The sequence below is a fragment of the Kineosporia mesophila genome (assembly GCF_021129235.1).
Taxonomy (GTDB): domain Bacteria; phylum Actinomycetota; class Actinomycetes; order Actinomycetales; family Kineosporiaceae; genus Kineosporia; species Kineosporia mesophila.
The window spans coordinates 57,312-161,667 of sequence record NZ_JAJOMA010000019.1 but is presented as its reverse complement, the minus strand read 5'-3'; the positions used below and the strand labels follow the sequence as shown (position 1 = coordinate 161,667).

At 67.4% G+C, this 104,356-nt stretch carries 83 protein-coding genes and 3 tRNA genes (1 of these 86 running past the window's edge); 55 read left to right on the top strand and 31 right to left on the bottom strand.

Annotated features, from left to right (window positions below; translation table 11 throughout):
- Window positions 1-534: 534 nt before the first annotated feature.
- The 15 genes from LR393_RS24930 to LR393_RS24860 all read left to right on the top strand — a co-directional run bounded on the left by LR393_RS24930 (window position 535) and on the right by LR393_RS24860 (window position 18,750).
- Window positions 535-2,934, top strand: a complete 2,400-nt coding sequence (locus tag LR393_RS24930) for a tetratricopeptide repeat protein (RefSeq protein ID WP_231487131.1) — start codon at window positions 535-537, stop codon at window positions 2,932-2,934.
- A gap of 115 nt (window positions 2,935-3,049) precedes the next feature.
- A complete protein-coding gene (locus LR393_RS24925) occupies window positions 3,050-3,400 on the top strand; it encodes a hypothetical protein (RefSeq protein WP_231487130.1) in 351 nt (116 codons plus the stop codon).
- Complete coding sequence (locus LR393_RS24920) at window positions 3,397-4,446, top strand: HAD-IIA family hydrolase (protein ID WP_231487129.1); 1,050 nt, start codon at window positions 3,397-3,399, stop codon at window positions 4,444-4,446. The genes LR393_RS24925 and LR393_RS24920 overlap by 4 nt, the downstream gene beginning before the upstream one ends.
- 54 nt (window positions 4,447-4,500) lie before the next feature.
- The gene (locus LR393_RS24915) at window positions 4,501-5,013 is read left to right on the top strand and encodes a hypothetical protein (protein ID WP_231487128.1); all 513 of its coding nucleotides are present in this window, start codon (window positions 4,501-4,503) and stop codon (window positions 5,011-5,013) included.
- Entirely contained in the window at window positions 5,014-5,814 is an 801-nt protein-coding gene (locus LR393_RS24910) for a TlyA family RNA methyltransferase (protein ID WP_231487127.1), read from the top strand.
- Window positions 5,815-5,878: 64 nt separating this feature from the next.
- On the top strand, window positions 5,879-6,949 hold the full coding sequence (locus LR393_RS24905) for an NAD kinase (protein WP_231487126.1): 1,071 nt from the start codon (window positions 5,879-5,881) through the stop codon (window positions 6,947-6,949).
- Between the two features lie 10 nt (window positions 6,950-6,959).
- A complete protein-coding gene (recN, locus tag LR393_RS24900) occupies window positions 6,960-8,759 on the top strand; it encodes a DNA repair protein RecN (RefSeq protein ID WP_231487125.1) in 1,800 nt (599 codons plus the stop codon).
- Window positions 8,760-8,907: 148 nt separating this feature from the next.
- Complete coding sequence (gene steA, locus LR393_RS24895) at window positions 8,908-10,140, top strand: putative cytokinetic ring protein SteA (protein WP_269327839.1); 1,233 nt, start codon at window positions 8,908-8,910, stop codon at window positions 10,138-10,140.
- The gene (locus LR393_RS24890; RefSeq protein WP_231487123.1) at window positions 10,140-11,162 is read left to right on the top strand and encodes a copper transporter; all 1,023 of its coding nucleotides are present in this window, start codon (window positions 10,140-10,142) and stop codon (window positions 11,160-11,162) included. Before steA ends, LR393_RS24890 begins: the two co-directional genes overlap by 1 nt.
- Window positions 11,159-12,019 (top strand): hypothetical protein, encoded by an 861-nt coding sequence (locus tag LR393_RS24885; protein WP_231487122.1) that lies wholly within the window; start codon window positions 11,159-11,161, stop codon window positions 12,017-12,019. Before LR393_RS24890 ends, LR393_RS24885 begins: the two co-directional genes overlap by 4 nt.
- A gap of 151 nt (window positions 12,020-12,170) precedes the next feature.
- Window positions 12,171-13,844, top strand: a complete 1,674-nt coding sequence (gene murJ / locus LR393_RS24880) for a murein biosynthesis integral membrane protein MurJ (protein WP_231487121.1) — start codon at window positions 12,171-12,173, stop codon at window positions 13,842-13,844.
- Complete coding sequence (locus LR393_RS24875; protein WP_231487120.1) at window positions 13,841-14,953, top strand: glycosyltransferase family 4 protein; 1,113 nt, start codon at window positions 13,841-13,843, stop codon at window positions 14,951-14,953. The genes murJ and LR393_RS24875 overlap by 4 nt, the downstream gene beginning before the upstream one ends.
- A gap of 100 nt (window positions 14,954-15,053) precedes the next feature.
- On the top strand, window positions 15,054-16,787 hold the full coding sequence (locus tag LR393_RS24870; RefSeq protein WP_331282977.1) for a CTP synthase: 1,734 nt from the start codon (window positions 15,054-15,056) through the stop codon (window positions 16,785-16,787).
- Window positions 16,784-17,422: an NUDIX domain-containing protein gene (locus LR393_RS24865; RefSeq protein ID WP_231487119.1), complete on the top strand. Its 639-nt coding sequence runs from the start codon at window positions 16,784-16,786 to the stop codon at window positions 17,420-17,422. The genes LR393_RS24870 and LR393_RS24865 overlap by 4 nt, the downstream gene beginning before the upstream one ends.
- A 449-nt stretch (window positions 17,423-17,871) precedes the next feature.
- Window positions 17,872-18,750, top strand: coding sequence for an alpha/beta fold hydrolase (locus LR393_RS24860; protein ID WP_231487118.1), 879 nt, complete (start codon window positions 17,872-17,874; stop codon window positions 18,748-18,750).
- Between the two features lie 146 nt (window positions 18,751-18,896).
- On the opposite strand, the gene LR393_RS24855 is transcribed toward LR393_RS24860, so the two are convergent.
- Window positions 18,897-19,505 (bottom strand): hypothetical protein, encoded by a 609-nt coding sequence (locus LR393_RS24855; protein WP_231487117.1) that lies wholly within the window; start codon window positions 19,503-19,505, stop codon window positions 18,897-18,899.
- Between the two features lie 169 nt (window positions 19,506-19,674).
- On the opposite strand from LR393_RS24855, the gene ald reads away from it, so the two are divergent.
- The 10 genes from ald to der all read left to right on the top strand — a co-directional run bounded on the left by ald (window position 19,675) and on the right by der (window position 29,704).
- On the top strand, window positions 19,675-20,790 hold the full coding sequence (gene ald / locus LR393_RS24850) for an alanine dehydrogenase (RefSeq protein ID WP_231487116.1): 1,116 nt from the start codon (window positions 19,675-19,677) through the stop codon (window positions 20,788-20,790).
- Window positions 20,791-20,798: 8 nt separating this feature from the next.
- Window positions 20,799-21,779 carry a site-specific tyrosine recombinase XerD gene (xerD, locus tag LR393_RS24845; RefSeq protein ID WP_231487115.1) on the top strand — a complete coding sequence of 327 codons (981 nt, stop codon included), beginning with the start codon at window positions 20,799-20,801 and terminating at the stop codon, window positions 21,777-21,779.
- A gap of 272 nt (window positions 21,780-22,051) precedes the next feature.
- The gene (locus tag LR393_RS24840) at window positions 22,052-22,867 is read left to right on the top strand and encodes a ParA family protein (protein WP_231487134.1); all 816 of its coding nucleotides are present in this window, start codon (window positions 22,052-22,054) and stop codon (window positions 22,865-22,867) included.
- The gene (locus tag LR393_RS24835) at window positions 22,851-24,002 is read left to right on the top strand and encodes a segregation and condensation protein A (protein ID WP_231487114.1); all 1,152 of its coding nucleotides are present in this window, start codon (window positions 22,851-22,853) and stop codon (window positions 24,000-24,002) included. Before LR393_RS24840 ends, LR393_RS24835 begins: the two co-directional genes overlap by 17 nt.
- A gap of 60 nt (window positions 24,003-24,062) precedes the next feature.
- The gene (scpB, locus tag LR393_RS24830) at window positions 24,063-24,734 is read left to right on the top strand and encodes an SMC-Scp complex subunit ScpB (RefSeq protein WP_231487113.1); all 672 of its coding nucleotides are present in this window, start codon (window positions 24,063-24,065) and stop codon (window positions 24,732-24,734) included.
- Window positions 24,731-25,639: a pseudouridine synthase gene (locus LR393_RS24825; protein WP_231487112.1), complete on the top strand. Its 909-nt coding sequence runs from the start codon at window positions 24,731-24,733 to the stop codon at window positions 25,637-25,639. Before scpB ends, LR393_RS24825 begins: the two co-directional genes overlap by 4 nt.
- A 54-nt stretch (window positions 25,640-25,693) precedes the next feature.
- Window positions 25,694-26,068 carry a chorismate mutase gene (gene aroH / locus LR393_RS24820; RefSeq protein WP_231487111.1) on the top strand — a complete coding sequence of 125 codons (375 nt, stop codon included), beginning with the start codon at window positions 25,694-25,696 and terminating at the stop codon, window positions 26,066-26,068.
- Between the two features lie 12 nt (window positions 26,069-26,080).
- Window positions 26,081-27,187: a prephenate dehydrogenase gene (locus LR393_RS24815; protein ID WP_231487110.1), complete on the top strand. Its 1,107-nt coding sequence runs from the start codon at window positions 26,081-26,083 to the stop codon at window positions 27,185-27,187.
- 232 nt (window positions 27,188-27,419) lie between these two features.
- A complete protein-coding gene (gene cmk, locus LR393_RS24810) occupies window positions 27,420-28,181 on the top strand; it encodes a (d)CMP kinase (protein WP_231487109.1) in 762 nt (253 codons plus the stop codon).
- Window positions 28,181-29,704, top strand: coding sequence for a ribosome biogenesis GTPase Der (der, locus tag LR393_RS24805; protein WP_231487108.1), 1,524 nt, complete (start codon window positions 28,181-28,183; stop codon window positions 29,702-29,704). Before cmk ends, der begins: the two co-directional genes overlap by 1 nt.
- Before the next feature lie 172 nt (window positions 29,705-29,876).
- On the opposite strand, the gene LR393_RS24800 is transcribed toward der, so the two are convergent.
- Entirely contained in the window at window positions 29,877-30,845 is a 969-nt protein-coding gene (locus tag LR393_RS24800) for an intradiol ring-cleavage dioxygenase (RefSeq protein ID WP_231487107.1), read from the bottom strand.
- A gap of 200 nt (window positions 30,846-31,045) precedes the next feature.
- Between LR393_RS24800 and leuS the strand changes: the two genes are divergently transcribed.
- The 4 genes from leuS (at window position 31,046) to LR393_RS24780 (ending at window position 34,677) form a co-directional block, all read left to right on the top strand.
- On the top strand, window positions 31,046-33,556 hold the full coding sequence (gene leuS / locus LR393_RS24795; RefSeq protein ID WP_231487106.1) for a leucine--tRNA ligase: 2,511 nt from the start codon (window positions 31,046-31,048) through the stop codon (window positions 33,554-33,556).
- 96 nt (window positions 33,557-33,652) lie between these two features.
- Window positions 33,653-33,729, top strand: a tRNA-Pro gene (locus LR393_RS24790).
- A gap of 139 nt (window positions 33,730-33,868) precedes the next feature.
- Window positions 33,869-34,339, top strand: a complete 471-nt coding sequence (locus tag LR393_RS24785) for a type II toxin-antitoxin system Phd/YefM family antitoxin (RefSeq protein ID WP_231487105.1) — start codon at window positions 33,869-33,871, stop codon at window positions 34,337-34,339.
- Window positions 34,336-34,677, top strand: coding sequence for a hypothetical protein (locus LR393_RS24780; RefSeq protein WP_231487104.1), 342 nt, complete (start codon window positions 34,336-34,338; stop codon window positions 34,675-34,677). The genes LR393_RS24785 and LR393_RS24780 overlap by 4 nt, the downstream gene beginning before the upstream one ends.
- A gap of 424 nt (window positions 34,678-35,101) precedes the next feature.
- Here LR393_RS24780 and LR393_RS24775 read toward each other — a convergent pair whose 3' ends face one another.
- From LR393_RS24775 to LR393_RS37320, 4 genes are all read right to left on the bottom strand, one after another.
- Window positions 35,102-35,281 (bottom strand): hypothetical protein, encoded by a 180-nt coding sequence (locus tag LR393_RS24775; RefSeq protein WP_231487103.1) that lies wholly within the window; start codon window positions 35,279-35,281, stop codon window positions 35,102-35,104.
- Window positions 35,282-35,796: 515 nt separating this feature from the next.
- Window positions 35,797-36,954 carry an IS630 family transposase gene (locus LR393_RS24770; protein WP_231487102.1) on the bottom strand — a complete coding sequence of 386 codons (1,158 nt, stop codon included), beginning with the start codon at window positions 36,952-36,954 and terminating at the stop codon, window positions 35,797-35,799.
- Window positions 36,955-37,072: 118 nt separating this feature from the next.
- Window positions 37,073-37,561 (bottom strand): Mur ligase domain-containing protein, encoded by a 489-nt coding sequence (locus LR393_RS24765; protein ID WP_231487101.1) that lies wholly within the window; start codon window positions 37,559-37,561, stop codon window positions 37,073-37,075.
- A 513-nt stretch (window positions 37,562-38,074) separates the two neighbouring features.
- On the bottom strand, window positions 38,075-38,884 hold the full coding sequence (locus tag LR393_RS37320; RefSeq protein WP_331282975.1) for an aldo/keto reductase: 810 nt from the start codon (window positions 38,882-38,884) through the stop codon (window positions 38,075-38,077).
- Here LR393_RS37320 and LR393_RS24755 point away from each other — a divergent pair.
- From LR393_RS24755 to LR393_RS24745, 3 genes are all read left to right on the top strand, one after another.
- Window positions 38,871-39,230, top strand: coding sequence for an RICIN domain-containing protein (locus tag LR393_RS24755; RefSeq protein WP_231487099.1), 360 nt, complete (start codon window positions 38,871-38,873; stop codon window positions 39,228-39,230). The two genes, LR393_RS37320 and LR393_RS24755, sit on opposite strands and share 14 nt — an antisense overlap.
- 260 nt (window positions 39,231-39,490) lie before the next feature.
- Window positions 39,491-40,612, top strand: coding sequence for a calcium:proton antiporter (locus LR393_RS24750; RefSeq protein ID WP_231487098.1), 1,122 nt, complete (start codon window positions 39,491-39,493; stop codon window positions 40,610-40,612).
- 140 nt (window positions 40,613-40,752) lie between these two features.
- On the top strand, window positions 40,753-41,148 hold the full coding sequence (locus tag LR393_RS24745; protein ID WP_231487097.1) for a DUF4362 domain-containing protein: 396 nt from the start codon (window positions 40,753-40,755) through the stop codon (window positions 41,146-41,148).
- 298 nt (window positions 41,149-41,446) lie between these two features.
- On the opposite strand, the gene LR393_RS24740 is transcribed toward LR393_RS24745, so the two are convergent.
- A complete protein-coding gene (locus LR393_RS24740) occupies window positions 41,447-43,378 on the bottom strand; it encodes a S53 family peptidase (protein WP_231487096.1) in 1,932 nt (643 codons plus the stop codon).
- Window positions 43,379-43,636: 258 nt separating this feature from the next.
- On the opposite strand from LR393_RS24740, the gene dnaE reads away from it, so the two are divergent.
- Together dnaE and LR393_RS24730 are read left to right on the top strand one after the other, a co-directional pair.
- Complete coding sequence (gene dnaE / locus LR393_RS24735) at window positions 43,637-47,191, top strand: DNA polymerase III subunit alpha (protein WP_231487095.1); 3,555 nt, start codon at window positions 43,637-43,639, stop codon at window positions 47,189-47,191.
- Window positions 47,188-47,514 (top strand): DUF6300 family protein, encoded by a 327-nt coding sequence (locus tag LR393_RS24730; RefSeq protein ID WP_231487094.1) that lies wholly within the window; start codon window positions 47,188-47,190, stop codon window positions 47,512-47,514. Before dnaE ends, LR393_RS24730 begins: the two co-directional genes overlap by 4 nt.
- 284 nt (window positions 47,515-47,798) lie before the next feature.
- On the opposite strand, the gene LR393_RS24725 is transcribed toward LR393_RS24730, so the two are convergent.
- Window positions 47,799-48,686: a LysR family transcriptional regulator gene (locus LR393_RS24725; RefSeq protein ID WP_231487093.1), complete on the bottom strand. Its 888-nt coding sequence runs from the start codon at window positions 48,684-48,686 to the stop codon at window positions 47,799-47,801.
- Window positions 48,687-48,752: 66 nt separating this feature from the next.
- On the opposite strand from LR393_RS24725, the gene LR393_RS24720 reads away from it, so the two are divergent.
- Window positions 48,753-49,538, top strand: coding sequence for an inositol monophosphatase family protein (locus tag LR393_RS24720; protein ID WP_231487092.1), 786 nt, complete (start codon window positions 48,753-48,755; stop codon window positions 49,536-49,538).
- Window positions 49,539-49,540: 2 nt separating this feature from the next.
- Complete coding sequence (locus LR393_RS24715; protein WP_231487091.1) at window positions 49,541-50,137, top strand: NAD(P)-dependent oxidoreductase; 597 nt, start codon at window positions 49,541-49,543, stop codon at window positions 50,135-50,137.
- 57 nt (window positions 50,138-50,194) lie between these two features.
- On the opposite strand, the gene LR393_RS24710 is transcribed toward LR393_RS24715, so the two are convergent.
- Complete coding sequence (locus LR393_RS24710) at window positions 50,195-50,986, bottom strand: alpha/beta fold hydrolase (RefSeq protein ID WP_231487090.1); 792 nt, start codon at window positions 50,984-50,986, stop codon at window positions 50,195-50,197.
- Between the two features lie 38 nt (window positions 50,987-51,024).
- A complete protein-coding gene (locus LR393_RS24705) occupies window positions 51,025-51,441 on the bottom strand; it encodes a MarR family winged helix-turn-helix transcriptional regulator (RefSeq protein WP_231487089.1) in 417 nt (138 codons plus the stop codon).
- 121 nt (window positions 51,442-51,562) lie between these two features.
- Between LR393_RS24705 and LR393_RS24700 the strand changes: the two genes are divergently transcribed.
- The 4 genes from LR393_RS24700 to LR393_RS36645 all read left to right on the top strand — a co-directional run bounded on the left by LR393_RS24700 (window position 51,563) and on the right by LR393_RS36645 (window position 54,631).
- Entirely contained in the window at window positions 51,563-52,420 is an 858-nt protein-coding gene (locus LR393_RS24700; protein WP_231487088.1) for an oxidoreductase, read from the top strand.
- Between the two features lie 140 nt (window positions 52,421-52,560).
- Window positions 52,561-53,307: an SDR family oxidoreductase gene (locus LR393_RS24690; protein ID WP_407937347.1), complete on the top strand. Its 747-nt coding sequence runs from the start codon at window positions 52,561-52,563 to the stop codon at window positions 53,305-53,307.
- 18 nt (window positions 53,308-53,325) lie between these two features.
- Window positions 53,326-53,685 (top strand): nuclear transport factor 2 family protein, encoded by a 360-nt coding sequence (locus tag LR393_RS24685; RefSeq protein ID WP_231487087.1) that lies wholly within the window; start codon window positions 53,326-53,328, stop codon window positions 53,683-53,685.
- A 109-nt stretch (window positions 53,686-53,794) separates the two neighbouring features.
- On the top strand, window positions 53,795-54,631 hold the full coding sequence (locus tag LR393_RS36645) for a patatin-like phospholipase family protein (RefSeq protein WP_231487086.1): 837 nt from the start codon (window positions 53,795-53,797) through the stop codon (window positions 54,629-54,631).
- 228 nt (window positions 54,632-54,859) lie between these two features.
- Here the strand turns inward: LR393_RS36645 and LR393_RS24675 are convergent, their stop codons facing one another.
- Window positions 54,860-55,474 carry a dihydrofolate reductase family protein gene (locus tag LR393_RS24675; RefSeq protein WP_231487085.1) on the bottom strand — a complete coding sequence of 205 codons (615 nt, stop codon included), beginning with the start codon at window positions 55,472-55,474 and terminating at the stop codon, window positions 54,860-54,862.
- Window positions 55,475-55,587: 113 nt separating this feature from the next.
- Between LR393_RS24675 and LR393_RS24670 the strand changes: the two genes are divergently transcribed.
- Complete coding sequence (locus LR393_RS24670) at window positions 55,588-56,892, top strand: hypothetical protein (RefSeq protein ID WP_231487084.1); 1,305 nt, start codon at window positions 55,588-55,590, stop codon at window positions 56,890-56,892.
- A 57-nt stretch (window positions 56,893-56,949) separates the two neighbouring features.
- A complete protein-coding gene (locus tag LR393_RS24665) occupies window positions 56,950-57,705 on the top strand; it encodes a histidine phosphatase family protein (protein ID WP_231487083.1) in 756 nt (251 codons plus the stop codon).
- Between the two features lie 12 nt (window positions 57,706-57,717).
- On the opposite strand, the gene LR393_RS24660 is transcribed toward LR393_RS24665, so the two are convergent.
- The 4 genes from LR393_RS24660 to LR393_RS24645 are packed head-to-tail and all read right to left on the bottom strand — an operon-like array spanning window position 57,718 to window position 63,012.
- Window positions 57,718-59,406: an ABC transporter ATP-binding protein gene (locus LR393_RS24660; protein ID WP_231487082.1), complete on the bottom strand. Its 1,689-nt coding sequence runs from the start codon at window positions 59,404-59,406 to the stop codon at window positions 57,718-57,720.
- Entirely contained in the window at window positions 59,403-61,082 is a 1,680-nt protein-coding gene (locus tag LR393_RS24655) for an ABC transporter substrate-binding protein (RefSeq protein ID WP_231487081.1), read from the bottom strand. The genes LR393_RS24660 and LR393_RS24655 overlap by 4 nt, the downstream gene beginning before the upstream one ends.
- Before the next feature lie 17 nt (window positions 61,083-61,099).
- A complete protein-coding gene (locus LR393_RS24650; RefSeq protein WP_231487080.1) occupies window positions 61,100-62,101 on the bottom strand; it encodes an ABC transporter permease in 1,002 nt (333 codons plus the stop codon).
- Window positions 62,098-63,012: an ABC transporter permease gene (locus LR393_RS24645; RefSeq protein WP_231487079.1), complete on the bottom strand. Its 915-nt coding sequence runs from the start codon at window positions 63,010-63,012 to the stop codon at window positions 62,098-62,100. The genes LR393_RS24650 and LR393_RS24645 overlap by 4 nt, the downstream gene beginning before the upstream one ends.
- 410 nt (window positions 63,013-63,422) lie before the next feature.
- Between LR393_RS24645 and LR393_RS24640 the strand changes: the two genes are divergently transcribed.
- Window positions 63,423-63,977, top strand: a complete 555-nt coding sequence (locus LR393_RS24640) for a hypothetical protein (protein WP_231487078.1) — start codon at window positions 63,423-63,425, stop codon at window positions 63,975-63,977.
- A 131-nt stretch (window positions 63,978-64,108) separates the two neighbouring features.
- On the opposite strand, the gene LR393_RS24635 is transcribed toward LR393_RS24640, so the two are convergent.
- Window positions 64,109-64,363: a hypothetical protein gene (locus LR393_RS24635; RefSeq protein WP_231487077.1), complete on the bottom strand. Its 255-nt coding sequence runs from the start codon at window positions 64,361-64,363 to the stop codon at window positions 64,109-64,111.
- 119 nt (window positions 64,364-64,482) lie between these two features.
- Window positions 64,483-67,833 carry a DEAD/DEAH box helicase gene (locus LR393_RS24630; RefSeq protein WP_231487076.1) on the bottom strand — a complete coding sequence of 1,117 codons (3,351 nt, stop codon included), beginning with the start codon at window positions 67,831-67,833 and terminating at the stop codon, window positions 64,483-64,485.
- An 835-nt stretch (window positions 67,834-68,668) separates the two neighbouring features.
- Between LR393_RS24630 and LR393_RS24625 the strand changes: the two genes are divergently transcribed.
- Window positions 68,669-69,307 (top strand): hypothetical protein, encoded by a 639-nt coding sequence (locus LR393_RS24625; RefSeq protein WP_231487075.1) that lies wholly within the window; start codon window positions 68,669-68,671, stop codon window positions 69,305-69,307.
- The gene (locus LR393_RS24620; RefSeq protein ID WP_231487074.1) at window positions 69,243-69,950 is read left to right on the top strand and encodes a gliding motility-associated C-terminal domain-containing protein; all 708 of its coding nucleotides are present in this window, start codon (window positions 69,243-69,245) and stop codon (window positions 69,948-69,950) included. Before LR393_RS24625 ends, LR393_RS24620 begins: the two co-directional genes overlap by 65 nt.
- On the opposite strand, the gene LR393_RS24615 is transcribed toward LR393_RS24620, so the two are convergent.
- The 3 genes from LR393_RS24615 to LR393_RS24605 form a co-directional block, all read right to left on the bottom strand.
- Window positions 69,932-70,005, bottom strand: a tRNA-Asp gene (locus LR393_RS24615). The genes LR393_RS24620 and LR393_RS24615 overlap by 19 nt on opposite strands.
- A 21-nt stretch (window positions 70,006-70,026) precedes the next feature.
- Window positions 70,027-70,099: transfer RNA gene (locus LR393_RS24610), tRNA-Glu, on the bottom strand.
- Between the two features lie 135 nt (window positions 70,100-70,234).
- Window positions 70,235-71,986 carry a DUF6055 domain-containing protein gene (locus LR393_RS24605; protein WP_231487073.1) on the bottom strand — a complete coding sequence of 584 codons (1,752 nt, stop codon included), beginning with the start codon at window positions 71,984-71,986 and terminating at the stop codon, window positions 70,235-70,237.
- 677 nt (window positions 71,987-72,663) lie between these two features.
- Between LR393_RS24605 and LR393_RS24600 the strand changes: the two genes are divergently transcribed.
- Window positions 72,664-73,308 carry a hypothetical protein gene (locus tag LR393_RS24600; RefSeq protein ID WP_231487072.1) on the top strand — a complete coding sequence of 215 codons (645 nt, stop codon included), beginning with the start codon at window positions 72,664-72,666 and terminating at the stop codon, window positions 73,306-73,308.
- Window positions 73,309-73,399: 91 nt separating this feature from the next.
- Here the strand turns inward: LR393_RS24600 and LR393_RS37160 are convergent, their stop codons facing one another.
- The 7 genes from LR393_RS37160 to LR393_RS24575 form a co-directional block, all read right to left on the bottom strand.
- The gene (locus tag LR393_RS37160; protein WP_407937346.1) at window positions 73,400-73,675 is read right to left on the bottom strand and encodes a helix-turn-helix domain-containing protein; all 276 of its coding nucleotides are present in this window, start codon (window positions 73,673-73,675) and stop codon (window positions 73,400-73,402) included.
- Window positions 73,676-73,868: 193 nt separating this feature from the next.
- Window positions 73,869-74,093 (bottom strand): DUF397 domain-containing protein, encoded by a 225-nt coding sequence (locus tag LR393_RS37155; RefSeq protein ID WP_345718773.1) that lies wholly within the window; start codon window positions 74,091-74,093, stop codon window positions 73,869-73,871.
- Between the two features lie 333 nt (window positions 74,094-74,426).
- Window positions 74,427-75,365 (bottom strand): helix-turn-helix domain-containing protein, encoded by a 939-nt coding sequence (locus LR393_RS24595; RefSeq protein WP_231487071.1) that lies wholly within the window; start codon window positions 75,363-75,365, stop codon window positions 74,427-74,429.
- A 957-nt stretch (window positions 75,366-76,322) separates the two neighbouring features.
- Window positions 76,323-79,535: an AAA domain-containing protein gene (locus tag LR393_RS24590; RefSeq protein WP_231487070.1), complete on the bottom strand. Its 3,213-nt coding sequence runs from the start codon at window positions 79,533-79,535 to the stop codon at window positions 76,323-76,325.
- A gap of 393 nt (window positions 79,536-79,928) precedes the next feature.
- Complete coding sequence (locus LR393_RS24585; protein WP_231487069.1) at window positions 79,929-80,387, bottom strand: hypothetical protein; 459 nt, start codon at window positions 80,385-80,387, stop codon at window positions 79,929-79,931.
- A 43-nt stretch (window positions 80,388-80,430) separates the two neighbouring features.
- Window positions 80,431-81,747 carry an HNH endonuclease gene (locus LR393_RS24580; protein ID WP_231487068.1) on the bottom strand — a complete coding sequence of 439 codons (1,317 nt, stop codon included), beginning with the start codon at window positions 81,745-81,747 and terminating at the stop codon, window positions 80,431-80,433.
- 135 nt (window positions 81,748-81,882) lie between these two features.
- On the bottom strand, window positions 81,883-83,103 hold the full coding sequence (locus tag LR393_RS24575) for a Fic family protein (protein ID WP_231487067.1): 1,221 nt from the start codon (window positions 83,101-83,103) through the stop codon (window positions 81,883-81,885).
- Window positions 83,104-83,403: 300 nt separating this feature from the next.
- On the opposite strand from LR393_RS24575, the gene LR393_RS24570 reads away from it, so the two are divergent.
- The gene (locus LR393_RS24570; protein ID WP_231487066.1) at window positions 83,404-83,949 is read left to right on the top strand and encodes a hypothetical protein; all 546 of its coding nucleotides are present in this window, start codon (window positions 83,404-83,406) and stop codon (window positions 83,947-83,949) included.
- 194 nt (window positions 83,950-84,143) lie between these two features.
- Here LR393_RS24570 and LR393_RS24565 read toward each other — a convergent pair whose 3' ends face one another.
- The 4 genes from LR393_RS24565 to LR393_RS24550 form a co-directional block, all read right to left on the bottom strand.
- A complete protein-coding gene (locus tag LR393_RS24565; protein WP_231487065.1) occupies window positions 84,144-85,394 on the bottom strand; it encodes a hypothetical protein in 1,251 nt (416 codons plus the stop codon).
- Window positions 85,395-85,503: 109 nt separating this feature from the next.
- The gene (locus LR393_RS24560) at window positions 85,504-86,757 is read right to left on the bottom strand and encodes a PIN-like domain-containing protein (RefSeq protein ID WP_231487064.1); all 1,254 of its coding nucleotides are present in this window, start codon (window positions 86,755-86,757) and stop codon (window positions 85,504-85,506) included.
- Window positions 86,750-89,710: an ATP-binding protein gene (locus LR393_RS36640; RefSeq protein ID WP_231487063.1), complete on the bottom strand. Its 2,961-nt coding sequence runs from the start codon at window positions 89,708-89,710 to the stop codon at window positions 86,750-86,752. Before LR393_RS36640 ends, LR393_RS24560 begins: the two co-directional genes overlap by 8 nt.
- Window positions 89,711-89,850: 140 nt before the next feature.
- Window positions 89,851-90,414: a hypothetical protein gene (locus LR393_RS24550; protein ID WP_231487062.1), complete on the bottom strand. Its 564-nt coding sequence runs from the start codon at window positions 90,412-90,414 to the stop codon at window positions 89,851-89,853.
- Between the two features lie 305 nt (window positions 90,415-90,719).
- On the opposite strand from LR393_RS24550, the gene LR393_RS24545 reads away from it, so the two are divergent.
- The 8 genes from LR393_RS24545 to LR393_RS24510 all read left to right on the top strand — a co-directional run.
- Window positions 90,720-91,061: an SAV_915 family protein gene (locus tag LR393_RS24545; protein ID WP_231487061.1), complete on the top strand. Its 342-nt coding sequence runs from the start codon at window positions 90,720-90,722 to the stop codon at window positions 91,059-91,061.
- Window positions 91,061-91,339, top strand: coding sequence for a hypothetical protein (locus tag LR393_RS24540; RefSeq protein ID WP_231487060.1), 279 nt, complete (start codon window positions 91,061-91,063; stop codon window positions 91,337-91,339). The genes LR393_RS24545 and LR393_RS24540 overlap by 1 nt, the downstream gene beginning before the upstream one ends.
- On the top strand, window positions 91,339-92,634 hold the full coding sequence (locus LR393_RS24535; protein WP_231487059.1) for a WXG100 family type VII secretion target: 1,296 nt from the start codon (window positions 91,339-91,341) through the stop codon (window positions 92,632-92,634). The genes LR393_RS24540 and LR393_RS24535 overlap by 1 nt, the downstream gene beginning before the upstream one ends.
- Window positions 92,634-93,446 (top strand): hypothetical protein, encoded by an 813-nt coding sequence (locus LR393_RS24530; protein WP_231487058.1) that lies wholly within the window; start codon window positions 92,634-92,636, stop codon window positions 93,444-93,446. Before LR393_RS24535 ends, LR393_RS24530 begins: the two co-directional genes overlap by 1 nt.
- A 496-nt stretch (window positions 93,447-93,942) precedes the next feature.
- The gene (locus LR393_RS24525) at window positions 93,943-100,218 is read left to right on the top strand and encodes a hypothetical protein (protein WP_231487057.1); all 6,276 of its coding nucleotides are present in this window, start codon (window positions 93,943-93,945) and stop codon (window positions 100,216-100,218) included.
- Complete coding sequence (locus tag LR393_RS24520) at window positions 100,215-102,419, top strand: MBL fold metallo-hydrolase (protein WP_231487056.1); 2,205 nt, start codon at window positions 100,215-100,217, stop codon at window positions 102,417-102,419. Before LR393_RS24525 ends, LR393_RS24520 begins: the two co-directional genes overlap by 4 nt.
- A 506-nt stretch (window positions 102,420-102,925) precedes the next feature.
- Window positions 102,926-103,606, top strand: a complete 681-nt coding sequence (locus tag LR393_RS24515; protein WP_231487055.1) for a Crp/Fnr family transcriptional regulator — start codon at window positions 102,926-102,928, stop codon at window positions 103,604-103,606.
- A gap of 96 nt (window positions 103,607-103,702) precedes the next feature.
- Window positions 103,703-104,356 carry the 5' portion of a hypothetical protein gene (locus LR393_RS24510; RefSeq protein WP_231487054.1) on the top strand. The gene runs 123 nt beyond the window's last position, so 654 of the gene's 777 nt are visible here — the first part of the coding sequence; its start codon is at window positions 103,703-103,705; its stop codon lies off the right edge, out of view.

Below are 104,356 nucleotides of genomic sequence, written 5' to 3'. Positions count from 1 at the left end.
CTTCATAGATAGTGGTGGCGGCCGCTCCAGTTCATGGTCGTGTTCACCCGTTGAATCCGCGCCCGCGTCAATCGCAGGGCGCGACGATTCCGGGGCAACGGACACGGACCAGGAGTAGGCCGCCATCACTGTTTTTCCATGCCGCTGTTCGGGTCCACGTCGACACGGACGGCGGGAGCAGTGCCAGGCTCGTGATGTACTGGTACGTCTTCTGAACAGTGCTGGCCGCCGGTATATGGCGGAACTGGGCGTCCCGGATGCGGCGCGCCCCGGGCCCATGGCTTCCGCCTGCGATGACGACGCCTCGCAGCGCGAGCACGATGAACGAAGCATCACCGAGCAGTCAAAGGATTGGAAGTCATGGCCGGCGAGCCCGACAGGCAGCGTCCTCGATCGAACGAGTCCGGTAAGGGCGGTCCCAGTAGAGGGTCGGCCGGAGGCCGTGGCGATCGGGACGGGCAGTCGCGCACGGGTGACCGTGGCCGCGCCCCGTCCCGTGGCGGCAGCTCGTACGGCAGCGGCCGGGTGGCCGGCATGCGTACGTCCCGATCCTCCAGCGAGGGCGGCAGCTTCTCCCGTGACGGTGAGCGCGGCGGCTCGCGTCCCTCCGGCAGCGGTGGTTTCCGCTCGGGTGGACCTAGCCGTGATGGTGGCCCCCGGGGTGGTGACCGCGACAACCGTAGTTCCAATGGCGACCGGGGCGGTTTCCGCTCGGGTGGTTCCGGTGGCCAGGGCGGCGACCGTGGTGGTTTCCGCTCCGGTGGCTCCGGCGCCCCGTCCGGCGATCGTGGCGGCTTCCGCTCCGGCGGCCAGGGTGGTGACCGCGGTGGCTTCCGTTCCGGCGGTCCCGGTGGCGACCGAGGTGGATTCCGTGACAGCCGTGGCGGTTCCGGCAGCTCGGGCGGTGACCGGGGCGGTTTCCGTTCCGGTGGTCCGGGCAGCTCGGGCGGCGATCGTGGCGGTTTCCGGTCCGGTCCGCGCGAAGGTGGCTTCAACAGCGACCGTAGTGGCTTCAAGCCCGGCGGTCGTGACGGGGGCAGCAGCGACCGAGGCGGCTTCCGTTCCGGTGGTGACCGTGACAACCGCGGCGGCGGCGACCGTGGTGGCTTCCGCACAGGTGGCGACCGTGGCGGCAGTGACCGGGGCGGCTTCCGTTCCGGTGGTGACCGTGACAACCGCGGTGGCTCCGGCGATCGTGGTGGCTTCCGCTCCGGCGGCCAGGGCGGCGACCGTCCCGGCTTCCGTCCGGGTGGTTCCTCCGGCGGCGACCGCGGCGGTTTCCGGTCCGGCCCCCGTGAGGGCGGCTTCAACAACGACCGCGGCGACCGTGGCGGTTTCAAGCCCGCCGGTCGTGACGGCGGCAGCAGCGACCGCGGTGGCTTCCGTTCCGGCGGTGACCGTGACAACCGTGGTGGCGGCGACCGCGGTGGCTTCCGTTCTGGTGGTCCGGGCGGCCGGGGCGGCTTCAAGCGCGAGGGCGGCTTCAGCAACGACCGCGGTGACCGGGGCGGCTCACGTCCCGGCGGCAGCGGTGACCGGGGTGGCTTCCGTTCCGGTGGCGACCGTGACAACCGGGGCGGCGGCGACCGTGACAACCGGGGCGGCTTCCGCTCCGGCGGCCAGAGCAGCCCGAGCGGCGAGCGCGCCGGCTTCACCGGCCAGAAGCGCAGCTGGGGCGACAAGGACAACAACACCGAGTCGCGTTCCAACGAGGGCGGTTTCCCGGCCCAGCGACGCAGCTGGAACGACGACAAGCCCCGCGAGGCGCGTTCGGGCGAGGGCAGCCCGGCGAAGAGCTACGAGCGCCCCGAGCGTTCGGAGCGTCCCGACCGGGGCGAGCGTCCCTCGGGCGGCGGAGCCGGCAAGAGCTGGGGCGGACGTGAGTCCCGGGACCGGACCGAGCGTCGTCCGGCCACCCACACCCGTTCGCAGCGCTCCGACGACGGCCGCACCCTGCGCCCGATCTCGACGCGCAAGATCGTCGGTCGTGACCCGGAGATCCCCGAGGGCATCAGCGCGAGCATGCTCGAGAAGGACGTCCGCACCGAGCTCTCCGGCCTGAGCCGGGAGGTCGCGGTGCAGACCGGCGCGCACCTGGCCGCGGCGAACTACTTCATCGAGTCCGACCCCGAGCTGGCCTGGGAACACGCGGTTGCCGCCCGCAAGCGGGGGTCGCGGCTGGGCGTCGTGCGGGAGACCGCCGGCCTGGCGGCCTACCGCACCGGCCGTTACGCCGAGGCCCTCGCCGAACTGCGCACCCACCGCCGGATCTCGGGCTCGAACGAGCACCTCCCGGTGATGGCCGACGCCGAGCGTGGCCTGGGTCGTCCCGAGCGGGCGCTCGAGCTGGCCCGCAGCGCCGAGGCCAGGACGCTCGACCAGGACGGTCGCATCGAGCTGAAGATCGTCGAGTCCGGCGCCCGCGCCGACATGGGCGAGTACGACGCCGCGGTCGTGGTGCTCCAGGTGCCCGACCTCGACAGCAACCGGCGTTCACCGAGCCTGGCCCGTCTGCGGTTCGCGTACTCCGAGGCGCTCAAGCAGTCCAAGCGCAACAAGGAGGCCGACGCCTGGCGCACCCGCGCCATGGCCGAGGACCCGGACGGCACGGCCGGCGTCGGTGGCCTCGACGAGGAGGAGCTCGAGGTCATCGACCTCGAGCTGGACGCCGACGACGTTGAAGACGCCGATGACGTGGACGGCGCCGACGACGACACGGACGAGATCCGTGACGCCGCCGACGACCTCGACGACCAGGACGACGACCTCGACGACCAGGACGACGACCTCGACGACCAGGACGAGGACGAAGAAGACGACGACGAGCCGCAGGCCGGCTCCGACGTCAAGGCCGACAGTGGGAAGAGCTCGCCTCTCGAGATGCGCTTCGACTATGGCGGCAGCGAGGATGCAGACAAGAACACCGACCGGTAAGCGAGCCGCGTCCGTGATCCGGACGTGAATCGCCGGTACCGGGGCCGGGTGACATTCCATGTCGCCCGGCCCCGGTCGTTTGCCGGAGCGATCCACGGACGGATGGAGAACAACCATGGTCAGTGACACCGACGCGTTCGGTTCCCCGGAGACGGACGCCCTGGAACTCGTCCTCAGTTCGGAGCCCTCACCGCAAGCGGCGCCGCCGGCACCCGAACCGCCGGCACCTGAACCGTACGAGTCCGAGACAGTGGTCCTGCCACAACCGGGGGAGCCCTCGCCCGAGCCGGCGGCCGGGCTCGACCTTCTCGACGGCGTGGATCCGGAGCCGGAGTACGTGCCCGCCCTGATCGACGGCGACGACGAACCGATGGTCCTCGACCAGCCGGTGACCACGACGGACGCCGAGCCGGTGCAGGCCGAGGACACCCTGATGGCGGGGGACGACTACGGTGACGTCCTGTGAGTTCTTCATCCACGCTGATCGGGCTGGACCGCGCGCCGTCCGCCGAGTTCGACACCGTCCTGCTCGACCTCGACGGGGTCGTCTACATCGGGCCGAAGGCCGTCGACGGAGCCCCCGAGGCCCTGGAACGGGTCCGGGCCGAGGGCACCCGCACGGCCTTCGTGACCAACAACGCCTCCCGGCCGCCGCGGGTCGTGGCCGAGCATCTGCGCGAGCTGGGTGTTCACGCGCAGGACGACGACGTGGTCAACTCGGCGCAGGCCGCGTCCGCGTTGTTCGCCAAGCGCCTGCCCGCCGGGTCGAAGGTGCTGGTGGTCGGCGGCGTCGGGCTCTACGAGGCGCTGGAGGCCACCGGCCTGAAGCCGGTCGGCTCGATGGACGACGAGCCCGTCGCCGTGGTGCAGGGCTTCTCACCCGACCTGAACTGGCAACTGCTGGTCGAGGGCACCCGCGCGGTCCGCGCCGGGCTGCCCTGGATCGCCACCAACATGGACGCCACCGTACCCACCCCGTACGGCCCGGCCCCCGGCAACGGCACGATGGTCGAGGCCGTCATCACCGCCACGAAGGTTCAGCCCGAGGTGGCGGGCAAGCCGCAGCCCACGCTGTTCCTGGAGGCCGCCGCCCGCTACGGCAGCGAGAAGGCCGTCGTCGTCGGCGACCGGCTGGACACCGACCTCGAGGGCGCCCGCGCCGCCGGCCTGGTGGGTCTCATCGTGCTCACCGGTGTGCACCGGGTGACTGATCTGATCGCCGCCCCCGCGCACACGCGTCCCCACTTGATCGCCCGTGACCTCGGTGGCCTGCTCGAACCGCACCCCGCCCCGAAGGTGCAGGGCGACCTGGTCACGGTCGGTGATTCGCGGGTCCGCGTCGGGAAGGGCGCGGTCATCGTGATCGACGCCGGTTCGGACGCGCTGAATCTGCTGCGGGCCGGTTGCGTGGCGGCCTGGGCCTACCAGGACCGCTACGACGACGTGGCCGGTTCCGAGGCTCTGCTCAGCGAGCTCTACGCGATGGAGAGCGACGGCCCCTGGGGCCGGTAGCGTGACGCTCAGCATGTCCACCCACGTCAGCCCGACGAGCCCGGAGGGAACACCGTGACGAGCGAGTACCCGCCCGTCCGCACAGGCCTGCCCGGTTCGTTCGGCGCCACCCCCCTGTCTATCCGCCCGCCCCAGCCCTGGGACCTGCCCGAAGAGCCCGAAGATCAGCTTGAGGACGATCTGACGGGCGATGATTCCCGGCTCATCTCAGATGAGGCGATAACAGGCCGTAGAGCAGGTGAAGTGGATATCGACTCCGGCCTTGTTCGTGATCGGGCAATCCCCCAGCCCTTGAGGAACCCGGCGGTGCCCCCACCTCCCGGGGAAGGTTCGCACGATCACGAACAAGGTCATCCGCAACCGGTGCCGACGGAACCGCGGACCGATGCGCCGGCCGACTCGTCCTCAATTTCTGCTCCGAAGCCCCCGGTGACGGGGGACCGCGCGGTGGACGAGGCGATGGAACTGGTGTCGGACTCGTTCGGCGCGGACCTCGATCTCCAGCTCCAGGCCTATGAATCGGCCCATCAGACGTTGCAGGACCGGCTCGCGGATGTAGAGAGTTAGATGGCCAAGCTGATCAGGCTGGATGCCGAACTGGTACGCCGCAAACTGGCTCGTTCGAGAGAGTCGGCCGCGCAGCTCGTGCACGACGGGCGCGTCACCGTGGCGGGCTGGCCGGCCTCGAAACCCGCGACCCGGGTCGACCCGGCGGTCGCGATCGTGGTGAAGAAGGACGAGTCCGATCCTGGGTACGCCAGCCGGGGTGGGCACAAACTGGCCGGTGCGCTGGACCGTTTCCCGCAGATCGACGTGACCGGCCGGCGCTGTCTGGATGCGGGTGCGAGCACGGGCGGGTTCACCGACGTGCTGCTGCGCCGCGGCGCGGGACACGTGGTGGCGGTGGACGTCGGTTACGGGCAGCTGGTGTGGTCGTTGCAGCAGGATCCGCGGGTGACGGTGCTGGACCGCACCAACATTCGTGAGCTCCAGCCGGAACAAGTGGCCCCCGCCCCGTCGCTGGTGGTGGGGGACCTGTCGTTCATCTCGCTGCGGTTGGTACTGCCGGCGCTGGTGGGATGTACGGCCCCGGACGCGGACCTGCTGCTCATGGTGAAGCCCCAGTTCGAGGTGGGGCGCGAGCGGCTGGGTTCAGGCGGTGTGGTGCGGGATCCGGCGGTGAGGGCGGACGCGGTGCGCATGGTGGCGGACGCGGCCTTCGAGCTGGGTCGCGGGGTCCGGGGTGTGGTGGCGAGCCCGCTGCCGGGTCCCAGTGGCAACGTGGAGTTCTTCCTCTGGCTGACCGCCGGTGCGCCGCCGCTGGAGCCGGCCGCACTGGAGCAGGCCATCGCCGACGGGCCCGCGTGAGACGTCCGGTCGGCACGCGAACAAGAGCACAGACAAGAGCAACAGCACCGATCGAGGGAGCTTCATGAGCACACCCGACCGCCGGGTGCTCGTCCTGGCCCACACCGGCCGGGACACTGCCGTCGCGGCCGCCGAGGAGCTCGTGCACCTGCTCGTGGACGCCGGCATCAAGCCCATCGTCATGCCCAGCGACTCCGAGGGCCTGACCGGCAAGACGATGCAGTTGCTGCACCAGACCAGCCCGAAGGATCCGCTCGACGCGATCGAGCTGGTCATCGTGCTGGGCGGTGACGGCACGATCCTGCGCGGCGCCGAGCTGGTGCGCGGTCATCGCGCCCCGCTGCTGGGGGTGAACCTCGGGCACGTCGGGTTCCTGGCCGAGTCCGAGCGCGACGACCTGGCCTACACCGTGCAGCGCATCGCGGCGCGCGACTACGAGGTTGAGGAACGGATGACGCTCGATGTCGCCGTGCACGTCGACGGCGAGAAGATCGCCGACCTGTGGGCGGTCAACGAGGCCTCGGTGGAGAAGGCCAACCGCGAGCGCATGATCGAGGTGGTGATCGAGGTCGACGGCCGGCCGGTGACCGAGTTCGGGTGCGACGGTGTGGTCATGGCCACGCCGACCGGATCGACGGCGTATGCGTTCTCGGCCGGTGGCCCGATCGTCTGGCCGGAGGTCGAGGCGTTGCTGCTGGCCCCTCTGAGCGCCCACGCCCTGTTCGCCCGTCCGATGGTGGTGGCGCCGACGTCGGTGCCGGCCGTGGAGCTGGTGCAGGGCACGCCCGGCCGGGCGATGCTCTGGTGCGACGGCCGCCGCAGCATGGACCTGCCCCCGGGCGCACGGGTCGAGGTGCGGCGCTCGGCGGTGCCGGTGCGGCTGGCCCGGCTGGCCCGTCCGCCGTTCACCGACCGGCTCGTGGCCAAGTTCGGTCTGCCGGTCCACGGCTGGCGCGGACGCGCTCTGCGGGGCTCGGACGGATCCTCACGCGAGTGGCGGGACCGCGTCGATTCGCCGGAGACGTCAGTCAAGGGTCCGGAATGTCCTTCGAACACCGTTTCGAACGGCGGATCCGGGAAGAACCCGGACGGAACCGGGCCGTCGGCCTCGCCGACTACTCAAAACCTGCCCTAGAGTCGTCGACGTGCTTCAGGAGATGCACCTGCGCGGTCTGGGCGTGATCGACGACGCGGTGCTGGAATTCAAGCCCGGACTGACCGTCGTCACGGGTGAGACCGGCGCCGGTAAAACGATGGTCGTGACCGGGCTAGGCCTGCTCATGGGTGGTAGGGCGGATGCCGGGGCGGTCCGTGAGGGCTACCAGAGCGCCCTGGTCGAGGGGCGTCTCGTCCTCGATCCGAAGAACGCGGCGGTGGGCAAGGCGATCGAGGCGGGCGCGGAGCTGGACGACGGCGACACGCTCGTCATCGCCCGCACGGTCTCGGCCGAGGGCCGGTCGCGGGCCCACGTCGGTGGGCGCGGTGTGCCCAACGGGCTGCTCGGCGAGATGGCCGGCGACCTGGTGGCGGTGCACGGGCAGAGCGACCAGATCCGGTTGCAGTCGCAATCACGTCAGCGGGAGTCGCTCGACCGTTTCGGCGGGGCCACGGTGGCGAAGGCGCTGGCGACCTACCGCAAGACCTACGCCGAGATGCGCAAGCTCGACAAGAAGCACCGCGAGATCACCCAGCAGTTCGCCGAGCGCGCCGCGGAGGCCGAGCGGCTGCGCGCCGGGCTGGCGGAGATCGAGAAGGTCGCCCCGCAGCCAGGGGAGGACCACGAGCTGAAGGCCGAGTCGCAGCGCCTCTCGCACGCCGAGGGGCTGCAGCAGGCGGCGGCCACGGCCAACGAGGCGCTGTCGGGTGAGTCGGAGGGCAGCGGGTACGCCGTGGCCGCGCTGATGAACCAGGTGCGGCGGGCGCTTGAGGGCGGCGCCGCGCACGACCCGGCCCTGGGTGATCTGGGCCGGCGGGCGGCGGAGATCGGCTATCTGGTGGACGACCTGGCCACCGAGTGCGCGTCGTACGCGGCCGGGGTGGAGGCCGACCCGGTGCGCCTGGCCGGGGTCGAGGACCGGCGCGCCACGCTGAGCCATCTGGTGCGGGGCTACGGCGAGGACGTCGACGCCACGCTGGCCTGGGCGCAGAAGGCGTCGGTGCGGCTGCTGGAGCTGGACAACGACGAGCAGTCGGTGGACGAGCTGGCCGCGCGGCTCGGAGAGCTGCGCAGCACGCTGGCCCGGCACGCCGTGGCGCTGACCAAGGCCCGGCGGGCGGCGGCGGCCCGGCTGGCCAAGGCCGTGACCGGTGAGCTCCAGGAACTGTCGATGGTCGGCTCGCGGCTGTTCGTCGAGGTGACGTACAAGCCGGACGACGAGGGCCTGGTGCTGGAGGCCGACAGCACGATCGACCTGACCGATCCGGCCGGTGACACCGCCACGATGCTGGGTCAGGGCCCGCCGGTGGCGTTCGGCCCGGACGGCGCCGACGAGATCGAGATGCTCCTCGCACCGCACCCCGGGGCGTCGCCGCGTCCGCTCGGCAAGGGTGCCTCCGGCGGTGAGCTGTCGCGCGTCATGCTCGGCCTGGAGGTCGTGCTCGGCGCGGTCGACCCGGTGCCCACGTTCGTGTTCGACGAGGTCGACTCCGGCGTCGGCGGCAAGGCGGCGCTCGGCATCGGCCGGCGCCTGGCCCGGCTCGCCCGTAACAGCCAGGTGCTCGTGGTGACCCACTTACCGCAGGTCGCGGCCTTCGCCGACCAGCATCTTCTGGTGCGCAAGGCGCTCAGCGGCGAGGTTACGAGCAGCGGTGTGCACACCCTCGACACCGAGGGCCGGATCCGTGAGCTTGCTCGCATGCTGGGCGGCCTGGAGGACTCCGGCTCGGCCCAGGCGCACGCCGAGGAACTGCTCGAGATGGCCGAGGCGGATCGGCAGCTGGTCTGAGGTTTCCCGGTCCGGCGATGCGTCACCCGGGTGATCCTCGGGACCGGAACCGGGTTCTGATCCGGGTGATCGGTTCCGAATCGTTGTCATCCGGAACCTTCCGCGGCCAAAGGACCGAGCCGGACATGGCACGATCGGACCCGTGAAGTTGCCGTCCCTCTCCCGTGGCCGCCGTCCCGAGCCGGCGGAAGGCCCGGGCGTCCACGGCGTCGCAAAGGTCGACAGTCGCACGAAAGACCTGACCAAGCGCCTGAACCCGGGCGACATCGCGATCATCAACCACACCGACATCGACCGGGTGGCCGCGGACGCCCTGGTCGGTGTGCGGCCGGCCGCGGTGGTGAACGCCGCGGCCAGCATCTCCGGCCGCTACCCGAACCTCGGCCCGCAGATCCTGCTCGCGGCCGGGGTGCTCCTGATCGACGGGGTGGGCGATTCCGTCCTCACCACGATCACCGAGGGCACCCGGATCCGGATCGACGGCAACGAGATCTGGGTCGACGGCCAGGTGGTGGCCCGCGGCACGAAGCAGGACGCCGCCACGGTCTCCGCCGCGATGGACGACGCCCGCGCCGGGCTCAACGTGCAGCTCGAGGCGTTCGCGGCGAACACCATGGAGTATCTGAAGAAGGAGCGCGACCTGCTCCTGGACGGCGTCGGCGTGCCCGACGTGAAGACGTCGTTCGAGGGCCGGCAGTCGCTCATCGTGGTGCGCGGGTACCACTACAAGGAAGACCTGGCCACGCTGCGCCCGTACATCCGCGAGTACCGCCCGGTGCTCGTCGGGGTGGACGGCGGGGCCGACGCCATCCTGGAGGCCGGCTACACCCCCGACATGATCGTCGGGGACATGGACTCGGTCTCCGACAAGGCCCTGACCTGCGGCGCCGAGATCGTCGTGCACGCCTATCGGGACGGCAACGCGCCCGGCCTGGTGCGGGTGCGCGAGCTCGGCGTCGACCCGGTGGTGTTCCCGGCCACCGGCACCAGCGAAGACGTCGCGATGCTGCTGGCCGACGACAAGGGCGCCTCGCTCATCGTCGCCGTCGGCACGCACGCCACCCTGGTCGAGTTCCTCGACAAGGGCCGCGCCGGCATGGCCAGCACCTTCCTGACCCGCCTGCGCGTCGGCACCAAGCTCGTCGACGCCAAGGGCGTGTCCCGGCTCTACCGCCAGCGCATCAGCAACTGGCAGCTCGCCGTCCTGGCGATCGCCGGGCTGGTCGCGCTGGGTGTCGCGCTCGCCTCGACCGAGGGCGGGCAGACGTTCTACTCGCTGATCGGGGCGCGCTGGGACGACCTGACCTCCTGGGTGCAGGGCTGGTTCACCGATCCTGCACCGGAAGCACTGACGCAGAACTGGCGGGGATTCCTCAGCTGATGATCGATTTCCGGTACCACCTCGTTTCCCTCATCTCGGTGTTCCTGGCCCTGGCGGTCGGCATCGTGCTGGGCGCCGGGCCGCTCCAGGACTCCATCGGCTCCACGCTGACCGAGCAGGTCAACGCGCTGCGCCTGGACCGCGACGACCTGCGTGACCAGCTGGCCACGGCGAACTCGGCCGTGACCCACCGCGACGAGTTCGCCCAGGCCACCACGCCCGCCCTGATCGCCGGGGCGCTGACCGGGCGCTCGATCGTCGTCGTCACCCTGCCCGGGGTGGAGGACGACGTGGTCGAGCCGCTGACCGACGCGGTGACCACGGCCGGCGGCAGCGTCACCGGCCGCATCAACGTCAGCAAGGACTGGACGGCCTCCGACAAGGAGACCGGCCGCACCGACACGCTCAGCACCCTCACCGGGAAGCTGCCCAGCGGGTACGTGCCCACCGACGGCACCACCGGCGAGCGCCTGGCCCAGACCCTGTCGACCTCGGTCGTCACCTCGGTCAGCGGCGCTGCCTCGGGTGACACCGCCGACGCCGCGACCGCGCTGAGCGGCCTGACCGACGCCGGGCTGATCGAGGTCGACGGCAGCGTGAACGGCCTGGCCTCGGCCGCCCTGGTGGTGGTCCCGGCCAACCCGGAGGCCATCAGCGACGCCTCGTCCACGGCCGGGGTCGGCGGCGACAGTGTGCCCGCGTACGTCTCCCTGGTCGCCAGGCTCGACTCCAGCGGCGGCGGCGCGGTGGCCACCGGCCCGGCCTCGGCCGCGACCAGCGGCGGGGTGCTCGACTCGATTCGCGACGACAAGACGGTGGAGGCCGAGGTGTCCACCGTCGACACCGGCTCGACCGCGATGGGGGTGGCGTCCGCCGTGCTCGCCCTGCAGGAACAGCTCGCCGGGGGATCCGGCTCGTACGGCTTCGCCCAGGGGGTGGACGACATCCTGCCGCCGATCACGGTGCGCCCGGTCGAGACCCCCACCACCGAGGCCACGAGCAAGAAGAAGGGCGACAAGTGATCCGCCGGCTGCTCGTCGCCGGGGGTGCGGCCCTGGCTGCCCGGGGGGCCTGGGAACTGCTGCTGAAGAACCCGCCCGGCGGCCGGAAGCTGTGGGAGCGCACCAATCACCGCGGCGAGACGCTGACCCTGCTCGAGGGCCCGGCCTACACGCTGGGCGCGGCCGCCGCCACGGTGCTGACGCCGGGCATCCCGGCCCGGGTGAAGACCGCCGCGGTGGTCGCCACGGTGGGTGGCGGCACGTTCGGCGCGATCGACGACCTGCGCGAGACCGGCAAGAGCAAGGGCCTGCGCGGTCACCTCGGTGAGCTCGCCCGCGGCCACGTCACCACCGGTGGCCTGAAGGTGCTCGGCATCGGGGCGACCGGCCTGGTCGTGGCGCTGCTGGTGCCCTCCCGTCGCGAGCTGAACGATTCCGGACCGCTCGTGCGCGGTCTCAGTGCCGCCACCGACACGCTGGTCTCCGGCGCGGTGGTGGCCGGCTCGGCGAACCTGATGAACCTCTTCGACCTGCGACCGGGCCGGGCGATCAAGGTGGCGCTGCTGTTCGCGCCCGCCGCCTCCGGAGGGTCACCCGCGGGCCGTCTCGTCGCCGTCGCCTGTGGCGCCGGCGCCGGGCTGCTGCCCGTCGACCTGGCCGAGAAGGCGATGCTCGGCGACACCGGGGCCAACGCCGCCGGGGCCCTGCTCGGCACCGCGGCCGTCAGCGGCCTGGGCCGCAAGGGGCAGCTGGCCGTGCTGGCCGTGGTCGGCGGTCTGACCCTGGCCAGCGAGAAAGTCAGCTTCACCAAGGTGATCGCGAGGACGCCGGTGCTGCGCGAGCTCGACCAGCTGGGCCGCCGCCCCGCCCAGCAGTAGCCCACCACCCCTTCTCTCGTTCGTGATCATGCAATACCTCCCCAGCGTTCTAGAACTCTCGAGCGAGGAGTTCTAGAAGTCCGGGGAGGTATTGCATGATCACGAACAAAATCATGAGCTTTGATGACGACGACCAGGGAGGGCTGCGGCGGTGAGCGCTGACGACCTGACGCCCACACCGGCCGCACCTGCCCCCGGAACCCCACCACCCGCGTCCTCGGCCGGATCGGTCGGGAGGGGGCTGCTCGCCTCGGCCGCGCTGATCGCCGCCGTGACCGTGGTGGCTCGGGTGGTCGGGTTCGGGCGATGGTTGTCGTTCTCCAGCGGGGTCGGCGTGAGCGACGTGGGGAGTGCTTACTCCTCGGCGAACCTCTTGCCCAACGTGCTCTACGAGGTGGTGGCGGGCGGTGCGCTGGCGAGCGCTGTGGTGCCGTTGCTGGCCGGTCCGCTGACACGTGGCAACCGGGCGGAGATCGACCGGATCGTCTCGGCGCTGATCGGCTGGGTGCTGGTGGTGCTGGTGCCGCTGTCGGCGGTACTCGCGCTGCTGGCCGGGCCGTTGTCGAAGGTGCTGGTCAACGGGAACATCGACGGGCAACGGGATCTCGTGGCCCGGATGATCGCCGTGTTCGCCCCGCAGGTGGCCCTCTACGGCATCGGCGTGGTGCTGACCGGCGCCCTGACGGCTCATCGGCGCTTCTTGTGGCCGGCCGCCGCACCCTTGCTGTCGAGTCTCGTGGTGATCGTGGCTTACCAGGTCTACGGCGTCCTGACCGTGCCGAAGCAGAAGGTGGCCACTCTCCCCGGAGGGGCCGAGGCCTGGCTGACCTGGGGTACGACCGCCGGGGTCGCGGTGATGACGCTGCCGCTGCTGGTGCCGACCTGGAAGGCCGGTATCCGCATCCGTCCCACCCTGACCTTCCCGCCGGGCGTTGCCCGACGGGGCCTGGCCCTCGCCGCGGCCGGCATCTCCGCACTCCTTGCGCAGCAGGCCTCGATGCTCGTGGTTCTGCTCCTGGCCAACCACAACGACGTGAAGAACGCCTACAACGTCTTCCAGTACACCCAGGCCGTCTACCTGCTGCCCTACGCCGTGCTCGCGGTGCCGCTGGCGACCAGCGCGTTCCCGCGTCTGGCGGAGCGGGCGAACCGGGGCGACCACGCCGGGTTCGCCGCCACCGCGGCCGCCAGCACCCGCGTCGTGGTGCTGGTCTCGCTGTTCGGCACGGCCGTGCTGGCCGGCGCCGCGGTGCCGGTGGGGGAGTTCTTCACCGCGATCGACAGGTCGGGCAAGAGCTCCGAGGCCCTGGCCTCGATGGGTACGGCACTGACCGTGATGGCTCCCGGCCTGGTCGGCTTCGCGCTGATCGCCCACATCGGCCGGGCCCTCTACGCCCGCGAGCGCGGCCGGGCCGCGGCCGTCGCGACCGCCGCGGGCTGGGCCGTCGTGATCGTCGGATCGGTGGTCGGGACCCGCGTCACCTCGGTCGTCACCGGGCTGGCGTGGGGCAACACGATCGGTATGAGTGTCGCCGGGCTGCTTCTGGTGCTGGCGTTGCGCCGGGTGGCCGGTCCGGCCTCGACGGAGGGCCTGGGCCGGCTCGTGCTGCTGGCGGGGCTCGCCGCCCTGGTCGCCGCGGCCGCCGGGCACGGGGTCGCCCACCTGGTGCTCGACGGGCGGGCCGCGACGGTGACGTGGAGTCTGACAGCCGGTGTGCTCGCCGGGGCGGTGGCGACAGCTGTGTTCGGTGTGCTCCTCGCGGTGCTGGATCGCAAGAATCTGGGCATGCTGACCGAACGGATCTTGCGGAGGAGCAACTCTTGAGTGCTGATCGTGTTCTGCTCGTCACCGGACCGGCCACCGGCGGTGTCGCCGGGCACGTGGCCGGGCTGGCGTCCGGGCTGGCCGGACTGGGCTGGGACGTCGCGGTGTTCACCAGTCCGGTGACAGCCACCCGGCTGCCCGCGACGGGTGTGCGGGTGTTCCCGGAGTGGCCCACCGGGCGGCACAACGTGCGTACCGCCCTGGAGACCCTGCGTGGTCTCATCGCCGGCGCCACCGTCGTGCACGCGCACGGCCACCAGGCCGGGCTGCTGACGGTGCTGGCCGCCGCCAAGCTCGGCCGACGCCGCCCACCGGTGATCGTGACCTGGCACAACGCCGTCCTGGGCAGCGGTCCCAAGCGTCGGGTGCAGGCCCTTGCCGAGCAGGTCCAGGCCCGGCAGGCCGACCTGGTCACCGGGGCCTCGTCCGACCTGGTCGAGCGGGCCCGGGAGCTGGGCGCGAGGAACCCGGAGCTGACGATCGTGTCGGCGCAGGCCCCCGGGCCACTGACCGAGGGGAGCTCAGCCGCGTCCCCAGTTGGGCTCGACGACGGCCTCGAGCCGCGCCGCGGACCCCTGGTGCTCACCGTGTCGCGGATCGCCCCGCAGAAGCGCCTGGACGTGCTCGTGGACGCCGCCGCGCTGCTGTCGGCCGACGTGCTCGGCGTGCGCTGGGTCGTGGCCGGTGACGGCGACCTGGAGCTCCTGGACGAACTGGAGCGCCATCGCAACCGCGCCAACGCCCCCGTGGTCTTCCTGGGCCGCCGGGAGGACGTGCCCGCGCTGCTGGAGGAGGCCGACGTGTTCGCGCTGTCCAGCGACTGGGAGGCGCGTCCGCTGGCGGTTCAGGAGGCCATGGTGGCCGGGGTGCCGGTGGTCGCCACCGCGGTGGGCGGGGTCTCCGACCTGCTGGACGGTGCCGGGGCGCTCGTGCAGCCCGGTTCGGCCCCGGCGCTCGCGGCCGCGGTGAAGGAGCTGCTGAACGACCCGCTGCGCGCGGCGGACCTGGCCCAGCGGGCCCGGGTCCGGGTGGCGTCACTGCCCGGTGAGGACGAGATCACGCAGGGTTGGTCGGATCGATACCGGCAGTTGGTCCGCGCGTCCGGATGAGTTGGATCCCGCCCTGAATTATGGGAAGTTCCGTTCGCTTCCGGGCGAACGGGACGGGTGGGTCCACAGGTCCCCGCAGACCCTGATAACGTGAAAGCCCGTGGCTCAGCGGATACCAGAACACACCAAGCAGATCTTCGTCACGGGTGGCGTCGCCTCTTCTCTCGGCAAGGGGCTGTCGGCTTCCAGCCTGGGTCACCTTCTCCGGGCCCGCGGCTTGCGCGTCGCGATGCAGAAGCTCGACCCATACCTGAATGTCGACCCCGGCACGATGAACCCGTTCCAGCACGGCGAGGTCTTCGTGACCGACGACGGCGCCGAGACGGACCTCGACATCGGGCACTACGAGCGTTTTCTCGACGTGGAGTTCGGCCAGTCGGCCAACGTGACCACGGGCCAGGTCTACTCGTCCGTGATCGCCAAGGAGCGCCGCGGTGAGTACCTCGGCGACACCGTGCAGGTCATCCCGCACATCACCGACGAGATCAAGTCGCGGATGCGGGCCCAGGCCAGCGTCGCCGACGTGATCATCACCGAGATCGGTGGCACCGTCGGTGACATCGAGTCGCTGCCGTTCCTCGAGGCCGCCCGTCAGGTGCGCCGCGAGGTGGGGCGCGACAACGTCCTCTTCATCCATGTCTCCCTGGTGCCCTACCTGGCGCCCAGCGGCGAGCTGAAGACCAAGCCCACCCAGCACTCGGTGGCGGCCCTGCGCAACATCGGTATCCAGCCGGATGCGCTGATCTGCCGCTCCGACCGTGACATCCCCGAGAGCATGAAGCGCAAGATCGCGCTGACCTGCGACGTCGACCTCGAGGCAGTGGTCACCTGCGCCGATGCGCCGTCCATCTACGACATCCCCAAGGTGCTGCACTCCGAGGGCCTCGACGCCTTCGTGGTGCGCCGCCTGAACCTGTCGTTCCGGGACGTCGAGTGGGACGACTGGAACGAGCTGCTGCGTCGCGTGCACCAGCCGCGTCACCGGATCGACCTCGCCCTCGTGGGAAAGTACATCGACCTGCCCGACGCCTACCTGTCGGTCACCGAGGCCCTGCGCGCCGGTGGCTTCGACCAGGACGCCAAGGTCAACATCCGCTGGGTCGCCGCCGACACCTGCGAGACCCGTGAGGGTGCGGCCAAGGCCCTGCGGGGCGTCGACGCGATCTGTGTGCCCGGTGGTTTCGGCGTGCGGGGGATCGAGGGCAAGCTCGGCGCCCTGACCTACGCCCGCGAGAACCAGATCCCCACTCTGGGGCTGTGTCTCGGCCTCCAGGCGATGGTGATCGAGTACGCCCGCAGCGTCGCCGGCCTGACCGGGGCCAGCAGCACCGAGTTCGAGCCGGACGCGAAGCACCCGGTCATCGCCACCATGGACGAGCAGAAGCACATCGTCTCGGGCGACGGCGACATGGGCGGCACCATGCGTCTGGGTGCCTACCCGGCCGTGCTCGCCGAGGGCAGCATCGTGCGGAACGTCTACGGCAGCGCCAAGGTCTCCGAGCGTCACCGGCACCGCTACGAGGTCAACAACAACTACCTCAAGCAGCTTCAGGACGCGGGTCTCTCCTTCTCCGGGATGTCTCCCGACCGGTCACTGGTCGAGTTCGTGGAGCTTCCGCGCGAGGTGCATCCGTACTACGTGGGCACCCAGGCGCACCCCGAGTTCAAGTCCCGCCCCGACCGGGCGCACCCGCTGTTCGCCGGGCTCATCGCCGCGGCCGTCGACCGGCAGCGCGCCGAGCTGCTGGTCGACGTCGAGACCCCGCGGGCGGCGGACGCGGATTCCCCGGCCGAGGCCGACTCGGACACCGATTCCGAGGCGGTGACCGCGTGAGCGCGCCCGACGACCTCGAGGACTTCCTCGCCCCGCGACCGGTTCTCTCGCACGACCTGATCCATCACGGCAAGGTCTGGGACATCGTCTCGGAGAAGGTCGACCTCGGTGAGGGCGGCCAGGTCACCCGCGAGCTGATGGACCACCCGGGCGCAGTGACCGTGCTGGCCATGGACGAGTCCGACCGGGTCCTGATGATCCGTCAGTACCGGCACCCGGTGCAGATGGAACTGTGGGAGCTCCCGGCCGGCCTGCTCGACGTGCCGGGGGAGGACCCGGTCGCGGCGGCCGCCCGGGAACTGCTGGAGGAGGCCGACCTTCAGGCCTCACAGTGGGACCTGCTCGCGGAGTGGTTCAACACGCCCGGTGGCAGCAACGAGGCGCTGCGGGTCTACCTGGCCCGGGGGATCTCCGAGGTGCCCGAGGCCGATCGGTACCAGCGTGACGAGGAAGAGCTGAACATGCCCACCCGCTGGGTCCCCCTCGACGAGGCCCGTGACGCGGTGCTCGCCGGGAAGATCCACAACCCGGGTGCGGTGATCGGCATCCTGGCCGCGGTGGCGTCGCGTGAGGGTGGCTGGCAGAGCCTGCGCCCCGCCGACTCGCCCTGGCCCGCGCACCGTAACTACCGGTAGGCACCTATCCGCTAGGTCCTCCCGCTCCTGTGTCGGGATCAGGCACCCCCCGGGCGCCTAGGGCTGGGGGTTGCCTGATCACGGGGGATCTGTTTTCGGTGACCACTCGTCCGCGGCGCATTGCTGCGGATGGGTGGTCACGGTCATTTCCGGATGGAGTCCCTCGGACCACTTAGGCAAAAGCCGACGCTGATCCCGCGACCGGACCGTCCGGTGGCTTCGTGGATGTGGAGGGCGCGCCGCCGGGTTCGGTCCAGGTCGGCTCCGTCCGGAGCATGAGCCGGCAGGTCTGCGTTGTGTACACCTGGTACATCCGGTACCGGATGTACCAGGTGTGCACAACGCGCAGGCCGTCCGGCCATGGATGGCCAGGGCGAAGTGCCGGGCGGGCCAGGGACGGATGCCGTCGAGTCGGCGTTCGATCGTGGTCGCCGCACTACGCTGAGCGCATGCGGCGATACACGCGGACCGGTCTCAGCTTCGATGTCCGTGACAGTGGTCCGGACAACGGGATACCGGTGATCCTGCTCCACGGCTTTCCGCAGACCTCCACCTGCTGGCTGAAGGTGGAGCCGCTGCTGCATTCGGCCGGGATCCGCACGATCGCGCCCGATCAGCGCGGATATTCGCCGGCGGCGCGTCCGCTGCAACGTCGTCGGTACGCCACCGCGGAATTGATGGACGACGTGCTGGCTCTGCTGGACGCCGTCGGCCACCGCAGTGCTCACCTGGTCGGGCACGACTGGGGCGGAGCGCTGGCCTGGTCACTCGCCGGGCAGCACCCCGACCGCTTCCGTTCCGCCACCGTGCTCTCCACCCCGCACCCGGCTGCGATGGGCAAGGCCCTGCGCAGCGGTTCCCAGGCCGCGAAGTCTTGGTACATGGGCGCTTTCCAGGTGCCGGTCCTGCCCGAGGCGGCCGTGCGCAACCCACGGTTCGAGCAGACCCTGATCCGCTCCGGCCTGCCCAAGATGTTCGCCAAGCGCGACGCCCGCCGCCTGCGCCAGCCCCACGCCGCCACCGGCGCCGTGAACTGGTACCGCGGCATCGCCTACTCCCGCGACACCCCCGCCGGCCGCGCGAAGCTGCCCGTCACCTACGTCTGGGGCGCCCAGGACGCCTTCCTGGGCCGGGCCGCCGCCGAGGCCACGGCCGACTTCATCGACGCGAACCACCGCAACGAGTACCGCTTCGTCGAGCTGGACACCGGCCACTGGCTGCCCGAGACCAACCCCGACCAGGTGGCCCAGGCCGTCATCGGCCGGGTCAACGAGGCCGAGGGCACCCGCCGCCCCCACCGCACTACCCCGCTGAACCCCAACCCCTGAGCTGCGGATTCCAGCTGCGGACTTCAGCTGCGGACCCGGGCTGTGCACCCGCGCTGTGCACCCGCGCTGCGGACGGCGCTGATCGAGAACACCCGTGGTCGTTGCCATCGGGCGATTCCGTTTCTGTGCCCCGTCGAGATCTGCGTCTATTTGAGCCCGGCCGATCTCAGCTCGAGGGCCGCCAGCCGGGCCACCACCTCCGGGTCGCCCGTGCGCCAGCCTTCCAGTGGGTCGTCGGTGATCTTCAGGAGTTTGGCGGTGGGGCGGTTGGCCAGGGCTCGTAGGGCCAGCAGGTCCTGGCCTCCGGAGCTGCGGGCCAGGTCGGCCGTCGCGCCCGCACGCCGGGCGAATCGCAGGCGCAGCAGGAGCCAGGGCACGACCAGAGCCAGGATCGGTGGGACCGACACGGCCAGGGCCAGCAGGATCGCCAGCGTGGTGGCCTTCTCGTCCAGACCGTGACCGGCGTTGGCGATGTCTTGGGCCGCGCCGGCCGCGGCGTTCAGGGGTTTGGCCAGGGCGTCGCCGGCGAGCGGGATGCCGCCCGCGCTCTTGCCGGCCCCGTTCAGGTTGGTGGAGATGCCGTTGGCGCCACCCTGCACGTCGGCCCCGACGCCGGCGATCGCGGAGAGGGCCGCGTGCACGGCCTTGGCGACGTAGTACCAGAGCACGATCCACAGCAGCACGCTGAGGTCGGCGACCACTTGCACGACGGCGCGGCCGGGTGTGGCCGCGTAGGGGACGAACCGCGCACTCATGGCGATGATCAGATCACAGACCGCCGACAGTTTCGCCTCGAAGCGGCTGTGCGCCGCGCTCGCCGCGCCGATGCCCCCGCGTCACGCCATGACTGTCGGAGGTGCGTCCTAGAGTGGCCCTCGAAGTCGATCACCAGACCGGATCTGCTGACGAGAGGCGGTTGATCGAGTGAGGATCGGGGTTCCGCGCGAGATCAAGAACCATGAGTACCGGGTCGCGATCACGCCGGCCGGGGTGCACGAGCTGGTCCGGGCCGGGCACGAGATCAGCATCGAGGCATCGGCGGGTGAGGGTTCGTCCATCTCCGACGCCCACTACGTGGCCGCCGGCGCACGCATCCTGCCCACCGCCGACCAGGTCTGGGCCGGGGCCGAGCTGGTGCTCAAGGTGAAAGAACCGATCGCGGCCGAGTACGGGCGCATGCGCCCGGGGCAGGTGCTGTTCACCTATCTGCACCTGGCCGCCGACCGGCCCCTCACCGAAGAGCTGCTGAAACGCCAGGTCACGGGCATCGCCTACGAGACCGTCCAGCTGCCCGACCGGTCGCTGCCGCTGCTGGCCCCGATGAGCGAGGTCGCCGGCCGGCTCGCCCCGCAGGTCGGCGCGCACACGCTGATGCGGGCCGAGGGCGGCCGGGGGGTTCTGCTCGGTGGTGTCTCCGGGGTGTACGCGGCCAAGGTCGTCATCCTCGGCGCCGGGGTGGCCGGGGCCAACGCCGCGGCGATCGCCCTGGGCATGCAGGCCGAGGTGGTGCTGCTCGACCGCGACATCAACCGGCTGCGTCAGATGGACCGCATCTATCAGGGCCACCTGCAGACCGTGGCGTCCAACTCGCTTGAGGTCGAGACCGCCATCCGCGACGCCGACCTGGTGATCGGTGCCGTGCTGGTCGCCGGGGCGAAGGCGCCCCGGCTGATCAGCAACGAGCAGGTGGCGGGCATGCGCCCCGGCAGTGTGCTGGTCGACATCTCGATCGACCAGGGCGGCTGCTTCGAAGACAGCCACGCCACCACGCACGCCGATCCCACGTACCGGGTGCACGACTCGGTCTTCTACTGCGTGGCCAACATGCCCGGCGCGGTGCCCCACACCAGCACCTACGCCCTCACCAACGTCACTCTTCCGTATGTCGTCGAGCTGGCCGGGCGCGGCTGGCGCGACGCCCTGCGGGCCGACCCGGCGCTGGCGCTGGGCCTGAACACCTACGACGGCGCCGTGGCCAACGCCCCGGTCGCCGCGGCGCACGACATGCCGTTCGTCGCCCTGAGCGAGGTGCTGGCCTGACTGCGCCCGTGACGTCCGCCCCGGGGGCGCGGCCGTCCATCGCCAAGACAGCCCGTGCGGGCAACACCGCCGTCGAGAAGGCCCTCACCGGCTATCTCGACCACCTCGCCGTCGAACGCGGCCTGGCGACCAACACCCTCGGCGCCTATCGCCGTGACCTGCGCCGTTACGTCGATTTCCTGCTCAGCCACCGACTGGCCGACCCGGCGGCGGTGTCCGAGGCCGACGTGATGAACTTTCTCGCGGCCATCCGCACGGGAGAAGACGGCGCGGCCATCCTCAGTGCCAGCTCGGCCGCGCGCACCGTGGTGGCGGTGCGCGGGTTCCACCGGTTCCTGCTGCTGGAAGGCCTCACCGCCACCGACCCGGCCGGGCAGGTGCAGCCCCCGTCGGCACCCAAGCGCCTGCCCAAGGCCATCAGCCTCGACGCCGTCGAGCGGGTGCTCTCCGCGGCCGGCCCGCCCGAGACCCCGACCGGGCTGCGCGATCGGGCACTCCTGGAACTGCTCTACGGCTGCGGCGCCCGCATCAGCGAGGCCGTGGGGTGCGCCATCGACGACCTCGACCTGCAGTCCGGCCTGGTCCGGCTGCGCGGCAAGGGCGACAAGGAACGCATCGTGCCCATCGGAAGCTACGCCGTCACGGCGGTCGAGGCCTACCTGGTGCGGGGCCGCCCGGCGCTGGCCCAGCGGGGCAAGGGATCGCCGGCGATCTTCCTCAACGCCCGAGGTGGGCCGCTGTCCCGGCAGAGCGCCTGGGCGGTGCTGGCCGGGGCCGCCGACCGCGCCGAGCTGTCCGGCAAAGTGTCTCCGCACACATTGCGGCACTCCTTCGCCACACACCTGCTGGAGGGAGGCGCAGATGTACGCGTGGTGCAGGAGTTGCTCGGACACGCCTCCGTCACGACCACACAGCTCTACACCCGTGTTACCGCAGACACGCTCCGTGAGGTATATGTAGCCGCGCACCCCAGGGCACTACAGGCCTGACCGACGCTCATAGCGCGGAACTTGGCTTGAGTACCAGACGACGCGCCGACTAGCCTCGCCAGGTCTAGTCCGGCGACGCGCGAGGATAGACATCGACGATTCGCCCGGTGTCATGTCCCGATGTCGGCCCAACCGTCGACGAGCGCTACCGAGGAGACGACGTGACGAACAACACGACTGCTGCGGCTTTGTCGAACATAGCCGTCGAACGGGGAGGCGGCGACGGCCTGCTGCTGGTGAGTTCCGGCGGCGACGGACCGACCGGCCGCCCGATGCCGTCGTTCCCGGAGCCGTCGCCGCTGACCTCGCACGGCCCCGCGCGCATCATCGCGATGTGTAATCAGAAGGGCGGCGTCGGCAAGACCACGTCGACCATCAATCTCGGGGCGGCGCTCGCCGAGTACGGCCGCCGGGTGCTGCTCGTCGACTTCGATCCGCAGGGCGCCCTCTCCGTGGGCCTGGGCATCAACCCGCACGAGCTCGACCGCACGATCTACAACGTGCTGATGGACCGCACCACGGTGGCGAAGGAGGCCATCCGGCAGACCGAGATCGAGGATCTCGACCTGCTGCCGGCCAACATCGACCTGTCCGCCGCCGAGGTGCAGCTGGTCAGCGAGGTGGCCCGGGAGACCGTGCTGAGCCGGGCCTTGCGTCCGGTGCTCGACGACTACGACGTGGTGCTCATCGACTGCCAGCCGTCGCTGGGCCTGCTCACCATCAACGCGCTCACCGCCTCGCACGGCGTGGTGATCCCGCTGGAGTGCGAGTTCTTCGCCCTGCGCGGTGTCGCCCTGCTGGTCGAGACCATCGAGAAGGTGAAAGACCGGCTGAACCCCGGCCTCGAGGTCGACGGCATCCTGGCCACCATGTACGACCCGCGCACCCTGCACAGCCGCGAGGTGGTGTCCCGCGTGGTCGAGGCCTTCGGCGACCGGGTCTTCCACACCGTCATCGGCCGCACCGTGAAGTTCCCCGACGCCTCGGTCGCGGCTGAGCCGATCACCACCTACGCGTCGTCGCACGCCGGTGCCTACGCCTACCGCCTGCTGGCGCGTGAACTGATCGCCCGTGGCGACGCAGCCTGACCCCACGGGCCCGTCCGAACGACCCCGCCCGCCGGACCCCACGGCGCACGACGCGCCCATCATCGATCTGACCAGCACCGACGGCTCGCCGACGATCGATCTGCGAGACGGCCCGATGAAGGACGAGGCTCACGGCGACGCTGTCAGCGCCGACCCGGTCACGGCGAACGATCCCACTGAAGACGCGTCTCACGACGGCTCGGTCAGTACCGTCCCCACGCCGCCCGAGCCCACCGGCGCCGCTGGTGACCCGCAGACCGCGGCGACCACGACGTCCTCAATCGGCACTGAAGAAGTCACCCCCGGCGGTGTGCTCCCCGGCCGCTCGGCCGGGTTCTCGGTGCATCTCGACAACTTCGACGGTCCCTTCGACCTGCTGCTCGGCCTGATCTCCAAGCACAAGCTGGACGTCACCGAGATCGCGATCGCGCAGGTCACCGACGACTTCCTGGTCTACGTGAAGGCGCTCGGCGCGAACTGGGACCTCGGCGAGGTGAGCGAGTTCCTGCTGGTCGCGGCCACGCTGCTCGACCTGAAGGCGGCCCGTCTGCTGCCGGCCGCCGAGGTCGAGGACGACGACGACCTGGCCCTGCTGGAGGCTCGCGACCTGCTGTTCGCCCGGCTGCTGCAGTACCGCGCGTTCAAGGACGTCGCCTCGACCCTCGCCGCGCACATCTCCGCCGAGACCCGGCGGGCGCCGCGTGACGTGCCGATCGAGGACCACATCAAGAAGATCCTGCCCGAACTGGTGCTCGGACTGACCCCGCTGCAGTTCGCCGAGATCGCCGCCAAGGCCCTCACACCGAAGGAACCGCCCAAGGTCACGCTCGACCACCTGCACAATCCGGCCGTCAGCGTGCGCGAGCAGGCCGCCCTGATCGTCGACCGCCTGCGCCGGGTGCAGACCGCGAGCTTCCGATCCCTGGTCTCGGACGCCGACGGCAAACTCGTCGTGATCGCCCGTTTCCTCGCCCTGCTGGAACTGTTCCGCGAGGCCGCGGTGGCCTTCGACCAGGTCTCCCCGCTCGGCGAACTCACCGTGCGCTGGACCGGCGCCGAGCTGACGCAGATCGAGGTCGACGAGTTCGAAGGCCTTGAGGTGAAGACCGCGGAGCCGGAGCCGGTCGAGGGCTGAGTAGGTGCCGTGCCGATCATGTGGTCCGGGACGGGTGCGTGGACAGGGCATGATGGACGAGTGAGTGACGAGGATCGGCCCGGCGACCCCGGGGAGAAGAGCACCCCGGCGCCGGACCCTGTCACGAGCGACAAGAGCAAGTCCCCGGGTGAGGTGAGCGATCTTCCTGACCTGGACGATCTGCCCGGTGGTGCCCGCGCGGCCCTCGAGGCGGTGCTCATGGTGGTCGAGCATCCGGTCGAAGAGGTGCAGCTGGCGGCCGCCATGGGGGTCACGGTCGAGCGGGTCACCGAGTTGCTGGCCGGGCTCGTGGCGGAGTACGACAACGATGCCCGGGGCTTCGAGCTGCGCCGGGTGGCCGGCGGATGGCGCGTGTACAGCCGGGCGGAATTCTCGCCGGTGCTGGAGCGCTTCGTTCTCGACGGCCAGACCTCCAAGCTCAGCCAGGCCGCCCTGGAGACCCTCGCGATCGTGGCCTACCGCCAGCCGGTGAGCCGTGCGCGGGTGTCCGCCATCCGTGGGGTGAACGTGGACGCCGTGATGCGCACCCTGGTCACCCGCGGGCTGGTCGAGGATTCGGGTAACGATCCCGAGACCGGCGCGACGCTTTATCAGACCACCCAGACCTTCTTGCACAAATTGGGCCTGACCTCGCTGGACGCGCTGCCTGCCCTGGCGCCGTTCCTGCCCGAGGTGGATGCCCTCGACGACTTCCCGGCAGGTGTTTCATGACTCCCCCCAAGACCCCCAAGCCCCGCAAGACCGCCCATCGCGGTCAGCAACCCAAGGTGCCCGGTGCCCGCACCACCGCTCGCGGTGGCCGCGACCGCACGGGTGCCCCGGCCGGTTCCCGCACCATGCCGGGTGGGCCGAAAGAGCCCGAGAAAGACGTCCACGATCCCGACGGCGTCCGGCTGCAGAAGGTGCTGGCCCAGGCCGGTGTCGCCTCGCGCCGCGCGTCCGAGGACCTGATCGAGGCCGGCCGCGTGGTGGTCGACGGCACCACCGTGCGCGAGCTCGGTGTGCGCATCGACCCGAAGACGGCGATCGTGCACGTCGACGGCGTGCGCCTGCAGCTCGACACGTCGCTCATCTACCTGGCGCTGAACAAGCCTCCGGGCGTGGTCACCACGATGTCCGACCCGGAGGGCCGGCCCTGCGTCGGCGACATCCTGTCGCAGCGCCCGAATGCTCTGGACGAGCGGCTGTTCCACGTCGGCCGCCTGGACACGGCCACGGAAGGCCTGCTGCTGCTCACGAACGACGGTGACCTCACCCACCGCCTGACGCACCCCAGCCACGAGGTGCCGAAGACGTACCTGGCCGAGGTGGCCGGGCCGGTGAAGCAGGACATCGGCAAAAAGCTCCGCGCCGGGGTCGAGCTGGAAGACGGGCCGGTCAAGGCCGACTCCTTCCGGATGGTCGACTCCCGGCCCGGTAAGGCGCTACTCGAGATCACCCTGCACGAGGGGCGCAACCACATCGTCCGGCGCATGCTCGCCGAGGTGGGGTACCCCGTCCTCCAGCTCTGCCGGATCCAGATCGGTCCGGTGAAGATGGGGGGCCTGCGTTCGGGACGTACCCGTGCGATCCACGGCGAGGAGCTCAGCAAACTGTTCGAAGCAGTTGGGCTGTAGCTAATCCTCTTGTCCCGCAACGATTTTCAGGCAGCAGATCTCTAGGAGGAAATTGTGGCTGTCCGGGCCATCCGGGGGGCGACCGCGGTGGACGTCGACGAGCGGGAACACGTTCTCGAGCGCACCCGCGAGCTGGTGTCCGAGGTGATGGAGGCCAACAAGCTCGACCAGGACTCCATCATCAGCATCATCTTCACCGCCACCCAGGACGTGTCGAGCGTGGCGCCGGCCCTGGCCGCGCGTCAGCTCGGGCTGAACGACCCGGCTCTGATCTGTGTCCAGGAAATGCAGGTCGAAGGCGCCATGCCGCTGCTGGTCCGCCTGGTCGCGCACGTCGAGACCGAGCTGGATCGTGACCAGATCCGCAACCGGTACCTGCGGGGCACCGACAGGCTGCGTGTGGACGTACCCCCGATCCCGGGAAGCTGAGCCGGGATCACCATGAGCGTCGATCCAGCGGCGGCGCAGACCCTCGGAACCGTCCGCATCGTCGGCACCGGCCTGCTCGGCGCGAGCATCGGCCTGGGGCTGCGCGGCCTGGGTGTGCGGGTCCTGCTCCACGACCCGTCCCCGACCGCGCTCGCCCTGGCCCGTGACATGGGCGCCGGCGAGCTCGATCCCGGTGATGAACCGGTGTCGCTCGTCGTCGTCGGGGCCCCGCCCGATGTCACGGCCTCCGTGGTGCGGGCCGAACTGGCTGCGCACCCGAACGCCACGGTCACCGATGTGGCCAGCGTCAAGGGCGGTATCGCGGCCGAGCTGGCCGGTGCCGGCGGGATCGAGCGCTATGCCGGCGGGCATCCGATGGCCGGCCGGGAACGTTCCGGACCGACCGCCGCCCGTGCCGACCTCTTCCTGGGGCGGCCGTGGGTGGTGTGCCCGTCGTCCACCGGCCAGGCGCACGAGCGCACCGAGGCCGTGCGGATGCTGGCCGTCGCCCTGGGAGCCACCCCCGTCTTCATGCCCGCCGCCGAGCACGACGAGGCCGTGGCGCTGATCTCGCACGTACCCCAGCTGGCGGCCAGCCTGGTCGCGTCCCGCCTGGTCAAGGCCAGCGACCCGGCCGTCGGGCTGGCCGGGCAGGGGCTGCGTGACGTCACCCGCATCGCCGACAGCGACCCGATGCTGTGGGCCCAGATCCTGTCGGCCAACGCACCGCAGGTGGCGGGCGTCCTCAAGGAACTGCGCACCGACCTCGACACCGTGATCGCCGCCCTCGACGCCCTGGGCGCGGGGGAGGCGGTCGGCGCCCGCGCCGCCGTCGCGCAGATCGTGCACCACGGGCGCGAGGGCCGCGGGCGCATTCCGGGTAAACACGGGCAGCCGCAGACCCGCTACGCCGTGGTCACCGCGCTGCTTCCGGACCAGCCCGGTCAGCTGGCCAGGCTGTTCGAGGACATCGGCGAGGCCGGGATCAACGTCGAGGAGTTCAGCCTCGAGCACTCACCCGGCGCCCGCGTGGGCCTGGGCAGTGTCTCGGTTCTGCCGGCCGCCCGGGAAGAGCTCGAAAGAGCCCTCACCGAGCGCGGCTGGCACGTCGTGGCCTAGGGCCCGTCCTGCGGAGCATCGCCTACACCGGGCACCTCCTCGCTACGGCGCTGATCCACAGGACAGGCCCAGCAAAACGGGGCATCCGGCCACTCCGTAAGGGTGGCTTTGATCGCACGATGTCGGATGTGGCCTGGGACTCGACTAACCTAGGAAGGTCACGAACCTGTGCGGCGTCGACCACGAGGGTCAGTCCGGCGCCGAAATCCAGCCGATCACCGGAGGTATCACCGTGTCCGCGCAGTCCGTCCCCACGCAAGCGCGCCCCCTGGTGATTGCCGTCGACGGCCCTTCCGGGTCCGGCAAGTCCAGCGTCTCCCGTGAGGTGGCGCGTCGGCTCGGGCTGGAATATCTCGACACCGGTGCGATGTACCGCGCGGCGACCTGGTCGGTGGTGGAGGCCGGGATCGATCTGGCCGACGCGGCCGCGGTCGCCGAGCACGTGCGCAACCTCGACCTGACCATGGCCACCGACCCGACTGCTCCCGGAGTCCGGGTGGCCGGTCACGACGTCTCCGCCGCGATCCGCGAGACCCGGATCTCCTCGATCGTCTCCAAGGTCGCGACCAACCTCGACGTGCGCGCCGAGATGCTGAAGCGTCAGCGCGACCTGATCACCGCCGGACGCAACGGCACGCACCAGGGGTGCGTCGCCGAGGGCCGTGACATCACCACCGTCGTCGCTCCCGACGCCGACGTGCGTCTCCTGCTCACCGCGAGCGAGGAGGCGCGACTCGCGCGGCGGGCCAAGGAGCTGCACGGCAGCGCCGACGCCGCGTCCGTCGAGGCGACGCGCGACCAGATCGTGCGCCGCGACTCCGACGACTCCACCGTTTCCAATTTCGAGGTCGCCGCGGACGGCGTGATGCACCTGGACTCCTCGGCGCTCGATTTCGAGCAGACCGTCGATGCCGTGCTGGCCGCCATCACCCGCATCGTCACCGGTTCGGTCACCGACCTCGACGAACACGCCAGGGCTGGTGCCGTTTCCTGATGTCCAAGCAAGACCGCTCCACCAACGAAGAAGCCGAGCCCGTCGTCATCGACGTGGCGGCCGGCTACGGGGCTGAAGAACCCGAGGCTCCTGGCCTGGACAACGCTCTGCGGGCCGGGCTGGCCGAGTACGACCTGTCCGAGTCCGACCTGCGTCTGCTCGAAGCCGGCGCCGACGGTGCGCTCGGTGAGGAGAACACGGGCCCGCTCCCGGTTCTCGCCATCGTCGGGCGGCCCAACGTGGGCAAGTCCACGCTGGTCAACCGCGTGCTCGGCCGTCGCGAAGCCGTGGTCGAAGACGTTCCGGGTGTCACCCGCGACCGGGTTCGCTACGAGACCGAGTGGGCCGGTCGGCGTTTCGTGGTCGTCGACACCGGCGGCTGGGAGCGCGACGCCAAAGGCCTGGCCGGCCGGGTGGCCGAGCAGGCCGAGGTCGCGATCGAGCTCGCCGACGCCGTGATGTTCGTGGTCGACGCCCAGGTCGGCGCCACCGCGACCGACGAGGCCGTGGTGCGCCTGCTGCGCAAGACCAAGAAGCCCGTCATCCTCGCGGCCAACAAGGTCGACGACACGCGGGGCGAGCTCGAGGCCTCGTCGCTGTGGTCCCTGGGGCTGGGGGAGCCGTACCCGGTCTCCGCACTGCACGGTCGTGGCAGCGGTGACCTTCTCGACGCCGTGCTCGCCGCACTGCCCGAGGTCTCGGCCGTCGGTCCCGACCAGGTCGGTGGGCTGCGCCGCGTCGCGCTCCTGGGCCGCCCCAACGTGGGCAAGTCCAGCCTGCTTAACGCGCTCGCCGGGGAAGACCGCGTGGTCGTCGACTCGGTCGCCGGCACCACCCGCGACCCGGTCGACGAGATCATCGACCTCAACGGCCGGCAGTGGCGTTTCGTCGACACCGCGGGTATCCGCCGTCGTGTGCACCTGACCCGTGGCGCCGACTTCTACGCCTCGCTGCGTACGCAGGCCGCGCTGGAGAAGGCCGAGGTGGCCGTGGTGCTCCTCGACTCCTCCGAGCCGCTGTCCGAGCAGGACCAGCGCATCATCTCGATGATCGTCGACTCCGGCCGGGCCCTCGTCGTCGCCTACAACAAGTGGGACCTGATGGACGAGGAGCGTCGCAAGTTCCTCGAGCGGGAGTTCGAGACCGACCTCGTGCAGATCCAGTGGGCGCCCCGCATCAACGTGTCCGCCTCCACGAAGTGGCACGTGAACCGGCTGACCCCGGCCCTCGACACGGCGCTGGAGTCGTGGGACACCCGCGTGCCCACCGGCAAGCTGAACTCCCTGCTCGCCGAGATCATGCAGTCCCACCCGCACCCGGTGCGTGGTGGCAAGCAGCCGCGCATCCTGTACGGCTCGCAGGTCTCGACCCGCCCGCCGCGGTTCGTGCTCTTCACCTCCGGCTACTTCGAGGCCGGTTACCGCCGGTTCATCGAGCGTCGGCTGCGGGAGGCGTTCGGGTTCGAGGGCACACCGATCGAGGTGTCCGTGCGGCCGCGCGAAAAGCGTTCCAAGAAGAAGTAAACCGAAAACTGAAGGACGCCCTGGAGACTCGAGTCTCCAGGGCGTCCTTCAGTTTGTGGTCCCCCCCAAAACTCTTCGTGATCATGCAAAACCTCCCCGAAGTTCTAGAACTTTCGAGCCCCGAGTTCTAGAACTCGGGGGAGGTTTTGCATGATCACGGAAGGGTTGGCGGTTAGCTCGCGCTGGTGGTCGCCGTCGGCTGGGGAGCGCCGCTCGGAGGCGTGCCGCCGCCCTCGGGACCGCCGCTCGGGGGAGTGCCGCCCTGGTCCTCGCCACCCACGGGTGCCGCAGCCGCATCGTCCTGACCGGTGATGTCGATCGCCGCGGTCAGCTTGGCCACGTAGCCCTTGCTCACACTGCCCGTCGCGGTAGCCATCTCGGTCGCCGCGTCGTCGTCGCCGAACACGTTGTCGTCGGCGATGGTCACCTGGCTCAGGTTGCTGACGCTCTTGCTGTAGCCGTCGGTGGCGTAGACCAGGTCGTTGATGTCCTCGGGCATCGCCATCTGCGAGGTCTTGCGGATCGTGCCCTCGCCGCTGGTCGCGTCCTCGACCGACGAGTAGACCTCGAAGTGGATGTGCGGCCAGCGACCGGTGTAGCAGGCGGGGTAGATGCTCGTGAACGAGACCAGGCCGTTCGCGTCGGTCGCCTGGATGCCTCGTAGGTAGTTCTCGTCGGTGATGCCCTCGGTGTAGAGCGAGTAGTTGCCGTCCCGGTCGCAGTGCCAGACATACACGGCCGCGCCGGAGATCGGCGCGCCGGTCAGATCGGTGATGGTGAACTCGATGGTCAGCGGCACACCCTCGGCCGTGGTGGTCGAGTCGCCGAACGACGAGGTGATGTCGCTGCGCACGATGCCCGACTCGGTGCGCACGTCGACGCCGTTGGTGCCGTCGGCGGGGTAGGGGCCGTTGGTCTCGGTCTCGATCTCGGTGATGCCACTGCTGGTGGTCGAGCTGCTCGAGCTCGTCGAGTCGCTGTTGCCCCCGCAGGCGGCGAGCAGGAACACCGAACTGATGCCGCCGAGCATCTTGCGCCGCGACATGGTGCGCAGGTCGAAGCCCAGCCCCTTGTCATGGACAGCTCTCACGTAGGCGGCGTTGTCGGTGACGGGGTCGGGAATCTGCTGCTCGGTGTTCACGGTGGGGTCTCCTGTGCTGGGGAGGCGGTGCGGTACGACTCAACCCAACCAACGGCATCTATGTGCCTGCTGTGTAGTTTCTGTGGTGGGCCTCCGTGGTCACTGGCAGATGGCTGGGAGCTGGGAAGGGGCGGGCGGTCCACTAGTCTTGACTGGTTGCGTGGCCACTGAACTTTCCTTACAAGCAGATGTTGGACGACATGAGCGAGCATGAGGACCGGCGGGACACCGTCGACGAGATCGACCTGGACCAGTGGGTCAAGGTGTGGGACGAGCGGCACACGTTCGAGGCGCACGGCCTCACGGAGCCCGAGCCCGGTCGCGACGAACCTGCCGATGGTCGTGAGAAGCGCTCGTACATCGTCAGCATGTACCCCTACCCCTCCGGCGACCTGCACATGGGTCACGCCGAGGTGTACTCGATCAGCGACGTCATCGCCCGGTTCGACCGGCTGCGGGGCTACAACACGCTGAACCCGATCGGCTGGGACTCCTTCGGGCTGCCGGCCGAGAACGCGGCGATCAAGCGCGACCTGCACCCCCGGCAGTGGACGTACGACAACATCGCCGTGCAGGCCGCTTCTTTCAAGCGTCTGGGCGTCTCGTTCGACTGGCGCACGCGGCTGCACACCTCCGACCCGGAGTACTACCGCTGGAACCAGTGGATCTTCCTGAAGCTGTTCGACATGGGCCTGGCCTACCGCAAGGCCTCGCCGGTCAACTGGTGCCCGAAAGACCACACGGTGCTGGCGAACGAGCAGGTCATCCAGGGTAAGTGTGAGCGCTGCGGCACCGCCGTCGAGCGCCGCAACCTGACCCAGTGGTTCTTCCGCATCACCGACTACGCGCAGCGTCTGCTCGACGACATGGACCAGCTGAAGGGCCAGTGGCCCGAAGACATCCTGGCCATGCAGCGCAACTGGATCGGGCGTTCGTCCGGTGCCCACGTCGACTTCCGGATCGTCGGGCGCGACGAGCCGGTGCGCGTGTTCACCACGCGTCCCGACACCCTGTACGGCGCGACCTTCTTCGTGGTCGCCGCCGACGCGCCGCTGGCCCGTGAGCTGGTCACGGACGAGCACCGCGAGGCGCTGGAGACGTATATCGCCGCGCTGGGTGGTACCTCCGAGATCGAGCGGATGGCCTCCGACCGCGCGAAGACCGGTGTCTTCCTGGGGTCCTACGCGATCAACCCGGTCAACGGCGAGCAGATCCCGGTCTACGCGTCCGACTACGTGCTGGCCGACTACGGCACCGGCGCGCTGATGGCCGTTCCCGCCCACGACCAGCGCGACCTGGACTTCGCCAAGGCGATGAACCTGCCGGTGCGCAAGGTCGTCGAGACCGGTGAGGACGACCCGGCGGCCACCGGTGTGGCCACGGCCGCCCGCGGCACCATGGTCGGGTCGGGCGAGTTCGACGGGCTCCCGTCGGCCGAGGCCCTGCCCGCGATCATCGCCCACCTGGAGAAGTCCGGGGTCGGCGAAGGAGCCATCACCTACCGCCTGCGCGACTGGCTGCTGTCACGTCAGCGGTTCTGGGGCACGCCGATCCCGATCATCCACTGCGAAGACTGCGGCGAGGTCGGCGTTCCCGAAGACCAGCTGCCGGTTCGCCTGCCGGAGAGCGGTTTCTCGCTGAAGCCCGACGCCAGCCAGTCGCCGCTGGGCACGGCCACCGAGTGGCTGAAGGTCGACTGCCCCAAGTGCGGCAAGCCCGCGCAGCGCGACACCGACACGATGGACACGTTCGTCGACTCGTCCTGGTACTACTTGCGTTTCCCCAACCCGGACTACACCGAGGGGCCGTTCGACCCCGAGGGTGTGAAGCGCTGGCTTCCCGTCGATCACTACATCGGCGGCAAGGAGCACGCGAACCTGCACCTGCTGTACGCGCGCTTCATGACCAAGGCCCTGCACGACGCCGGGCTGCTGCACTTCGTCGAGCCGTTCAAGCGCCTGACCAACCAGGGTCAGGTCATCATGGACGGCAAGGCGATGAGCAAGAGCCTGGGCAACCTGGTCAACCTGCAGGAGCAGATCGGCCAGTACGGCCCCGATGCTGTGCGCGTCACGATGATCTTCGCCGGCCCGCCGGAAGACGACATCGACTGGGCCGCGGTCTCGCCCGCCGGCGCGGTGAAGTGGCTGAACCGGGTGCGGCGCCTGGCCTCGGCCGTGCCCGCCTCCTCGCTCGGTGCAGCGGTCGCCACCGGTGACGCGGCAGTGCGGCGGGGTGTGCACCGTCTGCTGGACGAGATCACCTCGAAGATGGAGGCCGGCCGTCAGAACGTCGTCATCGCCCGTCTGATGGAGCTGACGACGCTGTTGCAGCAGTCCATCGACAACGGTCCCGGTGCGGCCGATCCGGCCGTGCGTGAGGGCGTGGAGGCTTTGGTCGTGGCCCTGTCCTGCTTCGCCCCGTTCACGGCGGATGATTCCTGGGCGAAGCTGGGCCACGAGCCCTCCGTCGCCACCAGCTCCTGGCCGGTGGTCGACAAGTCCCTGATTGTGGACGAGGAGGTCACCTGTGTGGTCCAGGTCAACGGCAAGGTGCGGGCCCGCCTGCAGGTGCCGGCCGCGATCACGGAGGACGACCTGAAGGCCCTGAGTCTGGACTCCGACGCCGTGCAGAAGGCCGTGGGCGACGCGAAGATCGTGAAGGTCATCGTGCGGGCCCCCAAACTCGTCAACATCGCCCTGGCCCGATAGAGGTCACGCTTGGCATCCGCGACCCGTGCAAAACGCGGGTCGCGGATGCGCTAAGCTAGCTACGCGTTCAGGGCGGGTAACCGCTCCGGGCGAGTTCGGGCTGTAGCGCAGCTTGGTAGCGCACCTGACTGGGGGTCAGGGGGTCGCAGGTTCAAATCCTGTCAGCCCGACCATGAAAGTTCGGCCTCTCCTTAGCGAAATGCTAGGGTAGGGGCCGTTTTTCTTTGTCGCTTAAATGCCTCAAGAAATCGACCACCGTCCGTTGGGGTTCGATAGCTTGACACTTCAGAACGCGTTCTGAAGTATGGACCCATGGGCATTTCCGCGGTCGATCCTCAGACGGTCCAGTCGTCCGATCTGTCCCGTAACTCAGCCTCGGTGTTCGCTGCCGCCGACCGGGGCCCCGTCACGATCACCCGTCGTGACGGTGAGCCCTTCGTCCTTCTCAAGGCGAGTGAGGTCGAGTTCCAGCGTCGAGGTCTGGAGCTCGCGGCCCAACTGGTGGCCGCGTCCTTGGCTCCGGGCGATCAGCCCTTCGCCGAGCGGCTCAGGGTCTCCTTTCCCTGGGTGGAATTCCTGAAACCGGAAGATCGGCTTCAGTTCGCCCAGGAAATCGTGGATGTCGCTCGCGCCTGCGCTGCCGTGTCGCGTTTCGACCGGCTGCTGCTCAGTCTGCGGGAGTGGCGATCAACTGCCGAGGCGCTTGCACAGGGCTACACACCTGATGACGAGCTGATCTGGATTGATGAGCCGGTGAGGGTCGCGAACCCTCGTGACGAGTGAGCGCGAGGGCCTCGGGGGTGGTCAGGCCCCGTAAGAAGGCTGAGTACGAGATCCGGTTCGGTACACGGCAGGCCGAGAAGGGGTGGCAGGATCTGCTGGCCACCAACAGAAACTCGCTCGTCGACACCTGGGATTTTCTCACCAGGACGCCGCTGGCTGTTTCGCCGACGAATCATCAACTGAAGGCGGAACTGGCCACCGTGACCCGCGGAGGTCAGGTGCATGAGCGTTGGCAGCATGAACTGCCCGGCGGCGCGCGCATCTGGTTCTACGTCGAGGAGATGGTCGTCCATCTCGTCGATGTGCATACGCGCCACCCCAATCAGACGAAGAGCTGACGGCTCTCTGCGCCGGTGTGTCGGCACCCGGCCAGTTCCTCGAAGGGCAGGGGATCTTCCCCGATCGGCCTCACTCGGCGAGGTGTGCTCGCATCGCTCACCGCAGGCATGGGCGGGCATAGCTTCTGGGCTGTAGCCCTGATTCCCGGCGCTCCCGGGAGATCCGCATTGCCACCGGTGAACCGGGCGGTGTGTACTCGCGGCTGGTTACGGCCCTGACCTTCTCGTCGCCGACCGTAATCTGCCGGACGACGCCGCTTACGCGCTGACCCGGGCACTGCTGCTGCGCCGGGACCACCTGTCGAGGTTTCGTCCGGCAGCGGGGCAGATTCAGCACATGGCCGCGATGGCCACCGACGTCCTGCCGTTGCTTCCGGAAGCTGTTCGGTATTCCGCGAGAGCAAGCAGTGATTCGCCGAAGGGTCTACCGCTTGCCCCTGCTGAAGCAGATCGTGACGATCGTGGCCATGGCGACGGCGAACAGGGCAGCCGAGGTCAAGGAACCGCGGTCGTGGCCTTCGTCGGGGCTGAGCATCAGCGCCATGATGGGCAGGCCGAAGCAGAGGGAAACGATGAACCATGTCAGCCGGTTGGCGGTGAGCATTCTCAAACCTCTCTACCGATCTGCGGTGCCGGAACGGCGCACTGCAAAACTATCAACCGCATGATCACTCAAGGCAGCCTGGCGTACGCGCAGTGACCGGTGGGCTGGAGCTTCGACGCGGGGGCGCATGGTCATCGGGTCCCGTCGTGAAGTCTCCTGTGCGGGACGAGATCTCGAGGGGGCCCGACCACGTCGAACTTCGCTACGCGGCGCTGATGTCGGCATCGTCTGGGCGCGGCGGGCTAGAGCGCCTAGACCATTTCCTTGAAGAGCGTTCCTCGGGCCAGATAGTCCGGTTCTGTTGTGGGCTAGTAGACGCCGGGGCTGTAGACGACGACATCATCGGGTTCGGCACGTCGCGTTACGGCCTCAATGGCTTCGAAGAAGTCGCCGGTCATGGTGATACAGGCTTCAGGAAGATGGTGGGAGAGGGTCTCGTAGTATTCGCAGGCCTCGGCCACGAAGGTGCTGGCGTGACCGTTGAGCTAGTGCGTTGGCCACGAACGTTGCCCGGGTCAGGCTGCCGCTGGAGTGATCTTGGTTTTGGGTCGGCCCCAGCGGTGTCCTTTTTCGGCGCGGATGCGGGCGCGTTCGCGGCGTTGGGCGGCCAGGAGGTCGGGGTGGCGGGCGTTGGCGTTGCGCCATCGCAGATGTTGTTGCAGGTCACGGGCCAGAACGGTGTGGTTGGGGTAGTTCGAGGCGGCCATAGTGAACATCCGCAGCGGCCCGAACTGCGCCTCGATCGGGTTGGCCCAGGACGCGTAGGTCGGGGTCAGGCAGAGTTCGACGTTGTGCGCGTCGCACCATGTCTTCACCGCGGGCGTCTTGTTCGCGGAGAGGTTGTCGAGGATGACGTAGATCGGGGCGCCGTCCGGGCGGGCCGCGCGGATGCTCTTGATCGCGGCCAGGGTGTTCCCGCCGCCTTTGCGGTGGCGGTTGACGCCCCAGAGCTGGTCGTCGCCGAGGCTGTAACAGCCGTGGAAGTAGCGGATTCCGTGGGTTCGGTGGTAGGTCGCCGGGAGGCGGTCGGGGTGTTTGGCGCGGTTCCAGGTCGAGCCGTGGTGCGGGCGGATCGCTAGGGGCCCGAACTGGTCGAACGCGAAGCACCGGTCGGGGAACTTCGTGGTGACGTGCTCGATCCGGTTCAGTTTGGTCTCGAAGTCAGGGTCGGGTGACTCTTTCCAGGTCCTGGTTCGCTGGAACGTGACCCCGTTGGCTTGGAGGATCTGCCGCAGGCGTTCCCGTTCCAGGATCACCAGCCGGTCGGGTTTCATCGCCGGATCGACCTTGATGAACGAGCCTTTCAGATAGCCGGCAAGTTTGCGGATGCTCCACCGGGTGAACGGGAGCCCGAGCTTCATGGGTCTGGTGGTGGCCGTCGCGACGATGACTCTTACGTCGTCGTCACTGATCAGGCGGGGACGGCCTCCCGCCCACCGAGGGTCCAGGCAGGCCAGCCCCCGATCGTTGAAGTCATGGATCAGTTTCCGGACGGTGTCCTCGTCCGCAGCGACCAGTCGGGCGATCGCCGGGATCGGTGTTCCGGACGCTGAAGCCATGATCATCATGGCCCGTCGGACCCGGATTGTCCCGTGCTTGCCCCGCCGCACGATCTGCTGCAGTCGGCGTCCTTCGTCCTCGCTCAGCCGCCTGGCCCGCACACGCTCCGCCATCCGCTGCCCCTCTCACACCTGCACTGATGGTGAGAGATCAGCGTGATGGCCTGGCGGCCATCACGCCGGGACCGGGTCCCGGCGTGTCACAAACCGGGCAACGTATGCGGTCAACGCACTAGTTGCCACCCTCGGTGAAACGTCCGGCGCATGTCCCGACCGAGACCGGGGGATCGATACCGCAGGCGACCAGAGTGCGTCCGATCAGTGACGTCGTGGTCGTCTTTCCGCTCGTGTCGGCCACCGCCACGCGAGTCGTGTTCTCATTCATCAGTGCGGCCAGCAGTTCGGCCCGGTCGATGATCGGTGTGTTCATGCGTTGCGCCTGGAGTAGCTCTGGGTTGTCCTTCGCGATGGCTGCAACCGTGGACACCACGAACTGCGTTCTCGCCCGGATGTTTTTGGCACGGTGAGAACGAAAGACTTCGATCCCTCTCGACTCCAGATACTGAAGTCCTTTGGTGGCGGCATTGTCCGACCCGGTCACCATGAACTCTCGTTCGTGCAGCAACAGGGCGAGGCCACTCATGCTGCGGCTGCCGATCCCGACGAAGTGGACCGGATATTCGGGATCGATAGTTTTCCAGCTAACGGTTTTCGAATGCACATCGGGCTCGCTGGCTTCGACGAGGGGAAGAGTTTTGGGCGTAGTTCGCCGGCTCTCCTGGTACTGGATGAGCCGCCTGCCGCGGTGCGGATCCCAGAGCGTGGATCCGCGTACCGCCTTCGACGTCGCTGGCGGCCATGCTGACGTTGCTGGGGTGGAGCCCTGAGCAGTTGGTCGCGTTCAGACCCTCCCACGGGAACTTCGACCCCATGGACGGCCAGCCAGAACCCCGCCTTGGTTTTGGCTCCGGTCTCGACGAAGACCCGGCCCTGACGCCAGTAAATCTCCACCGATCCTGCGAGGGCTTTCTTTCGCGGTTCGATCATCGCGTGAAGCCGGTCCAGTATGCGCACGTGTCCTCTGGGTGGTTGTAGCGTTGGCCCCTGCAGAACAGCCACCAAGATGTCAGCCAGAAAGATCGCCAGTCGGCCGACACGCGTCCAACCAGTAGTGGTTCTTCGTCAGCCGGCCAGGACACAGCGGAAGAATCCAGCCTTGCCTGATGAGGACCTGTCAGTCAGGAGGCGGCGGGTCCAGTCCGACCGACCCGTCCTCAATCCTGACCAGGGCCCGTTGCCCCGTGAACAAGTGCAGGGTTTCGGGTAGAGCAAGGCCTGTTCCCGGGCCGATCCGCTGCTGAACGAGGGCTACGACGGGACGGCCGCGGACACGGGCGATTCGAGAAGCGCGGTGTACTCCTGCGGGCTCAGCGTGATCTGCGCGGCCGCGACGTTCTCCTCCAGATGATCGATCGATCCCGTTCCGGGAATCGGCACCATCACGTCCGAGCGGGCCAGCAACCAGGCCAGCGCGATCTGGGGCACCGTGGGCTGCGGCGATGTCGCGGACGAGGCCCTCGGCACCGGCCAGGTTCCCGCTCAGGATGGGGTACCAGGCCGTGAAGGCGATGCGCTCGCGCGTGCAGTGGTCCAGCACCGGGTCCCAGTTCCGCACGGTGAGGTTGTAGATGTTCTGCACGCTCGCGATCTCGACGATCGCGCGGGCCTGCTCGATCTGGTCCACGTCGACCTCGGAGAGCCCGATCGCGCCGATCTTTCCCTCGTCCTGAAGCATTTTCAGTTCGCCGACCTGATCCTCGAGCGGAACCGTGGGGTCCACCCGGTGCAGGCTGAGCAGGTCGATCCGCTCCACCTTCAGGCGCCGCAGACTGGCCTCGCACTGGTGACGCAGGAATTCGGGACGACCGAGGGCCACCCATTCTCGCGGACGGGTCTGAACCTGGCCAATTTTCGTGGAGATCAGCAGATGCTCCGGGTACGGGTGCAGCGCCTCGGCCAGGATCTCCTCGGTGACACCGAACACCTGTGTCCCGGGCGCTTCCGACAACCAGCAGTTCCAGACCGTCGCTGCGGCCGACGGCACCTTCCTGCTGCGCAACGTCGCGTCGGGCTGGTGCCTCGACGTCAACGGTTCGGGCAGCGTGAAGTCGGGCACCGTCGTCAACACCCACGGGTGCCTGCCCGGGAACCAGGACAACCAGATGTTCCGGAAGCAGGCCCAGGGCAACGGATTCTTCCTGGTGCACGTGAAGACCGGCATGTGCCTGAACGTTTCCAACCCCTACGGCGTCGACAACCAGGTCGCCGACCTGAAGCTGACCCTCTTCGCCTGCTCGGCGAAGGACGACCACATCTGGACGTTCGGCTGATCGGTCTGGTGTTCGGCGAACTGCACGGAGAATGACAGGACGACCTCCCGGTGCGTCTCGCTCATCTCGTCGAGTCGGCGGTCGAGTTCGTCGACCGGTTCCTGCTCGCCCAGGAGTGCGGCGATGATGTGGGCGAGTTCAGACGTGTCGTCCTGGGTTGACCCCGGACGGGTGATCTCGGAGACGCTCAAGCGCAGGAAATCGTCGATCTGGATGCGGTGCCCGTCGAGGCGATCGCCTCGACTCGGTAGGTTGGCCGGATGAGCGCCGTGACCATCCGTGAGCGTGTGCAGTGGCCGCTGTTGACGCCGCTCCTGGCCCTGCTGGTGCTGTGCCTGACCTGGTTCTGGCACGACGACTGGCCCGCCCTCACCCTGGTGACGGTGGCGCTGATCGGCTCGATCGTCGCCGCGGTGCACCATGCCGAGGTGGTGGCGCACAAGGTGGGAGAGCCGTTCGGGTCCCTGATCCTCGCCGTGGCCGTCACCGTCATCGAGGTCGCGCTGATCGTGCTGCTGATGACCGGGGGAGGGAAGGGCGCCAGCACCTACGCCCGCGACACCGTGTTCGCCGCCGTCATGATCACGTTCAACGGCATTGTCGGCCTCTCCCTGGTGGTCGGCGCGCGCAAGCACAACATTGTCAGCTTCAACGCCTCGGGCACCGGATCCGCCGTGACCACCGTCGTCACCCTGGCCGGAGTGGCCCTGGTCCTGCCCAGTTTCACCACGTCGGCCGCCGGCCGCGAGTATTCGCCGTCCCAGCTGGCCTTCGCCGCGGTCGCTTCCCTGGCTCTGTACGGCGCGTTCGTCTTCACCCAGACCATCCGCCACCGCGACTTCTTCCTGCCGGTCTCCAGCGACGACACCGGCCGGGCCACCGGTCTGCTCGACCTGGACGGCGACGGCCACGCCGACCCGCCCCCGGCGCGTGCGGCGTGGACCAGCCTCGGCCTGCTGATCGTCTCGCTGGTGTCGGTGGTCGGGCTGGCCAAACTGCTCTCACCCACGATTGAGGACGTCGTTGCCGACCTAGGGCTCCCGTACACCGTTGTCGGGGTGGTCATCGCACTGTTCGTGCTCGCCCCGGAGTCGATTGCCGCCACCCGCAACGCCGCCCGCGACCGGGTACAACTCAGCCTGAACCTGGCCTACGGTTCGGCGATGGCGTCGATCGGCCTGACCATCCCGGCCGTCGCGCTGGCGATGATCTGGCTGTCCGGGCCGCTGGAACTGGGTCTCGAACCGATCCAGATGGTGCTGTTCGTCCTCACCATCGTGGTCACGGTGTTCACCGTGGTGCAGGGCCGGGCCTACGCGCTGCAGGGTTTCGTCCACCTGGTGCTGCTGGGGGCGTGGCTCTTCCTGTCCGTTCATCCCTGACGGTCGAGATACCGCAGCACCGCCAGGACTCGCAGAACCGCGCGCAACGACTCCAGGGCGATCCGGATCTCGGCAACCAGAACTCCCGGGCTGCGTCCAAAGGGTGTAAAAGAAGTCCGGGGCTCACAGATGGAGGACGCATGCGGCGCGCAATGGTTGTGGGGATCGGGCTGCTCGTCGTCCTCGCCGGATGCGGTGAACCGGAGACGGTCGACATCGTGACGGCCGCGGCCGAGACCTCCGCCGCGACCGACTGCGGCACGGAAGTGCTGGATCAGGGCGCGCGGCTGAGCGACCGGGGCGCCGCCTGCTTCCTCGACGCCGTGACCGCGGGAGATCCGGCCACCCTCGAGGTGACCTATCCGACCACCGAGGGCGATCCGATCACGCAGGTGTTCCGGAATCTGGAGTCCGGCGGGATCCAGGTTCAGACCGACAGCACGAAAGACCGTCTCGGTTCAGGAGAGGTGGAGACGCAGGTCTGCACCGGACCGTCCCGGTCGTCCTTCGCCCTGACCTTCGAGGAGTGTCACTGACACGGTCGCGCCGGTCTCGGGAGCAGGTCCAGGTGACCGGAACGGGATCGTTTCGGTCGAACTCGGTGGTCTGCCAACCCGCGCCGATGACCACGTCGTCCTCTGTTGTCCCGAACTGCAGGAACCGGTGTTCGGCACCCCGTCCTTCCAGACCGCGGCCTGAGTGGTGAACCACGGCCCGACATCGACCGACTCGCCCCCGGCGATCACATCGCTGCTGTTCACGTCGACGAGGCCGGAGCGGGTCGGCACGAGCTACCGGGTGGCGCCTCCCCGGAGGGAGACGCCACCCGATTCCTCAGGACAGGCGCCTGATGAAGGAAGTGCCGTTCGGGGAGCCGATTCCGGTGATGTCGTCGTAGCCGCGGCGGGTCCGCAGGATCGTGCCGGTGGTGACGTCGATGCTGCGCAGGGTGATCGTGGTGCCGTCCGTGGCGTCCACGCCGTTCACGTAGTCGTTCCGGACGACGCCCAGGTCGCTCTTGGGCTTCGGGTCGTACAGGGCCCGGGAGCCGTAGAGCCGGTAGAGGGCGGGGTTGGCGAAGCCGTGGGGCCTGCCCGCAGCCTGGTCGGCGATCGCCATGACACCGGCGAACAGCGGGCTGGCCAGCGAGGTTCCGCCGATCCGGTACTCGCTGTACTTGACCGTGCCGTCGGGGAAGGTCTGGGTCTGGCCGACCAGCATGCCGGTGTTCGGGTCGCCGAGGGCGGACACGTCGGGCACCACCCGGGCCGGGGTCGAGGAGTAGCGGGTCGCGAGATCCTTGGGCACGACGCCCTTCTGGTACTTGGGCTGGGCGAAGACCCGGCTGGTGCCGCCGCCGGCCCCGTACTGGTAGGTGCCCGGGGGAGTCGGGTCCCAGCTCTTGCCGTCCGCGCTGAGGGCCGAGCGGGCCGTGCTCCAGCCGGTCTCCCAGCTGCGGTTGTCCCTCTTGTTCACCGCCAGCGAGGTACCGCCCACGGCGGTCACGTACGGGCTGTTGGCCGGGGCCTGGGTGGTGGGGGTGCCGTCGTTGCCGGAGGCACCGTCACCGGAGTCGCCGGAGGAGAAGTAGAACCCGATGCCCTGGGCCGCGGCCTGCTCGAAGGTCGCCTCGTAGACCTGGTCCAGCAGGTCGGAGCCGTTGCTCTCGTCGACGCCGCCCCAGGAGTTCGTCACGATGTCGGCCAGGTGCCCGGAGACCACCTTGATCAGCGTCTTGACGAAGTCGGTGTTGTCGCACGAGGGGGAGGCGACGTACTTGATGTTCGCGCCGGGCGCCGTCGCGTGCACGGCCTCGATGTCGAGCGTCTGCTCGCCGTACCAGCCCTGCTCACCGCACTGGTCGCCGTTCACCGCGTCGTCGTAGCCGTAGCGGTAGGAGCTCGGCAAGACCTCGGTGTACTGGCTCTTGGTCAGGGCCTTCTGACCGTGCCGGGTGGCGTAGGTGTTGGCGTCGCTGCGGGCCGTGGGGGAGGCGTAGGCATCGGTGATCGCCACCGTGACACCCTTGCCGTTCAGGCCTTTCGCAATGGACGAGTCGACCCCGTAGGCGCCCTGGAGCTGGTCGGGCACGTAGCCGCAGGGGGCGTAGGGCTGCTTCTTGCCGTAGGCCGAGGGCAGCGTGCTCGCCGTCTTCTGGCCGTAGTAGCTGGAGCACGGAGTGGCGTTGACGAACGCGTCGGAGGGCGGCGCGGTGGACGTGCTCGCCGGCTTCATCAGGTCGGAGACGCTGGCCAGCCCGGACACACCGAGCACCACGTTCTGCAGGTCCGAGGGCATCGACGGCTTCGTCGAGGCCGCCCGGAACTTGACCTTCTCCTTCTTGTAGGTCTTCAGCGTGGTGTCAAAAGCCTTCTGCACCTTCGACACCGGGCCTTTGGCCTCGATGTAGGCGGAGTTCTCGGCGACCCCGGTGACGGTGAGGCCGCTGTCGTCGAGGAAGTTCTCGACCTTCTTCACCGAGGCGGCCGTCGGGCCGAACCGCGACGTGAACTGGGCAGCACTCAGGTACTTGCCGTAGTTCGCGCTGGTGGGGTCGGAGAGCTCGTCGATCAGGGTGGTCAGCGCCGCCTGGTTGCGGTTCTTCAGGTGGACGGTGATCGCGATCGAGGTGTCGGCCTTCGCGGTACCGGTGACCGAGGCACCGGCGAGCTCGGGCTGCGCGTTGTCGACCGGGACCCGGGGCGGGCCCTGATCGGCGAGAGCCGCCGGGGCGCTGAGCGCCACCAGGGCCAGGGATGATGCCACAGCTACGGTGAGGCCCACTTTCGGCCTTCCGAGGGATGAGCGCACGCGAAGTTCCTTCCGCCAGCAGAACCCAGAGGTAGAACGTCCCCATATAAGGCCACATGTGGTTGCCTGGCGCAACACTTTGCGGATCTGGGCAAATCGGCAGGAGCCGTCGGATCGGGGCGACTTGCCGGGGGATCTGCTTCGGGGGCCGGTACCGAGCGCCTAAACTTGCCCCCGTTGAACCCCCGATCGAGCGCAGGAGCCTTACTCACCGTGAGCGACTTCGTCCATCTGCATGTGCACACCGAGTACTCCATGCTGGACGGGGCGGCCAAGAACAAGAAATTGTTCGCCGAGGCCGAGCGGCAGGGCGCGCCCGCGATCGCTATGAGTGACCACGGCAACATGTTCGGTGCCTACGAGTTCTTCCAGACGGCGAAGAAGGGCCCGGTCAAGCCGATCATCGGCATCGAGGCCTACGTCGCCCCGGAATCGCGTCACCACAAGCGCAAGGTTTTCTGGGGCAAGGGCGGCCAGCGCGGGGCGACCGCGGACGGCGGCGAGGGCGGCAAAGACGTCTCGGGTGGTGGTCAGTACACCCACATGACGATGTGGGCGAAGAACGCCCAGGGTCTGCGCAACCTCTTCCGGCTCTCGTCCGTCGCCAGCTACGAGGGCTTCTTCGGTAAGCCCCGCATGGACATGGAGCTCATCTCCCAGCACGCCGAGGGCATCATCGGCACCACCGGCTGCCCGTCCGGCGCCGTGCAGACCCGCCTGCGGCTGGGGCAGTGGGACGAGGCGGTCAAGGTCGCCGCCGCCTACCAGGACATGCTCGGCAAGGAGAACTACTTCCTCGAGCTGATGGACCACGGCATCGACATCGAGCACGAGGTCCGCGCCGACCTGCTCAAGCTCGCCAAGCACCTGGACATCCCGCTGCTGGCCACCAACGACTCGCACTACGTGCTGGAGTCCGAGGCGGACGCGCACGACAGCCTGCTGTGCATCGGTGTGGGTAAGAACAAGGACGACCCCAACCGCTTCAAGTTCAACGGCGCCGGGTACTACCTGAAGACCTCCGACGAGATGCGCTCGCTCTTCCGGGAGTTGCCGCAGGCCTGCGACAACACGCTGCTCGTGGCCGAGATGGTCGACCCGTACGACGAGGTCTTCACCTACGTCGACCGGATGCCGCAGTTCGACGTGCCGGCCGGGGAGACCCAGGAGTCTTACCTGCGCCAGCAGGTCGAGATCGGGCTGAAGAAGCGCTACGGCGACCCGATCCCGCAGAACGTGATCGAGCGGTACGAGACCGAGATGAAGGTCATCGGTCCGATGGGGTTCTCCAGCTACTTCCTCATCGTGTCCGACATCTGCCGCCAGGCCCGCGACACCGGCGTCCCCGTCGGGCCGGGCCGTGGTTCGGCCACCGGCTCGATCGTGGCCTACGCCACGCGCATCACCGAGCTGGACCCGCTGGAGCACGAGCTGCTGTTCGAGCGGTTCCTCAACCCCGACCGCATCAGCCCTCCCGATGTCGACCTCGACTTCGACGACCGTCAGCGCGACAAGATGGTCAAGTACGTCACCGAGAAGTACGGCGCCGAATACACCTCCCAGGTGAACACTTTCGGCACCATCAAGGCCAAGGCCGCGGTGAAGGACGCGAACCGCATCCTGGGCTACCCGTTCTCCATGGGTGACCGCATCACCAAGGCCATGCCGCCGGACGTCATGGGTAAGGGCGTCCCGCTCGGTGACCTGTTCGACAAGAACCACGCCCGGTACGCCGAGGGCGGCGAGATCCGGACCCTGATCGAGACCGACCCCGAGGTCAAGCGGATCTACAACACCGGTCTGGGCATTGAGGGCCTGATCCGGGGCACCGGCGTCCACGCCGCGGCCGTGATCCTTTCCTCCGCACCGCTGCTCGACCTGGTACCGATGCACAAGCGCACGTCCGACGGAACGCTGCTCACAGGCTTCTCCTATCCTCAGTGCGAGGAAATGGGCCTGATGAAGATGGACTTCCTCGGTCTGCGGAACCTCGGCATCATCGACCATGCCATCAAGATCATCGAGACCAACACCGGGGTGAAGCTCGACACCCTGACGATGCCCCTCGACGACGAGAAGACGTACAAGCTCCTGGCCCGGGGCGAGACCCTCGGCGTGTTCCAGCTCGACGGCGGGCCCATGCGCTCGCTGCTGAAACTGATGGAGCCGACCCGGTTCGAAGACATCGCGGCCGTGCTCGCGCTGTACCGGCCGGGCCCGATGGCCGCCAACGCGCACACCAACTACGCGCTGCGGAAAACCGGTAAGCAGGAAGTCGTCCCGATCCACCCCGACCTCGAAGAGGTCCTGGAACCGATCCTGGGTAACACTTTTCACCTGCTCGTCTACCAAGAGCAGATCATGGCGACCGCCCGGGCCGTGGCCGGTTACACCCTGGGCCAGGCCGACCTGCTGCGCCGGGCCATGGGTAAGAAGAAGAAGGAGATCCTGGAGAAGGAGTTCGTCACCTTCGAGACCGGGATGAAGGCGAACGGCTACCGCGACGAGGCGATCAAGGCGCTGTGGGACGTCATGCTCCCGTTCGCCGGTTACGCCTTCAACAAGTCGCACACCGCCGGCTACGGGCTCGTCGCCTACTGGACCGCCTACCTCAAGGCCAACTACCCGGCCGAATACGCCGCGGCCCTGCTGACCTCGGTCGACGACAGCAAGGACAAGGCCGCCATCTACCTGGCCGACGCCCGTTCGATCGGCATCAAGGTCCTCCAGCCCGACATCAACGAATCGGTCTCCGACTTCACCGCCGTCGGCGAGAACGTGCGCTTCGGCCTGCGGGCCATCCGCAACGTCGGCGACAACGTCATCGAGGCCATCGTCGCGGCCCGGACGGAGAAGGGCGCCTTCACCTCGTTCTCCGATTTCCTCGACAAGATCGACCTGCCTGCCTGCAACAAGCGCGCGATCGATTCCCTCATCCGGGGAGGCGCTTTCGACTCCCTCGGTCACACCCGTAAGGGTCTGGTCAAGGTCGCGGAAGCAGCCGTGGACGCGGTCATGGGGGTCAAGCGGGCTGCCGGTATCGGTCAGGACGACCTGTTCGGCACGCTCGACACCGGCCCCGACGAGACCTTCGGCCTCCAGCTCGACATTGACGAGAGCGAGTGGGGCCGTAAGGAACTGCTTGCCATCGAGCGCGACATGCTGGGCCTGTACGTCTCCAGCCACCCGCTCGACGGCACCGAGCGCATCCTGGCCCGCGAGCGCGACCTGTCGATCGCCGAGCTGCTCAACCTGGACGGCCCGCCGCAGGGCAACGTCACACTCTCCGGCCTCGTCACCATGGTCGAGCGCCGGGTCTCGGCCAAGAGCGGAAACCCCTGGGCCAAGCTGATGGTCGAAGACAAGGACGCCGCCATCGAGGTGTCGTTCTTCGGCCAGTCCTGGATGGCGATCGCCCCCGAGGTCACCGAAGACCTGGTGGTGTCGGTCACCGGCATCATCCAGGACCGGGAGGGCGCCTTCTCGATGATGGGGAGGGAGATGAAGATCCTCGACGTCTCCACCGTCTCGGGCGGAACCGCGCCGATCATCCTTTCGATCCCGACCCACCGGGTCGTCCCCGACCTGACCGAGAAGATGCGCCAAATCCTCACCAACCACCCCGGCGACACCCCCGTCCATCTGTGTCTGCGCTCGCACAACCGGCGCGAGACGGTGATGGAGCTGCCCAACTACTCGGTCGCCATCAGTGGGGCCCTGATGGGTGAGCTGAAGGCGCTGCTGGGTTCCACCGCGGTCACCCTGTGACCCGACCGGGCCGGGGCAACGGCGGGGTTCCCGTCACGGTCGAGACGACAGCCGAAACCGTCGACTGCCCCGACTGTTCCCGGCCCGGGATCATGTCCGCCGTCGTGCCGGACACGATCACCGGGTCGGGGGTCGCGGTGCTCTGCGAGGCCTGCGACATCGACCACCCCGACGCCGGTCCGCTCATCACCTATTTCGCGGTGCACGGCCAGATCAACCTGGAGAACGTCGACCAGGGCTCGGCCCTCATCGCGAGATGGCTGGCCACGGCGCGAGCCAAGCGGTCGTCGCCGGGCGGGCCCGGCCACGGGGACGGGTGCTGACGTCGCACCGTCTGAGTGGGCGCGCCGGCAGCACCGTCTGAGTGGGCGTGCCGGCAGCACCGTCTGTGTGGGCGTGCCGGCAGCACCCGCTGAGTAGGCACGCCGGCAGCACCCGGTGTTGGAGCCCACGCCGGGCCGCTGATGCCGGTGAGGGGAAGAGGCCTGCGCGTTGTGTACACATGGTTCACCTGGTACCAGGTGAACCATGTGTACACAACGCTGATGGTTCATCCAGGGCGAGCGCGCCCACGGCCTACCCAGTCCGCGCGGGTACGTACGCGCCGTCAGGCGCCGTGGGCTTCCCGCACCTTCCCCCTCAGCCACGCATGGGCCGCATCCGTCTCGTAGCGCTGATGCCAGACGGCAATGACGGACGCGTCGGGCACCGTCAGGGGGAGAGGGGCGGTGATCAGGCCGAACGCCTCGATCAGGGGCCGGCAGGTGATGGACGGTGCGGTCATCAGGCTGTCGCTGCGGCTGATCACCAAAGCGGCGGCCGCGGTCGTGGCGACGGCGGCGAGTACCCGGCGGCGCAGGCCGTGCGAGGCCAGGATCTCGTCGATCGGATCGCTGAGACGGCCGCGGCGCGAGACCAGCACGTGGGTCTGCGCGGCGTAGCTCTCCAGGTCCAGGCTCCCGGCGTGGGGATGCCCCCGCCGCATCACGGCCACGAGGGGGTCATGCCGGATCGTCTCGGAACGGAACTCCGGCAGCTGCGGTGTGCTCCCGCCGAGCTCCAGATCGACCTTGCCGTGCCGGAGATCGTCCGTGTCCGTGGCAGTTTCGGCCAGGAAGCGCAGCTGTACCCCCGGAGCCTGATCACTGACCTGCCGCAGCAGTTCCGGGGCCAGTGAGGTGGCGAGCGCGTCGTGGCAGCGCAGGGTGAAAGTCCGCTCCAGGGTGGCCAGATCGAGTTCACGCAACGGAGTCAGCAGGGCCTGGGCCTGCCGCACCAGATCGCGCACCGGCTCGCGGATCGCCAGGGCGTACGGCGTCGGGGTCATGCTGCGTCCCGTCCGCACCAGGATGTCGTCACCCGTGAGCCGCCGGATGCGCCCCAGCGTGCGGCTCACGGCCGGCGTGGACAGGCGCAGCCGATCCGCGGCACCGGTCACACTGCCCTCGTCCAGCAGGGCGTCCAGCGCCGTGAGCAGGTTCAAGTCCAGTTGCATGAAAGTAAACTATCGGTTGTCAAGAGTGCACTGGACTTAATTCTCGGCTCCGGGGAGGCTGATGGCATGTCTTCCGAGCTTCTCACCGCAGTCAGCGAGGCCGTCCGCGCTGCCGGAATCCGCCTGCTGGAGCAGTACTCCACCGAGTCCCGCCCCTCGACGGGCGAAGAGCTGATGGCCGCGATCCGCAGTAACGAAGACATCGTGACGGCGCAGCTGCGCCCGGCCCTGCTGGCGGCTCTCCCCGGTTCGCAGTGGGACCAGGACGAGCACGGCACCGGCCCGATGCCCGAGGGTGACCGGTGGGTGGTCGACCCGGTCGGGGGCAACGTCAACACGGTGCACGGCATGATCGACTGGAACGTCGGCGTGAGTCTGGTGCGTGACGGCCGTCCGGAACTGGCCGTGCTCTACGCTCCGCTGGCCGACGAGCTCTTCACCGCCGTCTCGGGCGGGGGAGCCCGGCTCAACGGCAAGCCCGTGCAGGTGTCGGCCAAGAGCGACCTGGCGGTGGCCCTGGTCGGGACCGGCCAGGCCAAGCCCTCCCGTGAGCCGGCGCAGGCCCGGCGGGTCGGCACCGCGATCACCGCCATGCTGCAGGCGGCGCTCTACGTGCGGATGTCCGTGCCCGTCACCCATCAGCTGGCGCAGGTCGCGGCCGGGCGCATGGACCTGCACTGGCAGTTCGACAACGTCCGCTCCCACATCGCCCCGGTGCTGATCGTGCGGGAGGCCGGCGCCGTCGTCACCCATCTGGACGGCAGCCCTTGGCGAATCGAAGGCGGCGCGTACCTCGCGGCGGCGCCCGGCCTGCACGCGGCGGCCCTCGACGTGCTCGGTGAGGTGAAGTGACCATGCGGGTGGCGATTCTGGGTGCGTCCGGCAAGGTCGGTTCACTGCTCATGGAGGACGCGTTGACGCGCGGCCTCGAGGTCACGGCACTGGTTCGGGATCCTTCGCGGATGCCGGAGCGACCAGGTCTCGAACGTGCCGCCGTCGATGTCAACGACGCGGATTCGGTGGTGAAGGCCGTCAAGGGCAGCGACGTACTGGTCTCGGCGCTGGGTGGGCCGCCTGGCACGCTGGTGGCGGGTGCGAAGGCGGCGGTGGCGTCCGGTGTCGGCCGGATCGTCTGGCTCGGTGCCTACGGAACCGGGGAATCGGCCCAGGCCGCCGGGTTTCTCACCCGGTCGCTGCTCTCCCTGTTCATGCGCGGTGAGCTTCCCGACAAGACTGCCGCCGATGCCACGATCCGGGCTGCGGGGGGCACGGTCTTCCACGTCGGCCCGATGGGCGACGGACCCGCGGCCCACCGCACCCTGACCCTGAAAGACGCACCGAAACGCCTCTTCCCGGCCGGCATCAGCCGTGCGGCCGTGGCGGCGGCCATGCTCGACGAGGCCCAGAATCCCAGCTTCCCCGGCCAGACCGTGATCGCCGTACCCAACTGACCCCTGACTTCGTCCCCCATCTCTTGGCCTGATCACGAGCGGGGGGCGGCTTCGACATCAGCTGGGCTGGGTGATGAAGGCCCAGACCCGGTCGACCAGTAGGTCCGGGGTCTCGATCTGAGGCAGATGGCCGGTTTTCGGGAGCACCTCGAACTGGGCCCCGGGAATCGCGTGGGCGAGGGCCTTGCCGTACTCGGGGCCGGCGATCCGGTCGGCCTCGCCCCAGATCACGGCGGTCGGGGTGCTCACGGCGGAAAGGCGTTCCGCGAGCGTGGGGTCTGTCATCGTGGCGCCGGCGTAGAGGGCCAGGACCTGCCCGTTGGCCGCCATCTGCGCGCGTCGTTCGGGCGGGAGGACCGTCGGATCGATCCCGAACCGGGCCGGGTCGTAGTAGGCGTGCTGGGCCAGTTCGGCCGGGGAGAGACCGACCGCCACCGGATGCCCGGGCACCTCCAGCCCGACGCCGTCGACGATGACGAATCCGCTGACCCTCGAACTGTTGGCCAGGGTGGCCATTTCGGCGGTGATCCAGCCGCCGATCGAGTTGCCGACCACGGTGACACCGGTCAGGTCCAAGTGCTCGAGCAGGGCGATGTAGAGGGAAGCGAGATGGGGGACGCCGGTCAGCGCGTCCGGGCGGGTGGTTCCGTCGAAACCCGGGTGGATCGGCGTGATCACCCGCGCCGGGCGGCTCCCGGCCAGCCGGTCGCCCCACGGCAGCACCGTGGCCGGGCCGCCCCCGCCGTGCAGCAACAGCACGGGACGGCCCGTTCCGGTGTCGGTCAGGGTCACGTCGACGGCGCCGAGGCCGTCGACGGGGAGGTGAACGGTGTCGCTGGTCGTCTTCATATAAGGAACCTTAGATCCGTCTCTTCAACTAAGCAACCTTAGTAAGGGTCCGGGGTCGCCTTCCGCAGCAGCTTCTCGAGTGTGGCGCGCTCCCGGTCGGAGAGCTGCCCCACGGTCTCCCCGAGCACATCGTCCAGAATTCCGCTGCCCTTCTCCCGCAGATCCTCGCCGACGTCGGTGATTTCGTGCCGCACGGCCCGGCCGGGGCCGCTCAGGCGCCGTAGGAGTCCCCGGTCGATCATCCGTGTCGCGAGCGAGCCCATGGACTGGTCGGTCTGGAAGGTGAGCAGGGCCAGGGTGTGGAGCGAGGCGTCCGGCTGGTCGTGGAGATGCCGGAGCACGTCCCACTGCGCCAGCGAGAGACCCAGGGTGGCCAGCCGGGTGTTGGTCTCGCGATGGTGCCGCCACTGAAGACGTTTCACGGCCAGGCCCACATCCTGGAGGGAGGAAGTCATGCGTCCACTCTAATCTCCTGATCCTTATCTAAGGGTGCTGAATGACGAGGGTGGGTACTGCCGGTCCACCGGCTGTTCCGAGCACTACCTGGGTTTCCGCAGCCGCCGCAGGGTGGGTGTCATGACACAGAACAGCACCTACCCGATGGGCGATCTCACCGTGACCCGGATGGGTTACGGCAGCATGCAACTCACCGGCCCCGGCGTGATGGGCCCGCCGCCGGACCGGGACGGGGCCCTGGCCGTGCTGCGGGCGCTGCCCGGGCTCGGGGTCACCCACGTCGACACGGCCGGCTTCTACGGTCCGCACGTCACCAACGAGCTGATCCGCGAGGCCCTGCACCCGTACGACGACCTGACCGTCGTCACCAAGGTCGGCTACGACCGCGACGAGACCGGCGGCTGGGTTCCCGCGAACACGCCGGCGCAGCTACGGCAGCAGGTCGAGGAGAACCTGAAGCGCCTCGGGGTGGAAGCCCTGGACGTGGCCAACCTGCGGCTCGGCGACCCGATGGCGAACCCGTCGCAGGGCTCGATCGCGGAACCGTTCGCGGCCCTGGCGCAGATGCAGGCCGAGGGCAAGATCCGCCACCTCGGGCTGAGTGTGGTGAACGCCGCGCAGGTCGCCGAGGCCCAGACCCTGGCCCCGGTCGTCACCGTGCAGAACCTCTACAACATCGCCCACCGCAGCGCCGACGACGCGCTCATCGATTCCCTGGCGGCGCAAGGCATCTCGTTCGTGCCGTTCTTCCCGCTGGGCGGTTTCAGCCCGTTGCAGTCGTCGGTGCTCAGCGGGGTGGCGGAGCGGCTGCACACCCGCCCGGCGGCCGTGGCCCTGGCCTGGCTGCTGCAGCGCTCGCCCAACATCCTGCTCATCCCGGGCACGTCGAGCGTGGCGCACCTGCGCGAGAACGTCGCCGCGGCCGACCTGGTGCTCGACGAGGCGACGGCGAAGGAACTGGACGCCATCGGCGCCTGAGCACCCCGCGCAAAACCTGCCGTGATCATGCAAAGTCTCCCCGGTGTTCTAGAACTCTGCGCGAGAGAGTTCTAGAACACCGGGGCCACTTTGCATGATCACGAAGAGGAGAGGGCTTTGAGGGCCCAATCGACCGTGGCGTGCAGCTGCTCCCGGGTCGCCCCCGTCGAGGCGTGCACCGCGTTGCCCTCGCTCACCACCATCACGTAGCGGGCCATGGAGCTCGTGTCGGTGCCGGGCGGCAGGTCGCCCTCGTCCACCGCCCGGGCCAGCCGCTCGGCCAGGGCCTGCTCCCCGGTCCGGCGGCTGGCGGCGAGGAACTCCTGGGGGTCGCCGGCCAGCCCGCCCCGGATCGAGAGGCAGCCGGCGGCCAGGGGCTGGACATCCTGTTCGCCAACGCCGGTGGCGGTGAGTTCGCCGCTCGCGAGGACATCACCTGGGAGCACTACGCGAGCACGTTCAACACGAACGTCGGCGGCACGATCTTCACCGTGCAGAAGGCCCTGCCCCTGCTCAGCGCTGGGGCCTCGGTCATCATCACCGGTTCCGACATCGACGTGAAGGGCAGTGCGTCGTTCAGTGTGTACGCCGCCACCAAAGCCGCGCTCCGGTCGTTCGCCCGGTCGTGGGCGGCGGAACTGGTGGGGCGCCAGATCCGGGTGAACCTGGTCGCGCCCGGCCCGATCGGCACCCCCGGCCTGCGGGGCCTGGCGCCCGACGCCGGCGCGGCCGACGCGCTGCTCGAGGGCATGGCCTCGGGCGTCCCGATGGCCCAGCTCGGTCGGCCGGAGGAGATCGCCGACACCGTGCTGTTCCTCGCCGGTGACAGCAGTAGTTTCATGACCGGCGCGGAGCTCTACGTCGACGGTGGCCAGAGCCAGATCTGACAAGGGAGAACGAGAATCATGGACGAGACGGTCACCACTCTGATGCGGGCGAACCTCATCGAGATCTTCGGGCAGCGCGACGCCGCCCTGCGCGACGCCGCGGCCCGGCGCACTTACACCGAGGACATCGTGTTCGGTGACCCCGAGGGCGAGGTCACGGGCATCGACGCGGTCGTCGGCAAGGCCCAGGCGCTGCTCGACGGCGTGCCCGCCGACTTCGTCTTCGCCGAGGTGGGCCCGCTCTACGCCGGAGCCGGCGAGGCGGCCCTGGCCTGGACCTTCGGTCCGGCGGGCGGTGAACCTGCGGTCCGGGGCATCGACATCGCCACGATCACCGACGGCCGCATCAGTCACCTGCGGACGTTCCTGGCCGGCTGACCCTCCATCCTGTTCGTGATCATGCAGAACCTCCCCGGGGAGGTTCTGCATGATCACGGGAGGGCGATGGCGGCTGGTGCGTATGGCCCGGGTCGGGTGAAATGGGACCGTGACCAACGCTCTTGTGCTCGGTGCCGGTGGACCCCTCGGTATTGCCTGGCAAGCTGGCCTGATCAGCGAGCTCGGCTCCCGGGGCGCTGATCTGTCCACGGCCGATTTCGTGCTCGGCTCCTCGGCCGGGTCGGTGGTGGGCGCGACCCTCGCCGCCGGGCGGGATCCCCGGGGTCTGGTGGAGCACGTCTCCGTTCCGCTGCCGGTCCCCGGCGGCGGCGCGGGCGACATCTTCGCCGAGCTCTCCGCCCTGGCCGCCACCCGGCCCGACAACCCCCTGGCCGCGATCGTCGACCACGCGTTCGTCGCCGACACCGTCGACGAGGCCGCATGGGTGAAGCAGCCGCTGTTCGCGTCGCTGGCCGGGGTGCCCTGGCCGGCGACGTTCCACTGCGTGGCTGTCGATGCCTCCAGCAGCAGCCTGCACCTGTTCCACACCGGCTCCGGAGCCGACCTGCCGAGCGTGCTCGCCGCGAGTTGTGCTGTCCCGGGCATGTTCCCGCCCGTCACCCTGAACGGTGAGCCACACATCGACGGCGGCCTGTTCAGCCCCCTCAACGCCCAGCTGGCCGTCGGTCACGACCGGATCGTGATCATCTCCTGTTTCCCCCTCACCGACCTCCCCGAGCAAATGGCCCCGGTCGCCCAGGGGCAGCTCTCCGAGGTGGAAGGCCTCCGGGGAGCGGGCAGCCAGGTGCGGCTCATCGACCCCGACCAGGAGTTCCGCGAGATCAGCGAATGGGGCGCGGCCGTCATGGACAGCTCCCGGGCTGTCCGAGCCTTCGAGGCCGGGGTGAACCAGGCCGGCCGTCTCGACCTCGAAGGGCTCTACTGAACCGGGACCGCGTCAAGGCGGCACAGCTCGTGAACCCGGCGGGCGTTATCCCGCGCCTCGCCGACGAAAGCCAGTGTGTGGAGCGCCTTGGCATCGCTCGCGTGCGCCAGGCGCAGCATCAACCGCATGGTGGTGTTCTTGCCGGCCCCGTTCGGCCCCGTTCGGCCCCGTTGGCCTCGGGAACCTGGTCACCGACCCCGGGCGCACGTCGACTGATATTCTCCGGCCTCACTCGCCCATGGTGCCGTAGCCCGGGGCGGTGCCCAGCGCGTCGTAGGTGAGCTGGACGGCGCCGCTGGGGTAGCTGACGGATTCGGTCAGTCGGAGGGCGGCGGGAACCGTGCCCTCGCCGAACACCCGGGTACCGCTGCCGAGCAGAACCGGGTACTGCCAGAGGTTGAGCCGGTCCACCAGACCCAGGCGCAGCAGGGACTGCAGCAGACCCAGGCTCCCGATGACGTGGACGGCCTCGTGCCGCAGCTTGACCTGCGCGACGGCCCCCTCAAGACCCGGGTCCAGCAGGTGGGAGTTCTGCCAGGTCAGCGGTGCCTTCAGGGTCTGGCTGGCGACGTACTTGGGGACGCGGTTGAGCAGCTCCTTGAAGGGGCTGTCCACCGGGGTGGTGGGCCAGTAGGCGGCGAAGATGTCGTACGTGCGGCGGCCCAGGAGCAGGGCGTCCATTGTTCTGGCCTGTTCGAAGATGGCTTCACCGGAGGTTTTTTCGGCGAAGGGAGCCTGCCATCCGCCATGGGTGAAGCCACCCGCGGGGTCTTCGTCCGGGCCACCGGGTGCCTGCGCCACCCCGTCCAGCGTCACGAACTCGGTCACGACGATCCGGCCCATGGGTATCTCCTCGAAGTCGGTGATGCGTCGGCAGAGTAGACCGTGCCACCCCGCGGAACTCATCTCTCCGGTGATCACCGGCCCATCCGGTCGGACCGGAAGAATGGCCCACCATGACGCCTGAGTCGTCCAGCGACAGCGGACAGCAATCTGGTCTCCCGGCACTCACCGAGTTCGCGATGCGTGATCTGCCGTCGATACCGCCAGGGACGACGCCGTACGCCACCGCCGCCACTGCGGGAAAGAGCATCAGGACGGTGAAAGGAGCTCCCCGGCCTCAGCGGGTGGAACTACGGTCCGAGCTGGAAGACCTGACCCGGCCACCGGAACGTCCAGCCTCGGGGGTCGATGACCAGGACTGGAGTTGGTGCACGTCGCAGAGCCGCAAGTGGTCGACGGCCCAGAAGGAATTCGAGGGCCGGGCCTGGAGGAAGGCGCTCGCTCTCGTGCAGGTGGGCGCCATCCGCCTGGTGTACGAGTTCCCGGCCGACCTGGCGCGGGACACCCCTTTGCGGTGGGACCCTCATCCGCGGCTGCTCGAAGGGCATCAGGCACGCCGGTCGGACGCCAGAGACGGCCGCGCGCGACTGCGTGATCAGGCGGATGCGCTCGCAGACCGGCTGGACCCGGAATGGCCCGGTGTGGCAACGGCTCTGCTGGAGACAGCACCGGGATCTCTGCTCGAGTGGACGGTGCGCGCGGCCACCGATCTGGAAGCCGGACGACGGCACGGCTCGGCCCGGGCGTTCGTCCAGGCGCACGCCCACCACACGAAGGTACGTGAACGCGTCGCCCAGGAGTTCATCCGGGCCGGGTTCGACCTGGATGCGCTCACCCGGCTGGGCATCAACCGAAGTCCGTACGTAGGTCTGGCCGGACCGATGGCGGCGACGCTGCCCACCGGTGTGACGCAGGACTTCACGGGTTGGCCGGGCCCGCAGGACGTTCGGCTCTCGCCCCGGCTTCCCGTCACCGTCTCGGTCACCGTGGGAACGCGGGTGCTCGTGGTCATGGAGAACCGGCAGGCGGCTGAGACCGTCTGCGACGAGTTCCCGCATGTCGCCCTCATCTGGTGCCACGGTCAGCCGCCGGCCCCGGTGCTCGAGGTGATCGCGCAGGCGGCCCTCGGCGTCGAGAGGGTTCTGATCTGCCCGGATGCGGATCTGGGGGGAATCCGGATCGCCGACCGGATCGACCGGGGGCTTCCCGCCCGGGTCGAACGCACGGTCATCGACGTCGGTCGGGAGGAACACGAGCCGGGGGCGCCGTTCTCCGAGCCGACCCGGCGCCGGATCGCCGCGCAGGCCACCGGGACCGGTGCTGTGGCCGCACTGGCTCGCGGATGCCTCGATCGCGGTTACCTGGTCGAGCAGGAGGCACCCATCCGGATCGCCGTCGAACGGGCCCTCACCCAATGACCTTTCCGGTGACCGCATCGATGCCGGCCAGCCGGTGCCTGTGCTTGACTGAACTGCATGCAGCTCGTTCTGGTCCGTCATGGTCAGTCGGCCAACAACGCCCATTTCACGGCCGAGATGGCCAGGCAGCAGGCGCGCGAGAAGGCCGCGGCCGAGGGTGCGCAGATCGTCGAGGAAGTGGTGGGCTGTCCGGCGCGGGTTCCGGATCCCGCGCTGACCGAGCTGGGCATCAGGCAGGCCCAGGCACTGGGTAAGGCGTTGGCCGACGGGCGTCTTCCCTTCGTCCCCACCCATCTGTACGCCAGCCCGACCCTCCGCGCGGTTGCGACGGCCCGCCCGGTGTCGGAGGCGAGTGGTCTGCCGGTGGTGTTGCTGCCCGATGCCTACGAGGTCGGCGGCATCCAGGACATCGACGAGGAAACCGGCGTCCGGGTGGCCCATCCCGGGGCGACGCTGGAAGAGCTGGAGCGGCACGGCGGCGAGCTGCGGGCGCCGGCCGGCCTGTTCCCCGGGGCCGGTCAGCCGTGGCCCGGTGGCTTCGAGCCGGACCTGGAAGGTGCGCTGCCGCGCGCCCGGCGGGTGCTGTCCAGCCTGTTCGCCGCCCACCGCCTGGACGACGTGGTGGTGCTGGTCAGTCACCAGTTCTTCGCGCAGTTCCTGCTCGCCGCCGCCCTGGGCTGGGATTCCCCTCCGTGGATGCGTTTTCGCGTGGACAACACCGGTCACCTGTCGTTGCGGCTGGAGCCCGGGAAGGTCGTGACCGAGTGGGTCAACCGGGCTGATCATCTCGAGCCGGCGGACGTGACCAACTGACGGAACGATGAGTCACGGCTGGGTGGTCAGCTCGTACCAGGCCTGGCGGCGCCTGCGCTGGAGCGCGGGATCGGCGACGGGGGCGGCGGCCAGCAGACGCTGGGTGTAGAGCTGCTGCGGCGCTCGCAGGACACGGGCGGTGGGGCCCTGTTCCACGATCCGGCCGTGGTGCATCACCGCCACCCGATCGGCCAGTTGCTCGACCACGGCCAGGTCGTGGCTGATGAACAGGCAGCCGAAGCCGAACCGGGTCTGCAGGTCTTTCAGTAGCCGGAGGATGGCGGCCTGGACCGAGACGTCGAGGGCGCTGGTGGGTTCGTCCGCGATCAGCAGGGCCGGGTTCAGGGCCAGGGCCCGGGCGATGGCTACGCGCTGACGCTGGCCGCCGGACATCTCGTGGGGGTAGCGGCCGGCGAAGTCGGCCGGTAGCCGGACCGCGTCCACCAGCTCGGCGACCCGCTGCTGGAGGGCGGGGCCGCGCAGATCGCTGTGCAGGGTGAGGGGTTCGGCGATACTGGCGCCGATCGTGTGCCGGGGGTTGAGCGACGAGGCCGGGTCCTGGAAGACGATGCCCATCCGGGTCCGGATGCCGCGCAGGGTGCGTGCTCCCCGAAAAGCTTTGCGGGATGCGGCGGCCACGTCGATACCGGCCACTTCGAGCCGGCCCGAGGTCACCGGGACCAGGCCGGCCAGAGCCCGGCCGATCGTGGACTTGCCGGAGCCGGACTCGCCGACCAGGCCGAGCACCTCCCCGGCCTCGATGTGCAGGTCGATGCCGTCCACGGCGCGCACCGCACCGGCGCGATGCCGCCCCTGGTAGGTGACCACGACGTCCTCAATTCTCACCAGTGCGGTGCCGTCGAAGTCGGTGCCGGGGGAATCGGGGGAGTCGAGACTCAGCTCGGGCAGGCGGGGCACGGCCTGCAGAAGATTCTGCGTGTACTCGTGCTGGGGTGCTTCGAAAATGTCTAATACTGGCGCAGTTTCGACCACCTCACCGTCTTTCATCACGACGACGTCGTCGGCCAGGTCGGCCACGACGCCCATGTCGTGCGTGATCAGCAGGATCGCGGTGTCGAGGCGCCGGCCCAGGTCACGCAGCAGTTCCAGGATGCCGGCCTGCACCGTGACGTCCAGGGCGGTGGTGGGTTCGTCCGCGATCAGCACGACCGGGTCGCAGCTGATCGCCATGGCGATCATCGCCCGCTGGAGCTGGCCGCCGGAGAGTTCATGGGGGTAGGCGCCGGCGATCCGGGCCGGATCGCTCAACCCGACCGTGGTGAGCAGACGGACGACCTGGTCACCGGCGTCGCGGCGCGACACCTCCCGGTGGGCCCGGATCGCCTCGGCGATCTGCGCGCCCACCGTGAAGACCGGGTTCAGCGCGGTCATCGGCTCCTGGAAGATGGTGCCGATCTCACCGCCCCGCACCTGACGGAGCCGGGCGGGGGTCGTCCCGAGCAGCTCCTCACCGTTCAGCCGGATACTGCCGCCGACCCGGGCGTTGTCGGGAAGCAGCCCGAGCACGGCCGTCGCGGTGACGCTCTTGCCGGAGCCGGACTCACCCACCAGGGCCAGCACCCGTCCGCGGTGCAGCTCGAAGGCCGTACCGCGGACGGCAGGCACCAGCCCCCCGTCGGCCTCGAACGAGACGGTCAGATGGTCGACGGCGAGGACTGGAGCCTGCGGGGAGCTGGTCACTTGGACAGTGAGACCTTCAGGTAGTTCGGGTAGGCCGGGAACGGGGTGACGAAGAAGTTCTGCACGTTCGATCCGTGCAGGAACGAGTTCTTCTTGAACAGCAGCGGCACGACCGGGGCGTCCTGGAGGATGCGCTTGTCGGCCTGCGCCCAGAGCTTCTCGGCCTGGGCCGGGTCCGTCGCCGCGCTGGCCTGCTGGATCAGGTCGTCGACCTCGGGCTCGGAATAACGGGACAGGTTGAACCCGCCGCCGCCGATCTCACTGGAGGCGAACAGCGGCTGGATGTTGCCGTTGGCGCTGGGGAAGTCGGGCTGCCAGCTGGCCAGGGCCAGGTCGTAGTCGCCCTTGTCGGAGGTCACGTCGGCGTACCAGGCGTCGGACTCCTCGGACTTGATCGTGACCTCGATACCGGCCCGCTTCAGGCCCTGCTGGATGGCCTGCGCCTTCAGCACCTCCACCGGGTCGCTCTCGACCAGGAGGGTCAGGGACAGCTTCGGGTTGCCGGCGTCTGCCAGCAGCTGCTTGGCCTTGTCCACGTCGCCGCTCTCACCGGCGGGGTACAGGTCGTAGTCCTGGCGACCGGCGATGCCCGGGGTGATGAGCGTGGTGGCGGGCTCGCCACCGATCGATCCACCCACGGCGATCTGGAAGGCCTTCTTGTCGACGGCGTACTCCAGCGCCTGCCGCACCTTGAGGTCGTCGAGCGGCTTGTGCTTCACGTTGATCGCCAGGTAGGCCAGAGCACCCGCGTCCGACGTGACCAGCCGCGACTTGGCATCCGCGTTGCTCTGGATCTGGGAGAGCTGCGCGGGCGGGACGAACGAGGCCTGGAAGGCGTTCTTGTCGTCGCCGGAGTCGGCGATCAGTTTCTGGGCCGCGACGGTGTCGTCCTGGCCGAGCTGGAACGTGATCTTGTCCGGTCCGGCGGTGCGGACCTCGTCGGTGGACTGGTCCCAGTTCGGGTTCCGGCTCAGGGAGAGCGTGGAACCCTCCTTGTAGGAGTCCACCTGGTAGGGGCCGGACGAGACCGGATGCTGGCCGTACTCCTGCGGTTTCGCGTCGGCCGACTTCGGGACCGGTGAGAAGGCCGGCATCGACACGATCCAGGGCCAGTCACCGTAGGAGACGTTCAGGTGGAAGACGATGGTGGTGTCGTCGGGGGTCTCGATCGAGTCCAGGTCGCCGTCGGTGTAGGGGCCCTGGTACTTCTCCCCGTCCTCCAGCAGGCTCTTGTGATAGCCCAGGCCGCCGGAAAGCTCCGGTGCGAAAGACCTCTCGACGCCGTACTTGACGTCTTGCGAGGTGATCGGGCTGCCGTCGGAGAACTTCAGGCCGCTCTTGAGGTGGTAGGTCCACGTCTTGCCGTCGTCACTGGGGGTTCCGGTGTCGGTGGCCAGGTCGGGAACGGCCTGGGCGGTCTTGCCGGGCTCGATCTCCCAGCTCGTCAGCCGCCGGTTGAACAGGCCCAGCGTGGTGATGGCCAGGTTCGAGCTCTTGGCCGGGTCGAGCGTCACCGTGGACGAGCTCGTGAGAATGGTCAGCTCGCCACCCTTCTGGGTGGACGACGTGGTGCTCTGACCGGCGGTGTCGGAGTCGGAGTTGGCATTGCAGGCGGTCAGCGCCAGCGCGGCGGCGACTGCCACCGCGGCGACGCTCAGGGAGGGACGACGACTCATCAGGTATCCAATCCTGGTTATCCGGATGTCTCCGAGACACGGGGGTCGAGCGCGCCGTAGACGACATCGACGGCGAAATTGGCGAGCACGACGAGAAAGGCGGAGAAGAGCACGGTGCCGAGCACGAGCGGCAGGTCGCCGGTGCCCACGGCCTGCAGGAGCAACGATCCGAGGCCCTGCATGCTGAAGACGCGTTCGGTGATGATCGCGCCGCCCAGGAGTTGCCCGAGGTCGGAGCCGAAGACGGTGACCACCGGGATGAGCACGTTGCGCAGGGCGTGCCAGCCGACCACCTTGCGCTCGGTCAGTCCCTTGGCCCGGGCGGTGCGGATGTAGTCCTCCTCCAGCACCTCCAGCATCTGCCCACGGGTGAGGCGGGCGTAGACGGCGGAGGTGAAGAGCGCGAGGACGCACCACGGGAGCACCAGGTGCCAGGCCCAGTCCACGGGGCTCTCGGTCAGCGGGACGTATCCGCTGACCGGAACCAGGTCGAGGGTGAAGCCGAACAGCAGGATGCCGAGAAGACCGAGCAGGTAGACCGGCGCCGAGACCCCCGCGACCGCGAAGGCCATCGCGGACCGGTCGATCGCCGTGCCCTTCCGGACCGCGGCGAGCACCCCCAGGCTCACTCCCAGCACCAGCCACAGCGCGGCCGCACCGATGGCGATCGAGAAGGTGACCGGGATCCGGGCCCAGATCAGCTGCGTCACCGGCTGGTTCAGCTGGAACGAGTACCCGAAGCAGGGCGCCGAGCAGTGCACCGCGGCCGGGCCTCGGCCGAAGCTGCGGCCCCGGAAAATCCCTGCCACGAAGTCGAGGTACTGCTGCCACCAGGGCTTGTCGAACCCCATGAAGGCGCTCGCCTGGGCCAGCCCGTCGGGTGTGCAGGGCTTGCCGCACGACATCTGGGCCGGGTCGGAGGGCAGCAGGAAGAACACGGCGTAGGTCAGCAGGCTGATCACGACCAGCACAGCGAGCATGCTCACCAGCCGGCCGGCCAGGAATCTCGTACGCCTCACGGCCGGGCACCTGCCTCCGGACGGCGGCGGACCGAGCGGGGATCGAGGAGGTCACGCAGTCCGTCGCCGAGCAGGTTGAACGCCAGGGTGATCGCGAACAGGGCCCCGCCGGGGAAGACCAGGAACATCGGGTCGGTCTGCACCCAGCCGACGCCCTCGCCGATGGACCGGCCCCAGGACGGCGTCGGGGCCGGCACCCCGACCCCGAGGAACGACAGGGCCGCCTCGACGCCGATCAGGCCGGGGATGAGGATCGTGGTGTAGACGATGATCGTCACGCCGAGATGGGGCAGGATCTGCCGCACCAGCACGTGCCCCGGCCCGGCGCCCATCGCAGTCGAGGCCACTACGAACGTGCGGTGTTTCAGGGCCAGGGTCTGACCGCGCACCACCCGGGCCACGGTCGGCCAGCCGAAGGCCCCGATCACCAGCACCACCAGCCAGGTACGCGGGAACTTCGCGGAGACGACGGCCCCCAGGGCGATCATGAAGACCAGGTAGGGAAAGCCGTAGAGGACGTCGATCGCGCGGCTGACCAGCCGGTCGTACCAGCCGCCGAAGAACCCGGCGGTGACGCCGACCAGGACACCGATGAGCATGGCGATCACGGTGGCGGCCAGCCCGACGGTCAGCGATGTCTGGGCGCCGTGCGTGACGATGGCGAAAAGGTCGCGGCCAGTGAGTGGTTCGACCCCGAACCAGTGCGTCCCGCTGATCCCTCCGCCGAAGCCGACCGGCCTGCCGGTGTCGTCCAGCGCGTCCAGGTGGTACGTGTACGGATCCTGCCCCTCGACAGCGGTGAGCGCCGAGGCGGTGGCGGCGACGAGCAGGAACCCGGCGACGACGACCCCGCCCGCGACGGCCCAGCGGTCGGCCAGGAACTGCCGGGGGTGGCGCCTGGTCCTCATCATCTTCCGATCACGGTACGAATGGTGCGATTGGTTCACGCGAGCAACCGCTATCTGAGCACAACCTGACAATGTCGGTCAAGAAAGTAGGAAAAAAATGACAGGCCACGCTGAGGGGTTCACAGGCAGTTAACCCCGCACCGCTCGACGTTCGCAGAGACCCGACCGGACCTGTGCACAATCGGCGCGATGCCTGCGTCCCTCCTTCCGAACCGCCGTATCCTCCTGCGCGCCGCCCTCGCCGGCTCCGCCGGTCTGGCCGCCGGGCCCGCGCTGCCCTCCGGTCCGGTCCGGCCTCCGCCGCCCCGCTCACCGCAATCGCCACCGGCCAGGCGTTCACCGACTCCTACACGACCAACATCGCCGCGAACGGCACCGCCGAAACCAACGCCGCCGTTCGCATTCGGGGCGCCATGAGCCAGCTCTGGAACACCGGCAGCGCCTGGAACGCCGGCACCGTGCTCTCCGCCCGGTGCTGCGCGCGAACCATGCAGCACATGGCCCGGATTACGCGCACCCGCACCCGCACCCGCACCCAGGCCCAGGCGGGACGGGCCTTCCTCGCCGACCGTCAGCACCAGAGTTACGCGTCCATCGCCGGACTGGGCCCGCTCGCATCCCTGTACCGGGAGGGCGCGCTCGCCGTCACCGGTATCACCGAGATCCCGTCCGGCACGTCGGCGACCAAACTGGAGGACGCGGTCCCGGCCGGCGCCCCGGTCGGCTCGGCTCTGGGTGCGGGGTCGGCCGACTCCGCCCTCGGACAGGTCGTGACCCTGGTCAACCGGCTACGCGGAACTACTCCGATAGCTGTTGCGGTGTTGGCTCTTCCCATCCCGTCAGCGGCCGCCGTACGGATCAAGCCTGTCGGCCCGCGCGCCACGAACACGGAGTTCTTCGACGTGGTCGGCAGCCGCGACGCCGCGGTCGGGCGCTTCAAGATCCGCAGAACGTGGTCGGCCAGGTGATGCGCGAACTCGACCGTGCCACCCCCGGCCCAGTTTCGTCACCGGCCGGGTCAACGCCCGGACTGCCCGCCGGGCCGGGATCGCCCCGCGCCGGCTCACCCTGGCCGTGCTGGGGCGGATGTTCTCCTGAGCTACAGGCCGAGCCGGCGCTTGATCGACTCCTGGGCCTCGACGTCCGCCGGATCTTCTGTCCAGAGGCCGATCTTGTCCCGCAGACGTCGAAGGTCGCCCCGCGACTCGACCCATTCCTCGGTGAAACCGCAGCTGGAACAGATGAATCGGGTGATGGACACGGCCCGCAGGCCGATGGTGATGACATTGCCCGGGGCGACGACCCGGATGAGGTCCGACCCCTGACACTTGGGGCATGTCCCTGAGTTCTTCACGCGGGCATTCTGATCACGGCCGTTGAGGAGCGCGACTCGGTGTGCCTCCGCATCCTCGTCACCTGGCCTCGCGACACGCAGGCTGAGCGCCTGTATCTCGCCCGTTCCTTCCCGGGCCGTCAGTCGAGCAGCCCGCGGATGTCGTCGGCGGTGAGCGCCGCCGAGCCCATTGCCTCGCCGTCGAGAACGCTGTTGGTCAAGGCGCTCTTGCGGGCCTTGAGCGCTACCACCTTCTCCTCGATCGTGTCCCGGGCCACCAGCCGGTAGACCATGACGTTGCGGGTCTGGCCGATGCGGTGGGCCCGGTCGACGGCCTGGGCCTCGACCGCGGGGTTCCACCAGGGGTCGAGCAGGAAGACGTAGTCGGCCTCGGTCAGGTTCAGGCCTGTGCCACCGGCTTTGAGACTGATCAGGAAGACCGGGGCCGTGCCCTCGCGGAACTGCGAGACCACCCGGGCCCGGTTCTTGGTCTTGCCGTCGAGATAGCAGTATTCGATACCCGCCTGGTCGAGCCGGTCGGCGGCCCGGCTGAGAAAGCGGGTGAACTGGCTGAACACCAGGATCCGGTGGCCCTCGGCCGCGATCTCGGTCAGCTGTTCCATCAGGGCATCGAGTTTGGTGCTGGGCACGCCGGCGTGGGCGGGATCGACCAGGCCGACATCGAGCGTGGCCTGTCGCAGCAGGGTGAGGGAACGGAAGATCTCGAAGCGGTTGCGGTTCAGGTCGCCGAGCAGGCCCAGGACCTTCTGCCGTTCCCGCTGCAGGTACTTCTGGTAGATCTTCCGGTGGCGGGGCGCCAGTTCCAGCTCGAGCACCTGTTCCTGCCGGTCGGGCAGATCGGCGGCGACGAGCTCCTTGGTACGGCGCAGCATGAGGGGCGTGATCCGCCGGCGCAGCTGGTCCAGCCGATCGGGATTCTGCTCACGCTCGATCGGGGTGCGGTAGTACTCGGTGAAGCGCTCAGGGCGGGGGAACAGTCCCGGTGAGGTGATGGAGAGCAGCGCCCACAGCTCCATCAGGTTGTTCTCCATCGGGGTGCCCGTGATGGCGAGTTTGAATGCTGCCGGCAGTTCGCGGGCACACCGGTAGCCCGCGCCCTGATAGTTCTTCACGGCCTGCGCCTCGTCCAGCACCAGACCCGCCCACTGCAGCTCGCTGTACTGCTCGAACTCCAGGCGGAACAACGTGTACGAGGTGATGACGAGATCGGCGTCGTGGGCGGCCCCGGCCACGTCGTGGCCACGCCGGGCGCCGGTCGCGGTGATGGTGGAGACCGTGAAGCCGGGCGCGAAGCGAGCCGCCTCCTGGGCCCAGTTCGCGGCCACGCTGGTGGGCGCCACCACCAGAAACGGGTGATCGGTCAGACCGTTCTCGCGGGCGTGCAGGAAGAGCGCGAGGGTCTGCACCGTCTTGCCCAGGCCCATGTCGTCGGCCAGTACACCGCCGAGGCGGTGCTCGAACAGGGTGGCCAGCCAGCGGAAGCCGTCTTCCTGATAAGGCCGCAGCGTTGCTTCCAGACCCGAGGGCAGCTTCTGCTCGGGAAAGTCGGCGGCCTGGCTCAGGGCCCTGATCGACTCGCGCCAGCCGTCCACCTGACCGTTGATGACTCCGAGACGCTCGATCTCGTCCCACATTCCCGCGTGAAAGCGGCTGAGACGCAACGTGCCACCGGGCGCATCGAGCAGCTCCCGCGACTCGGCGATCAGGGCGGCGAGCTGATGGAACTCGTCCCGGTCGAGGCTGAACCAGAGGCCGTCGTCGAGCAGCAGTTCGGTCTCGTCCTGCGCGAGGGCCACGAAAAGCTGGTTGAACGGCACGGTCTGGCCGTCGACAGTGATCGTCACCGCCAGGTCGAACCAGTCCTGCTGGCTATTCGCGCCACCGCCGCCGGATGCGTCGGTGGGAACGAACTCGAACACCGGAGCGTCATCGATCTCCCGATAGTCCGGAATCTGGTCGACGGCCAGGCGCACGTCGACGTCGGTGCGGTCTCTCAGCAGCGGGATCGTCTGGCTCATCAGACGGGCCGTGGTGACTCCGTGAACCTCGCTCTGCGACAGCGGGATCACACCGCTGATCGTGTTCTGCGTCAGGTCGGGGAACTCGGCGAGCAGAGGTCTGATCTCATCGAGAGTGCGGGTCTCCGCCCCCAGGTCGCGGCCAGGAGGAAGCGGTCCGGGCCGGGCCAGCAAGGGTTCATGGTGACTGGTCGCGCCGAGCCGGTAGGCCCAGGCCCAGTCGAGCCGCATGTGGTGATCGCCGAGAGGGGTCACGGTGAGTTCCAGCACCGGGGGCTGCGCCGCGGGCAGGACCAGCGAGTTGTCGGGGCTGACCACTTCGAGGTGCCGGCTCAGCTGCGGGTAGAACTCGGACAGGAAGCGCTCTTCGTCGGCCGCCGGGATCGGCGGGATGTCGCCCTGGGACAACTGCCAGAACAGCTGAGGAGGAGCCGCCGACAGCCGGGCCAGCCGCAGCCCGTCACCGGGCGAGGACTCCCAGGCCACCCCGTGCGGAGGGTCGGAGATGGGTAGGTACCCCCGCGTGACCTGCTGTCCCGCACCTTCCAGCACCGGTTCGAGGACCAGCCCCGTTTCCCGCCGCCGGATGAGGACCCGCGCGACCACCGGCTCGGTGAGCACGTGCACCGGCGCCGCGCCCCGTCCGGCCATGACCAGGGGAATGCCGGTCTCCTGGATCTCCCGCAGCAGATCCCAGACGCGGCGGCTGATGATTGAGTCGAGCATCAGCACCTTGTCGCGGTAACTGTGGTCGTGCGCCGAGGGAAGAGCGTGCAGCTCGCGCAGCAACCGCACTTGTGAGCGGGGGACGAGAGGCATGTGGTACTCGGGGTAGCCCAGGGAGTACCAGGAAATGTTCGAGCGCACCCAGGCGCCGTTACGCCCCGGGACGACCGGCCGGACACCGATCCGGAATCCCGGGTCGCTCACGAGCTCGAACTGCAGAGCGATCGGTGGCGCAGCGCTGCTGGCCGGCTCTTCCGGGCGGGGAATGGAGGACGCGTGCCGGCGCCCGTGGTCGACCGGTGCCGGTGGGGGAGCGAGCGCGGTGGTCAGCGCGGTCTCCCACGGCGCCGGCTGGGGTGCGGGGGCCGGTGCCGGGATGGTTGCCGAGCGACTGCGGCGGGTCGCCCTCTTGCCCTCTGCAGTCGAGGCCGGCTTGTCAAAATGGGTGAGAATCAGGGCCGCGACGTGTTGGCACGGAGCTGCCCCGCAGGCGCACGAAGCCTCGTCGACATCGAAGGTCCCGTTGTCCCGGTAACGGGCGGTCACCTCGACCTGGCGGGCCACCTTGCCGTCGCGCACCACGGCTCGAACGTTTCCGGACGACGGATCGACCTCGACCTTCTGGACCCTCCCGGACTGTGCCAGGGCCCGGCCCGTGAGCAGCGCGGCAGTACCGACCAGATTGTGAACGGCCATCTGCACGTCGGTCAGGGTCAGGACAGCCATGCACGCGCTCCTCGGTCGATCCTGCCGGCGGCGAGACCGGTCACAGACACCGGTAACCGTACGCAAACCCAACGTCCGAACGTCAATCAGGAACGCTGGCCCGTACCCCGTACCCCGTACCCCGTACCCCGGCCGGTGAAACAGCGCTGGATCCCTGACACAGCCGGCGGCGCGGCCACCGGTTGACCGTCGGGGTGACGATCCCGACATACGCCGGTTCGCCGGGGCCCATCCCTGAACCGCTTCCGGTCGGCTCCGGAACTTCACGGCACGACAGCAGACGCGTTGTGTACACCTGGTACATCCGGTACCGGATGTACCAGGTGTACACAACGCAGGCATGCTGGTTCCTGCTCCGGGGCACGCCACCTCCCGTCGAAAGTCGCTGAGCCCTGACTTGGCACCCGCCCTGACTCCGGTCGACTGCGCTACTGCCGCCGGAACTTGCCGGTATTCGTCTCCCAGCGGTTCACAGTGTCCGGACCGTCATCATCAGCCTCATCAATGCGTCTATGAGGGCCAGGGCATGACGCCGGCAAGCAGTTCAGTACGGGGCAAGAGACGTGCGGCCGTTCGGTGGCTGTAGCCCGTCGCCGTGGCCGCTTTGGCTGCCGGGGGAATGACTCCGGCTCGGGCGGCATCGGGTTGCACGGTGCCGATTCCTCTGCATCCGGTCGCCGGCGATCTGCACCTGATCGGGGCGTCCGAGGCCGGGGTGGCGGTCGAGCAGAAGGATCCGGGTGGATGGCGGTGCGGATGAATCCGGTCGACACCGGGCCGCTGGGCGGCGAGCTCACGCGCCGGCGGGACCGAGGGGATCGTTCCGCCGGGGGCCTTGAACGGGGAGAGCTGGTTCATCGGCATTCCGACGAGTTATGCCGACTACCCGGACAACTGGCAGTACCCGCTGCGGCAGCATCACGTCGGCCCGATGAAGACCGACATCCTCATGACGGCGATCGAGAAGGTCGCCAGTGTGCAGAGGATGGTGGCCGATGCCACCTCAGTGTTGCGGGCCACGGTCGACCGGAACGTCGATCCGCAGCGCTACGGGATGGATCTGGTCGATCTCAAGACCAAGAAGGTCCAGCGGATTGCCGATTCACCGGACGAGGTTGCCGGTGTCGCCCTGAGCAAGGATCTTCTGGTCCGGGCCACCAAGAACGACGACGGTGGCTGTGCCGCTCACCAGAAGCCGCGGGATGGCGGGGCCGAGGTTGTGTATCTGGAGGACGATCCACACGCCGATGTCACACACCTCGCCGCCGGGGGCGGCGGGGTCGCGTACCTCGTCCACCATCCCGTCGACCCCGAAAACTCTATGCTCCGAGCGCCGGGGTGCAGATCGTCCATCATTCGACCGCACAGCACCGGGATCTGCCGTACGACGCATCGGGTCTGGCCGCGCGGTGGGGAACAGTTTTCTCACCGCCGGCCCGGGGTATTCCGGGCCGGCCCGGTACGTCTCCGGTGACGTCGGCGTGTACCGGAGTGTCGCGAGAACCTCGGACAGGTTTAACTTCTCGGCCGCCCGGGGAGTGACCGGCCTGCCCGATCAGAACGGGGCGTGGCAACTGATCGACGGGGCAGGAAACCGCGCGGGTGGAGGCCGCCGGGTAGGGCACCTGATCGCCCGGCAGACGGGCATCCCGTACTTCCAGACCTGGAGCGCCGGGATGTCGCCGCTCCCGTTCACCGTGAAGTACCGGCCCCGCCTGATCTCGGCCCTGCGCCCGCTCGGGTTCTCACCCAACGGTGACGGCCGGGGTGATGTCTGGACGCCGCAGTCCGACATCACCAAGCCCATGCGGTCGGTGACCCTGAAGAGCCAGCAGGGCGCGAAGACGGTCGCTCAGCTGGACGGCACCGCACCGGACGGGAGCGGGCTCGACCTGAAATGGGACGGTCTGTCGGCCAGGGGTATTCAGGTGCCGGAGGGCATGTACCAGTGGACGCTGGCCGGACGTTCTGCGGACGGTGACGGCACGCTGATCAGCGACAAGGGGCGGCCACGGTCGCCGGGACGATCGAGCTCGTCCACCGATGAGAAAAGGGCTGGTGGCCTCCCGGCCATCAGCCCTTTTCGTTCTTGCGAAGGCGACCCTGACGGGACTTGAACCCGCGACCTCCGCCTTGACAGGGCGGCGCGCTAACCAACTGCGCTACAGGGCCTTACGTGTAATGCGAACAGCGTACCCCCAACGGGATTTGAACCCGTGCTACCGCCTTGAGAGGGCGGCGTCCTAGGCCACTAGACGATGGGGGCCTATGAAATTCGTTCAGGAAGACTGTGCCTCCCTCATGAACCTCCAGAAGCTTACGGGATGGGGGATTGGTTCTCCAAAGCGGGGCCGCTCGACGGTCGCAGGGCATAGCTGCCCTGCGACCGCTTCGCCGGTTTCTAGAGGGCGAGCTCGGCGCTGCTGAAGGCGGTGAACGACGGGTTGATGTCGGTCTCACCGGCCTTGCCGTCGCAGCCGCGCTCCAGGTCGAAGGCCAGGTATGTGCCCGAGCTGCAGGTGATCGCCATCTCCGCGTCGCCGCCGACCACGATGTCACCGGACAGGTTGGCCCCGGCCTGGATGAGCGCGTTGTCCTTCACGACCGCGTTGCCACTCACCGTGCCGCCGTTGACCCATCCGAGACCCTCGATGCGGGCGTTGCCCGAGACAGTGCCGGAGAAGACCGCAGCCTTGGGACCCACGTAGGCCGTGGCGGCGACCTTGGCCCCGGCGGCGACCCAGCCGCCGCCGTTGGCGTGCCAGTGCCCACCGTTGGTCGCGGCCGGCTTGGTGTACCCGGCCTCGAAGCCGGACGGGGTGGCCCCGGCCACCCGGAACTCGTACGGGAAGCGCTGGGCCTTGGTGTAGCCGTCCTGGAAGCCGTAGTGCGGCACGGTGTCGGGGGTGGCGGTGGTGACCAGCCACACCTCCGTCTCACCGGCCTCCAGCTGGAAGTCGATGCGGTTGTCGGTTCCGGTCTTGAGCTCCGAATAACGCGGCGTGCCGTTCTTCACCGCCACGAGCCCGAAGGTCCAGCCGGTGGCACCCGTCTCCGCGTGCCCCTTGAGCCGCAGCGACACCTTCCCGCCGGCCACGTCGGGTACCAGCTTGATCTTGTTGAAGCCGTAGTCGGACGGGGCCACCCGGGAGTTGATCCGGTAGTGCCCGAGCGAGGCGTCGACGGCCTCGACGTTGCCGCCGTTGTACGCGTCGTTCAGGAAGCCCGCTCCGTACACGTCCTTGATGAACGGGATCAGCGTCGCCCGGTTGCCGAAGTCGTACGTCACCGTGCGCGTCGCGTACTCGCCCACCCGGCGGTTCAGCTCGGCCTGCGTGATGCCCGTGATCCGGCGGTAAGTCTCCAGCGGGTGCTCGTCGTCCTTCGCCTCGTTCCAGATCTTGTTGAACATGGCCAGGCCGTCACGGTCCTTGATGTACTGCATCAGCATCCAGTTGCCGTAGTGATGACGGCTGGAGCTGTAGTAGAGGTTCTCCGAGCGCAGCCAGCGGCTGAGGTCGCCCGCCGCCGTCGTGGGCAGCGCCTGCATCGCCATGAACTCGGCGCTGGTCTCCCAGAACGTACCCGAGCTGGCGTCGGTGAAGCCCTTCCCCGACTCCCCGAGGAACGTGTAGTTCTGGAAGACGTGGGCCAGCTCGTGGGCCAGACCCCACGACCCCGGGAGCGCGGCACCGGGGGCGATGTTGATGACACCCACCTTGCCGTCCGCCGATCCACCGGTCGCCCAGTCGCTCAGCTCGGTGCGGTTCCAGGTGTTGGTGACGATCACGTCGATCTTGTACTCCGCCAGCAACCCGTCTTCCGGCGTGAACTCCATGTCGTCCATGTAGAACGAGTACAGGTTCTCGAGCTGGGTGAGGATGCTGTCCGGGTCGAAATTGTACGGATCAGATGCCGATTCGGGATCGGTGCCGGACTTCTCGCCCCACAGCAGCTTGAAGTTCGTCGACTCCTTCGACCGGTCCTCGCTCCACGGCACCTCGCCGGTCTGCTTCCAGCTGGCCGGGATGTACACAGCCTTGTTGGCAGCCGCGGCGGGCCGGGTCTGGATGATGAACACCCCACCGATCACGACGGACGCGATCAGCAGGGCGATCCATGTGCGCAGGAGCCGCACATCACGGTGAATCACGGGTGGTTCCCTTCAGGATGGGATGGCCGAGCACTTTCCGTTCGCGCGTCACGTCGGGTGGGGGTGCTCGAAGGTTGCCGTCCTGGGGGAACCACTACGTTTTGCTGGTGATAAGTCTTTCCCGGCCGTCGTCTCGGCCAAGCAGCGAGCCCTTCCGGGTAATTTTCGGTTCTCGCGGCGCCAGATCGGGGTAGTTGCCGATACCGGTTCATGAACTGCGCCTGCACGACGAAGCTCGCCCGCACGTGCCGCAGTGGAGGTCTGGCGCACGCTGAGGGCGATTCTCGCCGCCCGGCCAGATGCGCCAAAGCGCCCTGGCACTGTACGCAGGAAAATGCTTCCAACCAGAAAACTTGGGAAATCCACGATTTTCTATTTGGCGAAAAGCCAATTCTTGCATGAGCTTGCGGATGGTCGGGGGCGCCGAACGGGTTGCGAGACGGGCGAACGGGGTGGTCGAAGACTTCGGCGATATCCGTTCCGAGCAGGCTACTTCCATCGTTCGTCCCTCATTTCACAAGCTTGCGTTCGCGAGGAGGGGTAGCCAGTTACCTGCGCGGCGAGGCAGGCGAGCGAAAGTTTTCTTGAAAAAAAGGAATTAGAATCTAGTTTCGAATCAAATTCTGAGACATCGCTTTTAGAGGAGCTAGCTGGCGACGCGCTGGTAGCTTTCCGCCATGTCGATGCGCCATAACGCTTTTCGAATCATCAGCATCCTGAGGTGCGGCAAGGAAAGCTGGATGTCTCGGGTTCGTGGGACAGTGCGCGCGGCAATCCTTGGGTCTGACATCCTGTCCCTCGGCAACGGTGGAGTGGAGGAAGGCTGCTCCGGTGCAGAGCGCGCGGAAGAAGCGGGTATCGAGTTAACAATTGTCATTGTCCTAAAAGGGCCTCACGGCACTAATTCCATCCTCCCGACGCATGACAAGGATCGTGTCGAGAATTCCAGCCGGCCGGGGGCTCCGGAGGAATCGGTGCCGACACCGGGCACCGATCCGCAGGTCCCCGCCTCAATGGGCAGCGCAGCCATACCCGTTCACACTAAGGGTGCCCCAAACATGTTCTCTTCGAAACCACGTGAACCTGAACTTAAAGGCCTGGAAGGATGGCCTCGGGCTGTCGTTCAGCTCCACTTGTACCCGCGGGTGCACGGTCGCTTCCTCTGCACCGTGATAGTGGCGTGCGTATCGCTGGCCATCGGCGCGCAGTCCGAGGCATTCGGGCAGATCTTGGAATACGTTTTTGGTGCTTTACTGGAGCGGTTTATTGGGAACGAGAAGACATCATCGGCCATGTCATTTTTAACAGGCCTTGGTCAATGAGTCCTGATCCAGTGACCTAAATAGAGTTATGGGAGATGCAAGTGAGGTCGACGACAATTGGAGGATCTGGGTTGTGCGATGAGGAATGCTGTTATCGGGCAGCTCGTCGAGCAAGGCCAAGTAGATGCTCGCGTGCTTCGGCACTGAATCTGTAATGATCCAAAAGTTTAGCGACGTCATCCGGCTCAGCGGGGCGGCAGCTCTGCTCGATCTTCAGAACCCTGCTCAACGGCCAGTTGAGCTTACGTGCTACCGCCCCGGGCGACTCCTGAGCCTCGTGTCGTGCTTCGCGCAGATTTTCGCGGACGTGCCGAAGGGCGCCTTCCGGCGTCTGGACTCCCGGGATGTACGAATCATCAACTGGCATCGTGGACCCCCTCAGCACTCCTCGACTCTGCCGAACTCAAGGCATCACTATCGGACACGCATCTCGCTACACCGGTTCGTGCGAAAGAATATGTTCAGCGACCTGCAGAATCGCATATCGCGAGATCTGGTACAACCTTCACGGAGGCAGCCCCTCCATGAACAGAAGTTGCTTGGCGACTTCAAGCATCGCTTCAGCAGGGCTTCAGGTCGCCCGCATCATCGAGATCGAACTCTCCGGCCTTCACTCCAGCGACAAAAGCTCGCCATTCTCGATCTGTGAACGAAAGATGACCTGCAGATCGATCTTTCGACTGGCGTACCAAAACACCCCGACCGTCGGCTCCTACTTCCACGCATGCCTCCTCGGCACTAAAGCTGCTGGTACGGAATCGAACCTCGTTTCGTGACCCAACCATCTACTTCACCTTTCGCCCCGTGGCACGCACCCCTCAGCGCACCCCATGTTCCCAAGCGTAGACCGATCATTGCCCTGAGTCACCCCATTCCGAACTTCCCTCAATATTTAGCCCCGATCGCAAGTTTGCAAGGGTTGCTTTTGTTGTCATTGCATACTTGCTTGCCAAGATTTTGCCGACGGGCCGACCCTGGCGCCTGTGGTGTTGACGCCTACCCGCTCCTCGGGAGGCATTGGGTCGTGATCGGATGACTTCTGTGTGGCCAGGATGTACGGAAGTCATCCGATCACGGCGGGGCCCAGGAGGGACCGTGCAAGGTTCGTGGTCACCGCGTTAGTCGGCCAAGATCGCTCTACCAAATCGTTGCCGATTGATGCGCTCCAGGTGCTCGATGAAGTGATCGCGTGTCTGGCTGCCGTCCTCTAGGCGCGAATTTGCAAGATCCCACAATTTCCAAAATGTATTTTCATATTCATCGAACTGGCGAGGTTTTTCTTGGAAATGAATCATCATTTCCCTGGAATCCTCTATATACACGAGGTCGTCAAGATAAGGATTTCGCGTATTGAACATCGTGAAGCCTCGATGCATTCCTTTGGGGACACCTAAGTCGAATGGCAATATTTGGAGTATTACTCGCGTACTATAAGTAACGGCAAAATCGCGTAATTTGCTGATTTGCTTCATCATTGTCTCATCCTCACCCACACGGAAGTATAGGGCGGCCTCGTGAATGATGATATTGATGTCGGTACTGTTCTCTTTTTTCCAAAATTCTCGCTGTCGGGCATCTCTAATTCCCCAGATCTGCATAGCTTTCTCGTCCGATGCTTGCCGATCCTTCAGTAGTGCTAAAGCATATTCCCGAGTTTGAAGCAGTCCTGGTACGAGAAATGGTTCGAACGCGCGGATCGATTTGGCCGCATATTCATAATCGAGTACGGCATGCATGGCATCAGCATCGATATGCTTACGGTAATCCGCGAAGACGTCGTGTTGCCGAGCATCGTCGGCGATCTCGATGATGGCGTCACACTGGCTCTGCGATGTGCCGTACTCTCGCAGTAGCATTCGTACATCATCCGGAGAGACCGGAACGACACCGGTTTCGATCCTGATCAATTTGCTGAGTGACCATTTGACTTTCTCGGCAATATTTTTCTGCGTGATATTCGCTTCTTCTCGTTGTTCACGCAGAAACGTGCGGACGGCTCTTTTCTGTAAACTTGGCGGAAGTCTCTGGAGTTCATTCAAGTGTTCACCCATGGTCATTATATCGGACCTTCCTGTGTAGAATTCGACCATTCGTGGGCGATCGCTCGTGCATCGGTCGTCGAGGCGGCATCATGCATAGAGCGCAAACTTCTGAGACCAGGGTCGATCAGCTGCTCTCTGGGCGAAAGCGCCTATGCGCCCGACCACCTCACCGATCAACTGACACACGGCAAACAAATCCCCTGCCCTTGGCGTGGCCGACATCGTCATGAGGTTACCCGCGTAGGGGGCGATATGACTTGAAGACGGCAGAAAGCGTACTTCTGCGGCCCCAGGTAAAATTTGATTGAGGGTCGGATCCGCTTGCTGCGAACCCCCGTCCAGACCCGCCCGGCGGTCTGCAGTACGCATGCGTACAGACCAATTTCAGCGCAGTCGCAGTCGCTGTGCCTCGGCGAAGCCTTGTTGCAGGGACGGGAATCTCGTATCTGGCCCTGGCACATCTCTTAACCGGGTTCAGATCCAGATGATCCTGTTCGGGATTGCCCGGCTGCTTCTGGACGCAGTGTTTTGCGCGCGGGACTGCGTGGCAACTGGTGCCGATGGCCGTACGCACGGATCCCGCTCGTGATCACAAGCCTGATCTCGCAAGCGCATACTGATCGCCTCCGAGACGAAGAGCTTTCACGTCTGGTGCTCGGAGCTTGAGGTGTGGACTTGGCCGGCACAGACGATTTCGGACCGAGTCTTCCCTTCGCCATCACGGGCGCGCCCTTGGGGCCAGTGGCTTGATGCAGGGCTACGGGCAATTCGCGGATCTTACAGGGGTCGGCGACAGATGGCAGGCTTCTTGGTCAGGGCCGCCCGCAAGACATCGGACGCCCCGGCGTAATGCCACTCGTCAGCACCATGGCAGTGTCGCGACCGTTCGCGCTGCTCAGTCACGTCGACCGATGTACGCCGCGATCAGCATTTACAGTCCAGAAAAAACGCTCAGACGTCTTCGGGTTTCGCTCAGAAGCCTAGGGAGACCTTGCCCCGACACCGTTTGCCGTCGCTGAAGATGATGCAGACCCAGAACCAGCCCTTCTTCCACAGACGGAACTCGCCGTGCTCGGACTGGCAGGAGGGACAGCGATAGGTTTTCACGAACGTATCGATCCTGCGTTTCTCGAGCAGCCGGCGGGCGAAGTGCCGCCCCGTCATCGTGACCATGACCTCGCGGGTATTGCTCTGCGACAGTGTGTTCAGGCTGCCGAGCAGCACCAGGCGGTGATCGATGACGACGATCTTCTCGTGCATCATGAACACCGCGATCACCGTCATCTGGCTGGCCCGCAGATCTTGCAGGAACTTCAGCATCCTCGTCTTCGCCTGGAGGGTGTCGGTCTCACCCCGCACGAAGATGATGACCTCGACCCCGCGATTGCGCGCCGCCTCAAGAGCTGGCCGCACGTATTCCAGCCGCTTGGCAATCCAGGGGGCCCAGAGGTAGATGCTCTCGCTGGCGGCGTCGATGTACTCTAGGAGCGCCGGGAAGTAGGTGCGCTCGTCGTCCACCCGGCTGATCCGAACGTGTTCGCCCAGTACGTCTTGCATCCGTTCGAAGAGATCGTCCGGGACTTCCTCCGACGCTGCTTCGATGCCGAGCAACGCCGCGCCCGAGATTACGCGGACCTGATCCTGAAGCCGGAGCTCCTGCAACGCGTACAGCGCGTCCCCGGGCTTTGAGCCGGACAGTTTCGTGGTGTCGACGATGATGTACAGCCGGTTCCGGGCTCGGGTGACGGCCACGTTGAACAGCCGTGCCCCGTCCTGATTCCAGCGTTTGCCGTTGCGCTGGGCCAGCGCCATCCACAGCGACTCGGTATCGCCTTCGACGGTGTCGAAGATGAGGGTGTCGAACTCCCTTCCCTGGAACTTGTGGGCGGTGCCGACCTCAGCGAGCGGCTCGTCCCCCTCGACGTCGCGGAGGGCTTCCCAGGTGAGTTCGGCCTGGACGCTGAACGGGGTGACGATGCCGACATTGCCTTCGGCCAGGTGTATTCGGGCCAGGACCCGGGACAGGAGTGGCCCGGCGGACCACCACCCCGAGCGGGCGCTGAGGAGTTTGACATCGGCTAGTTCGCCCATGCCCTGGGTGTCGACCAGGATGATTTCCGGATCGTCCGGCCGACGGGAGGGCTTCTGGGCTCTGAGCAGCCCGTCGTAAGCAACCTTGTTGGCCAGCTTGGTGAGGACCGGACCGAACCGATGCTGTACATCTAACGCGAAGCAGCCAGATTCAAGGGTCGCCGTTTCCGGGCCGTCGATCCCGCAGTGAGCAAAAGGATTGGTCTGGAGCCAGGCCTGAATAGCCGGATCGTCACTGTTCGCGAGCTCTCGGGAATCGAAGACCGGTCCCAGTTGGCGCGGGTCGCCGAACAGGACTGCACAGCGTGTGCCCTGGCCGACCGCCAGCAAGATGTCCGGAAGGGTTGCGGCCGCCGCCTCGTCAACGAAGACCACATCGAACGGAACCTGTGTCACCGAGGTCATCGTGCGCAGTTTGGCGAGCGTCATGGCGACTACCTGTGCCATGGCCAGGACTTCTCGTTCCGCAGCCGGCCTCTGTGCCTTGACCTGCTGCTCAGCCTGACGAAGATCGCTCCGCGTTTGCTTGCTCAGGGCGGCACGCCCTGCCTGTGACGACTGAAGCTCGCCCAGACGATGGATCTTCCGGGCGATCCCCGACTTCTCGGCCTCAGCCAGAATGGCGGAGGCCTTCGTGACATCGGCCAATTTCTCGTGAGCGTGCTCTGCGTTTACCGTGACCGTCTTGACGGTTGCTGCCAACTGATCCCGGACGTCCTCAATTACCCCGAGCAGTTCCTGGCGCCGTCGGCAATCGGCCCGTGAGACCGTTGCGGCGGAGGTGAGTTCACCGATCGATGCCTCGATTCGGGCGCGTTCCTCCTCTGCCCACCGGCCCCAGGCGGCGGCTGCGTCACGGGCTTCGCCCTGACGGCGGAGTGCCTCTTCGTACTCGGCGCCGGCCGCTGTCTTCTCTTTGCGCCTCCAGCCCCTGATCGAGCGGAGTCGTTCGGCTGACTGCTGGACTGACTCTCCGGCCGCGGCCACGACCAGGGCGGACCTATCCAGATTCTTCTGAACCGTACGGAGTTCCTTCTGGAGAGCGTCAATGTGGAGCCAGGCAGACTTCGATGCGGCCGCCTGCTCTACATCGTTGGAGGCACTTGCCAGCGCCTCGAGGTTCTCGGTGACCTGCCCCGCGACCCGGGAGCATTCCATATTCCATTGCTCAGCGATCCTTGCGGCCGCAGGGACGCCGCCTTCCATGGTCTGTGCCTGGGCCCAGCCCAGTTGCTCAATGGCGGACGTCGGTGTCGCCTCGGTGAGTGCGCTCAGCTCGGTCTCCTCGGCCAGCAGTTCGGCGGCTCGTAGGCGCAGTTGGTCACGATGGTCCACAGCTCTTTGGATCCTGACGTCGACCTTGTGGTCGAGCTGAAGGTTTCGCACGGACGAGATGGCCGGTACATGTGGCTGCCCGATCCGTACCACCTCATCGGGAGCCTCCTGCCCTGGGCGGACCAGCTCAGCCAGGGTGTTGTCCACTGCGACGTTGGTCGCGGCGGCGATGAGAACACGATGCCCGCTATCGATCAGTGACCCCAGCGCCTTGCGCAGCACCGTGGTTTTACCTGTTCCGGGTGGCCCCCAGACGAGCCAGACGCCCGTGCCGAGGCAGGCTCGCCAGGCGCCCTCCTGCCGATCTGGTAGCCCAGCCGGCGGTCGGGCATCGGCGGCGGAGCTTCCTCCCGCACGCCCTTCGGCAAGACGCGTGACCAAGTCGTACCCAGGCTTACCGGCCTTGAGATCGGCCAGCCGCTGACGCAGGCTCTCGACCTGTTTCGCCGCGCTGGGGGTCTGAGCCCACAAATAGGGCTTCTCCGGCATTGGGCCCGGAACAGGCTGGACGCGCCAGTACGCACCCTCAGGATGCAATCCGGCGACGCCGAGTCCCGTGCTTAGCGAACTCTGGGTCTCCCCACCGATGATGAAGCGTTCGGCCTGCGCCAATGCGTTGCCCCGGCGGGTATCCACGCGCCAGCCCGTCCCGTGTGCCCGGAGCTTGCCGACTCGGGAGTACCCGTTGTCGGAGCGACGGCGGGACTCAATGCTGTGCCATGTGCGCAGGGCGAGATCGACTTCCTCCTGCCAGGACATGATCGAATGATCTCTTGATGTGACCTTGGGTGACAAGACGTGAGCGATGTGTGCTTAAAAGCACTCGGATATCCGAAGTGGTCGGCTCACGGAGGCGACGGATCGGTGGGGTGAAGGGCCAGGTTAAGCGACCTGGCTGACCCGACCCGGGGGCCATGCCCCATCAGTTCGGCTACTTGCCATGGGCCCAGGTCCAGTCGTCTGCGTTCTTCGGCCAGATGAAGACACGGGTGCAGGCATCGGTGCGACTTCGCTTACTCGATTGCCGATGGGCTCACTCGGCCGGGACTGTCCCAGAGCATCGGTCCAGGAACGATCATGCTCAACCAACGGCACGAGGAGGCTTAAACTGGAGCGGGGACAGCCCGATTGCCTACTGGATTGTTGGCCGAATCAAGTGGACCGGCCAGTCTGAAAGGCGGTTCCCATCGCCACTGCTCGCGTTGATGCCCGTTGAACGAGCTCCGCCAGCTCGGCGGCCGGCTTCAGGGCTGTGGCCGATTCGAGCACGGCGAGAGAGATCTCCAGGCGGTCGTCCTCCGAGATGCCGTCGAAGGCCCGGGTGTCACCGGCCAGTCCTCGGACGACGGCTTCCACCTTCTGGGGATCGCGGTTCGGTGAGCCACGCAGGCGGCCCACCACCTGCTCCTGGAACTTCGTCCAGTCGAGTGGCTCTTCGGTGTCGACGAACAGGTGGAAGACGACAGTGCCACCCGCAGCCGCGACGGCGACCCGGAGGTCGTCCTCGGCTTCGTCTTCGGACAGACCGGCCAGGAGAGTGCCGAGCTCCTGGCGGCGCATCGGGAGGAAGGCCGAGATCAGGGCCCTGACGTTCTTTCCGTTCACTGCCATGACAGTTGCCTTTCGGGTCGTGCGGTGATGAGGATCAACCGGTCTAGGCGTGCTGGGCGTGGTGCCAGGCGAAATACTCGGCCCGAGCGGCGTTGTGGATCGTGAGCTTGCGGCCGATCAGTTGATCCTGCGCGAGGAGATGGGGCTCCGCCGTTTTCCCCAGGCGGACCGTTCCGTCCCCGTCAACGGTGATGTAGCCGCGTTCGTACAGGGCGTCGCAGCCAAGAAGGCAGGCCGGCATGGCAATGTTCGGGATGTCGATGCGTTCCGATTCGGTGCACCGGGCGCGGGGTTTGATGTGCGAGGCCACGAGAAGGTCTTCGGGGAGGAGTCGCCCGCAGAGAGCGCACTCGGCCTGCGCACCGGGGCGGCCGGTTCCGATACCGAGGGCTCCTCGGAGGAAACTCTGCTCCCGGCGGATGCTTTGCAGGGTCAGGCTGTCGGTAGGGCCCAGGAATTCGTGTGCTCGGGTCACGTAGGCCGAAGGTTGGGGGCCGAGGGGGCCCTCGAGCTCCGAGGCGATGTTGACCACTGCGAAGCCGAGCTTCCGGAGTGGAGCGGCCACATTGACGAGATCGCCACGCCAATGGCCGTCGGCCGGGAGTCCGGTGCGGTGGCGAGCGCCCAGCAGGATCGCCATCGCGTCCGCCTCGCAGTCGCGGTCGATGATGGCGTACCGGGCTGCCTCGTTGGCCTCGTACTTCTGCAGGAAGGCCTGTTTGCCGAGGTCCCGCCACTCGTCGAGGGCATCCTGCACCGCGGCCCGGTCCAGTCCGACGGCAATCCCCGCCCGCCGGCGTCGCCCGGGTTGCTCGGCCTGCCTCGGGGCCTGAGCGTTGCCCAGGTCGATGCCCACGCCGGCGATGACCCAGGATGTCTGCTCGGGTGTCAGCAGCTGAGTTCGCTGGAAGGAGTACTGCGGGCTGAAGTGCAGGAATGCGGCGAGCTGCGGGTAGCTGACGTCAGCGATCGGCTGGAGCTCGGTGATGCTGTACACGTTCGTCCAGCTGGGCTCGTCCTGCCAGAGAGCGCTGGCCAGGCGTTCGTTCCTCGTCTTGAACCCGAGCGTGCCGATGTACCGCAGCCTGCTCTGCCCGGTGAAGAGGACGAGGTCGCCGGTCGTGAGCTGGTCGATGTCCCGGTCGAAGCGTGGTTTGGCTCCCCAGAACCGGGCGAGACCGTCGTGATGGTGTCTGTCCAGGTCCTGGCGTTCGCGGGCGCTCAGATGTACTGCTACAGCAGGATCTTTGAACGAGATGGGCGAGTCCATCGTGTTGTGCCAGCGTCCCTTGACCGCGGCTCCGTAGGAGGGAGCAATCAGCAGGCGCGGCTGTTTCCTGGGTACGAAGGGGTCGACCACTCCGGGAGTTTAGTCCCAATGATCACATGCTTCTCGGGGGCCGCCCGGCGAGTGGAATTCGGTTAACGGCAGGCGCGAAGAAGAAGCGCCTGCTTCCTGAAGGCAGCGGGTCTGGTGTATCTGCGTCCAGACCAGTCACGGCCCCAGTCGTTGATCGCGGACCAACACGTCCAGGACGGCTGGCGCGGCGAAGCGACGTGTGGTTCCCGGCGGCGTGGCAAGAGGCGTCAGGATGCCGAGATCGACGAGTTGTCCGACGAGTTGGTTGGCCCGTGCGTACGACAGTTCCAGGTCGCGTTCCACTGCACGAATGGTGAATGACGTGTTGGCCAGGGTGTAGTCGATCAGTAGGTGTGCGCTGTCCGCCCGCAGCGGGGAGGCGCGGACCACCTCACGCATCGAGTCCTGCACCGCGACCAGATCGCTCATCTGCCGATGGGTGCCCTTCGCCGAGGCTTCCAGGCCGGTCGCGAAGAACTGCACGTAGTGGTCCCAATCTCCGCTGCGGCTCACCGCCAGGAGCCGGTCGTAGTACTCGGTACGCCGAGTCTCGAACCAGGGGGAGACCGTCAGCGTGGGTTCGAGCAGGACGCCCTGGGCCAGAAGATGCGCGACGATGAGAAGGCGACCGATGCGCCCGTTGCCGTCGTGGAAGGGGTGGAGGGTCTCGAACTGGTAGTGCGCCATGGCTGCCGCGACGACAGGGTCTATCTGATTCGGCACCACCGGACTGGTCATCCAGTCGAGGAGATCCTGCAGGCTGGCCCGCAGATCCAACCCGGGTGGCGCCGGAACGAACCGGGCGGCGCGGATCGGTAGATCTCGTGGGCCGGCGTCGAGTCGGCTGCCCACGACGACCTGGTGATCGCGGATGGCGCCCGAGGAAGCCGTTTCACCGGATGTACCGGCGACCAGCAGCGATTGAAGGTTTTCCAGCATTCCGACGCCGAGTTGTCGGCCCTCTTCCAGCCAGGCGAACGCCGTGTTACCCATCGACACGTAGTTCAGCACCTCACGGAGATCCGAACTGGGGGGCCGGTCCTGGTCTGCCGTGAGCACGTCGGCCAGTGGCGCGTAGGTGCCCTCGAGGGCGGACGTACTCTGCGCTTCTGCTTGAAGGGCTGGTCGACGGAACAGGCGGGGGTTGGGTAATTGGCGTGCTGTGCTGTCGAGCGCGGCGAGTGCGGCCCGGGCGTTGGCGACGGCTCGATACGTCAGCCCGCTGAGGTCGGGCGATTCGAAGGGCAGCGGGTGCGGCACGAAGGCGACATGCGACCACGGGCCGGTATGCGGATCAGTCCCGGTGATAGGTACAAGATCCCCGGGGGAAGTGGCGGTGAAGGCGGAGCGGTCCACCGTGTCAGTCTATAGGGACTTCCATCAAATGTTCTTGGGAACTGGTAGTTGGCAAACATGCGACCCAGGGGCGTGCTGGTTTAGTGACATAACCCTGAGCTACATGTTGGTCAAAGGGGCAATCACTGACATGCAGCCCCTCTACCTGCGGTGGAAAGGCGTGACGAGGCCCTCCCAGCCCACTAGTTGCTCTACGGGTAGTATCAACAATGTTACTAAAGGTGGGCACTAAGACCGGAGCAGGCGCTTGGAGCGGACTTCACCTCCCGGTTGGCCCCACCCCCACGTTCACTCAAGAAGGTGGCCATCGCGCTCGCCAGCACGCTGTTCGCCCTCCTTGGACGGGCGCTGGCCATCATGCTCGCCGTCGGCGGTGAGATCGAAGCGTCGCTGCCTGTCGCCTTCACTGCGTTGTTCTTCAGCCTCACCGCAGGCCTGGTGGTCAGCAGGATGCGTCACCCGGGTACCGAAACCGGGCGGCCGGCGATCGGCAGGACGCCGCGTGGGGAGGAGAGGCGAGCCTTCTCTTACTCGCGGCGGCGGTACGCCTGGAATCTTTCCTTCGTGGCGCTGATCGCGGCGGGGCTCGCGGGCTACACGGTTGCCGGCTTCTGGACCGGCGGGGCCGGCGGATTGGTCCGGGCCGTGGTGTGCGGCGTGCTGGCTCTGGGATGTGCGTGGATCGTCGTGTCCGCGGCCAGGAAGGATCCCGGGGGCGTCGTGGTGACGGTGTCGGGCATCTATCACCACACGCCTGCCCTTGAGCAGTACGTGCCCTGGGAAGCCGTGCGTGAGGTGGTACCGGAAGTGCTTCCGGACACGTGGATCGGGTGCCGTTCGAGATGATGCCGGGGTCAGCGAACGGACTCGGGGTGGGCTTTCCAGGAAAGGGAGCTGGAGGGCGGCCGTATCTGATGCTGGAGGCCAGCTGGCTGGGCGGCAACGCGCTCCCGGCCTACCAGTGCCTCCGGTATTACTTTGAAAACCCAGGCGAAAGAATTGATCTCGCCACCAAGAAGTGAACCCGGAGGCCTTCGTGATCAGCCTTGCGGCTTGTCCTCGTCCTTGCGGCGTCCCCGCCACGAAATCCCACTGGAGAGCTTGCCGGCCACCGCGCTCGCACGGTTAAAGGTCTCGTTGCCCAAGGTCCGGGCCACATCCACCCCTTGCGCTCCCACACCCAGAGCCTTGTCCTTCACCTCGGTGGCCGCGTCCGTCCAGGCTCTGGCCTGCGCTTCCTGGTCGCTGGACTCGATGCTGAGCCTTCTGCGGAAGTCGTGCAGGCCGCCCGCCACGTGGTTGCTCGACTTGACCACGGCGGGGGCCTCGAACGGGTTCAGCAGCACGTTCGCGTTGGCGGTCTCCACCGCTGCACGCATCCGGGCCAGCAAGCGTTCGGTGCTGCGCGAGATGTGCTCCAGCCGGTTCTGCCGGGCCGCTTTCAGGCCAAGGCGATGTCCGTCCAGCTCGTCGGGGGACTGGTCCATCACCCGGTCGAGTTCGAGCACGGCGATGGCGTCTTGCAGCTGGAAGCTGCGGGCCAGGACGGCGAGCCATTCCCGGACCACGGACTCGGCTTCCTTGGTGACGGCGGCGATCTCGCTGATATAGGTCTTCGATTCCATAGTGTCGGCGAGTGCGTCGAGCTGGAGCAGCGCGTAGGCCTGGGTCTCGGCGACCGTGGTCGGTGCGGTCTGCACTTTCGACCACATGATGTCGTCGACCCGGCCTCTCTGCTCGCGGATGGTCATGGTCTCGTCGATGACGAGGCCCGATCCGATCATGCGGGCGAGCACGGAGTCTTTCTGGGCCCGGAGGACGTCGTCGACCTTCTGGTCGATCGCGGCCAGATAGTCGGTGATCTCGTCCATGCTCTGCTTCATAGCGAGCTGGGCCATCATCCCGGCGGCACCGGCGAGGATTGCTGGGTTGGCAACCAGAGCCTGGGGCGAGATGGGGCCGTGCGCGAACTCGACGAACCCCTTGATCTGGCCCTTCGGCCCCCTCAGCACGCCGGTGTCGAGTCCTGACGTAGCGCTCCTTCTGAGCCCGAGTTCCTTGATCCGCTCGGCGGACTTGGGACTCAACTGAACCCAACGGCCGGTGCTGGCCGCGATCTCCGAACCAGTCTGGGCAGCAATAGATCCGGTGCGCAGAACTGACGTGAGCCGGGGCAGTCCGAGCTCCTTCGACGGCAGACCCTCCGACGCGAGAAAAAGCTCCACGTCCGCGGCCTCGCCGATGACTGCCAGCCCGTCACCGTCACTGATCAGCTGGATCTCGTGGTCCATCGTCCGCTCCTGAAAACTTTCGGTGTTCTCGGGTTGTCCTGGCCGGCGAGCACATGCAGATCCTTGCATTCGTCGGCAGCTTTGACCGCGACATGAGCCACACGGTCGTCTACGCGCCCTCTTCGCCAGCCAGCACGTCCACCATTTCCGGCGGAATCAGGAAGGCCTTTGCAATTCCCTCCTTGTCGAACTCCGGCCGCAGGCAGGGCTGGACCTCACGCGGCAGCACCCCGGAGTTCTTCAGGTACGAGGTGATCCGCGAGCACGGACGGGTGAATCCCCTCAGCATGCGATCACTGTCGAAGTTACAGATCTCGAAAATCTCTTCGCGGCTGACGCTCCCGCCGTTGGCCGCCGCCTGGCGGATGACGTCGGCCTGCGGATAGCCCTCGTCGTCCAGTTGCTCGATCAAGGCCGTTACCGCAGCCTCGGGCCAGACCTCCTGAGCCGTCTCCTGGCTGACGCGCGCGGCATCTACGACGGACGAGTGTCGCACCGGCGCCTTCAGCACTGATCCGCGGTTGAGGAACTGGACGGGACGCAGCATGAAGAAGCGGTGGCCACAGAGCTGGTCGAATTCCCGGACCAGTTCGGGACGCGGCCCCAGGAACTGGTTGCGGTGCTTCCACCACCAGTCGTCCTTCTCGTCGCCGGTGACCAGAATCAGGTCCAGGCCGCGGCGCTTGGCCTCGGCCATGGACTGCGACCAGACCAGATAGTCCCCGGCCGGGCCTTCCTCAAGATCTGATTCCTCTTTGGCGATGTCACGGAAGCCCGGCGGTATCTTGTTCTTGGATCGCGCTTTTCCCTCGGCGATCGCCTTCTGCCACGCCCCCGCATCGGGTATCGGACCCACTTTGCCGACCAGAAGCGTCTCCAGCCGCTGGAGGACGGGGTCGGTCACCGACGGATTGACGGCTTGCGGGGGAGCGTGCATCAGGACGGTCTTCGCCACCTCGTCATGCGCTGAAGCCAGCACCTTGCGCAGCCGGACGGCCTCGTCCGGATCGACGGCAATGGATTTAACCCACTGGTTGATCGCATCGGCGCCTGCACGCTGCTGCTTCTCGAGGGTGGCGATCACCGCGTCGGTGGCCGATCCGCGACCGGTGAGCACGCTCAGTCGCCCGCGCCAGAACTCACGCATGACCTGCGGTGGGATCCACAGCCGGTCGCCCAGGCTCCCCAGCACCCCCAGAAGGTCGTCGCAGGTGCCTTCGGCGTAGCGGTAGAGGTTGAGCAGCAGGTTGGTGTCCACCACGACCAGCGCCTTCGTCAGGGCCTGGTCGATCTCGCTCCGGTCGATGATGCGGTAGCCCGGATAGTCGCGGTACATGTCCACGTTCACGGCGGTGTCACTCATCGGCGTCCCTTCCCGCCCGGGCCCGGTCGAGCACCTCTTCGGGACTGAGTGGTCCGCCGTCGTGGCTCAGCATCATCGGGGCGTGGATCTTGACGAAGGGTTTACCTCCGACCCCGACGTAGAACTGCCCGATGCCCAGCGTGCCGATGTCGCTCGCGTCGCCGCCCGACTGCCGGGCGATCTCGCGGGCGGTCTGAATCTGCGCGGGGGCATTGAGTCGTCCGTAGAACTGGGTGGACGCGTTGCCCGGAATCCGGTTGTGCAGTCCCCGGGGCGCCTGGGTCGCGAAGATCAGACCCAGTCCGTACTTTCGCGCCTGTGAGGCGAGGGCGAGGGTGCTGTGGGTGGACGGGGTCAGAGCACCGGAGGGGGCGATGGTCTGGGCCTCGTCCATCACCAGCAGTCCACCCAGCGGCACGTCGCGGGCCGGATGCTTCTTGAACCAGCCGAACAGCGCCATCTGCAACTGACTGATGAAGTGCTGCCGCTGTTCGTCACCTTCCAGCCCGATCATGCTGATGACGGAGATCCGGGCGCGCTTTCCGTCGGCCGGGGTGAGGAGCTGGGCCGGGTCGACGGGCGTGCCGACGCCCCCGAACAACGGGTCATTGACCATGTTCGCCCGCATCGTCTGGGCCATCTCGGCGGCGATCTTCGGAGCCTGAGCCAGATCACTGGCCTGCTCGGGTAGTTCGGCCAGCAGATCGGCCAGACTTTGCAGGGGCCCGCCACCGCTGCGGGCGAAGAACTCGATCGACTGTTTCAGCACGGCTCTTTGGATCTCGGCCCGGCGGGTGGGCCCGGCGGCGCGAACCCGACCCGACAAAGCGTTCACAGCCATCTGGACGGCCTGCTGAAACTCGTCCGCATCGTTGAGCAGCTCAGAGAAGTCCGGTAGGGGCTGGAAGGTCAGCGGCCGGCCACTGGTGCGCAGCGGCGTCCACACCACTACCTCGCAGGTCTCGTGAAACTCCCGGGCTCGCTCCGCGTCTCCCGTTTGCCATTCCGGGGGTGGAGAAGTCGTGGGGTCACCGAGTCGGGCCAGGTCGTAGTTGGGATCCAGAACAATGGACGAGACACCCCGCAGAGCGCACTCCTCGATAATACGGCGCAGCAGCACGGTTTTACCCGATCCACTACCGGCGAAGACCGCAATGTGCCGACGCAGGGACTCCAGATCCAAGACCAACTGGCCTGATACGTCCAAACGCCGACCGACCGGGACTCCGGCAACGATCTCAGGTTCCGGCTCTTCCGGTACAGGATCCGGCGCCGTCAGAAAAGATTCCGATAGCACCTTCCTGAAAAGCGGCATCTGGCTGGCCGGCCGTCGGCTCACAATCCAGGCTCGCAGCAACGCGTCCCGCTCGGTGAGCATGGCCTGCAGCGCGTGGAGCCCGCGGACGTCTTCGTCCTCGAATTCCGTGATGGTGCCACCAGCGGCCTTGAACGCCGTGGTCTCGCTCCGCGTCTTGGTTCCGGTTGACCAGCGAGTGTTCCGCACGATGATCAGGTTGCGGGTCTCGTCACCCGGCTGGAAACCGGAAACAGAAATGGCCGAGCGCAGTTTGGTCAGCGCCGAATAAGCGTGCGTGGTATTGATGACACGGAAGGAATAGTGACTTTCGGACTCGGTCTTCTCGTGAAAAGTGAAGCGCAGCCGCGCGTGCAGCGACGGCTTCTTGCCCGGCTTCGGATCCAGCGTGAAGGCTGACGCCCGATCACCCTGCTCCAGAACCCAGGTCTGCAGACCCGCAGCCAGCCAGTTCGGGCCCACCACATCGTCCGCCTGCTGGTCGTCCGCCTGACTGAGATCTGCTTGCGCCTTCAGCTCGTCGAAGCGCTGATCGAGGCGTTTGAGCTCGATCTCGCGTTCATCGGTGACAATGGGGGACGTTTGTGAGCCACCATCGTCCAAATGCGTCAGTTCCAGGAGTTTTTCGGTATCCAGGCAGTACTGGACGTGCGCATCGATGCGCTGCAGCAGAGCGCGGGGCGTGTAGTTGACGGCCTCAGCCAGGGCTTCAGGTGTGATCGGCCAGGTGGGGTAGGGCGGGGTGAAGCCGACCTCGCGGTACTTGGCGGTGAATCGCTTGGCCACGAATTCGGTGGCGATCTCCGTGCGGTTGATGCCCTGGAGGGTTTGAGGATTACGGAACCGGTCGCGGGCCGAGCTGATGCTGCGTGTCTTGAGCAACGTCCAGGTGTTGGGCTGGCAGGCCAGAACGGTCAGTGTGCGCCGCGTCAGGTCGCGCAGCATCATGACCCCCTGGGCGACGTGCTGGACGGCCTCGTCCCGTCCTGCGTCCTCCGTGTCGGCGGCCACGGACGCCGGCGATGCGGAGGCATGGGCGATCAGCGGATCGATCTGGTCCATCGCCAGCACGCTGTGCCCAGTCACGGCCACCAGACGAAAAATGTCCTGGGCGATCAGCTCGATCGGGCGGGCCCCGCGAATGCCCCACTGGCGCAGCTCTTCGGGATCCTGGTCGGGGGAGGCGACGAGCCAGTTGCGGGCGACCGACTGAACCGACTCGTCCAGTGCTCCATACATCATCAGAGCCCTTGCCGTATCGGCAATCTCGGGCCCGAGACCGGAACCGCGCCGACCTAGTCCGGCGACAAAATTGTCCAGCGTTGCTCGGTCGACCTGCTCGTTCGCAGCACGCTTGGCTCTTCGAGAGGTCCCGCCGATGAGGTCGAGCCGGGTCAGCAGGATGTCGATCTGGTGTGCACGGCCCGGCGTCGGCCGCCACAGTCCGTCCAGCACCCCTTCCATTACGTTGGTCCAGAACGCATCGCCGCGTGTCAGCCCGACCAGGAAGAAGTAGCCGTCGTCGCGCTGGACCTCGTTACGCAGCCAGGCGATGAGGTGCGTCTTGCCCGACCCCTTGTTGCCCTCGATGACCAGCCCCAGCGGGCTCGGCCCGTCGCTCTTCTGCGCGTCTTCCACACCGGCCTGCAGTCGCCGGGCGGTCGCGTGGTTCAGATCGGTGACGTGCTCACGGGGCGGGTGCCAGATGTCGTCCAGCGTCATCGTCCACTCGAAGCGCAGGGACGACAGCGCGGCGAATTCCTCGCCCGTCAGCTTCCTCACGAGGTGGCCAGCCGGATGAGGTGATGGTCTTCGCCCCCTATCCGGACCGCGGCGGCGCGGTCGGCGGCACTGAGCCGGCGTTCGTCGGCGTCGGCCATGATGACCAGATCCTTCTGCTGATACGCCGCGCTGAGGGCAGCGTCCAGCTCCTTGCGGGGCACGTCGGACAGGTGCAAACGAAGCTGGGACAGCGCAACCCATTCGCCCGGAGCCTCGGCGAGTTCGGTCACGGCCTTCCGCAGGCGAATGCCAAGATCCTTGGCCGGGGGAGTGAAGATGGCGTCGGCGCTCTGGTTCGTCCGGTCCAGGAACTCGCTGAAGCGGCTGAGGATCAGGTACATGCCCCGGGTGCCGGTGTCGGCCCGGGGTGGGTAGGGCTGTGAGAACTCCTTCTTGGCCCAGTCCCAGCCATCTTCTGTGAGTTCGTGCCGCAGCTCCCGCCCGACCTTGGGGCTGTTCACCAGACCCGCGTCGTTCAGTCGGTGCCGGGCGTCGCCGGTCAGATCCAGCCCGCACCGTGCTTTCAGCTCCCGGTTGCTGACATCGGTGGCGACCGCCATCAGTGACAGAAGAACAACACGGTCTCTGGGGGTCAGGTGCGGATCCGGACGCGGCATCAGGCTCTCCATGGCTCACCGACGAAATAGGGCGTTGGGCACGTTATGTGCTGGCGCCGGCGGGGTGGGGGAGACGGCCGATGGGTGCGGTTTGCGTTCAGTGTCGGGGTGGGGTGGTGGACTTGACGGGTGGAGCGGTCGCCATCGAGTGATGCCGGTGGACATCCTCGATGCGCCAGTTCGTAACTCTGCGCATTAAGGCGAGTAATTCTCTACCGGGTGTCCTGGGGCGGTTCTAGAGTCTTGGCATGGTGGACAAAACTCTGGGTGAGGAACTGGATGCCGACCGGCTGCTGCGCGGAATGACGCATCCCGGTGAAGTGTTTCCGCCCGTGGTTTACGTGCCGTGCGAACGACCTCAGACCGATGGCGAGTTGACTCTGGACCTGAGGGAGACCAAGGACGGGCGGCTCGCACTGCTGGTCTACTCCGCGATGGACCGGCTGGTTGCCCTCTGTGGTCCCGAGCAGCCCTGGACGGTGATGTTGGCTGTCGACCTGGAAAAGGCCCGTCTGGCGACCAGTTTCGAGTTGATTCTGTTGGACATCAGTATTCCCCAGGAGCTGCGCCGTACCGGGAGCGATCTTTGATGGCCGGCCAGATGAAGGCTGATCTCTCAGTCCTGGATGCGATGAGGGACAGCCTGGGTAAGGCCGCGGGCGAACTCGACGAGGTGGGTAGTTCGGCCCCGGCCGCCCCGGACGCGGGCGCTGTCACGTCCATCATGGGCGCTGCACTGGCGTTCCTGACGGATAACACCGGCGATCTCGTGGTGGGGATGAGAGGTACGGGCGAAGCGGTTGCCGCCGCCCGACAGGGTTACGCGGCCTCGGACGGGGCCGCAGCCGACGCTTACCAGGGACACTGATGGCAATTGACACCCTGGTGAAGGGGAACCCCGTCAGCATCCGCGGCTCGGCGGCCTGGCTTGGTAATTCGCTGTCTCCGGCGATCGAACAGTCCGTCACCGATCTGTTCAAGATCCGTGACGAGGCGGAGGCAGGCTGGTCGGGCGACGCGGGCTCTGCCTTCCACGCCACTGTGGACGCGGGCGGTCGGAACGCACTCGATCTGGCCCGCGAGGTGGAGAGAATATCGGAGGCGTTCAAGAGCTATGCCGATGACCTGGACAGTGCGCAGAGAGGTATGGAGCGCGCCCGTCAGATTGCCGGAGACGGCGGACTGGCGCTGGTGGATGACGCCATCCTTGATCCGGGTCAAGGCCCAGCCCGCCCGGCCGAGCAACTGCCGGCGGGTGCGACCACTGTCGAGGCGCAGGTCTATGAGGCCGAGGTCGCCTTCTACAACGACCACCAGGCCAAGCTCGCTGCTTACGCTGAGGCACAGGAGCACGCAGACTCGGCTCGTGACCTGGAAAAATTTGCTCAGGACACGCTCGGCAACGTGCTCGGTGATCTGAAGAGCAAGCCGGCACTGGTTGCGGCTGGGGCATTTAACGATGCGGTCATCGGCGGCCTGGCCGAGAAGCATGTCAGCATCCTCAAGGCCCAGTCCGCAGCGTTGAGGAAGGAGAGCGCTCTGGCGGCGGAGCGCTACCTGAAGGCCCCAGGTGGTAGCGCAGAGGCAAAGGCGCTGAACAAGCTGGCGCTGTCCAATTACCTTGAGGCCAGTGAGTGGGAGCTCAAGGCGATGAAGTCCGGCAGCAAGATCGGTGCCCGGCTTCCGATCATCGGCCTGGGCATCACTGCCGCTGACATCGGCTACGACATCCACACCGGCAAACCGGTCGGCAAGGCCGTGATCAGTGGGGTTGGCGGGGCACTGGCCGCTGCGGGGGCGGGGGCCGCGATCGGCTCAATCGTCCCGGGCGCCGGCACACTGGTCGGTGCAGGCGCCGGTCTCCTTGTCGGGCTTGTCGTCAGCGGCGGGCTCGATGCCGGGTACGACAGACTCCCGCAAGGAACGAAAGACGCCATCGAGGATGGGTTCGCGGCAGTCGGGCACGGTCTTACCGACGCAGGCGGAGCTGTCGTGGACGCCGGTGGGTGGGTCGGAGACAGGGCTTCTGACCTGGGTGACAGCGCTGCCGAAACAGTCTCCGGGGCCGGTCAGGCAATCGCCTCAGCGGGTTCTGCAGCAAGTCATGCGGTGGGGGAAACGGTCAGCGACAGCGCAAGTAAGGTTTGGAAGTCGATTTTCTGATGAGCAACACCGGCGGATACAGCGCGGTCCCGGGCGAACAGGAAGACCCGCCGGCCGACTGGCCAAAGCCTCACCGGTCGATCGGGAGGATCGGTTCGGTGGTCCTCTTTGCCCTCCTGGCAATTCTTTTCGCTATTCTCACGGTGGACGAGGTCTTGCACGGAACGTTGTGGCAGGTGCTGGTCTGGGCCGGCGGGATGCTGCTACTCGTCCATCTGACCGGGCTCACTGTGAGCTTGATGCACCGTCCTCGCCAAGCCAGTGGGCCACCGTCGCGAGGAACAAATGATCAAGGCGAGGAAGGCCTGGCATTTCCGTATTCGCGCTGGGCCTACTACTGGCTTTCGGTCGTGCTGGGGGCCTGCGCTATCGGCTGCTTCGGCTACGCGGTGGCAGCGGTCCGGCAGGTCAGCGTTGCCGGAGTGGTGATGTCTCTGGTGTTCGCCAGTTTCGGCCTATACCTGCTCTGGTTTCTGGTGACCATGCTGCGCACCGCGCCGGGTGTCGTGGTAATCACTTCCGCCGGCATCTATCACCGGTCGCTGACGTTCGAGCACTTCGTGCCGTGGGAGTCGGTGACCGAAGTTGCGGCCCGGAATCATCAGACGCCGTGGATCACAGTGAAAGCTTTTCCGTTGGAGGGGACTCGGACCAAAAACAACGCTGGTCGGTTCTCCAAGGGTGCGGAGGGCCTGCCCTTCATGATTATTCGTGCGTATTGGCTGGGGGCTAACGCCGTTCCTGCCTATCTGGCTGTCCGCCAATACTTCTACAGCCCCGAGCAGCGAGCGGAGCTGGCGGGGCAGAAATGACGGCGCGGTCGTCATTGTCGATCAGGTTCTGGATGTCAACGATTACTGGAGTAGCAGAGCTTGAAGTCAGCACGATTACTGACGCTACTTCAGGTCTTGCAGCCCACAGGAACGCTCGATGCTGTGAGTGGACGGGACGCAAGTGTAATAGAATGTGGAGGTGATCAGTAGCAGGAAAGCGCAGTCAGGCAAGTAGGACGCGCCTATCGGTGACAAAGGAATAATGTTCGGAAAAGCCTGCCAATAGATGGATTTAGCTGACCGCGTACCGGCGGCCTTCCGACAGGGCTCCGTGCCTCACCGATGCAGCGGCGTGCCCTTCCCTATGCGGTCGGAACGCGCATCCGTCTCGACCATGGGCGAGCTGCTTCATATGAGGAGAGTGGGAAGGTCTTGCGGGCGATGCCACGGTGGGTTTAGTCGTGCTTGGCGCTAGTATCTTCCCCTCGCGCGGCGTGTGTTGCCGGCTTAGGGCAATACGGGAAAGGAAAACCTGGTGCCTGAAGGCGAAAGTCTGGCCGGTGACTCCGCATCGGAGGTTTCCGGCGAACCCGAGCTACCGACCGGGGACCGTCCTCACCGGATCCCGGCCAGGTATGCTTTGGCGCTGGCGGCTGTCCGGCCGATGAAGTCCTTCGCCAAAAGACTGTCGCTGAAGGAACTGACCGCTGAGATCCAACGCCTCGACGAGCGCAGCCTGGGGCAGCTGACCCGCTCCCTTCAGCGTAGCTCGAGCGCGCCGGCCGCTGCCATTGCACAGGCGTTGCGGCCCAAACTGGCCAGTTCCGGCGAGATCGAGAGTTCACGGTTCGTCCTGAACGCATTGGACGCGTCGGTGTTGGCCTTGCATCAATCGTTGTCACTGACGTCTGACCAGCTCAGTTCTCTCTTCCGTGGAGAGCCCACAGACCTGCATTTCCTGGCCACGCACCCGTTGCGCGAGACGTTCGTGACTGGCCCAGCCGAGTTCGGCGGCTCGTCACAGGTCAGGGCGGCGGCCTGGACCGCACTGGTGCTGACCCGATCGGTCGGGTCGCTTACCGCGCTGGCCTGGCTGGTCGCTGACCCGCCGGAGTTCTGGTCGGAAGCTCAGCGCGACGTGCTCGCGAGGCAGTGGTCCGAACTACGCGAGGAGAAGTCTGATCTGCCCGAACATCCCGTTTCGCTGGACGAACTCTGCGAGCGGGTGATTGGTCTGGAGCGCAGTGGTCAGCTCGCCGAGCGGCAATCCCAGGAGACCGAGGAGGCCCAGGGCATCGAGGAGGCAGCCGATATGGACCTCGCATCGCACCTTTCTCTGCCTGATCTCTCCGATCGGCTGACCGATCTCACTGGGCGATACGCCGACGCCGGACCTCGGGCGCTGAGCCAGTTGTCGGACGATCTCGCGCATGGCCGCGTGTTGTCACCACAGTCGATCGGCACATTGAGTTCTCTCGGCGAGGAGTTGGCGCTTCTGCTGAGGGCTGTCGCATCGGTGGCTGGGCCGGACGAGGTAGGTAGCCTGGAGCAGGCCGAGGTGGCGTTGCAGAACCTCTCGGCCGCGAACGCCACGGTCGAACTCCTGAGCCGGATCTCGCGTCTGGTGCTCCTGGAGGCGCCGGCCTACGCGGATGACGCCGCGCAGGAGATCCGTGACTTGGCGCAGGAAGCCGACGAGGGTTCTGGGCCCGTCCTTCTCGGGGCGTTGGATGCACTGGTCCAAGCCATTGAGATCGGATCGACCGATCCCGAGCGAACTTTCCGTCTCAGTGGGGCCACTCACGACCGCTCGCTGCCGTCGGCCTTCTCGATGCTGATGGGTCTTGCCGGAAATGACGGGCTGTCCCTGCCCAACGGGCAGCCGGAGCCGGCGGGCGCTCCAGCTCCAGGAGAAGACCTGGAATCTGACCCGAACACGGAAATTGCGGACGACGTCGAGGACGGCAACGAGATCGTCACCCCGCTGATCGAGAAGGTTGAAAGCAGCCTTCTGCCCGAAAGTAGCCCTGTGGCGGAGCCCGCAGTTGCACCGACGGTGGAAGAGTTGGTCGCCCAACTCGGATTGGTCGTGGGGGAGAGCCACGCAGGCGACGAAAATGCCCGCGTTCAGGAGAACGACAGCAGCAGGGAGACCCCACTCGGCGAGAGCCCGTCGGTCTCCCGAACTGATCGCGTCGAAGCTGCTGTTTCCGCAACTGTCAGGACCGGATTCGCCGAGCCCAAGGCTGAGCGCACCCCACTCGTCCGTTCTGAAAACGCCCGTTTCGAAACTGAGAACACCGCGCCGCCCGTCAGCGCGGAGGTCATCGCCTTGCACGTTGCGCTGCTCACCGAGCGTCGCTTTTCGCTGGCTGCCTGGCTCAGCCATTGCACGGGCGAGAGCCCGGTGGAAGCCGTTGTTTACGGGCTGGCCGCGCACGCCCAGGCGATGCGCAGTGCGACCGGACCGAACGCGGCGGCCTTCAAGGATCTGGTCGACGAGTTGCTCGGGAGACCCGATCTCGACCAACTCAAGGATCTTCCGCAGATGCAGGCCCTGCTCTACGCTGCGTCGGTTCGGGCGGGACTGATCTCGCCCACCGCCGGTGCCACGGAACCGCTGCGTGACCTGTGTCCCAGCATCAGTAAGCGCTCTGACGAGTCGAGCTCGCTGACCGAGGCCCTGCTGAACTACTTGTACAGCGGCGCCTACCTCACCGACAACACGTCGAACGCGGTCGCCGAGGTCGCCGACCGGGAGTCGGAGTATCAGTCGCTCATCGACTCCGCCCGATCCCAGTTGGAGAATGCGCCGAACCGCACCATCCGGTGGGCGGCTGCGACCGAGCTGTACAAGGCATGGATGGATCCCGCCGGTTTTCTCGGCGAGCCTCTGACGATGGTGGCCAGCGGATCGCACCAGGCCGACGACCTACGGTTCATTCGGGCCCGGGTGGCCGAGTTGCAGTCGCGCAGTGGTGTTGCCTCGGCGATCGACCGGGACTTTCCTCAATTGGTCAAGCGGGGCCGTAACCGGCGGATCGAGGCTCGGGCCCGCGAGAAGCTGATCGAGTGGGTCGGGGACGCCCGGGTGCTGATGGCTCGCTGGGTTGAACTGGCGGAGTCGCTGGCCAAGTCGACGAAGGGCAGCTGGATGTCGGTCCAGGCCACCGAGCTACGGGAGAAGGTGGTCGGGCTCAGGTTCCAGGCCCTGGAGGCCGTTTCCGATCTCCTGGCCGACAAGCCCGGTGGACCGGTCCTGCTCGATCTGATGAACGAGTCCCTCGATCTGCTCGACACCGGGGTTACTGCACAGGGCAATCGTGAGCTGGCGCCGGATCAGGTCAGGAACGGCGCCCTGGTGCTCGCGGCCGATCTGCCGTTTCGGCTGGCGCCGGCGCTGGAGCCAGCCGAGCCGGTCACAGTTGGTCACGTCGCTGCTGCCGCAGCCGCCCTGCGCTCGGAGACCGGCGGTTGGGCGGGTTCTTTCGAGCAACGCAGTCGGCGCAACGATCACCTCGGAACGCAGGTCCTGATTGAGCTTCTGCGAGACCTGGACCCGCAGCAGTCCCGCCGGCTGGCCACGGTGCGGGACCGGGACGTCACCACGGCCATCGGCCAACTGGACGAGCAGGTTGCCGAGCTGACCGGCGAGCTGGATGCCGACCGGCGGTTCGGTCGGCTGAATGAGCATGACTGGGCCGATCTATCCAGTCGGACAAGAGGTTTCGAGTTACTCTCCCGCGGGCAGCGGCACGACTTCGATCAGATGTTCTTCCAGATCGACCGGATCCGTGAGGATCGGGAGAAGCGCACCACCACGCTCGCCGAGGGCCTGTGGAAGCATCTGGCCGCCCTCCAGGAGGATGACCAGCTGACCGACGAACAGGCGGTCCGGATCTCCCAGACGATCGCCGACGGCGACATCACCACCGCCGAGGAGTACTTCGAGACAATCCGCAATCATGGTGACCTGCCGGTGGCGACCGCGCGGATCGACCATCTCGCTCGCTTCTTCCCGGCCTTCCCCACCATGGCTGGGTCGTGGCCGCGGGATCGGCCCCCGGTGCTTGAAAGCCTCCGGCGAACCATCGATTCCGGACGCAACCCCGAGCAGGGACCGCTGACGGAGGTGCTCGAGGGCGCCAAGATGGACGTGTCCGAGATCGTGCGTCGTTCGGCCGCCGTCAGCCGGCTGGAGCAGTGGGCGAATCTCTCGTCCGCGCGATCGTTCGAGCGCCTGGCCCCGCTGAAGTCCGTGCTCGAGCAGATCGGCTTCATCTTCTCCGACCAGAACACCCCGCGAGGTCGTTCGGGTCAAAAGCCCGGAGCCAGTCACTGGATGCATCTGATCGGCGTGCGCAGTACTGAGGGGGAAGCACTGATCCCGGCCTTCGGCTCGAAGATCAGTCCTGCCGGTGACACACTGCGGGTGCTCCAGGTGTGGAAGTCGCCGACGCCGGGTCAGCTGATCCAGTTGCTGCGCCCGGAGCCTGCTGAGCACGCGGTTCTGGTGCTCTATTTCGGTGTGCTGAGCCCCGAACAGCGGCGTGAGCTGGCCGGTCTGATGCGTTCACATTCCCGGCTCCCGGCCACGATCGTGGTCGACGAGGCGGCCTTCGCCTACCTGGCTGCGCAGCCGACACCGCGGCTGGACACCACGATGGAGATCCTCCTGCCGTTCACGATGTCGGAACCGTTCACCCCGGATGTGGCCGGCGGCGTCGCCGTCGAGATGTTCTACGGTCGTGAGAAAGAGCTGGGCGACGTCATGAGTATGGACGGCCCCTGCTTCGTCTACGGCGGTCGGCAACTGGGCAAATCCGCGTTGCTGCGGGCGGCAGCCCGTGAGTTCGAGGACGACCACCATCGCAGGGCCGCCTATCTGTCGATCTACCAGATCGGGCAGGGCGCGATCGGGGCGGACCGGATCTGGCCCACTCTGTGGCCGCAACTGGTGGCCAAGGCCATCGTGCAGGGCGAGCAGCCCGGCGGCGACGTGGCGCACGCGGTGATCGACGGCATCACCCGCTGGATCCAGGCCGAACCTGGCCGTCAGCTGCTGTTGCTGCTCGACGAGTCCGACCTGTTCCTGGATGCCGACGCGAAGGGGCGGTTCACGCATGTGGACGCGTTCCGCAGGCTGATGGACAACACGGAACGAGCCGTCAAGGTTGTGTTCGCCGGCCTGCACCAGACCGCCCGGTTCGAGCGGCTGGCCAACCACCCCCTGGCACACTTCGGCAGCCCTGTCTGCGTTGGGCCGCTCAACTCGCAGAAGGCCTTCGACTTGCTCACTCAGCCGCTGGGTGCGCTGGGCTACCGGTTCGCGAACGACAACGTGGCGGCCCGGGTGCTGGCCCTGACCAATAACCAGCCTTCGCTGATCCAGCTCTTCGGTGCCCGGATGCTGACCCACCTGCAGCGGCGCCCGGTGTCGCTCAGGCTGCCCCAGTTGGTCACCGCTGACGACGTGGAGGAGATCTGGTCGGACCGAGTCCTTCGGGAGGCCATTCGCAAGCGCTTCGACTGGACACTGAACCTCGACCACCGGTACAAGACGATCGCCTATGCGGTGGCGTTCCACGCCTATGACGAGGGTATCGGTTCCGCACTCTCGGCCACTGAACTGCGCAGCGACTGCGAGCAGTGGTGGCCGCAGGGCTTCGCCTCCGAGGACGTGCTGACCGGTGAGTTCCGCGCCCTGCTGGACGAATGTGTCGACTTAGGAGTCCTTTCCACATCGGCCACCGGGCAGTACCGGCTGCGTACCCCGAACATCCTGACGCTACTGGGCACCGGCGAAGAAGTGAGCTCCGTGCTCGATAACGCCGCGTCCTTCCCGCTGCCGGACAGCTTCGACGGAACGTTGCTGCGACCTCGGTACGCCGACACCCTCACCCGAGGACCGCTGACATCTGCGCAGATCGCCGACCTCCTGCGGCCCCGCAACCAAGTGCGGCTGATCATCGGCTCGGAGGCGCTGACCCTGGAACGCTGCGTCCGGGTGCTGCGGGACGAGAACGACAACGCGGTCTACGGCGATCGGATCAAGCTGCGGGACGACGTGAGCACCTCGGCGCTGGTGGCCACCAGCTCTGCGGCTAGCATGTGGGCCGCAGGGCGCCACGCACTGATCATGTGCGACCTGCGCGAGACGACTCCGGCTGCGGCCGAAGAGGTATGGACGAGTGCGCGGGAGGCGATCCGGGAGCGGTCAGGCGGCACGCTGGGCATCATTCTGATCGCCGGGCCGCAGCAGGCACCTCTGTGGTCGAAAGCGATGCGGGAGTCCGATGCCTCGTCGTCGGTGACCTCGCTGCACCGCTATGAGAACACCGGACTTCGGCTGTGGCTGAACGAGACCTCGCTGCCCTTCCAGGACGATGCGTCGCGTGACGAATTGCTCAGCGTCACGGGTGGCTGGCCGATGCTGCTCAATCGGGTTGCCGAGTCGGCGACCTCGGGCCCCGATCCGCTGAGCGACCTGCGTGACTGGCTTGCCGTGCCGGCCAACGGGCAACGCTTCCGGCAGTCCTTGGGGGTCGAGGCGGACGTGGTGGTCGCCGCCTCGTGGAATGTGCTCCTCGGTGTTCTTGGCCCGAATGACGCTGCTGATCAAGGGACTCTCGTGGAGATCCTCGAGGAAATGGTCCGGGATCCCGACGGTCATGCTCTTTCCGTATCGTCGTACCAAGCGGCCGGTTACCCGGACCTGGCATCGCTGATCGATGTGTTCCGGGCCCTTGGAGTACTGGTGGCGAACGGTGACGGGCAGCTGCGGCTGGACCAGATCGCCGCTCAGAGATGACCTCCACCCCGGGTCAGGTGCTGACTGACATCATCGCGGCGGTGGCCGACATCGTCCTGAACACGGAGGCCAACCGTGACCGTCGGGTCGACCGGAAAGCCTTCGTCCAGGAAAACCGACGTAACCTGCTGCGCCTGGTGGCCGGAAGCCACGACGTGCGGGTTTCCCTGGCTACCAGGTTCGGCGCGGTAGCGACGGCTCACCGCTTGCTCGAGGAGCTGCTCGACGCGGACGCCGCGACGTCGGATCGGGCCGCAGGCATTCTGGGTGAGGATCGTTCTGCGCTCCTGCCCCGTCATCAGGCAACTTCCCCCACCCCATCAGGTGAAGCGTCCTCTGCTGATCGCGGCGACGCGGCGACGGAGAAAACCATCGTGCGCCTGCGTCGTGACAACGCGCTGATGCGGGCCAAGCGCGACGAGGCTAACGGCCGGCTGGACAATGCCCGCAAGGAGATCGCCGACTGGCGACGTCGGCACACCTCGTTGGCCCAGGATCTCGACGAGGCTACAACCGAATCAGAAGGACTCAGAACAGAACTTGTGGCCGAGCGGGAACGCTGGCAGACGTTGCACAACGATCCCAGCCGGGCGGCCGAGACTCTGGTGGGTGCTCTGCGATCGGCGGTGGGCCCCGCACCGGAGACCGATCTGCGCGAGCAGGATCGCATGGCCACCGTCACTGAGGAGCTGGTGACCGCCGATCACCCGAAGGTCACCGAAAACCTTCCGGAACCGGTTCTTCTCGCCCTTAAGGCGGCGGGAATCGGGATCTCCGAGTTCCTTGGGATCGTGGAGGCGATCGCGAGCCCTCCGGTCACCGCGCCGCTCCTCCTGGATACCCATGAACGGGAGGTCACGGTCACTCCGCTCGGCGGTGGAACCGAGATCGGCGGTTCCTGCATCCTGGTCGAGGCCGGTCAGGCCAGGCTGCTCGTGGACTGCGGCAGCCGCCCTGGGCAACCACTGTCACGATGCGCGCCGCCCCACCTCGAGGCTGCCCTCCACGAACACCTCGATGCCGTCGTCATTACTCACGCGCACAACGATCATGCCGGCTACGTCCCCGCACTGGTTGCCCAGTACCCGCACCTGAGGATCCTGTGCACCGCCGAGACCGCTGCGCTCCTGCCGACGATGTGGAACGACTCGGTCAAGGTCTTCGAGCGCACGATCACCGACGCCCTGCGCCGGGGCGACGCTGATGCCCTCAACGAGGTCGCCCCTTACCGGTCGGCGCAGGTCAAGGCCGCAGTTCAGCGCTTGGAAGTGACACCCGTCGGACGGGTCGTGGAAATCACCGACGGGGTGAGCGCGGAACTCTTCCCGGCCGGCCACATCCTCGGCGCGGCCGGGGTGGTCGTCACCGCAGGGCCCTCCCGGGTCACCATAACCGGCGACGTCTCGCACCCGTCCCAGGATCAGGCATCGGTTGGCGGGATCAGCATTCCCGCGTCCGCCCGCGGCTGCGACCTGCTGCTGATCGAGTCCACCTACTGCCGCCCGGGCGGTCGCCCTCGAACCCTCGAGGTCGAGCGCTTCCTCGCCACCGTCTACGACACGGTCAACGGGGACGGACGGGTGCTGGTCCCAGCGTTCGCGCTCGGACGCGCCCAGGAGGTGGTCCTTACCCTACGCACCGCGTTCCCGGGGATGCCGATCCTGGTCGACGGTCTGGCCCGCTCGGTGTCACGGATCTACGAACAGCAGACCGTAGGACGCGACAATCCCCTGACCATCTTCGGCGACGGCGTCCAGGAAGTTGCCCCCCGCGAGCGTCGCGAGCTGAATGCGTCTATGCGCCGCGGTGTCATCGTCGCCACCTCCGGCATGATGGCTCCCGGTTCACCGGCCGCGACCTGGGCGGAGTGGATTCTGCCCGACCCCCGCTCAGCCCTGCTGATCTCCGGGTACCAGGACGCTGAGTCGGCTGGCGCTGAACTGATCAGGCTGGCCGAGCAGAACTCGGCCACTTTCGACCTGGGTGGGCAGCGCATCGACGTGCGCGCCAACGTGGCTAAGTTTGCTTTGTCGGCGCACGCCGACCGCAAGGGCCTGGGCCAGATCGTCACGGAGGTCGGCCCCCGGCAGACCATGCTGGTGCACGGGCTGCGTTCCAGCCAGCGGGAGTTCGCTGATCACCTGCGCCTCAGAAGCTTCCAGGTGGTGCCGACCGGCCGGGCGCAGATCAGGAGCCGGTGAGCGCCGGGACAGCGGAGGACCTCTACCCGACGTTGTGGCGGTGACGAAAGACCTCACTGATTAAGGACGTTTGACCCACTGCGCGGAGCTGGCCACCTCGGCGCCGGTCACGGGGGCCGTACGACGCGGGCCGAGCACCCTGCGCCGGTGCGGGCGAGCTTGCTCCCAGATGTCGACGTTGGTGTTCGAGATAGCCAGCGCTACCTTACTTTTGCTGGTCAGCGCCTTGGCTCAGGAGTTGTCGACCTCGGTGCGGGAAGCGCTGGTGCGCAGCTTCCAGGTGAAGTGCATGTTTTTTCAGGGTGTCCTCGCTCGACTTGGCGATGAAATCAGAGGTGGCCAGGCGGGCCCAGGCCTTCCAACACATCTGGACACCGTTAGCCGCATCCGAAACCCAAGACCGTGGTCGTCCATTCCAGAGGCGAACTTCCGAAACCGGTCCATTCGTGCGACCGGGCGATTACCCTGACTCAGAGAATGGCGGTCAGGATCACGAGGGGGATCCCATGGAACACGAGGAGTGGCATCCGGGGAGCTTTCTGGGGCGGTTGAAGCCGGAAAGTCTCGACCGGATCATTACTCTGGGTCGCGCTGTTCAGTTCACCGAAGGAGACCGGCTGATCCTGGAGGGGGACGGCGGAACAGACGTCTTCATCCTGCTGACTGGAATTGTCAAGGTGAGCGCAATTACGATTCGCGGTCAAAGTGTGTTGCTTGCATTGCGATTGGGTGGCGACATCGTCGGCGAAATGGCTGCTGTCGACGGTCGCCCCCGAACCGCGACTGTCATGGCCTGTGGTGCGGTGAGTGCACGAGTGATCAGTGCCCAGGTCTGGCGCCAATACCTGCGGTCCTCTGATGAAGGATTCACTGCGATCTACGGGGTCACGAATGACCGCTTGAGAGTCGAGACGCGCAAGCGAATCGACTTTGCCGGGCATACCGCCAATGGGCGGGTGGCGATGGTGCTCTCCGAGTTCGTCCGAACCCACGGGAATCCCACCGATCACGGAATCGAAATCGCGTTCAGTTTGACCCAGGAGGAACTGGCTGCTGCGGCCGAGTGCGCGCTGACCTCGGTGCAGGCCTTCCTGAAGGAGCTGCGGGAGTCGGCAATCCTCGGCACCCGCTACCGGAGGATCGTGATCTTCGACGAGACGCGCCTCCAGGCGCACTGCAATCCCTGAACGAAACGGGGCGAACGGGCCAATCCCCCAGAAGTGTGTGGTGCGTCCGATCGGGTGCAAGTGAGGCTCAACCACCACTACTCGGGAGGAGCCTTGATGGCAACGCCGGAACACGCACTCATGACGGCCCTGGACATCGTGGATTTCAGCGGCCGGGACCGTCCGTCGGGCAAACGCCCGATGGACGATCACCAGGACCTTCAGCAAGGGCTGCTGCAGACGTTTCGCGAGGCGTGCGAGCGTGCCGATCTCCGCCCGATCCAGTCGGACATCGCCGACCGTGGCGACGGATTGCACGTATTGTTCGCGGATCCGCTGGAGCCGGCCCGGCTGGTGGCTGATCTGCCCCGAGAACTGCTCACTGCGTTGGAGCCGTTCAACCGCCGTCGGGAACCCAGCAGCAGGCTGCGTGTGAGAATGGCCGTCCACGAGGGATACGTTCGGCGCGAGCCCTTTCCGTGGCAGGGCGATGCGATCATCAAGCTGGTCCGGATGCTGAACTGTGCGGCGGCTTCCGGCCAGATTCGGTCCCACCCGCACCAGGTCCTGACTGTGACGATCAGCGACTCGGTTTACCAGGCGACCGTTGAGGAGCGCGTTCGAGGGCTGCAGCCGGATCAGTTCGAGCCCATCAGCGTCCAGCATGACGACCGCAGCACGCCATTCCCGGCCTGGATCCGGTTGGCTCCGAAAGCTTCTGGGGTCTCTGGCGCAGCTGATCCGGACGCCGTCGCGACACCCGAAACGGTG

Bases quoted from the DNA above. Each gene is read 5' to 3' on its own strand.
- LR393_RS24655 (WP_231487081.1), bottom strand. From the start codon at position 61,082: ATGAGTCGTCGTCCCTCCCTGAGCGTCGCCGCGGTGGCAGTCGCCGCC.
- LR393_RS24590 (WP_231487070.1), bottom strand. From the start codon at position 79,535: ATGTCCTGGCAGGAGGAAGTCGATCTCGCCCTGCGCACATGGCACAGC.
- LR393_RS37155 (WP_345718773.1), bottom strand. From the start codon at position 74,093: ATGGTTGGGTCACGAAACGAGGTTCGATTCCGTACCAGCAGCTTTAGT.
- LR393_RS24595 (WP_231487071.1), bottom strand. From the start codon at position 75,365: ATGACCATGGGTGAACACTTGAATGAACTCCAGAGACTTCCGCCAAGT.
- LR393_RS24675 (WP_231487085.1), bottom strand. From the start codon at position 55,474: ATGGGCCGGATCGTCGTGACCGAGTTCGTGACGCTGGACGGGGTGGCG.
- LR393_RS24890 (WP_231487123.1), top strand. From the start codon at position 10,140: ATGATCGATTTCCGGTACCACCTCGTTTCCCTCATCTCGGTGTTCCTG.
- LR393_RS24670 (WP_231487084.1), top strand. From the start codon at position 55,588: ATGACGCCTGAGTCGTCCAGCGACAGCGGACAGCAATCTGGTCTCCCG.
- LR393_RS24565 (WP_231487065.1), bottom strand. From the start codon at position 85,394: ATGGACCACGAGATCCAGCTGATCAGTGACGGTGACGGGCTGGCAGTC.
- leuS (WP_231487106.1), top strand. From the start codon at position 31,046: ATGAGCGAGCATGAGGACCGGCGGGACACCGTCGACGAGATCGACCTG.
- LR393_RS24840 (WP_231487134.1), top strand. From the start codon at position 22,052: ATGCCGTCGTTCCCGGAGCCGTCGCCGCTGACCTCGCACGGCCCCGCG.
- LR393_RS24775 (WP_231487103.1), bottom strand. From the start codon at position 35,281: ATGCTCACCGCCAACCGGCTGACATGGTTCATCGTTTCCCTCTGCTTC.
- LR393_RS24815 (WP_231487110.1), top strand. From the start codon at position 26,081: ATGAGCGTCGATCCAGCGGCGGCGCAGACCCTCGGAACCGTCCGCATC.
- der (WP_231487108.1), top strand. From the start codon at position 28,181: ATGTCCAAGCAAGACCGCTCCACCAACGAAGAAGCCGAGCCCGTCGTC.
- LR393_RS24645 (WP_231487079.1), bottom strand. From the start codon at position 63,012: ATGATGAGGACCAGGCGCCACCCCCGGCAGTTCCTGGCCGACCGCTGG.
- LR393_RS24530 (WP_231487058.1), top strand. From the start codon at position 92,634: ATGAGCAACACCGGCGGATACAGCGCGGTCCCGGGCGAACAGGAAGAC.
- LR393_RS24925 (WP_231487130.1), top strand. From the start codon at position 3,050: ATGGTCAGTGACACCGACGCGTTCGGTTCCCCGGAGACGGACGCCCTG.
- LR393_RS24725 (WP_231487093.1), bottom strand. From the start codon at position 48,686: ATGCAACTGGACTTGAACCTGCTCACGGCGCTGGACGCCCTGCTGGAC.
- LR393_RS24535 (WP_231487059.1), top strand. From the start codon at position 91,339: ATGGCAATTGACACCCTGGTGAAGGGGAACCCCGTCAGCATCCGCGGC.
- LR393_RS37160 (WP_407937346.1), bottom strand. From the start codon at position 73,675: ATGCCAGTTGATGATTCGTACATCCCGGGAGTCCAGACGCCGGAAGGC.
- LR393_RS24550 (WP_231487062.1), bottom strand. From the start codon at position 90,414: ATGGCGGTCGCCACCGATGTCAGCAACCGGGAGCTGAAAGCACGGTGC.
- LR393_RS24770 (WP_231487102.1), bottom strand. From the start codon at position 36,954: ATGGCGGAGCGTGTGCGGGCCAGGCGGCTGAGCGAGGACGAAGGACGC.
- LR393_RS24720 (WP_231487092.1), top strand. From the start codon at position 48,753: ATGTCTTCCGAGCTTCTCACCGCAGTCAGCGAGGCCGTCCGCGCTGCC.
- LR393_RS24715 (WP_231487091.1), top strand. From the start codon at position 49,541: ATGCGGGTGGCGATTCTGGGTGCGTCCGGCAAGGTCGGTTCACTGCTC.
- LR393_RS24685 (WP_231487087.1), top strand. From the start codon at position 53,326: ATGGACGAGACGGTCACCACTCTGATGCGGGCGAACCTCATCGAGATC.
- LR393_RS24540 (WP_231487060.1), top strand. From the start codon at position 91,061: ATGGCCGGCCAGATGAAGGCTGATCTCTCAGTCCTGGATGCGATGAGG.
- LR393_RS24910 (WP_231487127.1), top strand. From the start codon at position 5,014: ATGGCCAAGCTGATCAGGCTGGATGCCGAACTGGTACGCCGCAAACTG.
- LR393_RS24560 (WP_231487064.1), bottom strand. From the start codon at position 86,757: ATGAGTGACACCGCCGTGAACGTGGACATGTACCGCGACTATCCGGGC.
- LR393_RS24665 (WP_231487083.1), top strand. From the start codon at position 56,950: ATGCAGCTCGTTCTGGTCCGTCATGGTCAGTCGGCCAACAACGCCCAT.
- LR393_RS24640 (WP_231487078.1), top strand. From the start codon at position 63,423: ATGAGCCAGCTCTGGAACACCGGCAGCGCCTGGAACGCCGGCACCGTG.
- LR393_RS24585 (WP_231487069.1), bottom strand. From the start codon at position 80,387: ATGGCAGTGAACGGAAAGAACGTCAGGGCCCTGATCTCGGCCTTCCTC.
- LR393_RS24700 (WP_231487088.1), top strand. From the start codon at position 51,563: ATGACACAGAACAGCACCTACCCGATGGGCGATCTCACCGTGACCCGG.
- LR393_RS24515 (WP_231487055.1), top strand. From the start codon at position 102,926: ATGGAACACGAGGAGTGGCATCCGGGGAGCTTTCTGGGGCGGTTGAAG.
- LR393_RS24710 (WP_231487090.1), bottom strand. From the start codon at position 50,986: ATGAAGACGACCAGCGACACCGTTCACCTCCCCGTCGACGGCCTCGGC.
- LR393_RS24825 (WP_231487112.1), top strand. From the start codon at position 24,731: ATGACTCCCCCCAAGACCCCCAAGCCCCGCAAGACCGCCCATCGCGGT.
- LR393_RS24905 (WP_231487126.1), top strand. From the start codon at position 5,879: ATGAGCACACCCGACCGCCGGGTGCTCGTCCTGGCCCACACCGGCCGG.
- LR393_RS24520 (WP_231487056.1), top strand. From the start codon at position 100,215: ATGACCTCCACCCCGGGTCAGGTGCTGACTGACATCATCGCGGCGGTG.
- LR393_RS24600 (WP_231487072.1), top strand. From the start codon at position 72,664: ATGTCGATGCGCCATAACGCTTTTCGAATCATCAGCATCCTGAGGTGC.
- LR393_RS24785 (WP_231487105.1), top strand. From the start codon at position 33,869: ATGGGCATTTCCGCGGTCGATCCTCAGACGGTCCAGTCGTCCGATCTG.
- LR393_RS24750 (WP_231487098.1), top strand. From the start codon at position 39,491: ATGAGCGCCGTGACCATCCGTGAGCGTGTGCAGTGGCCGCTGTTGACG.
- LR393_RS24630 (WP_231487076.1), bottom strand. From the start codon at position 67,833: ATGGCTGTCCTGACCCTGACCGACGTGCAGATGGCCGTTCACAATCTG.
- LR393_RS24855 (WP_231487117.1), bottom strand. From the start codon at position 19,505: ATGAGTGCGCGGTTCGTCCCCTACGCGGCCACACCCGGCCGCGCCGTC.
- LR393_RS24545 (WP_231487061.1), top strand. From the start codon at position 90,720: ATGGTGGACAAAACTCTGGGTGAGGAACTGGATGCCGACCGGCTGCTG.
- LR393_RS24745 (WP_231487097.1), top strand. From the start codon at position 40,753: ATGCGGCGCGCAATGGTTGTGGGGATCGGGCTGCTCGTCGTCCTCGCC.
- LR393_RS24860 (WP_231487118.1), top strand. From the start codon at position 17,872: ATGCGGCGATACACGCGGACCGGTCTCAGCTTCGATGTCCGTGACAGT.
- LR393_RS24705 (WP_231487089.1), bottom strand. From the start codon at position 51,441: ATGACTTCCTCCCTCCAGGATGTGGGCCTGGCCGTGAAACGTCTTCAG.
- LR393_RS24930 (WP_231487131.1), top strand. From the start codon at position 535: ATGCGTACGTCCCGATCCTCCAGCGAGGGCGGCAGCTTCTCCCGTGAC.